Source organism: Streptomyces sp. NPDC003034, from assembly GCF_053591375.1.
On record NZ_JBSFTS010000009.1, the window covers coordinates 28431 to 141200 of the forward strand.

A 112770-nucleotide genomic window follows, 5' to 3' on the forward strand; every position below is an offset into this window, starting at 1 on the left:
ATGCGGTGCGGCAGGGCGGGGGCTGCCCCGCCACACCGCAGTCGCGCCGAGGCGAATCATGCGGTGCGGCAGGGCGGGGGCTGCCCCGCCACACCGCAGTCGCGCCGAGGCGAATCATGCGGTGCGGCAGGGCGGGGGCTGCCCCGCCACACCGGGGTCAGACCGAGGCGGTGTCGTCGTGGCCGAGGTTGCCGCCCAGTTCGCGGGAGGCTTCGGCCTGGGCGAGAAGTTCCTTGGCCTTGGCCGAGACGCCCTCGATGGCATCGGCACCGGCGACGAATCGCAGCGGCGGCTGGTCCTGGTCGGCGAGGGTCAGCAGGGCGTGGGCGAGCTTGGTCGGGTCGCCGGGCTGCTGCCCGTTGATGCTCTTCCAGGCTTCGATCGTCGCGGTGGTGCGCTCGGCGTAGTCGTCGATGGTCGGCTCGGGCCAGGTGGTGGAGGCGTCCACGAGCAGTTCGGTGCGGAAGTAGCCGGGCTCCACGATGGTGGTGCGGATGTTGTACGGCTTGATGTCGTGGTGCAGGGCTTCCATCCAGCCCTCGACGGCGAACTTGGAGGCGGCGTAGGCGGAGGTGAACTCCGTGCCGACCTGGCCGGCGAGCGAGGAGAGGGTGATGACGTGGCCGTCGCGCTGAGCGCGCATGACGGGCAGGACGGCGCGGGTGACGTTCATCGGGCCGAAGAGGTTGGTCTCGATCTGCTGGCGCATGTGCTCCGGGGGGATCTCCTCGAAGTAGCCGGCGAAGAAGTTCCCGGCGTTGTTGATCAGGACGTCGATGCGGCCGAAGCGATCGACGGCGGCCTGTGCGGCCGCGTGCGCGTCGTCCAGGCTGGTCACGTCCAGCTTGGTGACCAGCAGGTCGTCGTGCGGCCCGCCCAGGGTCTTCTCGACCTCCTCGGGGCGGCGGCCGGTGGCGACGACCTGGTGGCCGGCCGCGAGGGCCTGGCGGACGATGTCCGTGCCGAGACCGCGTCCGGCACCAGTGACGAAAATGACCTTGCTCATGAGAGATTCCTTTCGGGCTCCGAATGAGGCGCCCAGTACGTGGCATGCCGGGCGTTGATGGGATCAGCCCTGTTCGGTGGGCATGATCCACAGCTCGCCGACGGCGGCGTGGCGGGGACGGGTGACCATGTAGGCGACACCGTCGGCGATGTCCTCGGCGGCCAGGACCTCGGTCCCCTCGAAGTAGGGATCGATCAGTTCACCGCGGACCTCGGGCTTGTTGTGCGCGCCCAGTTCGCTCTCCACGGCGCCCGGCTCCAGGACACCGACGCGCACGTGGCGCTGGGTGACTTCCTGGCGCAGGGACTCGGTGAAGGCGTGCACGCCGAACTTGGTGGCGTTGTAGACGCCGAAGCCCATGCTCGCCACACGGCCGGCGTAGGAGCCGATGTTGACGATGTCGGCGACCTGACGCGGGTCCTGTTCGGCGGCCTTCAGCAGGTACGGCAGGGCGGCGCGGGTGGTGTAGAGCAGACCCTGGACGTTGACGGCGATCATGCGGTCCCACTCCTCGGCGTCCGCACCGACGACAGGGCCCAGGAGCATCAGGCCGGCATTGTTGACCAGCGTGTCCAGCCGTCCGTACCGCTCGATAACGTGCTGCACGGCGCCCTCGGCCTGGTTACGGTCGGTGATGTCCGCGGCCACCACCAGCGCGGTGCCTCCCGCCTGCTCGATCTCAGCGGCAAGAGCTTCCAGTCGGTCCTTGCGGCGGGCCACGAGCGCCACACAGGCCCCGTCCTCGGCGAGCCGGCGGGCGGTGGCGGCGCCGATACCGCTGCTCGCGCCGGTGACGAGAGCGACGGTGCCGGTCAGTTTCGAAGCCATCGGGGGTGTCCTATTCTCCAGACGTACGGCGTATGGGCAGACGGCGGTCAGCGGCAGCGACGATCTCCTACGGCCGTTACGGCGCGTAATTCTCGAATGATCAGTGCCGTGCACCGGGCCCGCTATCCAGGCAACCACCCGCCGACCCCGCCCGGGCCCCCGTACGGGGTACGGCTCTTCCGGGGGTCCGCCAGTACCCCCTTCAGCCTGCTGACCTGCCAGGTACCGCCGTACGGTGGACCCATGGACCGCAGCAGCGAGATCCGCGAGTTCCTGCGCACCCGCCGGGCCCGGATCACCCCCGAACAGGCCGGCCTCGCCCCGCACGGCGGCCCCCGCCGCGTGATGGGGCTGCGCCGCGAGGAAGTCGCCCAGCTCGCCGGAGTCAGCGTCGACTACTACATCCGCCTGGAGCGGGGCCGCACCCAGGGCGTCTCCGAAACGGTCCTGGAGGCCGTTGCCCGCGCCCTGCACCTGGATGAGGCCGAACGCGCCCACCTCTTCGACCTTGCCCAGCCCACCGCCACCACTCGGGCCCGCCGAAAGCGCCCCCTCGCCCCTCAAAGGGTGCACCCGGTCCTGTACCGCACCCTGGATTCCCTCAACGTCCCCGCAGTGGTGCAGGGGCGACGCACGGACGTCCTGGCCGCCAACAAGCTCGCCCACGCCCTCTACACCGACTTCGAAGCCCGGCCCCGCCGCGAGCGCAACTTCGCCCGCTTGGTCTTCCTCGACGAGGCCGCCCGCGCGCTGTACGCCGACTGGGAGCGGGTCGCCGGCGACTGCCTGGCCGCGCTGCGCCTGTACGCCGGACGCCACCCCGACGACCCGCAGCTCACCGAGCTGATCGGCGAACTGTCCCTGCACAGCGACGCCTTCCGCCGCATGTGGGCCGACCACGACGTCCAAGCCCACACCACCGGCACCAAACGCCTCCACCACCCGCTCGTCGGCGACCTCACCCTCGACTACCTGGTCCTGGCCGTCGAAGGCGACCCCGAACAGACCCTCACCATCTACACCCCCGAACCCGCCTCCCCCTCCGCCGAAGCCCTGGGCCTCCTCGCCAGCTGGACCGACACCTCTGCCTCCCGGCCGCAGGCTCCCAAAGAGACACACAACCCGGCCGGCTGACCCGAAAACTCCCGCCATGCAAGGGCGCCGAACCCCGGCGGGACGTCATTCCGGCGAGGTTCCGCTGCGTAACCTTGGTTACGCAGCGTCATTCTCACAAATGTCCATGCAGATGTGGAAGGGGAGACACGTGGACCAGCACCACCACCAGTGGCGGAGGTCGTCCCGCTGCGCATCCGGCGACTCCTGCGTCTACGTCGCCACCGCACCCGGCGACGACGGCGGCGGCGACGCCGGTCACGTCCTCGTCGCCGAGAGCGGCGACCCCGGCGGGCGGGTGCTCCGGGTCGCCGCCCACGCGTGGGCCGCTCTGGTCGACGAGGTCAAGGCCCGTCGGGTCTGAGTCAGTTGCGGACCGCCTTGACGCCGTCCAGGAAGTGCTCCAGGGCGGCGCGCCACTCGGCCGGCTGGTCGTAGTGGAGGTAGTGGCCGGCGTCGGGGATCTCCGCGTACTGCCCGGCCGGGAGGACGCGGACCATCTCCTGGGCCTCGGCCCGGCCCAGCTCGCCGTCCAGCCCGCGGACCACCAGGGCCGGGCAGCGCACCTGGGCCAGTTCCTCCCAGTGCGCGTCGTGCACCCACGTCGCGCGGGCCGTCAGCATCTGGCGGCGGGAGAAGAGGGGGCGCCAGCCGTCCGGGGCCTCGTGCATGACCTCGGCGAAGAAGGCACCGCGGGCGGGGTCGGGGCGTTCCACTCGGGAGTCCTCCTCGCCGAACCAGCGGCGGGCCGCGTCCTGGGTGGGGAACGGCAGCGGCCAGCGGTGGAACCAGTCCTCCCAGTCCTGCTGGGAGGCTTCGCCGAGGGCGGAGGCGCGCATATCGCAGATCACCAGCGCCTCCACCAGGTCGGGGCGGCGGGCCGCGAGCTGCCAGGCGGTCAGCGCACCCATGGAATGGCCGATCAGGGTGACGGGTGCCAGGCCGAGCTGCTCGACGGCGGCTTCGGCATCGGCCACGAAGGCCTCGCGGCCCAAGGACGTCGAGGGGTCCGGTCCGGCGGGCGGCTGCTGGCTCAGACCGTGGCCGCGCTGGTCCAGGGCGACGACGCGGCGGTGCTCGCCGAGCCAGCGGGCGGTGCCGGCCCAGTGGAGGGCGCGGCCCATCAGACCGTGGAGTAACAGCACCCCGGGCCGCTCCGCGGGCGCCGGCCCCGCGGTCGATTCCCGGAACTCCCAGGCGGCCAGGCGCACACCATCGGCCCCTGTCACATCGATGCGCTGTACCACCGCAGATGCACCCCCTCTACTCCCGACCAGACTATCGAACCCGCATTCGAAAACGGGGTTCTCGCCGACAACACCGCTCTTTCGAGTGACCTTGCTCAAGGATTGGCCGCCGCTGCCGATGGAGATCCTTTCCACAGGGAGGCGGGCCGCTCGGGGAAGACGGTCCGATGGGGTGACCTTGAGAGCTCGGGGCTCCAGGTCACGAGGGGAGGACCGGTCCCGGCGCCGGGAGGCGCCGGGACCGTCCACACCAGGGGCTTACCGACCGCTCAAACCGGAGGCTCCGCCTGCTGCGAACTCCGGATGCCGCGGGCTCCGGCCGCTACGGGCGCTTCGCGACGAACACGTGCGAGGCGATGTCCGCCTCCAGCTCGGCCGCCTCCCCGCCGCTGCCGACCAGCACACCGCCCGGGGACTCCGTCACGCTGACCACCGAGCCGGGCTGCACGCCCGCCCGCCGCAGTGTGTACATCAGCTGCGCGTCCGTCTGGATCGGCTCGCCGATCCGGCGGACGACCACGGTCTTGCCCTCGGCCCCCGGGTCCAGCTCGGCGAGGCTCACCATCCCGGCGTCGAGGAACGGGTCCGCCTCGGCCTTCTCGCCCAGCTCCTCCAGTCCCGGGATCGGGTTCCCGTACGGCGACTCCGTCGGGTGGCGCAGCAGCTCCAGCACCCGCCGCTCCACCGCCTCGCTCATCACGTGCTCCCAGCGGCAGGCCTCGGCATGCACCTGCTCCCACTCCAGGCCGATGACATCCACGAGCAGGCATTCGGCCAGCCGGTGCTTGCGCATCACGCGGGTCGCCAGCCGCCGGCCCTCCTCCGTCAACTCCAGGTGCCGGTCGCTGGCCACGGCGACCAGCCCGTCCCGCTCCATCCGCGCCACGGTCTGGCTCACCGTCGGGCCGCTCTGGTCGAGCCGCTCGGCGATACGGGCGCGCATGGGGACCACACCTTCCTCTTCCAGCTCAAGGATGGTGCGGAGATACATCTCCGTGGTATCGATCAGTCCGGACATTCGTGCCCCTCGGATTGCGTGCGCTGGCCCTGCCCCCAATTCTGACGCATCGGGCGGACAACCGTCCCGTGCCGAGCGGTCACAGCCCGTACCGGAGGTCCCGCGGGACCTCCGGGCGCGGGATTGACGCCCGTATTGACACGCCCTCGGCCCAGACCGCACGGTGAGCGGCGGACACGGACGCGCACCCACCTCTGGAAGGGCCATCGGCGTATGAGCGAGAGCAAGCTGGCCGGTCAGTTCTTCGACGCGGCCATCGGGCTGCTGGAGCGGGTGCGGGACGAGGAGGCCCCGCACATCGCCGAGGCGGGCTCCCTCATCGCCGACGCCGTGGCCGCCGGCAAGCGGCTCTTCGCCTTCGGCGCCGGCCACTCCTCGCTGCCCGCCCAGGACGTGGTCTACCGGGCCGGCGGGCTCGCCGTGATGAACTTCCTCGCCGTCCCGGGCACCGTCGGCATCGATGTCATGCCCGCGACCCTCGGCAGCGCCCTGGAGCGGGTCGACGGCCTCGCCGCCGCGGTCCTGGACAGCAGCCCCGCCGCCGAGGGCGACGTCCTCGTCGTCATCTCCCTCTCCGGGCGCAACGCCCTGCCGGTCGAGATGGCCGTCAAGGCCCGCGCCATCGGCCTCAAGGTCATCGGTGTGACCTCGGTCGCCTACGCCACCGGGACCAAGTCGCGCCACGCTTCCGGCACTTTCCTGCGGGACCACTGCGACGTCGTCCTCGACAGCAAGATCGCGGTCGGTGACGCCGAGCTGAGCGCCGACGGCATCGCCGCGCCCTTCGCCCCCGCCTCCACCGTCGTGACCAGCGCGATCATGCAGGCGGTCATGGCGGCGGCGGCCGGCGAGCTCGCCGACCGCGGGATCGAGCCCCCGCTGCTGCGCTCGGGCAACGTCGACGGCGGCCACGAGTGGAACGGCCGGGTGATGCGGGAGTACGGCGACCGGATCTTCTTCCGCCACTGACCGGGCCGGGCCACCGACCGGGCCGCGCTGCTGACCGGCTTCCACTACGGGACCGGCCCGGGGCCCGTGGCGGGGCGGCCGCCGAGCGGCGGCTGTTTCCCCGGCGCCCCCGCCGCCAGGTCGAGATCGGCCGCGACCCGGGCGGCCACCTCCTCCGCGTACGCCGCGTCCGCGCGCTCGAAGGCGGGCCGCGAAGGCCCGCGCAGGAAGGTCAGCGCCCCCAGGGTCCGCCCCCGGCTCCGCAGCACCGTGCACAGCCCGTGCACCGCGCCCTCCGGCCACCGGCGGGCCCGCGCCCACGCCTCGTCCGCCTCCCCGCCGGGAGCGCTCGCCCGCACCGAGCCGATCCGGTCCAGCGCCTGCAGCACCGGATGCCCGGCGTCGTACCGTACGGGGATCGCACCCGGCCCCGGCAGCACCGGCGGGGACGCGACGGCCCGTACGAGCCGGCGGCGCTCCGCGTCGTCCGAGGGCTCCAGTACGTCGAGCAGCGCGTGCTCGGCGAAGCCGGCGAGCGCGAACTCCAGGCGCACGGCGGCCGCCTCGGCCGGATCCTCGCACTCGGCGGCCGCCCGCCCCGCGCGGTGGAGCTGGTGGGAGCGGAACCGCAGCTGCGCGGTGTCCAGCTGCTCCTGCCGGGCCTCGGTGACGTCCTGGAACAGCCAGCCCACCCCGAGCGGCACCGGCTCCTCCGCCAGCGGCGAGGCCAGCCGCAGGAACCCGCACCGCCAGCACCGCCGCCGCAGCCCCTCCGACGTGCGCACCGACACCCACAGCTCCACCGGCGCGGGCGGCGCGCCCTCGGCGAGCACGTGCTGCAGGGCGCCCTCCAGCTCCTCCACGCCCTGCGTCAGCAACTCGCCGAGCGGCCGCCCCAGCAGCGCGGTGCGGCCGGTGCCGAAAGCACGCGCGGCATGCGTGTTGACCACGGCGGGGCGCAGGTCCACATCGACCAGGACGACGCCCCACGAGGCGTCCTCCATCAGCGCCTCGCTCAGCGCGATGGACCGCTCCAGGTCGATCTGCGCGTGCACCTCGCTGAACGCGCAGTACACCCCGGCCGGTTTCCCGTCGGCCCCCGGCACTCCGGCGCACTGGGTGCGCACGAGGACCCGTCCGCCGTCCTTGGTCAGCAGCGCGAACTCGTGCACCTGGCGCCCCGGCAGGTCCTGGGCGGCCATGAGCCTGTCCTGTACGTCCTGCGCGTCGGCGGCCCGCGCGGCCCACCCGGCGAACCCCTTGCGCCCGACCGCCTCGGCGGCGGACCAGCCCAGGATCCGCTCGGCCTCCCTGTTCCAGTGCGTGATCACGCCGTCGGAGTCGAACGCGCACAAGGCGGCGTCCATCCCGTCGAGCAGCGCTGCGAGCAGATCGTCGGTGGTCTCACCACGTCCGGAAGCACTCACCTGGCACCCCCTGCAGGTGTTCGTGTGTGCGGCACGTCAGATCATTGAACTGGAACGTGACCCAGCCCACACCGTGTTCTCGGGAATCCCACCGTCCGGCCCCGGAAATATTTGCTTGTGCCGTGCGGGCGGGGCTTTTAGGCTCGGCCGTACACGAGAAGGGAGGTGGTTCCCGAAATGTACGGAAACCGGACGCGTGAGGTGGCTGCGGGCTAAAGCGCCCGTCGTCGCACGCACCCAGTGCGGTGCCCGGCGGGATCGCCAGGCGCCAATCCCAAGCAGTCACCCGACCCGCGGGCTCGCCGGTACGTCCGGCCGGCTCCTCTCACTGCAGGAGAGGATCCAGAGCCCGCGGGTCGTCTGCTTCCTCCGGACCGGGCACGGCGTACGGGTGCACCGGCGCACGGGAACACGTCGTACGGATCGCGCGCCGACCGGACCACGCCTTACGGGCAGAGGCGCTCGACGCGCCACTTCTCGCCGTCCAGGACGTACCGCAGCCGGTCGTGGAGGCGGTTCTCGTGGCCCTGCCAGAATTCGACCGCGTCCGGGGTGACCCGCAGGCCGCCCCACTGCGGCGGGACCGGGACCTGCTCGTCCTCGGGGTAGCGGGCGGCGAGCTCGGCGTAGCGCCGGTCCAGTTCCGCGCGGGAGCCGATCACGCTCGACTGGTCGCTCGCCCAGGCGCCCAGCTGCGAGCCGTGGGGGCGGGAGCGGAAGTACGCCGCCGTCTCGTCGCGGCCTATGCGGGCCGCCGTGCCGGTGACGATGACCTGGCGGGCGATGGCGTGCCAGGGGAAGAGCAGGGCGATGTGCGGGTTCGCGGCCAGCTCGCGGCCCTTGCGCGAGCCGTAATTGGTGAAGAAGACGAAGCCGTGCTCGTCGAACTGCTTCAGCAGCACCGTGCGGGAGCTGGGGCGGCCGTCCGGGGTGGCCGTCGACACCACCATCGCGTTCGGTTCGAAGAGCTGCGCGTCGGCGGCCTGCTGGAACCACCGGGCGAACTGCCGCATGGGGTCGTCTGCGAGGCTCTCCTCGGTGACGATCTGCGAGCGGTACTGCTTGCGCATGACGGCGGGGTCAAGGTCGTGGTCGGTCACGCGTGCCATCCTGCCGCAGTACGCCGGTGGGCGGTGTGCCGTATGTCACGCTTCCGCAGGCCATCGGGAACGGACAAAATCTTGGGGCCGGTCCGACGGTCCCCGCACGGGTGACCATCCGCCGTGCCGGGCATCAACGGGGATGACCGCGCCGGACCGCGAGTCACGCCGGGAGCCGCGCGTGTTCGCACTATCTGAGGAGCCGCCTGATGTCCGACTTCGTACCCGGGCTCGAAGGGGTCGTCGCGTTCGAGACGGAGATCGCCGAGCCGGACAAGGAAGGCGGAGCGCTCCGCTACCGCGGTGTAGACATCGAAGACCTCGTCGGCCACGTCTCCTTCGGGAACGTCTGGGGCCTGCTGGTCGACGGCGCCTTCAACCCCGGTCTGCCGGCCGCCGAGCCCTTCCCGATCCCCGTCCACTCCGGTGACATCCGTGTCGACGTGCAGTCCGCGCTCGCCATGCTCGCCCCCGTGTGGGGTCTGAAACCGCTGCTCGACATCGACGAGCGCACCGCACGCGATAATCTCGCGCGGGCCGCCGTGATGGCTCTGTCGTACGTCGCCCAGTCCGCCCGCGGCCAGGGCCGGCCGATGGTGCCCCAGCGGGAGATCGACAAGGCCGAGTCCGTGGTCGAGCGGTTCATGATCCGCTGGCGGGGCGAGCCGGACCCGCGGCACGTCAAGGCCGTCGACGCGTACTGGACCTCGGCCGCCGAGCACGGCATGAACGCCTCGACCTTCACCGCGCGGGTGATCGCCTCCACCGGTGCGGACGTGGCGGCGGCGCTGTCCGGCGCCGTCGGCGCCATGTCGGGCCCGCTGCACGGCGGCGCGCCGTCGCGCGTCCTCGGCATGATCGAGGAGATCGAACGCACCGGTGACGCCGTGGCGTACGTGAAGAGGGCCCTGGACAAGGGCGAGCGGCTGATGGGCTTCGGGCACCGCGTGTACCGCGCGGAGGACCCCCGCGCCCGCGTGCTGCGGCGTACGGCCAAGGAGCTGGACGCCCCGCGCTACGAGGTGGCCGCCGCACTGGAGAAGGCCGCGCTGGAGGAGCTGCACGCGCGCCGGCCCGACCGGGTGCTGGCGACCAACGTGGAGTTCTGGGCCGCGATCATGCTGGACTTCGCGGAGGTTCCGGCGCACATGTTCACCTCCATGTTCACCTGCGCCCGTACGGCCGGGTGGTCGGCGCACATCCTGGAACAGAAGCGCACGGGCCGCCTGGTCCGCCCGTCGGCCCGCTACGTCGGCCCGTCCCGGCGCGACCCCCGCGACATCGAGGGCTACGAGGGCATCGCCTGATCCCCCGCTGCCGCCCGCCGGGCGCCGCATCCCGTACCGGGGTGCGGCGCCCGCCGCGTTTCAGCCGCCCAGTACGGCGTCGAGGATCCGGGACCACTGGGCGACGACGCGGGCGCGGCGGGCCGCGTCGTCCGTGAGGACGTTGGCCAGGCCGAGGCCGCGGGCCATGTCGAGCAGGCCCTGCACGGTCTCCCGTACCCCCGGGACGGATTCGTCGGCGCCCAGCAGCTCCACCGCGATGCGGTGGGTCTCGCGGCCGACGCGCGCCTCCAGCTCGGTGACCTGGGGGCGCAGTTGGTCCTCGTTGGAGGCGGCGACCCACAGCTGGAGGGCAGCGCGGAAGAGGGTGCCCGTGTACAGGTCCACGAGCGCCTCCACCACCGCGGGGCGGGCCACCGGGCCGGCGTGGAAGAGGGCGCGCAGGGCGGTCGACCGCTCCTCCGCGACGTACGCGACGGCCGCGGTGAACAGGTCCTCGCGCGTCGGGAAATGATGCTGGGCGGCGCCCCGCGAGACCCCGGCCCGTTCGGCGACGACGGATACGGTGGAGCCCGCCCAGCCGTGTTCCGCCAGGCAGGAGACGGCCGCCTCCAGGAGATGGCGCCGGGTGGCCCGGCTGCGCGCCTGCTTGGGGCCCGGGCGGGCATCGGGACGCGAGTCCGGGCGGGAGTCCGGGCGGGAGTCCGGGCGGGAGTCCGGGCGGGAGTCGGTCACAGCGCCCATGACGGGTCCCGGCGCTCGAAGCGGGCGGTGATGCCTTCGCGGGCCTCGTCGGAGGCGAAGAGCGACGCGGAGATCCGGGTCAGGCGGGCGCCGTCACGCTCCAGGGCTTCCCGTACGGCAGCGGTCGTCAGCGCCTTCGACGCGGCCAGGCCCTGCGGGGAGGCCTTGCGCAGCCCCGCCAGGACCGGTTCGAGGGCCTGGTCCACGTCCTGCGCGTGCAGGGTGAGCAGGCCGATGCGGGTGGCCTCCGCGGCGTCGAAACGCTCGGCGGTGAGGAAGTAGCGGGCGGCCGCACGCGGGTCGAGCCGTGGAAGCAGCGGCATCGAGATCACGGCGGGGGCCAGGCCGAGGTGGGTCTCGGTGAAGGCGTACGAGGACCGCGGCCCGGCGGCGGCGATGTCGCAGGCGCCGAGCAGGCCGAGGCCGCCGGCGCGGACGTGGCCGGTGACGCGGGCGACGACGGGCTTGGGCAGCTCGGTGATCTCGCGGAGCAGGGCGAGGAAGTCGGCGGGGTCGCAAGGGCACTTGAGATCGGCGCCGGCGCAGAAGGTGGTGCCGGTGTGGGTGAGGACGACCGCCCGGACCGCGGGGTCCGCGGAGGCGGCGGCGAGGGCGGTGCGGAGCTCGTGGACGAGGTCCGCGGAGAGGGCGTTGCGGTTGGCGGGGGAGTCCAGCGTGAGGGTGGTGAGGCCGGCCGCCGTTGCGGCGTGCAGGAGTAGGGCCATGTCTCCTCCGGAGCGGTGAGCGGGTGAGCGGGGCGGGGACCCTCCCCGGGGAGGGTAAGCGGGCGGGCCTGGCCCCGTCGCCTCCGGGTGGGCGCGGGACGCCGGGTGGAGCGGGCCCCCGGTGGAGTGCGGACCATGGCGGGGCAGAGCCCGCCTCCTCCCGCGTCCGGGGGCCCCGGACCGGCAGACCCCCGGGACGGGTGGCCGGGCCGCGGCGTCGAGTTCACGGCTGGCGGCGGTGGGAGTGGGCGGCCTGGCCGGGGGTCAGTAGGACTTGGGGAGGCCCAGGGTCTGGTGGGAGACGAAGTTGAGGATCATCTCCCGGCTGACGGGGGCGATGCGGGCCACCCGGGAGGCCGTGATGAGGGACGCCAGGCCGTATTCGCGGGTCAGGCCGTTGCCGCCCAGGGTGTGGACGGACTGGTCCACCGCCCGCACGCAGGCCTCCGCGGCGGCGTACTTCGCCATGTTCGCCGCCTCGCCCGCCCCCAGGTCGTCGCCGGCGTCGTACAGGTGGGCCGCCTTCTGCATCATCAGGCGGGCCAGTTCCAGCTCGATGTGGGCCTGTGCGAGCGGGTGCGCGACGGCCTGGTGCGCGCCGATGGGCTCCTTCCACACCTGGCGGGTCTTGGCGTAGTCGACCGCCCTGGCGATGGCGTGACGGCCCATGCCGATGGCGAAGGCGGCCGTCATGATGCGCTCGGGGTTGAGCCCGGCGAAGAGCTGGAGCAGCCCCGCGTCCTCGTCGCCGACCAGCGCGTCCGCGGGCAGCCGCACCTCGTCCAGGACCAGTTCGAACTGCTTCTCCGCGGCTTGGACCTCCATGTCGATGACGGAGCGGGAGAAGCCGGCGGTATCACGCGGGACGATGAACAGGCACGGCTTGAGGCGCCCGCTGCGGGCGTCCTCCGTACGGCCGACGATGAGGGTGGCGTCCGCGATGTCGACGCCGGAGATGAAGACCTTGCGGCCGGTCAGGACCCACTCCTCCCCCTCGCGGCGGGCGGTGGTGGTGATCCGGTGCGAGTTGGAACCCGCGTCGGGTTCGGTGATGCCGAAGGCCATGGTGCGGCTTCCGTCGGCGAGGCCGGGGAGCCAGGCCTGCTTCTGGGCCTCCGTGCCGAAGCGGGAGATGACCGTGCCGCAGATGGCGGGCGAGACCACCATCATGAGCAGCGGGCAGCCTGCCGCACCCAGTTCTTCGAGGACGATGGACAGTTCGGCGATGCCGCCGCCCCCGCCGCCGTACTCCTCGGGGAGGTTGACGCCGAGGTAGCCGAGCTTGGCGGCGTCGGCCCAGAGTGCGTCGGGGTGGCCGCCTTCGCGGGCGACACGGGCGAGGTACTCGCGGCCGTAGCGCTGCCCGAGGGCGGCGACCGCCGTGCGCAGGGCCTTGTGCTCGGCGGTTTCGAGAACGGGGGTTGCGATGGCAGGGCTCATGCGTGCGTTTCCTCCTGTGCTTCCTGGACCACGGCGAGCAGGGCGCCCAATTCGACCTGTTGGCCGGTGGCGGCGTGGAGTGCGGTGAGCGTGCCGGAGGAGGGCGAGACGATGCGGTGCTCCATCTTCATGGCCTCCAGCCAGAGCAGGGGCTGCCCGGCGGTGACCGGGCGGCCGGGGGCGAGGCCCTCGGCGACGCGGACGACGGTGCCGGGCATGGGGGCGAGCAGGGAGCCCGGTTCGGTACGGTCCTGGGGATCGGAGAACCGGGGGACGGGGGTGAGGGTGTGGGCGCCGAGCGCGGAGTCCACGTAGACCTCGGACGTGTTCGATTTATGTTTCACGTGGAACAACCGCCGGACTCCCCCGACTTCCAGGCCGACGAGCGTGGGTTCGGCGGACAGGACGCGGATGTCCGGGTGGTCCAGGAGCTCCGGCGGGTGGCCGCCGCGGGCGGGGTGGTAGCGGACCTCGTGGACGGTCCCGGCCGCGTCGTAGCGGCGGATCTGCGGCTGGGAGCGGACATTGCGCCAGCCGCCGAGACGGGTGGTGAGCGGGGCCGCCGGGCCGGGGGCGGCCTCCGCGAGGGCGGCGGCGAGGGCGGACGGGGTGGCGTCCGCGGCGCCCTCGGTGAGGCCGGCGAGGTGGCGCTCGTAGAAGCCGGTGTCGATCCGCCCGGCGGTGAAGTCCGGGTGGCGCAGGGACCGTACGAGGAGTTCGCGGTTGGTCGTGATCCCGTGGATCCGCGCACCGGCCAGGGCGTGGGCGAGGATCCGTACGGCCTCGGCACGGGTGGGGGCGTGGGCGATGAACTTGGCCAGCATGGGGTCGTAGTGGACGCCGACCGTGTCCCCGTCGGTGAAACCGGTGTCGACGCGGACCGTGCCGGGGACGGCGAGCGTGTGCAGGACGCCGCTCTGCGGGCGCCAGTCCCGGGCCGGGTCCTCGGCGTAGAGGCGAGCCTCGACGGCGTGGCCCGTGGGCTCGGGGGGCGCCGGCGGCAAGGCCCCGCCCTCGGCGATGCGCAGCTGTAGGGCGACGAGGTCGAGGCCGAAGACGGCTTCGGTGACGGGGTGTTCCACCTGGAGGCGGGTGTTCATCTCCAGGAAGTACGGGCGGCCGTCCGCGGCGACGAGGAACTCGACGGTGCCGGCGCCCTCGTAGGCAACAGCCCGGGCGGCGGCCACGGCCGAGGCGTGCAGGGTGGTGCGCAGGGACGCGGGGAGTACGGGCGCCGGGGCCTCCTCGATGACCTTCTGGTGGCGCCGCTGGAGGGAGCAGTCGCGGGTGCCGAGCGCCCAGACGGTGCCGTGGGCGTCCGCGAGGATCTGCACCTCGACGTGACGGCCGCGCTCGACGTAGGGCTCCGCGAAGACCTCGCCGTCACCGAAGGCCGAGCGCGCCTCGGCGGAAGCGGTGTCCAGCGCCTCCTTCAGGGTGTCGAGGTCGCGGACCACGCGCATCCCGCGCCCGCCGCCTCCGGCGGCGGCCTTGAGGAGCAGGGGCAGATCGGTGGCGGTGGCGCGGGCCGGGTCGACGGGATCGAGGAGCGGTACCCCGGCGGCGCGCATCAGCTCCTTGGCCCGCGTCTTGGAGGCCATGGCCTCGATGGCCTCGGGCGGCGGGCCGATCCAGGTCAGGCCCGCGGCCAGGACGTCGCGGGCGAAGCCGGCGTGCTCGGAGAGGAAGCCGTAGCCCGGGTGGACGGCGTCGGCCCCGGCGGCCAGGGCGGCTTCGATGATCAGATCGCCGCGCAGGTAGGTGTCGGCGGGCGCCGCGCCGGGGAGGCGTACGGCCGCGTCGGCGTCCCGGACGTGCAGGGCGCGGGCGTCCGGGTCGGAGTGGACGGCGACGGTGGCGAGGCCCATGGCGCGGGCCGTGCGGAAGATCCGGACGGCGATCTCACCGCGGTTGGCCACCAGTACGGAGTGCAGGGTCTTGGGCGGGGTCAGGTGCGAAGTCGTCATGCGTGAGGTCGTCGGGTGCGGGGTCTTGTGCAGGGTCATGTGCGGGCTCACATCCGGAAGACGCCGAAGCCGCCGCGGGCGCCCTCGACGGGGGCGTTGTGGACGGCCGAAAGGCACAGGCCGAGGACGGTGCGGGTGTCGCGCGGGTCGATGACCCCGTCGTCGTACAGCCGCCCGGACAGGAACATCGGCAGGGACTCGGACTCGATCTGCGCCTCCACGAAGGCCCGCATCCCGGCGTCGGCCTCCTCGTCGTACGCCTGCCCCCTCGCGGCGGCGGACTGCCGCGACACGATGGAGAGCACGCCCGCGAGCTGCTGGGCTCCCATGACGGCGGACTTGGCGCCGGGCCAGGCGAAGAGGAAGCGGGGCTCGAAGGCGCGGCCGCACATGCCGTAGTGGCCGGCGCCGTAGGAGGCTCCGATGAGGACGGAGAGGTGGGGGACGCGGGAGTTGGAGACCGCGTTGATCATCATCGAGCCGTGCTTGATGATGCCGCCCTGCTCGTACTCCTTGCCCACCATGTAGCCGGTGGTGTTGTGGAGGAAGAGGAGCGGGATGTCGCGCTGGTTGGCGAGCTGGATGAACTGGGCGGCCTTCTGCGACTCGGCACTGAAGAGCACGCCCTGGGCGTTGGCGAGGATGCCCACCGGGTAGCCGTGGAGCGTGGCCCAGCCGGTGACCAGGCTGGTTCCGTACAGGGGCTTGAACTCGTCGAAGTCGGAGGCGTCGACGATACGGGCGATGACCTCGCGCGGGTCGAAGGGCGTTTTGAGGTTGGCCGGGACGATGCCGAGCAGCTCCTCGGCGTCGTACGCCGGCTCCTCGGCCCGGGGCGGGTCGGGTCGCGCCTTGCGGTGGTTGAGGCGGGCGACGACACGGCGGGCCTGGCGGATGGCGTCGGGCTCGTCCAGGGCGTAGTGGTCGGCGAGCCCGGAGGTACGGGCGTGCATATCGGCTCCGCCGAGGGACTCGTCGTCGCTCTCCTCGCCCGTGGCCATCTTGACCAGGGGCGGACCGCCGAGGAACACCTTGGAGCGGTCCTTGATCATGATGGTGTGGTCGGACATGCCGGGGATGTACGCGCCTCCGGCGGTGGAGTTGCCGAAGACGACCGCGACGGTCGCGATGCCCTCGGCCGAGAGCCGGGTGAGGTCGCGGAAGATCGCACCGCCCGGGATGAAGATCTCCTTCTGGGAGGGGAGGTCGGCGCCGCCGGACTCCACGAGGCTGACGCAGGGCAGGCGGTTCTGCCGGGCGATCTCGTTGGCCCGCAGGGCTTTCTTCAGGGTCCAGGGGTTGCTGGCGCCGCCGCGGACGGTGGGGTCGTTGGCGGTGATGAGGCACTCGACGCCCTCGACCGTGCCGATGCCGGTGACCATCGAGGCGCCGACGGGGTAGTCGCTGCCCCAGGCCGCGAGCGGGGACAGCTCCAGGAAGGGGGTGTCCGGGTCGAGGAGCAGCTCGATGCGTTCGCGGGCCAGGAGTTTGCCCCGGGTGCGGTGGCGGGCGGTGTACTTCTCGCCGCCGCCCTGGAGGGCCTTGGCGTGTTCGGCGTCGAGGGCGGCGAGGCGTTCGAGGGCGGCGGTGCGGGCGGCGACGTGGTCGGGGGCGAGGGGGTCGACGGTGGTGGCGAGACGGGTCATGGGCGGGTCACCTCCGGTGGGGTCGCGGTCGTGTGGCCCGGCGCCGGTGCGTCAGCGGCGCCGTGCGGGGTCGGGGCGGGGCCCGGGCGGCGGGCCGGGGCCGGCGCCCCGGCCGATGGTGGGGGCGGAGGCGGCGGTGGGGCCGGGGGTGGGAGGAGGTGGGTGGGGATGTCGAGGTGGCGGGCGCGCAGCCATTCGCCGAGGGCCTTGGCCTGGGGGTCGAAGCGGTGCCCGGAGGCCACGCCGTCGCCGAGGATGCCGGTGACGGTGAAGTTCAGGGCGCGCAGGCGCGGCAGGACGTGGCGGGCCACCGCCAGGGGCCGGGTCTCCGGGAGCAGGTCCTGGAACACCTCAACGGTCAGCACCTCCTGAAGCCAGTGCCAGGCTTCGTCGGACTCGGCCCACACCCCGACATTCGCGTCACCGCCCTTGTCGCCGCTGCGCGCCCCGGCCACCGCGCCCAGGGGTGCGCGGGTCGTCGGCAGCCCGGGGTGGCGCTGCCCCGCCTCTCCCCCGCTCCCGGTGCCCCCGTGCGGCTCCGCCGCAGGGGAAGGCGGTGCGGGGCGGGGCGTCGGGGGCGGGGGGATCCGGATGCGGGAAAAGTCCGGGAGGACTGCCGTGTGGGGGACCGAGGCGGAGGGGACGGAGGCCGAGGTGAAGATTCCGTACGGCTGGGCGGGGGCGGGTGGGGAGGTGACGTGGAAGCCCGGATAGCTGCCGAGGGCGAGTTCGACGGCCGCCGAGGTCAGGGCGCGGCCGACGGGCTCCGGGGACGGGTCGCGGACGACCAGGCGCAGCAGGGCACTGGCCGTCTCCTGGGTCGCGGCGTCCTCGTGGTCGGTGCGCGACAGGGTCCAGGCGGACTCGGCCACCCCGGCCAGGGCTTCGGCGAGCTGTGCCCGGACCAGATCCGCCTTCGCCTCGATGTCCAGGCCGGTGAGGACGAAGACCACCTCGTTGCGCCAGCCGCCGATGCGGGTGACGCCCACCTTGAGGGTGGACGGCGGGGGCTCGCCCACGACTCCCGTGATGCGTACGCGGTCGGGGCCCGGCTCCTCCAGGCGGATCGTGTCGAGGCGGGCCGTCACGTCCGGGCCGAGGTAGCGCACGCCCTGGGTCTCGTAGAGCAGCTGGGCCGTGACGGTGCCGGTGGTGACGGCTCCGCCCGTGCCCGGATGCTTGGTGATCACCGATGACCCGTCCTCGGAGATCTCCGCGAGGGGGAAGCCCGGGCGGCGGACGTCGTGCGCGGTGAAGAAGGCGTAATTGCCACCGGTGGCCTGCGTGCCGCATTCCAGCACGTGGCCGGCGACCACAGCCCCCGCAAGCCGGTCGTAGTCCTCGGGCGCCCAGTCGAACCACCAGGCCGCCGAGCCGCTGACCAGCGCCGCGTCCGTGACCCGCCCGGTCACGACCACGTCCGCGCCCGCCCGCAGGCAGGCGGTGATCCCGGCGCCGCCGAGGTAGGCGTTGGCCGTCAGGGCGCCGTCCCCGTACGGCATCAGGTCATCGCCCTCGACGTGGGCGACGCGAACGGGGACGCCCGCCTCGGCCGCCAGGGCGCGGACTGCGGCGGCGAGTCCGGCGGGGTTGAGGCCGCCCGCGTTGGCGACGATCCGTACGCCCCGCTCCCGCGCGAGCCCGAGCCCGTCCTCCAACTGGCGGAGGAAGGTCTTGGCGTAGCCGAGGTCCGGATTCCTCAGGCGGTCGCGGCCGAGGATGAGCATGGTCAGCTCGGCCAGGTAGTCCCCGGTCAGCACGTCCAGCGGGCCGCCGGTCAGCATCTCGCGCAGGGCGCTGAAGCGGTCGCCGTAGAAGCCGGAGGCATTGCCGATGCGCAGGGGACGGCGGCCGGGCACCGAAGGCCGGCTCATCGGGCGGACTCCGGGGCGGGTGCGGAATCCGGTGCGGGCGGGGTCCGCGGTGCGGGCCCGGCGCCCGGCGCGGCTTCCCGTACGGAATCCGGCGCGGGCGGGGTCTGCGATGCGGGCCCGGCGCCCGGCGCGGCTTCCCGTGCGGAATGCGGCGCGGGCGGGGTCTGCGGCGCGGGATCCGCAGTCCGATCCGCCGTCCCACCCCGACTCGGGGCCTGCGCGGGCGTGGGAGCCGCGGTCGGTGCGCGGCCGGGGCCGGGCGGGCCCGCGAAGGCCTGGGCGATGTCCAGCCAGCGGTCCGCGTCGTCGCCGACCGCGCGCAGGGCGAGGTCCGCCCGGTGGGCCCGCCGCGTCACCAGGAGGCAGAAGTCGAGGGCCGGGCCCGTGATCCGCTGCCGGGCCCGCGCGGGCCCGTACGTCCACACGCCCGCGCCATCGGGCGCGGCCAGCTCGACCCGGAACTCTTCGGCGGGGGCGGGCAGTGCGCGTACGGAGTAGGCGTAGTCGCGGGCCCGTACCCCGATCCGCGCCACGTGCCGCAGCCGCGCGGTCGGCGTGCGGCGTACGCCGAGCGCGTCGGCCACGTCCTGGCCGTGCGCCCAGGTCTCCATGAGACGGGCGCTCGCCATCGAGGCGGCCTTCATCGGCGGCCCGTACCAGGGGAACCGGGTGTCGGGCGAAGCCGCTGCGAGCGCCTCGTCCAGGGCGCTGCGCCCGACGCGCCAGCGGTCCAGCAACTCGGCGGGAGCCAGCGCCGCACCCTCGCGCGCTCCCTCGTCCACGAAGGAATCGGGCGCCTTCAGAGCCTCCTCCACCAGACGGCCGAAGCCGGCGGCGTCGGTGAGGGAGACCAGCGCGGCCCGGTCCGTCCAGTGCAGATGGGCGATCTGGTGCGCGATGGTCCAGCCGGGCGCGGGGGTGGGAAGGGCCCAGGCGGACGGGGCCAACTGCCCCATGAGCCCATCGAGTTCTCGTCCCTCCTCGCGCAGATCGGCGAAGACGGAGCCAGCGGACGGATCGAGCACGGTGCGCTCCCCTCTCGGCGTGAGGGGAAGAGTGGCAGCCTCCAGCAAAACAATCAAGCACGCTTGCATGATTTTTGGCAGGAGCGGCGCGTTCTGGCCACGGTCCCAACTGCCCTGCTGGGAAAGGGAAGTGGCGAACACGCCTGACGGCCTCAGGTCCGGGCGTACGCGGAGCACCGGACACCGGAGGGCGATTCAGGCCGTAAGCCGGAAACTCGCGATACGTCACCGATGTCCGGTCGATACTGGGCTCTCGGCCGAGCTTGCCGCTGACTTCCGCAGCGCCTCACGGAACACGCCACGCACCGTTCCACCGCACATTCCGCTCCGGGCCCGGACGCGGCGCGCACCACGTTCACACCCCCTGTCGTCCGACGACGACGCCGACGCCGACGCCGAAGAGGTTGAACCGACGTGACACCAGCTGCCGACTCCGCTCCCTCCTTCTCCCTCCACCCCCAGCTCGACGCCGCCGCCCTCACCGCCTTCGTCACGGCCCTGGAGAGCGGTGACGTCACCGGCCTCGCCCCCGCCCGCGCCGCCGAGGTCGCCGAGGCCCGCTCGGTCGCCGTCTTCAGCCGCGTCAAGGTGACCGGCCACGGCGGGGACCAGCTCGCCGCCGCGCTCTGGCGGCACACCGGGCCCGAGCCGCGGCCGGTCATCGTGATGCCCTCGCCGTGGACCAGCCTCGGCTGGCTCGCGTACGCCGTCCAGGCGCCCTCTTCGCGACCCGCGGCTACAACGTCCTCGCCTACACGACCCGCGGCTTCGCCGGCTCGCAGGGCCAGGTCGACGTGGCGGGCCCGTTCGACGTCGCCGACGCCCGCCTGGCCCTGGACCACCTCATCGAGCGCACCGCCGGCCCGGTGACGAGGATCGGCTTCCTCGGGGACTCGTACGGATCCGGCATCAGCCAGCTGGCCGCCGCGCACGATCCCCGCGTCGACGCCGTGGTCGCCCTCAGCACCTGGGGCGACCTCGGGGAGGCCTTCTACGAGAACTCAACCCGCCACATCGCGGCCGTACGGGCGCTCCTGAAAGCGGCCGAGAAGGCGCGGCTGAGCGAGCAGACCCGGGCCGTCTTCGACAACGTGCTCGCCAACCGCGACATCGCGGGCACCCTGCGCTGGGCGGAGGCACGCTCCCCCTTCACCCACATCAAGGAGCTCAACGGCCGCCAGGTGCCCGTCTTCTTCTCCCACGCCTGGCACGAGACGCTCTTCCCGGGCAACCAGACCCTGAAGATGTTCAACGAGCTCACCGGCCCCAAGCGGCTGGCCTTCTCCATCGGCGACCACTCCGGCCCGGAGGCGGCCGGCATGCTCGGCCTGCCCAACCGGATCTGGACGGACGCACACCGCTGGTTCGACCACCACCTCAAGGGCATCGACAACGGCATCGGCGCCGAAGGCCAGGTGGTCAGCGAGGTGATGTGGAGCAAGGCCCTGGAGCCCCGTCCGACCTGGCCCTCCCTCACCGAGGAGGTACGCCGGCTGCACCTCGTCGGCGGCGGGGAGCTGGCCGAAGAGCCGGAGGCCGGCTGGACGGCGAACGTGCTGTGCGGAATCGACACCCCGGCGACCGTCGCCGACGCCGTCGTCACCTCCGGCTACCAGGAGATCGCCGGCCGCCCGAAGGTCTACCGGACGGACGACATCGACCGCAGCGTCTGCGCCGTATGGACCGCGGCCCCGGCGCCGGAGACCACCCGGCTGCGCGGCACGCCCAGGCTCCGCGTCACCTACCGGGCACCGAACCCGGGCTCGACCTTCTTCGCCTACCTCCTCGACGCGGCGCCCGACGGCACGGCGCACCTCGTCACGCACGCCCCGTACAGCGACCTCGGCTCGGCGCCCGACAGCCTGATCAGCGCGGACGTCGAACTCCAGGCCACGGCGTACGACGTCCCGCGCGGGCACCGGCTGATGCTGGTGATCGACGCCCGCGACCCCTTCTACGGGGACGCCAACCTGCCGCGCGCCACGCTGGCCTTCACCTCGCCGGAGCCGACGCCCTCGTATCTGGACCTGCCGCTGGGATAGCAGCCGGTACCCGCCCGCGCCGGCCGGCCCCCCGTGACCGGCCGGAGCGGGCGTACCGCTACAGCGCCTCGGGACGACGGGTGAAGTCCATCGTCCAGTTGCGCAGCCAGCTCCCGCCCCCGTCCAGCGAGAAGAACTGCTCCCACCGGGGGGAACCGGTTTCCGTCCCCGACCACACGCAGCGCACCCGCACCGGCTTCCCGTCGTGCGTGTCATCGCCCTCGAAAACGCCCCGGCCGCCCTCGAAGCGGCCGGTGACGGGCGGGAACAGGGTGCCGGTACGGCGGCTCGCCCAGGAGAGCGACCACTGCTCGCGCTCACGGTCGTACAGGGCCAGGGTGATTCCGGCGAAGCCCTTCGTCGGGAACTCGATCTCGTCGAAGTTCGCGCCGCCGTCGAAGTGCCGGGAGGCGCGCGACACCGCCGGGAACTCCTCCCACTGGCTGTCGGCGTCGAGGAAGTCGGTGCGCCAGCGGTTGGTGACGTCCCAACTGCCGACGAGGAAGTCGAAGTCGTGCATGCGGTGTGCGCTCCCTTGGCCGTGTGGCGGTACGAGGGAACGGTAGGGACGCTTCACTGACATCCTGTGTCAGTGAAGTCCAGCCGCCTGCTCTCGATCCTCCTGCTCCTCCAGACCCGGGGCCGGATGACCGCCGCCGAGCTCGCGCGCGAGCTGGAGGTGTCCGTACGCACGGTCTACCGCGACGCGGAGGCGCTGGCCGCGGCGGGCGTGCCGCTGTACGGGGACGCCGGGCACAGCGGGGGCTACCAGTTGCTCGCCGGCTACCGGACCCGGCTCACCGGACTCAGCCCGGACGAGGCGGAGGCGCTGTTCCTGACGGGCATGCCGGGACCGGCGGCGGAACTGGGCCTGGGCCGGGCCCTGGCGACGGCCCAGCTGAAGCTGCGCGCCGCCCTGCCCGCGGAGCTGCGGGAGCAGGCGGACCGGATGCGGCTGCGCTTCCACCTGGACGCGCCCGGCTGGTACGCCGAGCACGAGGAGACCCCGTACCTCGCGCAGGTCGCCGACGCGGTGTGGCGGGGGCGGGTGATCGAGATCGGCTACCGGCGGTGGAAGGAACCGCAGGAGGTGGAACGGCGCCTCGCTCCGTACGGCCTCGTCCTGAAGGCCGGGCGCTGGTACCTGGTGGCGAGCCCCACCGCGCCGGACGGACCCACCGCGCCGGAGGGACCCGGCGGGTCCGGCAGACCCACCGGACCGCTGACGTACCGGGTGGACCAGATCCTCGGAGTCACGGAGACCACCGAGGAGTTCGAACTGCCCGACGGCTTCGACCTGGCCGCGCACTGGCGGCAGAGCCAGGCCGACTTCCATGCGCGGCTCCACCCTGAGGAGGCGGTCGTACGCCTCTCCCCGCGAGCCGTGGACCGGCTGTCGGGCCTCCAGGCCCGCGCGGTGACCGCCACCGGCACACCCGACACGGAGCTCCCCGGATGGACGCGGGCCGTGCTGCCGATCGAGTCGGCGCAGCACGCGCAGGCGCAGCTCCTCGCCCTCGGCCCGGAGGCGGAGGTCCTGTCCCCGCCGGCCCTGCGGGCCGCCATCAGGACCGCGCTGACGGCCATGGCGGCCCGCTACGCCTGAGGCTGTCCCGTCGTCCCCCGGCGCCCCGTCGTCCCCCGGCGCGACGGCCGGGCGGGACCGGCCGCGCCGAGGCTCCCTTGGACCGCGCCCCCGCCGCCCCCGCAGCCCCGGCCCGGCCTCAGGCGGGCTGTTTGCGGATCTGGGAGCGGACCGCGCCCATGCTCGCGGCGATCACCAGGGCGATGGCCAGCGCGTCCAGGGCCGACAGGGCCTGGTTCAGGACGAGGAAACCCGCGGTGGCGGCGATCGCGGGTTCCAGGCTCATTAGGATCGCGAAGGTCGGGGCGGGAATCCGGCGCAGCGCCAGCAGCTCCAGGGTGTACGGGAGCACCGAGGACAGGACGGCCACGCCCAGGCCCAGCGCGAGCGTGCTCGGGACCAGCAGGTCGGAGCCGGCTTCGACCACGCCGAGCGGGAGCGAGAGCACCGCGGCCACCGCCATCGCCAGGGCCAGGCCGTCCGCCTGCGGGAAGCGGCGGCCCGTACGCGCGCTGAACACGATGTACGCGGCCCACATCCCGCCCGCTCCGAGCGCGAAGGCGGCGCCCGCGGGGTCGAGGGAGCCGAAGCCGGAACCACCGCCGTGGCCGGACAGCAGGACCACGCCGGCGAGGGCCAGCCCCGCCCACAGCAGGTTCACCAGGCGGCGGGAGACGATCACCGACAGGGCGAGCGGTCCGAGGACCTCCAGCGTGACGGCCGGGCCGAGCGGGATCCGGTCCACGGCCTGGTAGAAGAGGCCGTTCATGCCGGCCATGGTCACGCCGAAGGCGAGCACCGTGCCCCAGTCCGCGCGGGAGTAGCCCCGCACTCTGGGGCGGCACAGGAGCAGCAGCACGATCGCCGCGGCCGCGAGGCGCAGGGTGACGACGCCCGCCGCACCCGCTCGCGGCATCATCACGACCGCGAGGGCGGCGCCGAACTGCACCGAGACCCCCGCCGAGATCACCAGGGCGACGGGGCCGAACCGCCCGGCAGCGAACCGCCCGCCGCCGAACCGCCCCGCACCGAACCGCCCGCCGAACCGCCCCGCACCGCGCCCCTCGGGTCCGGCCGACGGAGCGGCCGAGGACGCGGCGCTCGACGGCACGTCGGTCGCGGAGGGCGAACAGGGTGATGCGGGTGAGGAGGCGGTCATTCATCCAGACTAAGCGCACGTAAGGAGTGCCCATGCGCGGCTTGCCTTACAGCGACGCGCTGACGCGTCTCATCCGGTGGACGCGTCTGCGTCGCCCGCACCCGGACCCGATACGCTCCGCCCGTGGCTGAGATCCAGATTCCCGCTGACATCAAGCCCGCCGACGGACGCTTCGGCGCGGGCCCCTCCAAGGTGCGGACCGAGGCGCTGGACGCCCTCGCCGCCACCGGAACCTCCCTGCTCGGAACCTCGCACCGCCAGGCGCCGGTCAAGAACCTGGTCGGCTCGGTGCGCCAGGGCATCCGGGACCTCTTCTCCCTTCCCGAGGGCTACGAGGTGATCCTGGGCAACGGCGGCTCCACCGCCTTCTGGGACATCGCGACGCACGGACTGATCGAGCGGAAGTCCCAGCACCTGGCCTTCGGCGAGTTCTCGTCCAAGTTCGCCACGGCCGCGAAGCTCGCGCCGTGGCTCGACGCGCCGACCGTGATCTCCTCCGAGCCGGGCACGCACCCCGAGCCGCAGGCCGAGGCGGGAGTGGACGTATACGCCTACACCCACAACGAGACCTCGACGGGTGTCGCGGCGCCGCTGAAGCGCGTCGCGGGCGCCGACGCCGGATCCCTCGTCCTGGTGGACGCCACCTCGGGCGCCGGCGGCCTGCCGGTGGACATCACCGAGACGGACGTCTACTACTTCGCCCCGCAGAAGTCCTTCGCCTCGGACGGCGGCCTGTGGCTGGCCGCGTTCTCCCCGGCGGCCCTGGAGCGCGCACAGCGCGTGCACGCCTCCGGCCGGCACGTCCCGGAGTTCTTCTCGCTGCCGACGGCGATCGACAACTCGCTCAAGAACCAGACGTACAACACCCCGGCACTGGCCACCCTCTTCCTGCTGAACGAGCAGCTCCAGTGGATGAACAGCCAGGGCGGCCTGGAGTTCACGACCGGCCGTACGGCGGCCAGCGCGCGCAACCTGTACGGCTGGGCCGAGGCGTCGAAGTACGCCAGCCCGTTCGTCGTGGACGCCGACAAGCGCTCCGCCGTCATCGGCACGATCGACTTCTCGGACGACATCGACGCGGCGGCCGTCGCCAAGGTGCTGCGCGCCAACGGCATCGTGGACACCGAGCCGTACCGCAAGCTCGGCCGCAACCAGCTGCGCGTCGCGATGTTCCCGGCGATCGACCCGGCGGACGTGCAGGCGCTGACCGCCTGCATCGACTACGTGATCGGCGAGCTCTAACTCGCTGAGGTCTGAGGCGAAACCCCCGGCGACCCGAGGTCGCCGGGGGTTTCGTCGTCACCTCCCGCCCGGGGAAGCGACGGCAGGGCGACGGGACAGCCGCACGCGGCGGGCTCCGCCCGGTCACCCGCCGTGGCCGCCGTACCTCCCGGCCAACGCCCGGGTGCCGACGCCGTGGTGTCCGCCCACCTCGCGGGCAAGCGGTAGGGGGTGTACGCGATACCTTCATGCTCTAGGCAAGAAATCTTGGAGGCAGCGGCGTGAGCGTGCGAGTGACGGCGACCGAAAGCGGCGTGGACCCCTTCGGCACGGCCCGGCTGCGACGCGGGGTGCTCGACGCCTGGGGCGCGGGCCCCGCCCGGTTCCGCGAGGACGCCAACGCCGAGGAGGACCTCGCGCTCGGCGGCTACCGCGACCGGCTCGTCGTCGAGCTGGCGCAGAACGCCGCCGACGCGGCGGCCCGGGCGGGCGTGCCCGGCCGGCTGCGGCTGACCCTGCACCCGGGCGAGGGCGGGCACGGGGTGCTGGCCGTCGCCAACACCGGCGCCCCGCTGGACGCGACGGGCGTGGAGTCGCTGAGCACCCTGCGCGCCTCCGCGAAGCGCGGCGACGCGACGCCCGGAGCGGCAGCCCCCGGACAGGCCCCCTGGGAGAGCGTCGGCCGCTTCGGCGTCGGCTTCGCGGCCGTCCTCGCCGTGTCCGACGAGCCCGCCGTACTGGGCCGCCACGGCGGGGTGCGCTGGTCCCTCGCCGAGGCCCGTGAGCTCGCCCGGGGCGCAGCCGTCGGCAGCCCCGGCCTCGGCGACGAGCTGCGCCGCCGCGACGGCCACGTCCCGCTGCTGCGCCTGCCCCTGCCCGCCGAGGGCAGCGCGCCCGAGGGCTACGACACCGTCGTCGTGCTTCCGCTGCGCGACGCCCTCGCCGAGGACCTGGTGGAGCGGCTGCTGGCCGGCATCGACGACGCGCTGCTCCTGACCCTGCCCGGGCTGCACGAGGTCGTGGTGGACACCCCGGCCGGCGCCACCCGCACCCTGCGCCGCCGCGACGAGGGGCCGTACACCGTCATCGAGGACTCCCTCACGGGCACCATGCGCTGGCGCACCGTCCGCCACGGCGGCGCCATCGAGCGGGCGCTGCTCGCCGACCGGCCCGTCGAGGAGCGCCTGCGGCCCTTCTGGTCGGTGTCCTGGGCCGTGCCCGTCGACGCCGAGGGTGCCCCGCTGTACCCGGCCACCGCACCCGTCGTGCACGCGCCGACCCCCACCGACGAGCCACTGGGCATCCCCGGCCTGCTCATCGCGACCCTGCCGCTGGACACCACCCGCCGCCACCCCGCGCCGGGACCGCTGACCGACTTCCTGGTGGAGCGCGCGGCCGACGCGTACGCCGAACTCCTCGGCTCCTGGGATCCGGTGAGCACCGCGCTGGTGGACCTGGTGCCCGGACCGCTCGGCAAGGGCGAGCTGGACGGCGCGCTGCGGGCGGCCGTGCTGCGGCGGCTGCCCCGTACGGCCTTCCTCGCTGCCGCCGCGCCCCCCGAGCACCCTGAGGAGCGGACCGCGCTGCGCCCCTTCGAGGCCGAGGTGGTCGAGGGCGCGGGCGCCGAGACCGTACAGGTCCTCGCCGAGGTCCTGCCGACCCTCCTCCCGGCGGGCCTGGAGCGCCGCCCCGAGCTGCGCACCCTGGGCGTCGGACGGCTCCCGCTGGGCGATGCCATCGAGCGGATCGCGGGCATCGAGCGGACCCCCGACTGGTGGCACCGCCTCTACGACAGCCTCGCCGGGGTGGACCCCGACCGGCTGTCCGGGCTGCCCGTGCCGCTGGCCGACGGCCGGACCGCCATCGGCCCCCGCCACCTGCTGCTGCCGGACGCGGACACCCCGGCCGACCTGACCCGTCTCGGCCTCAAGGTGGCCCACCCGGACGCGGCGCACCCGCTCCTGGAGAAGCTCGGAGCCCTCCCGGCCACCCCACGGGCCGTGCTGACGACCCCGCAGGTGCGGGCGGCCGTCGCGGCCTCCCTGGACGCCGGGGAGATCTGGGACGAGGACGCGCTCGACGCCGAGGAGCTGGCGGATGTGGTCCTGGGCCTGGTCCGGGACGCCGATCTGGCGCCGGGCGACGAGCCCTGGCTGGGCGCGCTGGCCCTTCCGGACGAGGACGGCGAGCTCACTCCGGCGGGCGAACTGCTCCTGCCGGGATCGCCGCTGGCCTCGGTCATCCGCGAGGACGAGGTCCCGTACTGCGACGCTCGGCTGGTGGAGAGGTGGGGTGCGGACCCGCTGACGGCCTGCGGGGTGCTGGCCGCCTTCCAGCTCGTCCGCGCCACCGACGTCGTCCTGGACCCGGACGAACTGGAGCCCCGCGAGGGCGATTTCGCCGAACCGGACGACGTCGGCCTGCTGGACGCGGTGGACGTGTGGTGCGAGGACCTCCTCGACCAGCTGCCGCACACCGCCGTCCCCCCGGTGGCGACCGAGATCGTCGCCGTCCGCGATCTCGACCTGGTCGATGACGACTGCTGGCCGCAGGCGCTGGCGATGCTGGCGCAGCCGCCGCTGCGCGACGCGCTGACCCAGCCCGTGCGCGTCCTCCTTCCGGACGGCACCACCCAGTCGGTGCGCCCGTACACCGCCTGGTGGCTGCGCGACCACCCGGTCCTCGACGGCCGCCGCCCGGCGGGCCTGCGCGCGGCGGGCGGCGACGCGCTGCTGGAGGGGCTCTACACCTCGGCGGACGCCACGGGCTTCGAGGACGAGCAGGTGCTGCGGGCCCTGGGCGTACGGACCACCGTACGGGCCCTGCTGGACGAACCCGGCGGCGCCGCCGAGCTGCTGGCCCGCCTCGCCGACCCGGACCGCGAGGTCACCGACCGCCAGCTGTACGGGCTGTACAGCGCCCTGGCCGACCTGGATCCCGAGCAGGTCACCCTCCCGGACGACCTGCGCGCGGTGGTGGACGGCGCGGTCCGCGTCGTGGACGCGGGCGACGCCGTCATCGCCGACGCCCCGGACCTCCTCCCCCTGACGGAGGGACTGCCGCTGCTGCCGGTGACGCCGTCCCGCGCGGCGGACCTCGCGGACCTGCTCCAGGTCCGACGCCTGTCGGAGACGGTCCCGGCGGAGGTCACCACACCGGGCGAGGAGCACGAGGTACCGCAGTCCGTGGTCCAGCTCCTCGGGCCCGCCACCCCGAGGGTGTACATCGAGCACGAGGAACTGATCGCCGGCGGCACCGAACTGGACTGGCGCCGCACGCCCGACGGCACGGTCCACGCCTCCACCCTGGAGGGCGTGGCGGCGGGCCTGGCCTGGTCGGCCGGCCAGTGGCCGCGCCGCTTCGAGGTGGCGGCCCTCCTGGAGGACCCGTCCCGCACGGCGGAACTGGCCCGCGACCGCTGGTTCGACTGAGAGGCCCGGTGACGGGCGGGGCCGTCCACGGGCGCAGGCGGTGTACGGGCCCGGGGGCGGGCCCCGCGCCGCCCCCCGGCCCCGCTCACGCCGGGAACCGGCGGTCGACCCAGCGGAAGGTGAACTCGATCAGGGCGGCGGCGCCCGCCGCGACGCCCACGGCGATCCACGGCATCGTGGTGCCCTCCAGCTTGAGCTGGAAGAAGTCCTGCAGCCACGGCACGACGAGGACGATGAGGAAGGCGCCCCCCATCGCGCCGACCAGGCCGACCCGCCACCACGTGTACGGGCGGGCGATGATCGCCAGCACCCACATCGAGGTCAGGAACAGCGCGAGCGTCGCCGCGCTGGTCTCCGACTTCAGGGCGTCCGCGCCGGTGTAGTGGTGGCGCGCGACCAGGTACGTCACGAAGGTGGCCGTCGCCGCGACCACGCCGCCCGGGATCGCGTACCGCATCACCCGCCTGACGAAGTGCGGCCTCGCGCGTTCCTTGTTCGGGGCCAGCGCCAGGAAGAAGGCCGGGATGCCGATGGTGAGGGTGGACAGCAGCGTCAGGTGGCGTGGCAGGAAGGGGTACTCGACCTGCGAGCAGACCACCAGGATGGCCAGCAGCACCGAATAGACCGTCTTCGTGAGGAAGAGGGTGGCGACGCGGGTGATGTTGCCGATGACCCGGCGGCCCTCGGCGACCACCGAGGGGAGGGTCGAGAAGCTGTTGTTGAGGAGGACGATCTGCGCGACGGCGCGGGTGGCCTCCGAGCCGGAGCCCATGCTGACGCCGATGTCCGCGTCCTTCAGCGCGAGCACGTCGTTGACGCCGTCGCCGGTCATCGCCACCGTGTGCCCCCTGGACTGCAGGGCGCCGACCATGTCCCGCTTCTGCTGCGGGGTGACGCGTCCGAAGACGGAGTTCTTGTCGAGGGCCTCCCCCATGCCGGGCCGCTCGGGCGGCAGGGTGCGGGCGTCCACGGTGTTCTCCGCGCCCGGCAGCCCCAGCTTGCCGGCGACCGCGCCGACGGAGACCGCGTTGTCACCGGAGATGACCTTGGCGCTGACGTCCTGGTCCTCGAAGTAGCGCAGCGTCTCGGCGGCGTCGGGGCGCAGTCGCTGCTCCAGTACGACCAGCGCGACCGGCTCGGCCCCGGTCGCCACGGCCTCGTCGTCCAGTTCGCGGCCGGACCTGGCCAGGAGCAGGACCCGTAGCCCCTGTTCGTTGAGGTGGTCGATCTCGCCGAGCGCCGGATCACCGGCCGCCAGCAGCACGTCGGGGGCGCCGAGCAGCCAGGTGTTGTTCTCCCCGTCGCCCTCGCTGAAGCTGGCGCCGCTGTACTTGCGGGCGGAGGAGAACGGCAGCGACTCGGTGCAGCGCCACTCCGGGGTGACGGGGTAGGCGTCGATGATCGCCTGCAGGCTGGCATTGGGCCGGGGATCGGATTCGCCGAGCGCGCCCAGCACCTTCTGGACGTACGCCGTGTCCGCGCCGCCGAGCGGGCGGAGCTCGGTGACGTCCATGCCGCCCTCGGTGAGGGTGCCGGTCTTGTCGAGGCAGACCACGTCGACGCGGGCGAGGCCCTCGATCGCGGGGAGCTCCTGGACCAGGCACTGCTTGCGGCCGAGCCGGATCACGCCGATCGCGAAGGCCACGGAGGTGAGGAGCACGAGCCCCTCGGGGATCATCGGGACGATGCCGCCGACGGTCCGGGCGATGGAGTCCTTGAGGTTGGAGTCCTTGACGACCAGCTGGCTGATGATCAGGCCGACGGAGGTCGGGATCATCATCCACGTGACGTACTTGAGGATGGTGGAGATGCCGGAGCGCAACTCCGAATGGACGAGGGTGAAGCGGGAGGCCTCTTCGGCCAGCTGCGCGGCGTAGGCCTCGCGGCCGACCTTGGTCGCGGTGAAGGCGCCGCCGCCGGCCACGACGAAGGAGCCGGACATCACCTGGTCGCCGGGCCTCTTCAGGACGGGGTCGGCCTCGCCGGTGAGCAGCGACTCGTCGATCTCCAGGCCGTCGGCCTCGCCGACGTCGCCGTCCACGACCACCTTGTCGCCGGGGCCGAGCTCGATGACGTCGCCGAGGACGATCTCGGAGGTGGGGATGCCGGCCGTCCTGCCGTCGCGGCGGACACTGGGCCTGGCCTCGCCGATGACGGCGAGGCCGTCCAGGGTCTTCTTGGCGCGCAGCTCCTGGATGATGCCGATGCCGGTGTTCGCGATGATGACGAAACCGAAGAGGCTGTCCTGGATGGGCGCGACGAACAGCATGACCACCCAGAGCACGCCGATGATCGCGTTGAAGCGGGTGAGGACATTGGCGCGGATGATCTCGGTGGTGGAGCGCGAGGAGCGTACGGGGACGTCGTTGACGTCTCCCCGGGCGACCCGTTCGGCGACTTCGGCGGTGCTCAGGCCGCCGGGCTTGAACGCGGGGGCGGGGGCGGGCGGCTCCACGGGGTGGACCGGGTCCAGCTCGAAACCCGCCGCGATGGCGGTGCGGCCGCCGACGGCCCTGCCGGCGCCCGGCTCCGGTCCATCAGATTCGATCTTCGCCCGCTGAGTCATGCTTTCGACGGTAAGGGGGGCGGCACTGGTTGACCCCCCGAGCGGGATGAAGATGCGACTTCAGGATGAGGGAAATCGTCCCGGGGTCGGGCGGCGCGCGCGGGGCGCCGAGCCGGCGCCGCGCCACCGTGGAGCGAGGAGCGTGGAGCGAGAAGCGTGGAGCGTGGAGCTACGAAGCCGCGCTGCCCTGCGCGCCCGGCTCGCCGTGGTCCGCCTGGTCAGCGCGGTCCGTCCGGTCCGCCCGCTCCGCCCGGTCCGCCCGGTCCGCCCCCGCGGCGGGGTCCGCGTCTGCCTCCGCGTCGGCTTCCGCTTGGCGCTTGAGCGCCGCCTCGCGCCCCCGGACGTACCAGATGCCGATCAGTCCGAGGAAGCCCCCGGCCGCACAGGTCCACACCCACCACAGCCGGCCCCGGTCGGCGAACCATCCGTAGAAGGGCAGCTGGACGAGGAAGAGGGCGAACCAGAGGATCGTGCCTCCGGTGACGGTCGCGACGACCGGGCCCTCAAGGGGCTCGGGTGCCTCGTGCTTCGCAGTCCATTTCGCCATGCGGCAAGTCTAGGGGTGCCGCCCGATCCACCTCGGGGCCGTGCGGCCTCGGGGCATCTACGCGCGGAGATGGACGCGCCTTCGTTCATGTGTTCATACTGAAACGGTTTGGGCGTGGCCCATTTTCTTCGTAGGAACCACCCAATGAGGACGGTATGACCACCCCCGCCCCCGCCTCCGCGCCCACCGCCCCCGAGCCCTCCCCCGGGGGAACGACCGGACTGGATCGCTACTTCAAGATCTCCGAGCGCGGCTCGACCGTGGCCCGCGAGGTCCGTGGCGGCTTCGCGACCTTCTTCGCGATGGCGTACATCATCGTGCTCAACCCGATCATCCTGGGCAGCGCGAAGGACATGTACGGTCACCAGCTCGACGGTGGCCAGCTGGTGACGGCGACCGTGCTGACGGCCGCCTTCTCCACGCTCCTCATGGGTGTCATCGGCAACGTCCCGATCGCCCTCGCCGCCGGTCTGGGCGTGAACACCGTCGTCGCCCTCCAGCTCGCCCCGCGCATGAGCTGGGCCGACGCCATGGGCATGGTGGTCCTGGCCGGGTTCGTGGTGATGCTGCTGGTCGCCACCGGCCTGCGCGAGCGGGTCATGAACGCCGTGCCCCTGGGCCTGCGCAAGGGCATCGCCATCGGCATCGGCCTCTTCATCATGCTGATCGGCCTGGTCGACTCCGGCTTCGTCTCCCGCATCCCGGACGCCGCGCACACCACGGTCCCGCTCCAGCTCGGCTCGGGCGGCCACCTGCTCGGCTGGCCGGTCCTGATCTTCGTCGTCGGCGTACTGCTGACCCTCGCGCTGCTGATCCGCAAGACGCCCGGCGCGATCCTGATCTCCATCGTGGTCATGACCGTCGTCGCGGTCGCCGTGCAGCTGATCGCGGAACTGCCCGCCACGGCGTGGGGCCTCACCGTCCCCGAGTGGCCGGGCAATCCGCTCGCCGCGCCCGACTTCGGGCTGGTCGGGCAGGTCAGCCTGTTCGGCGGCTTCGGGAAGGTCGGCCTGCTGACGGGCCTGCTCTTCGTCTTCACGGTGCTGCTGTCCTGCTTCTTCGACGCCATGGGCACCATCCTCGGCGTCGGCGACGAGGCCAAGCTGATCGACCGGAACGGCGACTTCCCCGGCATCAACCGGGTCCTGCTGGTGGACGGCCTGGCCGTCGCCTCGGGCGGCGCGACCTCGTCCTCCGCCACCACCTGCTTCGTGGAGTCCACGGCCGGGGTCGGCGAGGGCGCCCGTACGGGCCTGGCGAACGTGGTGACGGGCGGCCTCTTCGCCGTGGCGCTCTTCCTCACCCCGCTCGCGACGATGGTCCCCTCCCAGGCCGCCACACCCGCCCTGGTGGCGGTGGGCTTCCTCATCCTGGCGGGCTCGGTGAAGGACATCGACTGGGGCGACTTCACCATCGCCGTCCCGGCCTTCCTGGCCATGGTGATGATGCCCTTCACCTACTCGATCACCAACGGCATCGGCATCGGCTTCGTGAGCTTCTGCGCGCTGCGCCTGGCGACGGGCCGCGGCCGCGGCGTGCCGGTGGCGATGTACGTCGTGGCGGCGGTCTTCGTCTTCTACTACGCGCTGCCGGCCCTCGGCCTCACGTAAGCCGCAGGGCCTCATGTGAGGCCGTAGAACTTCTCCGTCTCGTCGACGGCCGCCTTGAAGCGCTCGTCGAAGTCATCGCGAATGAGCGTCCGGACGACATAGTCCTGGACGCTCATTCCGCGTTTGGCGGCGTGGATCCGGAGCCTTTCGAGGAGCTCCCCGTCTATGCGCATGCTGAGCACATGTGTCCCCATGGCGAAAGACTCGGGGCAGACGCCGCCTACGCGTGTCACTTTCCGCGCCGGACTCACCCGTACGAGTGACGGAGATAACCGGTGGTCCTTAGCTAGGGTAATGAGTTATTCTAAGGACATGCTTGACCTCACCCATGGCGACGACGCCGCCGCCGTGAACGACCTCCGCTCCGCCGTCATGCGACTGGGCCGGCGCCTGAAGCACCAGCGCGTCGACGAATCGCTGAGCCCGACCGAGATGTCGGTCCTCGGCACCCTCGCCCGCTGCGGCCAGGCCACCCCCGGTGAGCTGGCCCGCCGCGAGCACGTCCAACCGCCGTCAATGACACGCATCGTCGCGCTGCTGGAGGCCAAGGGACTGGTCAGGCTGGAGCCGCACCCCGACGACCGCCGCCAGAAGGTGGTCAGCCAGACGGAGGAAGCCGTGGCGATGCTCGAAGAGAGCCGCCGCAAGCGCAACGCCTTCCTGGCCGGGCTCGCGGCCGAGCTGACCGAGGACGAGTGGGCCAAGCTGCGCGAGGCCGCACCCGTCCTGGAGAAGCTCGCACACCTGTAGGAACGACGCCAGGAGGCGAACGCTTTTGAGTACGGGAACCGGAGCAAACTCCGCACCCGGCCACATATCCACCCCCGCTACCGCAGCGACCGCGGGCACCGCGCCCACGGGCACCGCACCCGCACAAACCGCACCCGCACAAACTGCGCCGCCCGCGGGCAAGAACTCGATGTTCAGCTCGCTCAAGATCCGGAACTACCGGCTCTTCGCGACCGGCCAGGTCGTCTCGAACACCGGCACCTGGATGCAGCGCATCGCCCAGGACTGGCTGGTGCTGTCCCTGACCGGTTCGGCCTCCGCCGTCGGCATCACCATCGCCCTGCAGTTCCTGCCGATGCTGGTGTTCGGCCTCTACGGAGGCGTCCTCGCCGACCGGCTGCCCAAGCGGCCCCTGCTGATCGGCACCCAGGGCGCGATGGGCCTGACCGGCATCGCACTCGCCGCGCTCACCCTGGCCGGACACGTCCAGGTCTGGCACGTCTACCTCGCCGCCTTCCTGCTGGGCCTCGTCACCGTCGTGGACAACCCGGCCCGGCAGACCTTCGTCTCGGAGATGGTCGGCAAGGACCAGCTGGCCAATGCCGTCAGTCTCAACTCGGCCAACTTCCAGTCCGCGCGGCTGGTCGGCCCGGCGCTCGCCGGTGTGCTGATCACCGCCGTCGGCTCCGGCTGGGCCTTCCTGCTGAACGGCCTGTCGTTCGCCGCGCCCATCGCCGGCCTGCTGGTGATGCGCGTGCACGAGCTGCACCCCGTCGAGCCGCGCCCCCGCACCAAGGGCCAGCTCCGCGAAGGCCTGCGCTACGTCGCCGGCCGCCCGGAGCTGATCTGGCCGATCGCACTCGTGGGCTTCATCGGCACCTTCGGGTTCAACTTCCCGATCTGGCTGTCGGCGTTCGTGAGCAACGTCTTCCACGGCGACGCGGGCACTTACGGGCTCTTCAACACGCTGATCGCCGCGGGCTCCCTGGCGGGCGCCCTCCTCGCGGCCCGCCGCGGGCAGCCGAGGCTGCGCCTGCTGGTGACGGCCGCCGTGCTCTTCTCGGTCCTGCTGCTCGTGACCGCCTTCGCGCCCGGCTTCTGGCTGTTCGCCGCGCTGCTCGTACCCATCGGGATCTTCGGCCTGACCGTCAACGTCACGGCCAACTCCAGCGTCCAGATGGCGACGGACCCGGAGATGCGCGGCCGCGTCATGGCCCTGTTCATGATGGTGTTCACCGGCGGCACCCCCCTCGGCGCCCCGCTGGTGGGCTGGATCACGGACACCTACGGCGCACGGATCGGCATGGCCGCGGGCGGTGTCGTCTCCCTGGCCGCCTCGGTCGCCATCGCGGTGGTCCTGGCCCGGATCGGCAACCTCCGCCTGCGCGTGAACCGCCACGGCGTGGCCTTCGTCCCCTCCTCCCGCCGCGACCTGGTCACGGCGGCCTAGGTCCGTCCGGGCGATCTTCGTGGATCAGTCCGCGTTGTCTGGTGCGGTGCATCGCAAGGCGCAGGGGCGCAGCTCGTACGTGGCCGTACTCGCGCGCTCCGACAACGCAGGGAGGCGCCGTGCCAGGCAGCGCGGGCCCACGGAGATCGGCCGGGCAGGGCCTAGTCTCGCCGCATGAGACTCTTCGCCGCTGTGCTGCCGCCCGCGGCAGCGGTCGCCGAACTGGCCGATGCCGTGCGGGGGTTGCCCCGTGATCCCGCGCTGCGGTGGACCGGGGAGGCGGCCTGGCACTTCACGCTCGCCTTCATGGGGGAGGTACGGGACGAGGTGCTGCCGGAGCTGCACGTACGGCTGGCCCGGGCCGCAGCCCGCAGTGCGCCCTTCGCGCTGCGCCTGCACGGCTCCGGGCACTTCGGGGAGCACGTCCTGTGGGTCGGCGCCGCCGGGGGCATCGACGCGATGCGGATGCTCGCCGAGCGGGCCGACGCCGCCGCCCGCCGGGCCGGCGTACCGATGGAGCAGCACCGCCGGTACACACCGCACCTCACCGTGGCCCGGTCCCGTGGCGGAACCGACCTGCGGCCGTACGCGGACGGGCTCGCGGCCTTCGAGGGCGCCCCCTGGCAGGTGTCCGAACTGAGCCTGGTGCGCAGCCGCCTGCCCGTGGACGGGGTCCCCGGGGAGCAGCCGCGCTACGAGGTCGTCGCGGCCTGGCCGCTGGGCCGCTGAGAGCCGGCCCGCCGCCCGACACCAGGCCGGTGACGCCGTGATCTGCGACACCCGACGAGACCCGGGCCCGGGAGCGGCCCGGCCGGGCCCGGCCCTCGGTACGGGGAGCGGGCCCGGCCGCGTTAGTCTCGAAGGGTGGATCCCAAGACCAGAAACCGCGTGATGGCGGGCGTACTCGTGCTGATGTTCCTCGTCGTGGTCGTGGCGGCGGCGGTCGGCCAGTAGGACCGGTAGCAGCGCTCACCACCGGCCCCGCCGACTCGTCCGGCTACCAGGCGAAGGCCTCCGGCGACGGCCCGGGACCGGGGAAGATCTCGTCCAGCCCCGCCAGCAGCTCCTGCGAGAGCTCCAGCTCCACGGCCCGCAACGCCGACGCGAGCTGCTCCGGCGTACGCGGGCCGACGATCGGGCCCGTGACCCCGGGCCGGGTCAGCAGCCAGGCCAGCGCGACCTCGCCCGGCTCCAGGCCGTGCTTGTCGAGCAGGTCCTCGTACGCCTGCACCTGCGCGCGCACCGTGCTGTTGGACAGGGCGTCCGCCGAGCGGCCGCTGGCCGTGCGCCCCGACTCGGCGGACTTGCGGACGGCGCCGCCCAGCAGGCCGCCGTGGAGCGGGGACCACGGGATGACGCCGAGCCCGTACGCCTCGGCGGCCGGGATGACCTCCATCTCCGCCCGCCGCTCGGCGAGGTTGTAGAGGCACTGCTCGCTGACCAGCCCGAGCATCCCGCGCCGCGCGGCGGTCTCGTTGGCCTGGGCGATCTTCCAGCCGGGGAAGTTCGAGGAGCCCGCGTAGAGGATCTTGCCCTGCTGGATCAGCACGTCGACGGCCTGCCAGATCTCCTCGAAAGGGGTCCGCCGGTCGACGTGGTGGAACTGGTAGACGTCGATGTGGTCGGTCTTCAGCCGCTTGAGACTGGCCTCCACGGCCCGGCGGATGTTCAGCGCCGACAAGCGGTCGTAGTTGGGCCACGGCTCGCCCTCGGGGGCCATGCTTCCGTAGACCTTGGTGGCCAGGACCGTCTTGTCGCGGCGGCCACCGCCCTGGGCGAACCAGGTGCCGATGATCTCCTCGGTGCGGCCCTTGTTCTCGCCCCAGCCGTAGACATTGGCGGTGTCGAAGACGTTGATGCCCGCGTCGAGCGCCGCGTCCATGATGACGTGGCTCTGGCTCTCGTTGGTCTGGGGGCCGAAGTTCATGGTGCCGAGTACGAGTCGGCTGACTTTGAGGCCGGTACGTCCGAGCTGCGTGTACTTCATGGGGTACTAGCCAACTCCTTCGAGTGCGCTCGAAGCAAGACCCTTTCGGTCAGGGCCCGTTACGGCCCCGGCCGTGGGCGGTAGGCGCCGCCTATGCCCCAGGCCTGGTGGAGGACGGCCGCGAACTCGCCCGCCAGCCGGTGTTCGCCGGAGGCGTTGGGGTGGGTGCCGTCGTAGGTGTCGTGGCGGATCTCGTACGAGGCCGGGCGCGCGGCCAGCAGGAGCGGCGAGGCGGGGGTCGACAGGTCGGCCACCGCCTTCGCCAGGAGCTCGTTGAACCGCGCGACCTCTGCCGCGAAGGGCAGGTCCTCCTCGGCGCGGACGTTCGGGATCACCGGCATCAGCACCATCCGGACGCGGGGGCGGGCGGCGCGGGCCCCGGCGATGAAACGGCGGGCGTTGGCCGCGGTCTCGTCGGCGCGGGTGTAGAAGCCGAGGTCGACCAGGCCGAGGGAGACGAGCAGCACATCGGCTTCGGCGGCGCGCACGGCCGGGCCTATGAGCGGGGCCATGTGCTGCCAGCCCTCGCCCCAGCCGGCCAGGTGGCGGCGGGCGTGGCCGGGGAAGCCCGGATCGGCGTACTCGTGGCTCGTCGGCGCGTCGGCGACGGCGTCGTACAGCGCACGGCGCGGGCCGACGATCTCGTAGGGGCCGCCGAAGGTCGCGTCGAGGTGCTGCCACATCCGGTAACGCCAGGTGCAGTCGCCGGCGCGTCCGATGGTCATGGAGTCGCCGACGAACATGAAACGCATCCGGTCATCATCCCGGATCGCCGGGCGGCCGGTCCGCGGAGCCCCTGTGATGCCCGACACCCCCGGCGGGCCTGGCAGGCTGGGGGAATGCGCCTGCTCCCGCCGACCGTCCGCTCCACGTCCGTCACCGCCGCCGTCACCGCCGTCGCGGCCGTCGCGGCCGTCGCCGCGCTGGCCCTGCCGCCGGGTGCGGCCTTCGCGGCGCAGGGCCCCGGCGCCTCCTCCTTCAGCATCAGCGACCCGCGCATCAACGAGTCGAGCGGTCTGACGGCGAGCCGGATCCATCCGGGCGTGTACTGGACGCACAACGACAGCGACGACGGCCCGTACGTCTACGCGGTGGACTCGGCGACCGGCAAGACCGTGGCCCGGGTGACCCTCACCGGCATCGGCAGGCCGCGCGACGTCGAGGCGGTCTCGCTGGGCCCGGACGGGCAGCTGTACGTCGGCGACATCGGCGACAACCTGAACGGCACCTGGGACCACGTGTGGATCTACCGCTTCCAGGAGCCCGCGGAGCTGGGCGATGTCACCGTCAAGGCCACGCAGTTCACCGTGACGTACGCGGACGGGCCGCGCGACGCGGAGGCGCTGATGGTGCATCCGGTGACCGGCCGGGTGTACATCGCGAGCAAGCACGAGGACAAGGGCGGGCTGTACGAGGGCCCGGCGCGGCTGTCGGCCGACGGGCCGAACGTCTTCCGGCGGATCGCGGACCTGCCGTGGGTGACGGACGGGGCGTTCTCGCCGGACGGCGGACGCCTGGCCCTGCGCGGGTACTTCTTCGCGAAGACCTACCCGTGGAAGGACGGCCGCCCGCAGGGGCAGGGCGAGCGGGTGGACGCGCCGTGGCAGGGGCAGGCGGAGTCCGTGACGTACACGGCGGACGGCTCGGCGCTGATGTTCGGCGCGGAGGGGGCGGGCAGCAGGGTCGTCGCGGTCCCCGTGGCCTCCGCCTCCGCCTCCGGCAAGCCCACCGGGCCCACCGGACCCGCCGCGCCCGGGGCCTCCCCGCAGCCGGGCGCGCCGCCGCAGCAGCAGGACGGCGGCTTCACGAAGGGTGCGCTGGTCCTCGCCGGGGGCATGGCCCTGGTCTTCGGCGCGAAGCGGCTCTTCCGCCGCCGCGGCAACGACTGACCCGCGGGCGGCGCCCTGCTGGCGACCGGCCCGCTGGCGACCGGCCCGCGCGCGGCTCACCCGCTGGGGGCTCACCCGCTGGGGGCTCCCGCGTACGTCCCGTACGCGGGCAGCCGCTGCGCCTCGCGCCGTACGGCACCGGACCCGACCGGGCCGGCTCGGCGGACAAGACCTGGAAAACCGCCCTAGGTCCTGTCCGGGCGGTCTTCGTGGATCAGGCCGCGTTGTCTGGTGCGGTGCATCGCAAGGCGCAGGGGCGCAGCTCGTACGTGGCCGTACTCGCGCGCTCCGACAACGCAGGGAGGCGCCGTGCCAGGCAGCGCGGGCCCACGGAGATCGCCCGGACAGGCCCTAGCTGTGGCCGAGATCCTCGGCGGGGAGGTCCGAGAGCGGGACCGAACCGCTGTCCGGGGCCGGCGCGGGCCGCAGCGGGAAGTCGTCCGAGGCCATCGAGTCCAGCACCGGCGGCGCCGGGCGCGGCGGCGCCGGCATGACCGCGGCCTCCGAGTGGCCGCCGCAGCCGTACGACAGGGACACCATGTGGCCGTCGGCCGGGCTGAACTCGTTCGCGCAGACGCCGAAGGCCTGGCCGAGCGAGCCGCCGATCGCGACGAGGAAGCCGCAGGACACGCAGGCGGCGGGCGCGGCCTGCGCCATCGGGGTCTTCGCGCCGAAAGCCTCGTCCCAGCGGTCGGCGGCGGTGTGCAGCCCGTACCGCGACAGGACCCGGGCGCGCCGCATGCCGAGTTCCTCGGCGACGGAGGTGATGGAACCGCGTACGGGGACGACCGCGCGGTCGGTGACGTCGGCGTCCTCCGCCTCGACCAGTTCGGCCATCTCGGGGGAGACGACCGAGTTCGGCGGCGGGGCGTCCTCGCCCGACCAGCCGGGCTCCAGGCGCAGGTCCTCCGCGTCGGTGGGCAGCAGGTCACCGGGGCCCATGTCGCCGGGGCGCAGCCGTTCGCTCCACGGCACCCACTCGGGGGCCAGCAGGGCGTCCTCGCCGGGCAGCAGCACCGTTTCGTCGAGGGTGACGTTCTTCGCGCGGGAGGCGCGGGCCACGGTGACGGCCCAGCGCCAGCCCCGGTAACCCGGTTCCTTGCACTCGAAGAAGTGGGTGACGACCCGGTCGCCCTCCGCCACGGCCGAGAGGTGGGCGCCCACCACGCCGGGGTAGGCGGCCTCCTCGGCCGCCGAACGGGCGAGTTCTACCGCCTCGGCGCACAGGCGGTCGGGGGTACGCGGGGTACGGCTTCGCGTCGTCGCAGCACTCACTGGTCTCGTTCTCTCCTACGCCGTCTCACGTGTGCGCCGTCCGTACTGTCGTCCACAACGACCCGTCGGTGCTGTCCGTACGTGGCGCGGGCGGAGCGGACCAGAGGGCCGCGTCGACGTCCGCACCCGACCGGACTCCGGGCGCACCTCACTGGATCCATTCTGCGGGATCACGAAGAGGCGCGCGGCCAGGAGCAACCGCCGGTGGCGCGCTACGCACGCTACCTCCTCGGAAGCCTTGGGCCCACATGCAAGGTCCGATTCGCGGACAACCCGACGCCTCCCGGCGCCCCCGCCGCGCCGGGAGGCGTCGCGGAGGGCCGTGTGGGGCACTATGGCCAGGTGGCACCCGTACGGTCGTCCGCCGACGGCTCGGGACCGGCCAGGCGGGCCGGCCGAGCCGTCGGGCGTGCCCTGCACCTGCCCTTCACCGGTACGGCGCGCGGAATCCGGCGCGCCACGCACGCGCACGGGGCCGGGGAGTCCGGTCTGGGCAAGCTGATCGAGCTGCACGCGATCAACGGCGCCGGCGATGTGATGATCACGGTGGCGCTGGCCTCGACGGTGTTCTTCTCCGTGCCCACGGACGAGGCGCGCGGCCGGGTCGCCCTGTACCTGGCCATCACCATGGCGCCCTTCACCTTGCTGGCTCCCGTCATCGGACCGCTGCTGGACCGGCTGCCGCACGGGCGGCGGGCCGCGATGGCGGCCGCCATGCTGGCCCGGGCCCTGCTCGCGGTGATGATGTCGGGCGCCGTGGCGACGGGCGGTCTGGAGCTGTATCCCGCCGCGCTGGGCGTCCTGGTCGCCTCCAAGGCGTACGGGGTGGTGCGCAGCGCGGTCGTGCCCCGGCTCCTGCCGCCGAGCTTCTCACTCGTCAAGGCGAACTCCCGGGTCACGCTGGCCGGGCTGCTCGCCACGGGCGCGGCGGCGCCGGTGGCGGCCGGCCTGCACGCGATCGGCCCGCAGTGGCCGCTGTACGGGGCCTGCGCCATCTTCGTCTGCGGCACCTTCGCGGCCTTCACCCTGCCGCACAAGGTGGACGAGGCGAAGGGCGAACGCCGGGCCCGGCTCTCCACGCACGAGCCCCGCTCCCCCAGGCCCGGGCTGCGCACGGTGAGCCCGTCGGTGCTGTGCGGTCTGCTGGCGAACGCCTCGATGCGCGGGCTGTCCGGGTTCCTGATCTTCTTCCTGGCGTTCCTGCTGCGCGAGCATCCCCTGGCCGGGCAGAGCGCGGCGGTGTCGCTGGGCATCGTGGGCGTCTCGGCGGGCGTCGGCAACGCCTGCGGTACGGCGGTGGGCGCGTGGCTGCGGGCACGGGCGCCGGAGGCGATCGTCGCGGCGGTGCTGGCGGTGACCCTGGGCGTCGCGGTCCTGGCGGCGGTCCTCTTCAGCGGCCTCTTCATGGCGGTGCTGGCCGGCACGGCCGGCTTCTGCCAGGCGCTGGCGAAGCTCTCGCTGGACGCGATGATCCAGCGGGACGTCCCGGAGTCCGTACGGACCTCGGCGTTCGCCCGGTCCGAGACGCTGCTCCAGGTGGCCTGGGTGCTGGGCGGCGGGATCGGCATCGCCCTGCCACTGAACGGCGTGCTCGGCATGTCCGTCGCCGCGGCCGTGGTGGCCCTGGGCGCGATGATAGCCGTCCGCGGCTTCCTTTCCGCCCCCCGCCGCCAGCCCACCGCGCCCCGCACCCGGGTGGCGTAGGCCCTGTCGTCGCAATCCCTCCTGGCCCTGGGCGCCCGGCCCCGCCGTGGGCCGTTCGGCCGCGCCGCGCATGCCCCGGCGGGACCCCGTGCGGCGGCGCGGCCCACCGGCCCGATAGCCTTCGGCTCATGACCGCACCGCTTTCCTCGGGTAGGGGCCGCCGCAGCGTCGCGGCCCTCGGAGCCGTGTCCGCCGGCCTCCTCCTCCTTTCCGCCTGCGACAAGCCGACGCCGCTGGCGACCGTGACGGTCGGCACCTCGTCGGTGGCCGCCGAGGCCGCCTGTTACGACGGCGGGCAGCCGCTCTCCATGGACATGGTCCAGGAGTGCCTCACCGAACTGAAGGACTCCAAGACGATCGAGTACGGCCGGGGTGACACCCTGCGCCTCGGTGTCGAGCCCGAGGTCGTGGAGGACGGCAAGAAGTGGCAGGCGGTCCTCGACGGCCAGCCCATCACCGAGCCCTCCGAGAACACCTACCGCAGCTTCGCGGGCGCCGACGTCTTCGCGACCGGCGGCCAGGGCGAGGCCCCCGCCTCCAAGAAGCTGGCCTTCCTCCAGCTCGGCCCGGACGGGAAGCCGCTCTCGGTCTGGACCTTCAACCTCAAGCTCAAGTAGCCGGGCCGTTCCGGTGCGCGTGCTCGTCGTGACCGCGGTGGCGGCGGAGGCAGACTCCGTCGTCAGTGCCCTGACCGGGCCGACCCCTCATCCGGACACTCCCGGCCCTGAGCCGCGCACCCTTCCCGGTGGTTACCCCACCCTGCGCCGGGACCTCCCCGGCATCGCCTTCGACGTGCTCGTCGCGGGCGTCGGACCGGCGGCTGCCGCCGCCGGCGCCGCCACCGCCCTCGCCCTGGCCCCCGGCGCCTACTCGCTGGTGATCTGCGCGGGCATCGGCGGCGGGTTCGCCCCCGCCGCCCCGCCGGGCTCCCTCGTGGTCGCCGACGCGATCGTCGCCGCCGACCTGGGGGCCGAGACACCCGACGGGTTCCTGGACGTACGGGCGCTGGGCTTCGGGCACAGCGTGCACCTGCCGCCCGCCGAACTCGCCGGCCGGGCCGCCGAGGCCACCGGGGCGCTCCTCGCGCCCGTGCTGACGGTTTCCACGGTCACCGGCACCGCCGCCCGGGCCGCCGAACTCACCGCCCGGCATCCGCTCGCCGGCGCCGAGGCCATGGAGGGCTTCGGGGTCGCGGAGGCGGCCGCCGCCCACGGGCTGCCCGTCCTGGAGATCCGCGCCGTCTCCAATGCCGTGGGTCCGCGGGACCGGGCAGCCTGGCGGATCGGGGAGGCGTTCGCCGCCCTCACGGAGGGCTTCCGCGCACTGGGGCCCGTACTCGCGAACTCGGGAGAACGCCATGAGCGCCATGAGCACCGCTGAGAGCGCGCGGCCGCTGCGGATCGCCTACTCGCCCTGCCCCAACGACACCTTCGTCTTCGACGCCTGGGCGCACGGCCGCGTGCCGGGGGCGCCCGCGCTCGACGTCACCTTCGCGGACATCGACATCACCAACGGCATGGCCGAGCGCGGCGAGCTGGACGTGCTGAAGGTGTCGTACGCCGTCCTGCCCTGGGTGCTGGAGGAGTACGCGCTGCTGCCCTGCGGCGGGGCGCTGGGGCGCGGCTGCGGGCCGCTGGTCCTGGTGAAGGACGGCCCGGGCACAGGCGGCACAGACGGGCCGGGCGGGACGGGCGGGCCGGGCGTGGACCTGGCCGGCAAGACGGTCGCCGTGCCCGGTGAACGCTCCACCGCCTACCTGCTGTTCCGGCTGTGGGCGGCGGACGTGCTGCCGGCCGGGGTCGGCAAGGTGGTCGTGCTGCCCTTCCACGAGATCATGCCCGCCGTACGGGACGGGCGGGTGGACGCCGGACTGGTCATCCACGAGGCCCGGTTCACCTACCAGGACTACGGGCTGCACTGCCTGGCCGACATGGGAGCGCACTGGGAGTCCACGACGGGCCTGCCCATCCCGCTCGGCGCGATCATCGCCAAGCGCTCCCTGGGCGCGGCCCGGCTGCGCGCGCTGGCCGAGGCCGCCCGTACGTCGGTCCGGATGGCCTGGGACGACCCGGCGGCTTCGCGCCCGTACGTCCGCGCCCACGCGCAGGAACTCGACCCGGCCGTGGCGGACCAGCACATCGGGCTCTACGTCAACGAGTTCACCGCGGACCTCGGCGACGACGGCTACGCGGCGGTGCGCGGGCTGCTGACCCGGGCGGCGGCCGAGGGCCTGGTACCCGCCATCCCGCCCGGCGCGCTCACCTTCCCGTAGGCCGCCCAGCACCGTGCCCCGCCGCTTCCCGCGCGGGGCGGGAGGCGGCGGGGCACGGCAGGCACGGTGCTGGGCGGGGCTCAGACGTCGAGCTGGTCGGCCACCGCCCGCAGCAGTCCGGCGATCTTCGTACCGTGCACCTTGTCGGGGTACCGGCCGCGCTCCAGCATCGGAGTGATGTTCTCCAGCAGGGTCGTGAGGTCCTGCACGATCGAGGCGAGTTCGTCGGGCTTGCGGCGCTGCGCCGCCGCGACGGAGGGCGCCGGGTCCAGTACCGTCACCGAAAGTGCCTGGTCACCGCGTTGCCCGGCGACGACTCCGAACTCGACGCGCTGGCCGGGCTTGAGCGCATCGACCCCGGCAGGGAGCACCGACGAGTGGACGAAGACGTCGCCGCCGTCGTCACGGGAGAGAAAGCCGAAGCCCTTCTCACTGTTGAACCACTTGACCTTGCCGGTAGGCACGTCCGTCCTCTGTCCTTGTACTCGTCGGGTCCGGCAGCCGCGCAACGACTCCGGATAACAGCGCAGCGGGTCATCGATGACCCGCCACCTCAAGGCTAATGGTCGACGGCCGGGTGACAAGACGTTCCCCGGTCCTTCGCTTGGCTGGTTGAGCCAGGGAACTACCCTGGTGGAGTGACTGTTACTCCTCTTCCCGACGAAGCGCGGCCCGGCGACACCCTGGTCAAGGCCGGCGGCATCGTCTTCATCGCCGGCGCCCTCGCCACGGTGGCCACGATGGCTCCGCTGTTCCTGGGCACCGACCCCTTCCCCTCGTACGCGTGGGCCGTGTGCATGCTCATGGGCGTCGGCTTCGCCATCTCCGCCGCCGGGGTGCTGCGCTCGGCCGCCGCGCAGCGCCGGGCGGCCCGGGCCTCGCAGGTGTGAGCGCGCCCGCTCAGGCGGCTTGGTCGGCCACGTAGCGCGTGAGCCACTCCGGCAGCGCGGTGAGGTCCGCGAGCACCACGTCGGCGCCCGCCGCCCGCAGTTCCGGCTCCGGGCAGGGGCCGGTCGGCACCACCACCGACAGCGCGCCGGCGGTCCGGGCGCCGCGTACGTCTCCGACGTGGTCGCCGACGTAGACCTGCGCCCCGTACGCGCGCAGGGCGCCCGCCTTGGCCTCCGCCCACAGCCAGCCGACGACGGCGTCCGGTTCCATGCCCAGGTGCTTCAGGTGCAGCAGGGCGTTGGGCTCGTGCTTGGCCGTGACGACGATGGCGCGGCCGCCGAGAGCTTGGACGGCCGCGATGGCCTCGCGGGCGCCGGGCATCGCGGGGGTCGGCTCGATGGCGTGTGTGGGATAGATCTCCCGGTAGCGGTCCGCCATGGCGGGGATGCGGGCCTCGGGGAACCAGTACGCGAGCTCCTCCTCCAGCGGCGGACCGAGCCGCGTGACGGCCTCGTCGGCGTCGATGAAGGTGCCCGTCTCGGCCGAGAGGGCCTGGTAGGCGGCCTTGATGCCCGGGCGGGAATCGATCAGGGTCATGTCCAGGTCGAAGCCGACGGTCAGCATCGGGGCGGCGGGCACGGCGGGGCTCTCGGAAGTCATAGCGGCCATTGTGCCGACCCGGGGTGACCCGCCGGCAAACGCAGGCGGTGCCCCAGACAACCGCGCCCACCGCCCACCGCGCCCGGCGCCCGGCCGCCCGGTGCAGCCCGGGGCGTCGGCGGGGCGGCCCGCCGGGTCGGGCCCGAACATGCACCTCCGGACGGCTGTCACCGCCTGCGGGCCGGCCCGCCGGCGGGATCCGGGCGGCGGGTCCCGCCCGGCGCCCCGACCGCCCGGGTGGTTACCGCCTGCGGGCGCGCCAGACCAGGTACGCCGCCGAGGCGATTCCCGCGGCTCTGATCACCCACGGCCACATGCCGTGCAGGGCGCCGCTCAGCTGGTCGTCGGCCAGGTGTTCGCCCCAGCGGCCGTTCATGCGGCCCCACAGCCACAGGGCCGCCACCGCGAGGACCGCGCCGGGCGGGCCGAAGACGGCCCATTTGCGTTCGGCGGGCCGCAGCGTGCGGGAGGCGTACGGCAGGAGCCAGCCGACGGCCAGCAGCAGCCAGTAGCCGCTGACCACACCGGCGAGGAGGACGGCGGCGGCCAGCAGGAGGAAGGCGTTCGGGCGCGGGCGCGACGCGGCCTCCCCGGCCGCCGGTTCCGGCTCCCGCGCCGCCTCGGCCTCCGCCTTCGCCGCCTTCTTCGCGCGCCGCCGCTCGCGCAGGAACCGTACGAGGGTCTGCGTACGCTCCTGCGGTCCGGCGGCCTTCTTCTCCGCCTCCGCCTCCGGATCCGCCTCCGGGTCCGCGTTCTGATCCGCCTCCGGATCCGCCCCGAATCCGGGCGGGAACTCGACGCCGCCCGCGAAGCCTTCCACCTGCGGGCCCGCCCCGTACGGGCCCGGGGTGACCCGCCACCAATCCGGTTCGAGCCCGTCCGAGTCACCGAGTTCGTCCAGCCCGGCCAGGTGCGGCGGCACGTTCACCGACTCCGCCACCGGGGGCGGCGGGGGCGGCGGGGGCGCGCTCTTGCGCCGCGGGCGGCCCGGCCCGCGCTGGGCGGGGACCCCGGGCGCCGGGTCGGCGGGAGCCTCCGCCCCTGACGGCGACGCCGGTCCCCGCAGCGTGCCCAGGGTGTCGAGGACCTCCTCGGGCGTGCCGATCCGCTGCAGGATGCGGCGCACGGCGGCCGGGGTCTGCGGCTCGTACTTGGCGCGCCGACGGTCGATCTCGTCCCGCAGCCCCGCCACGAGGCGCATCCGGTCGCCGGACGGCAACTGCCGCTGCTGCGCCAAGTCCCCGACGCGGCTCAGATATTCGTAGACCAGATGGTCGCTTTCGATCCCCATGACCCGGCTCCTCCCATACCGCCTGCCGGAAAGGTAGCGCGTGCTTCCGTGGAGCGGCCGTGGGCGCAGCGGATACCGTTGGCCGGATGGGGACCGGCCGACTGACCGGCCGACGCGACCAGGAGGCGACTGTGCCTGAGGCAAGCACTGCTGCGGGAGGCGCCGGGGGAGGCGCCGCGGAAAGCTCCGGAGGGAGCGCCCCGCGCTCTCTCGCCGAGGCGCTGCGCGCCCGCGACGACGCGGCGCTCACCGCCCTGCTGCACGCGCGCCCGGACCTCGTCAGTCCGGTGCCGGGCGATATGACGCAACTGGCCGGGCGGGCCGGCACCCGGGCCTCGGTGGTGCGGGCGCTGGAGCGCCTCGACCGGTTCACGCTCCAGACCGCGCAGGCCCTCGCGGTGGCCCCGGAACCGTGCCCCTACCCGGTGCTGGAGTCGCTGCTGACCGGCCACCGCGGCGCGGACACCGGCGACAGCGCCGCCCGCGCCGCCCTCCCCCGCGCGCTGGGCACCCTGCGCGACCAGGCCCTGGTGTGGGGTGACGAGGACCGGCTGCGCCTGGTCCGCACGGCCCGCGAACTGCTCGCGCCCTCCCCCGGGCGCCCCTCACCCACCGGGCTGGGCCCCACGGTCGCCGAGGCCACGGCCGGGATGTCACCGACCAGGATCCAGGAGATCGTGGCCGCCGCCGGGCTGCCCCCCACCCACGACGCGGTCTCCGCGGTGACCGCGCTGACCGGGCTGTTCACCGACCCGGACCGGATGTCCGCCCTGCTGGACGGGGCCCCGGCGGAGGCGCACCAGGTGCTGGGGCGGCTCGTCTGGGGGCCGCCGTACGGGGAGGTGACCGCGAATCCGACGCCGCCGGTGCGCTGGCTGCGCGACCGCGGCCTGCTGCTGCCCGCCTCGGCGCGCACCGTCGTCCTGCCGCGCGAGGTCGCCCTGCACCTGCGCGGTGGCCTCGCGCACCGGGACACCCAGCCCGTCGCCCCGCCGGTACGCGCGCGGCGCGAGCACCGTCCACAGCTTGTGGACGCGAACGCGGCCGGGCAGGCGCTGGCCGCGCTGTCCACCGTCGAGGACCTGGTGAAGTCCTGGGAGCACGCCGGTCCGGCGGTGCTGCGCGCGGGCGGGCTCTCCGTACGGGATCTGAAGCGGGCGGCGGCGACCCTGGACACCACCGAGTCCTCGGCGGCGTTCTGGATCGAACTCGCCTACGCCGCCGGCCTGGTGGCCGGCGACGGCGAGGCGGACGAGCGGTACGCGCCCACCCCCGCCTTCGACGACTGGTGCGAGCTGGCACCCGCCGACAGGTGGTCGGCGCTCGTCACCGCCTGGCTGCCGGCCACCCGCACGGCCGGTCTCGCCGGCGAGCAGGACGCCAAGGGCCGCACGCTGTCGGTGCTCGGCCCCGACCTCGACCGCTCCGCCGCCCCCGAGTTGCGCCGCCGGATCCTGGAACTCCTCGCCGGTCTGCCCGAAGGCGCCTCCCCCGACCCGGATTCCCTGCTGGACCGGCTGGCCTGGGAGCGTCCCGTACGCGGTTCGGGCGATCTGCGCGCCCGCCTCGCGCACTGGACCATGACCGAGGCGGAGATCCTCGGCGTCACCGGCCGGGGCGCCCTGTCCGGGCCGGGCCGCGCCCTGCTCGACCACCGCGACCCGGCACCGCTGATGGCGCCGCTGCTCCCGGAGCCGGTGGACCACGTCCTGCTCCAGGCCGACCTGACGGCGGTGGCCCCCGGTCCGCTGCGCAGGCCGCTCGGCGACACCCTGGCCGTCCTGGCGGACGTGGAGTCCAAGGGCGGGGCCACGGTGTACCGCTTCACACCCGGCTCGGTACGCCGCGCCCTGGACGCCGGGCACGCCGCCGCCGACCTGCACGCCTTCCTCAAGGAGCACAGCCGCACCCCGGTCCCGCAGCCGCTGGCGTACCTCATCGACGACGTGGCGCGGCGGCACGGCCACCTGCGGGTCGGCGCGGCCTCCTCGTACGTCCGCTGCGACGACGACGCGATGCTCGGCGAGATCCTGGCCGACAAGCGCTCCGCGGGGATGGGCCTGCGCCGCCTCGCGCCGACGGTGCTGGCCGCACAGGCCGAACCGGGCGCGCTGCTCGACGGGTTGCGGGCGATGGGGTACGCGCCGGCCGCGGAGTCCCGTACCGGCGACGTCCTGGTGTCCCGGGCCCACGCGCACCGCACCCCGCCCCGCTCGGCGCCCGTACCGGTGCCGGACGGGCCGCCGGTGCCGGACGAGACCCTGCTGGGAGCGGCCGTACGGGCGATCCGGGCGGGCGACATGGCGGCGACGGTCGTCCGCAAGGAGCCCGCCCCGTCCGCGCCGCGGGCCGCGCCGGGCGGGCTTCCGCGCACGAGCGCGGCGGAGACCCTGGCGACCGTGCAGGCGGCCGCGCTGACCGGCTCGGCGGTGTGGATCGGGTACGTGAACGCGGAGGGCGCGGCGAGCCAGCGGGTCATCGCCCCGGTACGGGTGGAGGGCGGCTTCGTCACCGGCTACGACCACACGGCGGACGAGGTGCGGACGTACGCGCTGCACCGGATCACGGGCGTCGCTGAGCTGGCGGAGGATCAGGTCTAGGGCGTACGCGGCGGTGGGCGCGGCGGGCCCGGGCGGCGGAAAACGTATGGCCGGAGGCGGGCTGTGTGCCACATCCTGACGGGATGTCCGACCAGCACACCATCTGCGCGCACACCGCCTCTCCGTACACCGCCGGCCCGGGCGCCGGGGACGCGCGCAGCGCGGATCCCCGGGGCGAGCACCGGGGCGCCGGCCCGCAGGGCGGACCGCTGCGGCGGATCCGCGCGGCCCACACCGACACCACCGTCACCGTCTACCAGGCGTACGCGCCCCGGCTGGGCGTTCCCGCGGCCCGCGACGGCCGTTTCCCGCCCGCCTGGAAGCGGGAGCGGATGACGTGGATCAAGCCGTCGTTCCTGTGGATGATGTACCGCTGCGGCTGGGCCGCCAAGGCCGACCAGGAGACGGTGCTCGCCATCGAGATCACCCGCGAGGGCTTCGACCGGGCGCTGCGCGAGGCCTGCCTGTCGCACTACGAGTCCGGAGTCCACGCGGACCGCGAGGCCTGGCGGCGCTCGCTCACCGCCTCGTGCGCCCGCGTCCAGTGGGACCCGGAGCGCGACCTGCACCTGAACCCGCTGCCGTACCGTTCGCTGCAGCTGGGCCTGTCCGGTCCGGCGTCCCGGGCGTACGCCGACGAGTGGACCGTCTCCATCCGGGACGTCACCCCGCTGGCCCGCGAGATCCACGGCCTGCTGCGCGCCGGTGACACCGACGCGGCGCGGGCGCTGCTTCCGGTGGAAACCCCGTACCCCTGCGGCCCCTTGCCCCACCTCGGCGCGTAGGCGCACCGCGCCCCGTTCCCCATCCGCTCACGCTGCCGGGGACCGCTGCGAGGACTCGCACTCCGCGATCGCCGCCCGGCACGCCTTCACGAACCTGTTGAAGTCCCCGTTGCGGGTCTCGCCGCGCCGCGTGGCGCTGCTCGTGTCGGCGAAGAAGCTGTCGCGCAGTTCCCGGGTGAGCTCCAGCTGCGCGCCGCCCGCACCGTGCAGGGTGCGGTTGCAGATGTTCCGCTCGTCGTCGCCGTTGACCGCGGTGGTGCCGGGGAAGATCTGGAAGCCCGCACCGCGTAGGTGGCGGTCCAGGGCCTCCCGCAGCATCGTGCTCCGGCCGCCGACGATCACGCCCCGCCGGTCCGCAGCGTCCGGCGACTGGCACCCCGCCCGCCCGCCGCGCCCCGCCCGCCCCGCTCCTCCTGCCCGGCCCGATCGTCGCGATCGCGCTGACCGTCCCGGTCGGGCCGATCATCCCGGTCGTGCCGATCATCCCGGTCGTGCCGATCATCCCGACTACTGAGTTCACCCTGCTCCGCCATGCGGCCCCCCTTGGCCCCTGGTGCAAGATCTTCGAACTGCCGGGCGCAAAGTACCGGGCGCACGGCCCACACGCGCCCGGCGCCCCTCGCGCGGAGCATCCCCGAGTGGGTGGTTCCCACCCGCCGGGGGCGTACGGCACACTGGAGGTTTGCCTAGAGAAACGGGGCGCCGCGCGTGAATGGTCCACTGATCGTCCAGAGTGACAAAACCCTCCTGCTGGAGGTCGACCACGAGCTGGCCGGCGCCGCCCGGCGCGCCATCGCCCCCTTCGCCGAGCTGGAACGCGCTCCCGAGCACATCCACACCTACCGCATCACCCCGCTCGGCCTGTGGAACGCCCGGGCCGCCGGGCACGACGCCGAGCAGGTCGTGGACGCGCTCGTCGAATTCTCCCGCTATCCGGTTCCGCACGCACTGCTCGTCGACGTCGCCGAGACCATGGCGCGCTACGGCCGCCTCACCCTCTCCAAGCACCCCGTGCACGGGCTGGTCCTGACCAGCACCGACCGGCCCGTCCTGGAGGAGATCCTGCGGTCCAAGCGGATCTCCCCGCTCGTCGGGGCGCGGCTCGATCCCGACACCGTGATCGTGCACCCCTCCGAGCGCGGGCAGATCAAGCAGACGCTGCTCAAGCTGGGCTGGCCGGCCGAGGACCTCGCCGGGTACGTGGACGGCGAGGCGCACCAGATCGACCTGGCGGAGAACGGCTGGGCGCTGCGGCCCTACCAGCAGCAGGCCGTCGAAGGCTTCTGGCACGGCGGCTCGGGTGTGGTCGTACTGCCCTGCGGCGCGGGCAAGACGCTGGTCGGCGCCGGAGCCATGGCGATGGCCAAGGCGACCACGCTGATCCTCGTCACGAACACCGTCTCGGCCCGCCAGTGGAAGCACGAGCTGGTCAAGCGGACCTCGCTGACGGAGGAGGAGATCGGCGAGTACTCCGGCACCCGCAAGGAGATCCGGCCCGTCACGATCGCCACGTACCAGGTCCTGACCACGAAGCGGAAGGGTGTCTATCCGCACCTGGAGCTCTTCGACTCCCGCGACTGGGGCCTGATCGTCTACGACGAGGTACACCTGCTGCCCGCGCCGGTCTTCAAGTTCACCGCCGACCTCCAGGCACGCCGCCGGCTCGGCCTGACCGCGACGCTGGTGCGCGAGGACGGCCGCGAGTCGGACGTCTTCTCGCTGATCGGGCCCAAGCGGTTCGACGCGCCGTGGAAGGAGATCGAGGCGCAGGGCTACATCGCGCCCGCCGACTGCGTCGAGGTCCGCGTCAACCTCACCGAGACGGAGCGGCTCGCCTACGCGACCGCCGAGACGGAGGAGAAGTACCGCTACTGCGCGACCACCGCGACCAAGCGGAAGGTCACCGAGGCGCTCGTCAGCAAGCACCGGGGCGAGCAGACCCTCGTCATCGGGCAGTACATCGACCAGCTCGACGAGCTCGGCGAGCACCTGGACGCCCCCGTCATCAAGGGCGAGACCTCCAACGCGCAGCGCGAGAAGCTCTTCAACGCCTTCCGTGAGGGCGAGATCAGCGTGCTGGTCGTCTCGAAGGTCGCGAACTTCTCCATCGACCTGCCCGAGGCCACGGTGGCCATCCAGGTGTCCGGCACCTTCGGCTCGCGCCAGGAGGAGGCCCAGCGCCTGGGCCGCGTGCTGCGGCCTAAGGCGGACGGCCACGAGGCGCGGTTCTACTCGGTGGTGGCGCGCGACACGATCGACCAGGACTTCGCCGCCCACCGCCAGCGCTTCCTCGCCGAACAGGGCTACGCCTACCGGATCATGGACGCCGACGAGCTGCTGACGAACGACTGACCGCCGGCCCGCGCAGGTCGACGCGGGCGGCCTCCTGCGCGGGGCATGCGTCGGGGGTGGGGACGGTGGGCTCCACCCCCCCCCGCCCGCCTCGCGCCGATGGCCCGTCCCGTCCACCGGTCAGCGGCGTATGACGCCCGCGTCCTCGCCGTATTCGCCCAGCACGATGACGCTCACCGCGGCCGCGGCGAAGACCTTCGCGGCGCGCAGCATGCCGCCCGGGCTGTGGCGGGGCCGGGAGTAGGAGGTGGTGGCGCCGCTCGGGCGGCCGCCCTGGATCGGGGTGAAGGTTGCGGTGCTCATGGATCCATGGTCCGTTTCAGCCCGGCCGCGCACATCGCTCTGCGGAGGGAATCCCGGGACCCCTCGCGTCCTCCTCGCGGCCCATGCCGGCCCCTGAGGACCGCCCTCAAGTCTGACGCTCCCCCGTATGACACCCGTACGGCACCCCGTACGAAAGTCCCGGTGCCAGCGGGTTTCCGGTGCGCCAAATCCATTCGCGCGGCTCCGTCGCGCTGGCTAGAATCTCCGCTCTTGCCCGCCTCCCGCCGCCTCACCGGGGAGAGCCGCCCGCCGGTCAGAAACCGGCGGGCATCTGTTCCGTACCGGCCGCCGCTGACGCTCACGCGGCTCCGCGATCCGCAGCTGGAGGCATTCCCGTGCCCGCGCACGCCCCCGAGTCCGACACCCCGCCCACCGCCGCGCCCGTCCGCACGGCCACCGCGACCACCGCGACCACGACCACGACCGCCACCGGCCCCCTCGCCCGCGAGCGCGCGCACCTCGCCGCCTCCCGCGCCGCGCTGCGCGCCATGCGCGCGGACGCGGAGGCGCTCGACATCCGCGACGTGACCGCGAACTGGGTCAACGCGATCGTCTTGCGGGCCCAGATCGACGACCGCATCAAGGCGCTCGCCGACCTCGCCCACACGCCCCTCTTCTTCGGCCGCCTCGACTACCTGCACGCGCCCGGCGCGAAACTCGCCGAGGGCGCCGGCGGCGAGCAGTTCTACATCGGCCGCCGCCACGTCCACGACGCCGACGGCGACCCGATGGTCATCGACTGGCGCGCCCCCGTATCCCAGCCCTTCTACCGCGCCTCCAAGGCCGACCCGCAGGACGTCGCCCTGCGCCGCCGCTTCGGCTACACCGGCGGCGAGCTCACGGCGTACGAGGACGAGCACCTGTCCGACCCGGCCCCCGCCGGGGCCACCGCCGCCGCCACCGTCAGCAAACTGCTCCAGCAGGAGATCGAGCGCCCCCGCGTCGGCCCCATGCGGGACATCGTCGCGACGATCCAGCCCGAGCAGGACGAGATCGTCCGCTCCGGCCTGTCCGGTTCCGTCTGCGTCCAGGGCGGCCCCGGCACCGGGAAGACGGCGGTCGGCCTGCACCGCGTCGCGTACCTGCTGTACGCGCACCGCGACCGCCTGGCCCGCACGGGCACGCTGGTCATCGGGCCGAACCGGTCCTTCCTGCACTACATCGAGCAGGTCCTCCCGGCCCTCGGAGAGCTGGAGGTCCAGCAGGCCACCGTGGACGACCTGGTGGCCCGCGAGGGCCTGGAGGTACGCGGCTCCGACGCGGCCGAGGCCGCCGTCGTCAAGGGCGACGCCCGGATGGCGGAGGTCCTGAACCGCGCGGTCCGCTCCCACGTCACCCTGCCCACCGAGCCGCTGATGGTGGTCCGCGGCTCACGCCGCTGGCGCGTACCGGCGCACGAACTGTCAGAGATGGTCGAGGAGTTGCGCACCCGCGACATCCGCTACGGCGCGGCCCGCGAGGCGCTCCCGCAGCGGATCGCGCACGCGGTCCTCGTACGGATGGAGCAGGCCGGCGAGGCGCCCGACGACCGCGTCCAGGACGCGGTGGCGCGCAATGCGGCGGTGAAGGCGGCGGTGAAGGAGATCTGGCCGCCGGTGGATCCGGCGAAGCTGGTGCTGCGGCTGCTGTCCGACGCGGAGTTCCTCGCCGCGCACGCGGAGGGCGTCCTCACGGCCGACGAGCAGGAGCTCCTGCTGTGGCCGAAGCCGTACCGCGGCGTCAAGTCGGCGCAGTGGTCGGCGGCGGACCTGGTCCTGATCGACGAGACGGCGGACCTGGTCGAGCGGACGTCCTCGCTGGGCCATGTCGTGCTCGACGAGGCGCAGGACCTCTCGCCGATGCAGTACCGGGCGGTGGGCCGGCGCTGCACGACCGGTTCGGCGACGGTCCTCGGTGATCTCGCCCAGGGCACGACGCCGTGGGCGACGCGCAGCTGGGACGAGGCGCTGACCCACCTCGGCAAGCCGCAGGCGGTGCTGGAGGAGCTGACGGCGGGCTTCCGCGTGCCGCGCGAGGTGATCGCGTACGCCTCGCGCCTGCTGCCGTCGATCTCCCCGGGCCTGGCCCCGGTCTCCTCGGTCCGTGAGGCGCCGGGCTCCCTGCGGATCACCCGGATCGAGGATCCGGCCGAGCTGACGGCGGCGGTGACCGACGCCTGCCGTGCCGCACTGGAGCAGGAGGGCTCGGTCGGCCTGATCGCGGCGGACGCCCGTGTTCCGGCCCTGGGGCAGGCCCTGCGGGCGGCGGACCTGCCGTACCTGTCGCCGGGTGAGGAGACCACGGCGCGGGCGCGGCTGACGCTGGTGCCGGCGTCGCTGGCGAAGGGGCTGGAGTACGACTACGTGGTCCTGGACGAGCCCGCGGCGATCGTGGACGGCGAGCCGGACGAACGGACCGGCCTGCGTCGGCTGTACGTGTGCCTCACCCGCGCCGTCTCGGGCCTGGCCCTCCTCCACGCGGCCCCGCTCCCGACGCCCTTGACCTGACCCCACCGGGCCGCCGGGCCGCGGGGCGGCGGGCGGCGGGGCCGCGGCGGCGGCGGGCGGCGGGCGATCCCGCGCCCGGACGATCCCGCACCGGGGTGAGCCGGCCCCGGTCGCCCGGCCGGCCCCACCCCGTGCCCCGCTTCGGGCCCCGCCGTGCCCCGCCGCCCCGCCGTCAGGACAGGGCCGTGCGCCACTCGGCCACCGCCGCCGCCGAGACCGGCCGGCCCCAGCCGTCCGGCCGCGCCGCGCCGCCGATGTGGAAGGCGTCAAGGCCGGCCGCGCGCAGCACCGGCAGGTGCGACAGCGTCAGCCCGCCGCCGACAAGCATCCGCGGCCCGTACCCCGGCTCGCCGCTGCGCGCCGCCTCCGCCAGCAGCACCGGCAGGCCGGCGCCGACCCCCGCCGCCGCGCCCGCCGTCAGGTACGTGTCCAGCCCCGGCAGCTCCGCGAGCGCCTTGCGCAGCTGGTCCCGGTCCGCCGCGCGGTCGATCGCCCGGTGGAAGGTCCAGCGGCAGCCGTCGAGCTCGGCCAGGACCGCCTCCACGGCGGCCAGGTCGGGGCTGCCGTCCGGGTGCAGGAAACCGAGGACGAACTCCCGCGCCCCCTCGGCCCGCAGCGCCCGCGCCTGCGCGACGAGGGCGCCGACGTCGCCCGCGGCGAAGCCGTCCGTCGTGCGGAGCATCACGCGCAGCGGGATGTCGACGGCCGCCCTGACCGCCGCGAAGGTCTCGCACGGCGGGGTGAGTCCGTCGGCGGCCATGTCGGTGACCAGTTCGAGTCGGTCCGCCCCACCGGCCCGGGCCGCGATCGCGTCCTGAGCGTCCAGGGCGATCACCTCCAGGAGCGCACGGTTGCTCATTCGATCCCCATCCTTCGGAAAACTGCTCATATGACCCGCTGACCTGCTGACCTGCTGACCCGCGCCGGGACAGCCCAGGCCACGGAAAGAGCTAGAGGTCTAGTCCAATATCCAGGGTACGGGCCCGCCCCCGCGCTTCACCAGCACCATCACGCCACCGCCATCACGCCACCACCCATCACGCCACCGCACCGCCCACCCCCACAATGTGCGCATGGAGTCAGCCACCCCGCATACCGACACGGACACCGCCGGCCTCCGCGCCCGCTGGCTGGCGACGGCCGCCGCCGCCGGCGCCCCGGCCGACCGTGATCCAGCCCCCTACGCCGACCGGCTCCTCGCCGCCTGGTCGGAGCCGCAGCGCCGCTACCACACCACCGCGCACCTGGCCGATGTGCTCACGCGGATCGACGTACTGGCGCCGCACGCCGCCGATCCCGCCGCCGTGCGGCTCGCCGCCTGGTTCCACGACGCCGTCTACCGCCCCGACCGCTCGGAGAACGAGGAGCGCAGCGCCGCCCTGGCGGAGCGGGCCCTCACCGAGCTCGGCATCGACGCCGCCCGCACCGCCGAGGTCGCCCGGCTGGTCCGCCTCACCGTCACCCACGACCCCGCACCCGGCGACACCGACGGCGAGGTGCTCTGCGACGCGGACCTCGCCGTACTGGCGGGCGCCCCGGCCGCGTACGAGGCGTACGTCGCCGCCGTCCGCGCCGAGTACGCCTTCGTCCCGGACGACGCCTTCCGCACCGGCCGCGCCGCCGTGCTGCGCCAACTGCTGGACCTGCCGCGGCTCTTCCGTACGCCCTACGGCAGCGAGCGGTGGGAGGCCCCGGCCCGCGCCAATCTCGCCGCGGAGCTCGCCGCCCTGACCTCCGCGGCCTGACGCCGCACCCGCCCGGCGCAGCACCCGCCCGGCGCCGCACGCGGACTCCGGGGAAGGGGAATGCGGTCCCGTCCGCAACCGTTGATCAGTGGCATGCCTGCAACCACCACCCGTCCTTCCCGCATGCCCGTCGCCGTCTACATCCTCGGCCTGTCCGTCTTCGCCCTCGGCACCAGCGAATTCATGCTCTCCGGGCTGCTGCCACCCATAGCCGACGACATGGGCGTCACCATCCCGCAGGCGGGGCTGCTGATCTCCGCCTTCGCGATCGGCATGGTCATCGGCGCACCGCTGCTCGCCGTCGCCACCCTGCGCCTGCCGCGCCGCACCACTCTGATCTCACTGATCTCCCTCTTCGGACTGGGCCAGGTCGCGGGCGCGCTGGCTCCCTCCTACGAGCTCCTTTTCGCCTCCCGTGTCCTCTCCGCCCTCGCCTGCGCCGGCTTCTGGGCCGTCGGCGCGGCCGTCGCCATCGCCATGGTCGAGCAGAACCAGCGGGCCCGCGCCATGGCGGTCATGATCGGCGGCCTGTCCATCGCCAACGTCCTCGGCGTCCCCGCCGGCGCCTTCCTCGGCGAGCACCTTGGCTGGCGCTCGGCGTTCTGGTCGGTCGGCGCGGCCTCCGCCATCGCCCTCGCCGGCATCCTGGCGCTGATCCCGAAGATCCCGCTGCCCGCCGAGAAGCCCCGCCTCGGGCGCGAGCTGCGCATCTACCGCGACCGCCAGGTGTGGCTGTCCATCGTCATCACCGCACTGGCCGCGGGCGGCGTCTTCTGCGCCTTCAGCTACCTGTCGCCGCTGCTCACGGACGTGGCGGGGCTGGACTCGCACTGGGTCCCCTGGATCCTCGGCCTCTTCGGCATCGGTGCGCTGGCCGGCACCACCCTCGGCGGCCGGGTCGCGGACGCGAACCTGTTCGGCGTGATGATCTGGGGCATCACCGCCTCGACCGTCTTCCTGACCGCGCTCGCCCTGCTGGTCTCCTTCCAGGTCGCGGCGATCGGCCTCTCCTTCCTCATCGGCTTCTCGGCCTTCTTCACCGCCCCCGCGCTCAACGCCCGCATGTTCAACGTCGCGGGCGCCGCCCCGACGCTGGCCGGCGCCACCACCACCGCCGCCTTCAACCTCGGCAACACGGGAGGCCCCTGGCTCGGCGGCGCGGTCATCGATGCCGGCCTCGGCTTCTCCGCCACCGCCTGGGCGGGCGCCGCCATGACCGTCACCGCGATCGCCCTCGCCGTCGTCGCGCTGCGCCTGGACCGCCGTACGCCGACCCGTGTGACCCGCGTGGTCATCTCCGGCTCGGCCACCCGCGTGACGGCCCCGGACCCGGCCCACGCCGACCGGTAGCCCGCCCGGAGGCCGGAAGGGGCGCGGGTAGAGCGGACGGGGCGCCGCCCTACGCCGGGCGGCCCTTCGGGCGGCGCAGGCCGGCCCCGGTCAGGCGGCGGACGAGTTCCTTGCTGCCGACCTCGACCGCGCCCGCGGCGACCGCGGCCGCGTACCGGTACGAGGGCACGTCGTAGTGGTCCCGTTCGAAGGCGCGCGGCGGACAGCCTATGGCCGCCGCGAAGGCGTGCAGTTCCTCGTACGAGACATCGCTGACCAGGTGCGACCACATGCGGCCGTGGCCCGGCCAGGTGGGCGGGTCGATGTACACCGTCACCGACCGCTCACCGGCCCCCGCGGAAGACGGCGCCCAGGCCGCCGACCGCGGCCACCTTCACGCCCGCCTGCGAACAGACCCAGCGCGGGTCCGGTCCCAGCTCCGGTTCCACCTCCAGCGCGTGCGGTTCGCCGTGGGTGCAGACCGGGCACAGCGGCCAGCGCCCGTGCTTCTCCAGCAGCGCGTCCTGCACGTCCTGGGCGACCAGTCCGGGCAGGTAGTCCACTCCCTGCGGCCACTGCCCGACCCACCACCGGCGGTGCGTGACCGAGTCCTCGACGAGGGAGACGACATCGGCATCGGCGACCTGGCCGGCGGCGAGGTCGGCGAGAACGAGGGCGCGGGCGACATGCAGCGCCTGCTCCAGGGGGATCGCGTGGTCCATGCGGCCATTGTGAACCAGCTCGGGCGCGGGAGCGACGGCCGTCTTCCCCTCATGGCGCCTTGACGCCCCCACCGCCTGAAAATAGATTTCAGGCGTGAGCAGGAATGCGAAGGAAACTTTCAGCGGCCCGGCCGCTCAGCCCCCCGCCGCCACGGCCACCGCGCCCGGCACGCCCACCGCTGTCGCCAGTGCAGCCGAGGCCACCCCGCCGGCCCACGCGCTCCGCGCCCGCATCCGCGGCCTCGGCCCCTCCATGACCCGCTCCATGCGCGCCGTCGCCGAAGCCGTCGCCTCCGACCCGGCCGGCTGCGCCCGGCTCACCGTCTCCGCCCTCGCCGCACACACCGGCACCAGCGAAGCCACCGTCGTCCGAACCGCCCGCCTGCTCGGCTACCCGGGCTACCGCGACCTGCGCCTCGCGCTCGCAGCCCTCGCCGCCCAGCAGGAGTCCGGCGCCGCACCCGCCGTCACCGTGGACATAACCGTCGACGACCCGATCGCGGACGTCGTCGCCAAGCTGGCCCACGAGGAGGCGCAGACCCTCGCCGACACCGCCGCCGGACTCGACCTGGATCAGCTGGCCGCCGCCGTCACCGCCCTCGCGACGGCCCGCCGGATCGACGTCTACGGCGTGGGTGCCTCCGGCCTCGTCGGCCAGGACCTCGTCCAGAAGCTCCTGCGCATCGGCCTGGTCGCCCACGCCCACAGCGATCCCCATCTGGCCGTCACCAACGCCGTCCAGCTGCGCCCCGGCGACGTGGCCGTCGCGATCACCCACTCCGGCGCCACGGGCGATGTCATCGAACCCCTCCGCACCGCCTTCGAGCGCGGCGCCACCACCGTCGCCCTCACCGGCCGCGCCAACAGCCCGGTCGCCCACTACGCCGACCTGGTCCTGGCCACCTCCGCCCCGCGCGAGACCCGGCTGCGCCCGGCCGCCATGTCCAGCCGGACCAGCCAGCTCCTCGTCGTGGACTGCCTGTTCGTCGGGGTGGCGCAGCGGACGTACGAGACGGCCGCGCCCGCCCTCGCCGCCTCCTACGAGGCCCTCGCCCCCCGCCACCACACGCCCGTACCGACCGCCGGCAAGGGCGGCACCCGCCCGCTAGGAGCCCGCCACCCATGACCGCGTACGCCGACCTCCGCGCCCAGCTGGAAACGCTGACCACCGAGGCCTTCCGGCCCGAGCTGGCCGGCATCGACCAGCTGCCGACCCTCGACATCGCCCGCATCATGAACGCCGAGGACGCCACCGTCCCGGCCGCCGTCGCCGGCCAGCTGCCGGGGATCGCCGCCGCGATCGACGCGATCGCGCCGCGGATGGCCCGTGGCGGGCGGCTGGTCTACGCGGGCGCCGGCACGGCCGGCCGGATGGGCGTCCTGGACGCCAGCGAATGCCCGCCCACCTTCAACACCGACCCGGCCGCGGTGGTCGGCCTGATCGCGGGCGGACCGTCCGCCATGGTCCAGGCCGTCGAAGGCGCCGAGGACTCCGCGGAGCTGGCCGCCCGGGACCTCACCGCCCTCGCGCTGACCACAGACGACACGGTGGTGGGCATCTCCGCCTCCGGCCGCACCCCGTACGCGATCGGCGCCGTCGAGTTCGCCCGTACGCGCGGCGCGCTCACCGTGGGGCTTTCCTGCAACGCCGGGTCCGCGCTCGCCGCGGCCGCCGAACACGGCATCGAGGTCGTGGTCGGGCCGGAGCTCATCACCGGTTCCACCCGGTTGAAGGCGGGCACCGCGCAGAAGCTGGTCCTCAACCTCATCTCGACGATCACGATGATCCGGCTCGGGAAGACCTACGGGAACCTGATGGTCGACATGCGCTCCTCCAACGAGAAGCTGCGCGCCCGCGCCCGCCGCATCGTGGCCCTGGCCACCGGCGCGTCCGACGAGGAGATCGAGGCCGCCCTGACCGCCACCGGAGGCGAGGTCAAGCACGCCGTCCTCGTCATCCTCGGGGGCGTCGACGGCCCCCAGGCGGCCGAGCTGCTCGACGCCGCGCAGGGCCACCTGCGCGCGGCCCTCGCCCGCGCCCTCGCCGAAGCCCCGCCCCATACCCCCTGACCTCCCGCACCGCCCCGGCCCCACACCCCGTGACCATCCGGCCCAGCCCTGCCCGACCACCCGGCCCCCCGACAGCGAGGCGACCACCATGCCCACGGACAAGAACCGCGCCACAGCCGCCGCGATCCTCCCCCTGGTCGGCGGCCCGGACAACGTCACCTCCATCGCCCACTGCATGACGCGCCTGCGCATCGGCCTGCGCGACCGCGGCCTGGTCCAGGAGGAGGCCCTGCGGGCCGTGCCGGGCGTCATGGGCGTGGTCGAGGACGACACCTACCAGATCGTGCTCGGCCCGGGGACCGTGGCCCGCGTGACCCCGCAGTTCGAGGCGCTCGTGGAGGAGGGCCGCTCGCAGGCGGCCGACCGGCCGCCCGTCACGGCCGAGGAACTCAAGGCCCGGGGCGCCGCGATGAAGGAGGCTCAGAAAGCCCGCAACTCCACCCCCTTCAAGAGGTTCCTGCGCCGCGTCGCGAACATCTTCGTACCGCTGATCCCGGCGCTCATCGGCTGCGGCATCATCGCGGGCCTGAGCGGCGTACTGACCAACGCGGGCTGGCTGGCGGGGGTCGTGCCGGCCCTCGCCGCGCTCGCCTCCGGCTTCATGTCGCTGATCGCCGTCTTCGTCGGCTACAACACCGCCAAGGAGTTCGGGGGCACGGCCGTCCTCGGCGGCGCGGTCGCCGCCATCATCGTCTTCCCGGGCGTCACCAAGATCGATGCCTTCGGCCAGCAGCTCTCCCCGGGCCAGGGCGGCGTACTGGGCGCCCTGGCGGCCGCCCTGCTCGCCGTCCAGGTGGAGAAGTGGTGCCGGCGCTGGGTACCGGAATCCCTGGACGTGCTGGTCACCCCGACCCTGACCGTCCTCGTCTCCGGCCTGGCCACGCTCTACGGGCTGATGTTCCTCGCCGGTGAGGTCTCCACCGCCATCGGCACCTTCGCCACCTGGCTGCTCGCCACCGGCGGCGCCCTCGCCGGCCTGGTCCTCGGCGGCCTCTTCCTCCCGCTGGTGATGCTGGGCCTGCACCAGGCCCTGATCCCCCTGCACACCACCCTCATCGGGCAGTCCGGCTACACCGTGCTGCTGCCCGTCCTCGCCATGGCGGGGGCGGGCCAGGTCGGCGCCGCCATCGCCGTCTACTGCCGCCTGCCGCGCAACGGCTCGCTGCGCGCCACCGTCAAATCCGCCCTCCCGGCCGGTTTCCTGGGCGTAGGGGAACCGCTGATCTACGGCGTCTCCCTGCCCCTGGGCCGCCCCTTCGTCACCGCCTGCTGCGGCGGCGCGGCCGGCGGCGCCTTCGTGGGCCTGTGCCACCAGCTCGGCGTCACCTTCGGCTCGACCGCCATCGGCCCCTCCGGCTGGGCCCTCTTCCCGCTGCTCGACGGCACCTCGGGCATGGGCCTCACCCTGGCGATCTACGCGGGCGGCCTGGTGGTCGGCTACCTCGTGGGCTTCGCCGCCACCTACTTCTTCGGCTTCACGCCCCAGATGCTGACCGACCTGAACACCGACCCGACCCCGGTCCCCGCCTCCCGCCCCGGCCCGGACACCCCGACGGACGCCCCTGCCACCATGCGCTCATGACCGACGACATACCCCCGGTGGTTTCACCCGGCCGCATGCGCGCCCTCCCCCAGCCCGTGCTGCCCCTGGGGGACGCCCTCCTGCGCCCCTGGGAACCGGGCGACGCGCCCGCGCTGGTCGAGTCCTGCCTCGACCCGGACATCCGGCACTGGAACCGCCCGGGTCGCCTCACGCTGGCGCAGGCCGAAGACCGGATCGGGCGCTGGCACGCCCGCTGGGAGGCCGAGGAGGCCGCGATCTGGGCGATCGCGCCGGTGGCGCCGGGCCCGGCCGTCGGCCTCATCGGCCTGAGCGACCTCGACCTGCGCGGCGGCAGCGGCGAGTTCCTGTACTGGCTGCTGCCCGCCGGACGCGGCGGCGGCATCATGGCCAAAGCCACGGACCGGGTCAGCCGCTGGGCCTTCGAGGAGTTGGGCCTGCACCGCCTGCGCATCACGCACTCCGTCGCCAACCCTGCGTCCTGCGCCATCGCGACGAAGGCCGGCTTCGCCCTGGAGGGCACCCTGCGCGGCGCCCTGCTCCACGCGGACGGCTGGCACGACGAACACCTGCACGCCCGCCTGCGCACCGACTGACCTGCGCGCCCTGCCCGCTCCGCCGAAAGAAACGCCTACGCCGGGCGGCCCTCGGGCGGCTCCGCGGGCCTGGGCACCCGGCCGGGGGTGGCGCGCCGGTACACCTGGAGCCGCGACACCTCGTAGGACATCTCGTCGACCCCCGGCTCGGGCGCCGGATGGTAGCGCCCGGCGCAGACCGACAGGTTGACGATGAGGTACGCGTGCCAGGCGCGGCCCACCCCTCTGCCGTCGCTGTACACGCGCGCTCCGTTGACCCACCAGACCACCGAGTTCTTCCCGAACTCCACCTTCAGGTCCACCCAGGCCCCGGGCCGCACCGACGGGTCGCGGTGGTAGCGGTGCCCCTGCCGGACGTGGTTGGACAGCTCCAGCAGATCGGGGTTGTCCGGGTGGTACTCGAAGACGTCGATCTCCTGGCCGCCGTCCCGCCAGGTCCAGATCGCGGGCCACGCCCCGATCTCCACCGGGAGTCTGACGCGCGCCTCCAGCACGTCGCCGGTGCGCACCATGAAGCCCTCTTCGCTGCCCTCGGTGGTGAGCAGCCCGGCGTCCCAGTTGCCGTCGGGGCGGCGCGTCGCGCGGAAGACGCCGCTACGGCTGTAGTCGGGATCGGAGACCAGGTGGTCGAGCTTGTTGTCGCGCGGGTTGACCGGACCGCCGTCGGGATAAGCCCACGAGCGGCCGGCGACCCACTGGGTGAGGGAGGCGAAGTCGGCGGTGAAGACGGGGGCGCTGCGCGGCGCGAACACCGCCGCGGCACCGCCCCTGGGGGCGAGGCGGGGCGTCAGGCGCCGCAGCCAGCCCAGCTTTTCGGGGTCCATGCCGGGTCAATGCCCTCAACCGGACGCACACATGCCGGATTTCTCGCGCAACGTGATGACACGGATGCAGTCAGCTACGGAGGGCGTGCGCCGCCCGGATGAAGGCGCGGATGAGCTCCGGTGACTTCACTCCGCGCTCCCGCTCCACCCCGCTGGAGACGTCCACGCCCCAGGCGCCGGTGACCCTGACCGCTTCCCCGACGTTGGCGGGGGTCAGCCCGCCCGCCAGCATCCACCGGCCCTTGGGCGCCGCGAACTCCTCCGAGCCCCAGTTCCACGGCTTGCCCGACCCCGGGTCGGGTGCGTCGAGCAGCAGCAGGTCCTCGCCCAGCTCCCCGCAGCGTTCGACGTGCTCGGCGGTGGCGCGGATCAGCGTCCGGCCCGGCCCGCGCAGCTCCTCGTAGTACTCGGCCCCCTCGTCCCCGTGGAGCTGTACGGCGCGCACCCCGCTCTCGTCGGCCAGGCGGCGCACCTCCCCGACCGGCTGCCCCCGGAAGACCCCGACCGTGAGGACCGCGTCGGGGACCAGCGCGGCGAGGGCGCGCGCGGTGGCGGCGTCGACGGTACGCGGGCTGCCGGGCGCGAAGACGAAGCCGACGGCGTCGGCGCCGGACTCCACGGCCACCTCCACGTCGCGCGCGGTCCGCAACCCGCAGATCTTGATAAACGGCTGGGTCATACGCATCAGTCAACCCCACAATGGCCGGATGGACGACAACGGGGTGGACATCACCACGGGCGGGCGGGATTCCGAGCTCGACGCCCGGCTGGGCAAGGAGCTGGACGCCTTCAACCAGGCGGCCACGGCCGGGCACGAGCAGGCGGAGTTCACCGTACGGATCACGGATGGCGACGGCTCCCTCATCGCCGGCCTGAGCGGCTGGAGCTGGGGGGACCGGGCGGGCATCGAGCTGACCTGGGTCCGCGAGGACAGCCGCGGCGGGGGCTGGGGAGCGAAGCTGCTGGCCGCGGCCGAGGACGAGGCCCGCCGCCGGGGCTGCCGCACGATCATGGTCTCCTCGTTCACCTTCCAGGCGCCGGGCTTCTACGCCCGCCACGGGTACGAGGAGACGGCCCGCGTTCCGGGTCTCCCGGGCGGCCACGAGGACGTGTACTTCCTCAAGCAGCTCTGACACCGGCGACCGGGCGCGCCCCGGCCGAGAGGCGCGCGCCGGCGGCCGGAAACGCCCGAGGGCGGCATCCCCGCGGGGATGCCGCCCTCGTTCGAGAACAGCCGATCAACCAGAGGCCGGAGCCCGAGGCCGATCAGAAGTCCATGTCACCGCCCGGCATGCCGCCCGGCGCGCCGGCGCCGGCCTTCTCCGGCTTGTCGGCGATGACGGCCTCGGTCGTCAGGAACAGCGCGGCGATCGACGCGGCGTTCTGCAGAGCGGAGCGCGTGACCTTCGCCGGGTCGATGATGCCCTCGGCGATCATGTCGACGTACTCGCCGGTCGCGGCGTTCAGGCCCCAGCCGACGGTCAGGTTGCGGACCTTCTCCACGACGACGCCGCCCTCAAGGCCGCCGTTGACGGCGATCTGCTTGAGCGGAGCCTCCAGGGCGAGCTTCACGGCGTTGGCGCCGGTCGCCTCGTCACCCGAGAGGTCGAGCTTTTCGAAGACCGAGGAGGCCTGCAGCAGGGCCACGCCACCACCGGCGACGATGCCCTCTTCGACGGCCGCCTTCGCGTTGCGAACGGCGTCCTCGATGCGGTGCTTGCGCTCCTTGAGCTCCACCTCGGTCGCGGCGCCGGCCTTGATGACGGCCACGCCGCCGGCCAGCTTCGCGAGGCGCTCCTGGAGCTTCTCGCGGTCGTAGTCCGAGTCGGAGTTCTCGATCTCGGCGCGGATCTGGTTCACGCGGCCGGCGACCTGGTCGCTGTCACCGGCACCGTCGACGATGGTGGTCTCGTCCTTGGTGATGACGACCTTACGGGCGCGGCCCAGCAGGTCGAGACCGGCGTTCTCCAGCTTGAGGCCGACCTCCTCGGAGATGACGGTGCCACCGGTGAGGATGGCGATGTCGCCGAGCATGGCCTTGCGGCGGTCGCCGAAGCCCGGTGCCTTGACGGCGACGGACTTGAAGGTGCCGCGGATCTTGTTGACGACCAGGGTCGACAGGGCCTCGCCCTCGACGTCCTCGGCAATGATCAGCAGCGGCTTGCCGGACTGCATGACCTTCTCCAGGAGCGGCAGCAGGTCCTTGACCGAGCCGATCTTGGAGTTGACGATCAGGATGTACGGGTCGTCGAGCGACGACTCCATGCGCTCCATGTCGGTGGCGAAGTACGCCGAGATGTAGCCCTTGTCGAAGCGCATGCCCTCGGTGAGTTCCAGCTCCAGACCGAAGGTCTGGGACTCCTCGACGGTGATGACGCCTTCCTTGCCGACCTTGTCCATGGCCTCGGCGATGAGCTCGCCGATCTGGGTGTCGGCGGCGGAGATGGAGGCCGTGGAGGCGATCTGCTCCTTGGTCTCGACATCCTTCGCCTGGGCGAGCAGGGCGGCGGAGACGGCCTCGACGGCCTTCTCGATACCACGCTTGAGGGCCATCGGGTTGGCGCCGGCGGCTACATTGCGCAGGCCCTCGCGGACGAGCGCCTGGGCCAGCACGGTGGCGGTGGTCGTACCGTCGCCGGCGACGTCGTCCGTCTTCTTGGCGACTTCCTTGACCAGCTCGGCGCCGATCTTCTCGTACGGGTCTTCGAGCTCGATCTCCTTGGCGATGGAGACGCCGTCGTTGGTGATCGTGGGGGCGCCCCACTTCTTCTCAAGGACGACGTTGCGACCCTTGGGGCCAAGGGTGACCTTGACGGCGTCGGCGAGCTGGTTCATCCCACGCTCGAGGCCGCGCCGGGCCTCCTCGTCGAACGCAATGATCTTGGCCATCTGAAGTGGTCCTCCCAGGGGGTCCCTCCCATGCCGTAGGCCATGGGGGAAGGGGTGGATTGCTCCGGACCGCGCCCGCGCCCGCGACGGACGGCCTGCGTGCCCGGCGGTTCCTTCCCGCCGGACCCTGCGGGCCTCACCGACCCGGTCCTCGTTGAGTAGCACTCTCACCTGGAGAGTGCTAACGCCAATGATTAGCACTCGACCCCCGCGAGTGCAAGCGGCTCGGGGCAACGCGCGGCGAAGAAGCAGGTGGGACAAGGGCCGGAAGGGGACGACGTACGAGGGGCCCGCATCCCGTGTCCAGGATGTGGGCCCCTCGTGTGTACGACGTATACGCGTACGTGTGTAGGCGTCGGCGGTCGATCGCGCCGGACCAGCCCCCGGACTAGCCGAGTGCGAGCTTGACCATGTCCGCCTGCGGCCCCTTCTGGCCCTGCGAGATCTCGAACTCGACCCGCTGACCCTCTTCAAGGGTGCGGTACCCGTCCATCTGGATGGCGCTGTAGTGGACGAACACATCCGCACCACCGTCGACCGCGATGAAGCCGTAGCCCTTCTCCGCGTTGAACCACTTGACGGTGCCCTGAGCCATGCCTAACTCCCCTATTACTGGCCCTTGCGCGGGAACGCACTTCGCGCTCCCGGGTCAGAACTTGCGCCGGAACGCGTCGACCGAGGCTGAATGTATCCGCGCCGGTGCTGTCTGCAACAGGTCAATCCGACGAGAATTCTGGACACGCGGAAACATTGAAATAGAGTGAAAATTGGGCACATTCCAGGGCAACTCGGGCCCGGCATATCTCGCCAAAGCCTCATACCGCGCTTGCACATTGACCCGATGTCGACCCTGGCGCGGCCCGCTCATATGCGGCGGGCAAGAACAGCGGAGGGGACTTCCCCAACTCTACCGCGCCCAATCAAACAGAATTACCCCCTCCGTTTATAGCGGAGGGGGTAATTACGGTTTTGCTTATCAGCCGGACGGGGCAGCGGCAGCGGTCCGCCCGGTCAGCCGCCGGCGACCGCGGGGATGATCGAGACGCCCGCGCCGTCCGGGGTCGCCGTCTGCAGTCCACCCTCGAAGCGCACGTCGTCGTCGTTGACGTACACGTTGACGAAGCGGCGCAGCTTGCCCTGGTCGTCCAGGACGCGCGCGGCGATGCCCGGGTGGCTCCGCTCCAGGGACTCGATGACCTCGGCGAGGGTCGCGCCCTCGGCCGGGACCTCGGCCTGGCCGCCGGTGTAGGTGCGCAGGATGGTGGGGATGCGGACATTGACGCTCATGGCGCTACTGCCTTTCCGGTGTGCGGGAGGAGGGTCAGCCCAGCCCGGCGGCGCGGAACGCGTCCAGGCTCGGGCGGATGGTGGCGGTCTGCCCGCTGTCCGCGGCCACCGCCTCCAGGGTCTTCAGGCCGTCACCCGTGTTCAGGATCACGGTGGTCAACGACGGGTCGAGCTGCCCGTTCTCGACCAGCTTCTTCGTCACGCCGACGGTCACGCCGCCCGCCGTCTCGGCGAAGATGCCCTCGGTCTGAGCGAGGATCTTGATGGCCTCGACCACCTGCTCGTCGTTGACGTCCTCGACGTAGCCGCCGGTGCGGCGGGCGATGTCCAGGACGTACGGGCCGTCCGCCGGGTTGCCGATGGCCAGCGACTTGGCGATGGTGTTCGGCTTCTGCGGGCGGACCACGTCGTGACCGGCCTTGAAGGCGGTCGACACCGGGGAGCAGCCCTCCGCCTGGGCACCGAAGATCTTGTACGGCTTGTCCTCCACGAGGCCGAGCCTGACGAGCTCCTGCAGACCCTTGTCGATTTTCGTCAGCTGTGAGCCGGACGCGATCGGGATCACGATCTGGTCGGGCAGCCGCCAGCCGAGCTGCTCGCAGATCTCGTACGCGAGGGTCTTGGAGCCCTCGCCGTAGTACGGCCGCAGGTTGACGTTGACGAAGCCCCAGCCCTCGCCGAGCGGGTCCCCGATGAGCTCGGAGCAGAAGCGGTTGACGTCGTCGTAGTTGCCCTCGATGCCCACGAGGTCGCCGCCGTAGATACCGGCCATGACGACCTTGCCCTGCTCCAGGTCGTGCGGGATGAACACGCAGGAGCGGAAACCGGCCCGGGCGGCCGCGGCGCCGACGGCGCCGGCCAGGTTGCCGGTGGAGGAGCAGGACAGGGTGGTGAAGCCGAAGGCGCGGGCGGCCTCGACCGCGATGGCCACGACGCGGTCCTTGAAGGAGTGCGTCGGGTTGCCGGAGTCGTCCTTGACGTAGAGCTTGCCGGTGAAGCCGAGCTCCTTGCCCAGGTTGGCGGCGTCGACCAGCTTGGTGAAGCCGGGGTTCAGGCTCGGCTTGGAGGCCACGTCCGCCGGGACGGGCAGCAGCGGCGCGTAGCGCCAGATGTTGTCGGGGCCGGCCTCGATCGCGGCGCGCAGCGCTTCCGGGTCACCGGTCGGCAGCTCGTAGGCCACTTCCAGCGGACCGAAACACTCGGCGCAGGCGAAAATGGGGCCGAGCGGGAAGCGGGTGGCGCACTCCCGGCAGGAAAGGCCGGTGGCGGGTCCGAGGTCAACAGAACCGAGGTCGGCGGAACCGTGGTCGGCAGAGGTGGTAGCAGTCTGTGCAGCCATGATGGCGAGGCCCTTTCTCCTCATCTTCCCCATGGCGCACTTCGCCATGAGACGGAATTGGCACCTTCCCTAGCCGGGGACCTCACTGCTGGCACCGATGTGCCTGATCGCGAGAACCGACTGGAGGGTTGCCGGGGCTTCAACGGGCCGTGTCCCTCTGCCCCTCTGGATGAGCGGTATGGCACCGGGATACGCGCTCTATGGCGCACCCGGGCGTTTGTCCGCGAGGACCCCGACATGCGGTGGTCCTTCGCGTTGCTCAAGACTGTAACCGAAGGCCCGGGCGGGTGAGACAGCCGTCCGAACCGCGAGATGGATCCCATATCGACCCAAACCAGGGAGTGCTGAAAGTGCTGGAAGAGGTGGAGCGTTGGCTGGCCGACCGCTCCTGGTCCGCGGCCGACCGACCGCTCACCCAGCTGCTCGACCGCAAACGGGCGGCCGGCACCACCGTCAGCGTGGTGCTGCCGGCGCTGGACGAGGAGGCGACGGTCGGCGCCATAGTCGAGGTGATCCGGCGTGAGCTGATCGAGGGACTGCCGGTCCCCCTGGTCGACGAGCTGGTCGTGATCGACTCGGGCTCGGCCGACCGGACCGCGGAGCTGGCGGCCCGGGCCGGCGCCCGCGTGGTGCACCGCGACGACATCCTGCCGCGCGTCCCGGCCCTGCCCGGCAAGGGCGAGGTGCTGTGGCGTTCGCTGCTGGCCACCACCGGCGACATCGTCTGCTTCGTGGACGCCGACCTGCGGGACTTCTCGGCCGCCTTCGTGTCCGGAACCGTGGGCCCGCTGCTGACCGAGCCGGACGTGCAGTTCGTCAAGGCCATGTACGACCGCCCCCTCGGCACGGAATTCGACGGGTTCGCCTCCGGCAAGACCCCCGGCCAGGGCGGCCGGGTCACCGAGCTGGTGGCCCGCCCGCTGCTGAACCTGCACTGGCCGCGGCTGGCGGGCTTCGTGCAGCCGCTGGGCGGCGAGTACGCCGTACGCCGCTCCCTGCTGGAGCGGCTGCCGTTCCCCGTCGGGTACGGCGTCGAGCTGGGCCTGCTGGTGGACGCGCTGCACACGGCCGGGCTGGACGCGCTGGCCCAGGTGGACGTCGGCGTACGGCTCCACCGCCACCAGGACGGGCAGGCGCTGGGCCGGATGGCCGCGGCGATCTACCGGACGGCGCAGCTGAGGCTGTCGCGCGGGCATCTCGTCCGGCCGGAGCTGACGCAGTTCGAGCGGGGACCGGACGGCTTCGTGCCGCGCACGTACCCGGTGGACACCGAGGAGCGCCCGCCGATGCTCGGCGTCCCGGAGTACGCGCGGCACCGGGCGGCGTGAACCCGGGGGGCCCGGGACGGGACCTCGGGCACGTTTGAGCAGGAGCGACCCGGGCTAGGTTGGCCGCATGGCTTCTCAGGTACTCGTTGCAGCGAACCGCGGCCCGCTCTCCTACGCTCTCGCCGCCGACGACACGCTCAGTGCCCGGCGCGGCGGGGGCGGTCTCGTCTCCGGTCTCTCCACGGCCCTCGCCGAGCAGCCGGACGCGGTGTGGATCTGCGCGGCGCTCTCGGAGGCGGACCGCGAGGCGGTCCGCCGGGGCGTCGCCGAAGAGGGCGTCCGCATGCTGGACATCGATCCCGCCGTTTACGACGACGCGTACAACGGCATCGCGAACTCCGTGCTCTGGTTCACCCACCACCACCTGTACGAGATTCCGCGCGAGCCCGCCTTCGACGCGGCGTTCCGGCGGCAGTGGGACTCGTACGTCGCCTACAACCAGGCCTTCGCGGAGGCGCTGGCGCAGGAGGCGGGCGAGGGGGCCTGCGTGCTGGTGCAGGACTACCACCTGGCGCTGGTGCCGGGCGCGCTGCGCGAGCTGCGGCCGGACCTGCGGATCTCCCACTTCACGCACACCCCCTGGGCGTCCCGGGAGTTCCTCTACATGCTGCCCGACGACATCAGGCGCCAGTTGGTCTGGGGGATGCTCGGGGCGGACAGGCTGGGCTTCCACACGTGGGAGTGGGCGTCCAACTTCATCACCGGCGCGAACATGGACGACGCGAGCGGTGTGGCGGAGGGCTCCCTCCCGGCCGGCAGCGCGGAGCGCGGGGTGTGGCACCGCAGGCTGAAGGCGGACGGGACCGGGTACGCGGAACGCCGGTTCACCGAGGTGACCGAATACCCGCTCGGCGTGGAGGCGGACGAGCTGCGCGCGCTGGCGCACCGGCCGGAGGTGGACGAGAAGCTCGCGGAGCTGCGGGCTGAGGTCGGGGACCGCAAGACGATCGTCCGGGTGGACCGCACGGAGCTGTCGAAGAACATCCTGCGGGGACTGCGGGCCTACCGGGAGCTGCTGACCACGCACCCCGAGTGGCGCGGCAAGGTGGTGCACCTGGCCTCCGCCTACCCGTCCCGGCAGGACCTGGAGGTCTACCGGGCGTACACCGAGTCGGTGCGGGAGCTGGCGCAGGAGATCAACGAGGAGTTCGGTACGGACGACTGGCAGCCGGTGCTGGTGTCGGTGAAGGACGACTTCACGCGCTCGCTCGCCGCCTACCGGATGGCGGACGTGGCCCTGGTGAACCCGGTGCGGGACGGGATGAACCTCGTGGCGAAGGAGATCCCGGTGGTGTCGGAGGCCGGGTGCGCGCTGGTGCTGTCCACCGGGGCGGGGGCCTACGAGGAACTCCGCGAGGCCGCGCTGACGGTGAACCCGTACGACGTCACGGAGACGGCGCGGGCGCTGCACGCGGCGCTGTCCATGCCGGAGCCCGAGCGGGCGGAGCGCACCAAGCACCTGGCCGCGGCGGCGACGGCCCTGCCGCCGGCGCGGTGGTTCACGGCCCAGCTGGCGGACCTCGGCGTTCCCACCACGTAGCCGGGGGCACCGGGAGGGCCTGCGGCTCCGGGGGCTGAGCCGCGGGTCGGGCACCGGGAGGGCCTGCGGCTCCGGGGGCTGAGCCGCGGGTCGGGCACCGGGAGGGCCTGCGGTTGCGGGGGCTGAGCCGCAGGTCGGGCACCGGGAGGGCCTGCGGCTCCGGGGGCTGAGCCGCGGGTCGCCAGCCCCGGCCGCCCCGGGGCTCGGGATCAGCCGCCGGGGCTCATGCCGGGGGCCGCAGCCCGGGGTCAGGCCCGCAGGGCTGCGGCGAGGGCCGCCAGGAGGCGGACCACCTCCGCCGGGCCGTCCACAATGAGGTCCGCGCGGGCGGCCAGCTCCGGCACCTCCGCGGAGCCGCTGCACACCAGCAGCCCGGGCAGCCCGTCCGCCCGCCGCTTCTCCACGGCCGAATACGCCGCGAGGTCGCCCAGGTCGTCCCCCGCGTACAGGACCGCCTCGGCGTCCCGCTCCGTGAGGAACTCCGTCAGGGCGACGCCCTTGTCCATGCCCGGCGGCCTCAGCTCCAGCACCGCCCGGCCCGGCTCCACCATCAGCCCGTGGCGCGCCGCCAGCTCGGCCAGCGGTTCGCGCAGCGCGGCGAAGGCCGCTTCGGGGTCGGCGGCGCGGCGGGTGTGGACGGCCAGGGCCCGGCCCTTCTCCTCGATCCACGTGCCCCGCCAGGCCCCGATCGCGTCGAGGAATCCCGGCAGCTCGGCCCGTACGGCCGCCACCCCGGGATGTTCGGCGGGCGCGTGGACGATCCCGGTGACGGCGTCCCACCGCTCGGCCCCGTAGTGGCCGAGGACCACGAGGTGTTCCAGGCCGGGGACTCCGGCGAAGCCCCCGTAGCGGACGGCGACGCCCGCCGGCCGGCCGGTGACCACGGCCACGGAGGCCACTTCGGGGGCCAGCGCGGCCAGGGCCGGCACGGCTCCCGGGTGGGCGCGTGCCTGGTCGGGGTCGGGGACGATGTCGGCGAGGGTGCCGTCGAAGTCGAGGCCGATCACGGATCGGCGAGGTGTTCGGAGGAGGGCTTCGAGGCCCTCGCGCCCGGCTGCGGTGACGGGCGTCGGCAAGTCGTGCGGAAGGCTCCCCATACGGACGACCCTAACGGCCCCGCCGGGAGACGGCTATGGCGCCCGCCACCCCCGCCGCCGGCCGGCGGCCGTCACCGCCGGGTGCGCCGGGCCTCACGGATGCGCCGGAGCCGGTTCACGGTGCCCGGCGCGTGGGCCAGGGCCCGCGGGTCGTCCATGAGCGCGTTGAGCAGCTGGTAGTAGCGGACTGGGGGCATCCCCAGTCCTTCCCTGATGGCCCGCTCCTTGGCCCCGGGCCCGGGCCAGGTGCGAGCCTCGTACGCGAGCACCGCGGCCTCCGTGGCCGTCAACTGCCCCTCGTCCGTCATACCGCCAGATTAACGCCGCCCACCGACACGGGTCCGGCGCGGAGCCCGGGGGGCCGGGCCCCGGCCGTACGGGCGGACGCCGCCCGGCCCGTACGCACAGGGCCCGCCCGGCCCGTACGCACCCGGCCCGGCCCGGCCCGTACGCACCCGGCCCGGCCCGGCGCCTCGCCGCGCCGCGCCGGTCAGTTCGGTTCCGCCGCCCGCGCCGCCGTCGCGATCTCCTCCAGCACCTTCGCCGGCTGCCCGCCCGGCTGCACGGTCTTGCCGATGTCCTGCTTGACGCGCTCGCTCACGGCTGCCCAGGACTTCTTGCCGACGGGGTAGAGCCGGGAGTTCGGCAGCGCCGCCAGGAAGGTCTTCAGCTGCGGCGCCCCGCCGCCCGTGGCGGCTTCCGTCACCCGGTAACCGCTGGTGGTGGCGGGCAGCAGGTCGTACATGCCGGTGAAGGCGGCCACGTTCTTCGGCTCGTAGAGGTAGTCCAGGAACTTCCCGGACTCCGTCCTGTGCCCGGTCTTGAAGGCCATCACCCAGTCCGCGACGCCCATCGCCGAGTGCTCGGTCCCGTCGGCCGTCGGCATGGTGACCATCCCGAACTTCACACCCTTGGCCCCGGCCTGCTTCATCAGCGTCGGGTGTCCGTTCAGCATGCCGACCTCGCCCCGCGCGAAGGCGTCGAAGGCGGCCTGCCGGTCCAGCTTGCCCGGCTCGACCGGTCCGGTCAGCCCCTGGCCGACCATCTTGTCGCGCAGGAACTCCAGCGTCCGGACGTTCTCGGGGGAGTCGATGGCGTACTCCTCCTCGTCGTCGGTGTAGCCGCCACCGCCCGACAGCATCCACATCATCGTCTCGGCCTGCGCCTCCTCGCGGCCCAGCGGCAGCGCGAAGGGGGTCGGCACGCCCGCGCCCTTGAGCTTCTTCGCGGCGGCTTCCAGATCCGCCCAGCTCTTGGGCTGCCAGCCGTTCTTGGCGTCCTTGGGCAGGACCCCCGCGTCGCCCAGCAGCTTCTCGTTGTAGAAGAGCAGCCGCGTGCTGGCCACGAAGGGCAGTCCGTACTGGACCCGCCCCATCTTGCCCGCGTCCGCGAGCGGCCCGAGGAAGTCGGCCTCGGTGTTAACGGAGAGCAGCTCGGCCGCCGTGTAGAGCTTGCCGGCGGCCGCGTAGTCGGCGTAGGCGCCGATCTGCGCGATGTCGGGGGCCTTGCCGGCCTTGACCATCTCGGCGACCTTGGCGTCGACCTCCGACCAGGAGTAGACGCTCACCTCGACCTTGATGCCGGGGTGGCGGTTCTGGAAGCCGTCGGCGAGGCCCTTCCAGTAGGCCGTCGAGGAGTTCTGCGGATTGTCCCCGTAGTCGGCCGCCACGACCCGCAGGGTCACCTCGTTGTCCCCGGTGAGTCCGCCGAGGGCTCCGCAGCCCGTCAGCGTCACGGCTGTCAGGCACAGTGCGGCGCCGGCCGCGGCCAGGCTCAGGTAACGGCCCTTCACAGTTCTCGTTCCACCCCTTGTTGTACGTACGATCCACGTAAGGTCTACACCACTTTGGCGGCTCGTTCACCTCGGCATCCGCTGCGGCCCCGCTCCGTGCCCGCTTCTTATCCGGAGCCGGACCAGGAGCAGGCACCGCAGCGGGCCCAGGAGCAGGCCCCGGATTTTGTATGCCCACTCAACAATCCCTCCCAATGGACTAGACCTTTGCCAGCCGAGCACGCGAGACTGTGCCTGTGAAACCCGTGAAACACGTCATCGCCCTCGATGTGGGCGGCACCGGGATGAAGGCCGCCCTCGTCGCCGCCGACGGCACCCTGCTCCACGAGGCGCGCCGCGCCACCGGACGCGAGCGGGGCCCCGAAGCCGTGGTCGAGACGATCCTGGACTTCGCCGCCGAGCTCCTCGTCCTGGGCCGGGAGCGCTTCGCCGTAGCCGCTTCGGCCGCCGGCGTCGCCGTCCCCGGCATCGTGGACGCCCCGAACGGGATCGCCGTCTATGCGGCGAACCTGGGCTGGCGCGACGTGCCGATGCGCGCCCTGCTCGGCAGCCGCCTCGGCGGCATCCCGGTCGCCCTCGGCCACGACGTCCGTACGGGCGGACTCGCCGAGGGCCGCATCGGCGCCGGCCGCGGGGCCGACCGCTTCCTCTTCGTACCGCTCGGCACCGGTATCGCCGGAGCCATCGGCATCGCCGGCCGCATCGAGGCCGGCGCCCACGGCTACGCGGGCGAGATCGGCCACATCGTGGTCCGCCCCGGCGGCCCCGACTGCGGCTGCGGCCAGCGCGGCTGCCTGGAAACCCTCGCCTCCGCCTCCGCCGTCAGCCGTGCCTGGGCGGCCGCCGCAGGCGACCCCGAAGCCGACGCCGCCGATTGCGCGGCGGCCGTCGCGGCGGGCGACGCCCGCGCCCGGACCGTCTGGCTGGAGGCGGTCGGCGCACTCGCCGACGGCCTGGTCACCGCCATCACCCTGCTGGACCCGCGCACGCTGATCATCGGTGGCGGGCTGGCCGAGGCGGGAGAAACCTTGTTCACACCACTGCGGGCGGCCGTGGAGGAGCGCGTGACGTTCCAGAAGCTGCCCCACATCGTTCCGGCGGCCCTCGGGGACACCGCCGGATGCCTGGGCGCAGGGCTGCTCGCCTGGGACCTACTCGCCACGGAGGTACCTGCCTGATGTCCGGAAGCGCGCACAGCACCGTTCTCTCCGGCGCCAGGGTGGTGCTGCCCACCGGAACCGTGGCGGGCGGCCGCGTCATCGTCCACGGCGAGCGCATCGCGGGCAGCGCCCACGAGGGCGCGCACGTCGTCGACCTGTCCGGGCACTGGATCGTCCCCGGCTTCGTGGACATGCACAATCACGGCGGCGGCGGCGCCTCCTTCGCCTCCGGCACCGCCGAGGAGGTCCTGCGGGGCGTACGCACCCACCGCGCGCACGGGACCACCACCCTGATCGCCTCCACCGTCACCGGTGACCTGGACGAACTGGCCCGGCGCGCCGGGCTGCTCGCCGAACTGACCCAGCAGGGCGAGATCGCGGGCATCCACTTCGAGGGCCCGTTCATCTCCCCGTGCCGCAAGGGCGCGCACAAGGAGGACCTGCTGCGCCACCCCGATCCCGCCGAGGTCCGCAAGCTGGTCGACGCCGCCCACGGCGCCGCCCGCATGGTCACCCTCGCCACCGAGCTGCCGGGCGGCCTGGAATCCGTACGGCTCCTGACCGAGCACGGGGTCATCGCCGCGATCGGCCACACGGACGCCACGTACGAGCAGACGCGGGCCGCCATCGACGCGGGCGCCACCGTGGCCACCCACCTCTTCAACGCGATGCCCGGCCTCGCCCACCGCGAGCCGGGCCCCGTCGCCGCGCTGCTGGAGGACGAGCGGATCACCGTCGAGCTGATCAACGACGGCACCCACCTGCATCCGGCGGCGCTGGAGCTCGCCTTCCACCACGCGGGCGCGCACCGCGTGGCGCTGATCACCGACGCGATGGACGCGGCCGGCTTCGGCGACGGGACCTACCACCTGGGCCTGCTGGAGGTCGAGGTCAAGCAGGGCGTGGCCCGGCTGGTCGAGGGCGGCTCGATCGCCGGCTCCACCCTCACCCTGGACACCGCCTTCAAGCGCTCGGTCACCCTCGACAAGCTGCCGGTGGAATCCGTGGTCCAGGCGATCTCCGCCAACCCGGCCAAGCTGATCGGCCTGTACGACCAGATCGGCTCGCTGGAGCCCGGCAAGTACGCGGACCTGGTCGTCCTCGACGCCGAGTTCGACGTCAAGGGCGTCATGCGGCGCGGCGAATGGGTCGTCAGCCCCCTTGCCGCCGCGGCCGCCTGACGGCCAAGCGGCCGTACGCGACGAAGCGGTCGGCCCCGGAGACTGGGCCGGCCGCGCCGTGTTTGGCATGATCCCGGCAGCAACAGACCGGGGGTGCCCATGATCCTGACCGTGACGCTCAACACCGCGCTCGACGTCACCTACCGCGTGCCGACCCTGCTTCCGCACGCCTCGCACCGGGTCACCGGTGTCACCGAACGCCCCGGCGGCAAGGGGATCAACGTCGCCCGCGTGCTGGCCGCGCTCGGCCACGAGGTGACGGCGACGGGCTTCGCGGGCGGGCCCGTCGGCTCCGTCGTACGGGAGCTGCTCGCGCGCTCCCCCGGGGTGGTGGACGCCCTGGTCCCCTGCGCGGGCGCCACCCGCCGCACCGTGGCCGTCGCCGACGAGGCCTCGGGCGACACCACGCAGTTCAACGAGCCCGGGCCGCCGATCACCCCCGAGGAATGGACGCGCTTCCTCTCCCGGTACGAGGCCCTGGTGGCCGGCGCCCGCGCGGTGGCCCTGTGCGGCAGCCTGCCGCCGGGCGTGCCGGTGGGCGCGTACGCCGTGCTCGTCCGGTCGGCCCGGGCGGCCGGTGTCCCCGTCCTCCTGGACACCAGCGGCGAGGCCCTGCGCCGCGGGATCGCCGCCCGCCCCGAGATGATCAAGCCGAACGCCGCCGAGCTGGCCGAGCTCACCGGCTCCCGCGACCCGCTGCCCGCCACCCGCGCCGCGCGCCGCCGGGGCGCCCACGCCGTGGTCACCTCACTGGGCCCGGACGGGCTGCTGGCCGCCACCCCCGAGGGCACCTGGCGGGCGGCCCCGCCGCGCGCGCTGTCCGGCAACCCCACCGGAGCCGGGGACTCCGCCGTCGCCGGACTCCTGTCGGCCCTGGCGGAGGGCCTGGACTGGCCGGAACGCCTGATCCGCGCGGTCGCCCTCTCGGCGGCCACGGTCCACGCCCCGGCGGCGGGAGAATTCGACCCCCGCACCTACGAGGAGGTACGGGGGTCGGTGAAGGTGAGGGCCTGCTGAGGCCCGCCGTCGACGTGGGGCCCGGGCTCAGCCCTGTTCGAGCCAGAGCTGGTCGATGTTGACGTTGCACTTGTTGCCCGCTTCACACGACAGCCTGATCGTGTTGGCGCCCTTGTCCAGGGTCACCTGGCCCCAGGTCGTCTGCCAGCCCTTCTCCCAGTCGCCCTTGGGCGAGTTGGCGAAGTTGCGCATGCTGAGCGGCGAGGTGTTGACCTTGCCGTTCACGGCCAGGGTCCCGTTGGCGTCCTCGCCCGGGATGCCGAAGCGCACGTAGAAGCGGTAGTTGCCGGCCTTCGGGACGTCCAGCGTCCACGTCAGCGCCGCACCGGGCCGGTTGAAGCCGCCGACGTACTGGCCGCCCGAGCTCTTCGCGCCCGGTACCGCCGACTCCAGGACCGCGCCGCCCGTGAGGGCCATTCCGGCGCCGGCCGCCTCACCCTTCGGCAGCGGGGCCTGCGACGGCTTCGGGGAGCCGCTCGGGGGCTGCGGGGTCGGGTTCGGCGGGGGCGCCGACTGGTTCTGCCCGCCGTTCGCGGAGTCGTCGCGCTTCTCCCCGCCCTTGTCGCCGAAGGCCAGTGCCGCACCGATGCCGATCGCGACCGCGGCGACCACCGCGACGGCCGCGATGAGCAGGCCCTTGCGGCTGGACGCGCCGTCACCGCCAGCCCTGCCACCGCCGCCACCGCCGCCGCTCGGCGGCACGATCGGCTGGGTGTGCGACTGCGGGGACTGCTGCTGCGGCGGGACGCCGTAACCGCCCGCCTGGAGCGCCTCCGGAGACTGGTACTGCGCCTGGTAGGGCGGCTGCTGCTGCGGAACCGGGCCGCGCTGGCCGCCGTACGTCCGCTCACCGACCGTACGCACCTGGTTGTACGAGGTACGGGGGACGCCGGGCTGCGCGCCGGCCTGACCACCGCCCGTCGGACCGGGGTAGCCATATCCACCGCCCGGGGGCGGGGTGGCTCCGGCGGCCTGGCCGTCCGCGTAGAGATAGCCGAACGGATCGTCGTCCTCGGGCTTGCTCGCCCCACCGTGCGGGCCGTTGTTCGCGGGCGTCGTCATCGCAGGTCACTCCTTTCGACCCACGGGAGCCTACCCCGAACACGTGCGCCCACGGACGGCCGATCAGCTCAGCCGGCCCGGCGGTGCGCCTTGGATCGGGACCTTTTCTCGATATACATGCGCTGGTCGGCGGAGCGCAACACCTCGTCCGCCGACATGCCGCAACTCGCCCAGCTGATCCCGAAACTGGCCCCCACGCGCACCGCGCGGCCGTCCACGCGGATCGGCGGGATGATCGCGTTGCGCAGCCGGACCGCGAGATCGGCGGCGTCCGCCGTCCCGAGCCCGTCGGCCAGGACGACGAATTCGTCACCACCCAGCCGAGCGACGGTGTCACCGTCCCTGACTCCGGTCGTCAGCCGCCGGGCCACCTCGATCAGGACCGCGTCACCGGTGTGGTGGCCGAAGCGGTCATTGATCGACTTGAAGCCGTCGAGGTCGCAGAAGAGCACCGCGAGCCCCTTGGTCCCGTCGTCGACCTCGGTCGAGGGTGCCACCGTGTGCACGTGGTGGTCGTACGGTCCGTCCGCCTGCGCGGGCACCGCACCGGGGTACTCGAAGGCGTCGGACCCGGCGAACCGGTTCGCGGGGTCGGGCTGGAAGCCGTGCTCACCGGCGCCGACCGCCTCGGTGCGCACCTCGTGTCCCGGATAGCCCGTGGGGCCCGCCTGAGCCGGGTGACCCGCGTGCCGCCCCTGTCCCGCGTGCCCCGGGTGTCCCGCGTGGCTCTCGTATCCCTCCGGGCACGCCTGCGCCGCGTACCCCGCCTGCCCCGCGTATCCCCCTTGTGCCGCGTATCCCGGCTGCTCGGGCTGTCCGGCCCGGCCGCTCGGGCTCTCGTAGGCGGCGTCCAGGGCCTCCACGGCGGTGGCGCGCACGGACTGCGGCCTGCGGCACAGCCGCGACCCGAGCCGGGAGCGGAGCTCCGCGCTGTTGGGCAGGCCGGTCAGCGAGTCGTGGCTGGCGCGGTGCGCGAGCTGGAGCTCGTGGCGCTTGCGCTCCTCGATGTCCTCGACGTGGGTCAGCAGGAAGCGCGGCCCGTCGGCGGCGTCCGCGACCACGGAATTGCGCAGCGAGACCCATACGTACGAACCGTCGCGCCGGCCGAGGCGCAGCTCGGCGCGGCCGCCCTCGGCCGAGGTCCGCAGCAGGGTGCCGATGTCCTCGGGGTGGACCAGGTCGGAGAAGGAGTAGCGGCGCAGGACGGAGGCCGGACGGCCGAGCAACCGGCACAGCGCGTCGTTGGTCCGCAGGAGCCGGCCGTGCTGGTCCCCGCCCATCTCGGCGATGGCCATGCCGCTGGGCGCGTACTCGAAGGCCTGCCGGAACGACTCCTCACTGGCCCGCAGCGCCTGCTGCTCCCGTTCCAGCCGGACGAGGGCGCGCTGCATGTTCGCGCGGAGCCTGGCATTGCTGATCGCAATCGCCGCCTGGAAGGCGTACATCTGGAGCGCTTCGCGCCCCCAGGCGCCGGGGCGGCGTCCATTTCGCGGTCTGTCCACCGAGATGACACCAAGAAGTTCCCCGCCGGACGCGTGCATCGGGGCGTAGAGGCGGTCCTCGGGGTGCCACTCGTCCTCGAAGCGCGGTTCGGGGCCTTCGGTGTGCCACTGGGGGACGTCGTCCTCCATGAGGACCCAGCCCTCGGTGTGCGGGATGAAGCGCAGCCCGTCCCAGTCCTCACCCATCGTCAGGCGGCGCTCCCAGGAGGGACGGGAGCCGACGCGGCCGGTGATGAGGGCCTCTGCGGCGGGGTCACCTGCGAAGGCGGCGACGACGAGATCACCGTCGGGGCGGACGAGATTGACACAGGCGAGTTCGTAGCCGAGACCCACGACGATGCCGTCCACGACGGTCTGCAGAGTGTCCGCCAGGCTCCTGGCCGTGTTGAGTTCGGCCACCACCTGGTGCAGCTGCCGCAGGGTCGCAAGACGGACGTACGGCTCCGACTCGGTCTCCATTGCTCGCTCTCCCCGAGACCTCGACAGCAACTCCAGGTGTGTCATCGGCGTTTCGTTGCGGTGTCCCGTCCACTGAATCACAGTGAGCTGTGCGGCAGGTACACAGGGTCAACAAATCTTGACGTGTGTGACTCAAGTCACATGAGATGAATAACGACGCCGAACAGCCCGGGAGGCACTGGGAGCGCTCCCGCTTCTTCACAGGGGCAAACGTACGCCCTCGGCCTAGGCCGAGGGGTGGGGACGCGGCTCGGACCTGCGCCCGATGTGCGGCGGGGCCCGCGCGCTTAGCGTTGGAGGGTGCCCAAGACGACCCCTGCGCTCCCCGGCCCGCACCTCACCCCCCATCCTGAGGGGGTGAGCAACGACGAGTTCCTGGCCGCGATGTCCCGGCTGGCGGCGGGCGTGTGCCTGATCACCGCGCACGAGACGCCGCTGACGGCCGAAGGCCCGCGCGGCGAGGACGCCGGCATGACGGCGACCGCCTTCATGTCCGTGTCCCTGGACCCGCCGCTGGTGGTGGTGAGCCTGCGCGAGGGCTCCCGGATGGACGACCTGCTCGCGGAGCAGCCGCTGTGGGGCGTCTCCGTCCTCGCCGACCACCAGGTGCAGGTGGCGAGCCGCTTCGCGATGAAGGGCCGCATCAGCGACCGCCTGCTCTTCGCTGACCTCCCGTACGTCCGCGGCGCGGTCTCCGGCGCACCGCTGCTGACGGGCTCCCTCGCCACCCTGGAATGCCGTACGGAGAACCGCGTCGCGGCGGGCGACCACACCCTGGTCGTGGGCCGCGTGCTGACCACCGCGCTGCCGGCCGCGGACGCGCCGCCCCTGACGTACTTCCGCGGCCGGTACCGGCACCTGGACTTGTAGGGGGTGTTTCTCGCGGGCCGGGCGGGGCGGGACCGTGACCGGGGGCCCGGGAGGTCTGGAGGCCCGGGAGGTCGGGCAGGTCCCGGCAGGTCCGGCAGGTCCGGCAGGTCCGGCCAGGCGGGCTACCAGTCGCGGCCGGTGCGGCCCCGCTTGGTCTCCGCCCGGGCCTTCTTCTCCCGCAGCCGGCGTTCATTGATGCCCCGCGGGATCTTCGTCGCCCGGCGCGGCTTCGGCGGCGGCGCCGTCGCCTCCGCGAGCAGGGAGGCCAGCCGGACCAGCGCCATCTCGCGGTTGCGGAACTGCGACCGGTGCTCGGAGGCCCGTACCGTCAGCACCCCGTCCACCAGCCGGGTCGCGAGCCGCTCCAGCGCCCGGGCCTTCCACACCTCCGGCAGCGCGTTCGTCGCCGCGAGGTCGAAGAGCAGCTCCACCCGCGAGTCCGAGGTGTTCACGTGCTGCCCGCCCGGCCCGGATGACCGCGAGAAACGCCAGGCGAGCTCGCCCTCGGGGAGCACGACCGAACCACGGATGACATAGGGACCAGGCATGCCCCTATGATCCGCTGCCGTCCCGGCCTCGTCATCCACATTTCAGGCGGGAACCCGAGTGGCCCCTCCTCGCGTTAGACAATCAGCGGTAACTTGACCGCATCTCGCGGTCAGTACGTGCACGTTGTACGAAGAAAGGGACATTCCGATGGCAGTAAGCCTGTCCAAAGGCGGCAACGTCTCGCTCACGAAGGAGGCCCCCGGCCTCACCGCCGTCACGGTCGGCCTCGGCTGGGACGTCCGGACGACGACCGGTGTCGACTTCGACCTCGACGCGTCCGCCATCGCGGTGAACCCGACGGGCAAGGTCGTCTCGGACGGACACTTCGTCTTCTTCAACAACAAGTCCACCCCGGACCAGACCATCGTCCACACCGGTGACAACCGCACCGGCGAGGGCGCGGGCGACGACGAGGCCATCAATGTCAACCTCGCCGGCCTGCCGGCCGACGTAGACAAGATCGTCTTCCCGGTCTCCATCTACGACGCCGAGGCCCGCAGCCAGAACTTCGGCCAGGTCCGCAACGCGTACATCCGCGTCGTGAACCAGGCGGGCGGCTCCGAGATCGCGCGCTACGACCTCTCCGAGGACGCGGCGACCGAGACCGCCATGGTCTTCGGCGAGCTCTACCGCAATGGCGCCGAGTGGAAGTTCCGCGCGGTCGGCCAGGGTTACGCCTCCGGCCTCACCGGCATCGCCCAGGACTTCGGCGTCAACGTCTGAGTCCGTCCGGACCCGGCGCCACATCAGGGCCCCGGCTCGGCTGCGGCCTGCTGCGGAGCTCAGGGTCCGTTGCTCGGTGAAGCCCCCTCCCGACCATCCGGGGAGGGAGCTTCACCACCGCGGCAGGAGGGGCCGTACGCCTTCGGCAGCCCGGAAGCGCGAGGGCCCCTCAGCCTGCACCGCCGCGCTACGGGGCGGGCTCGGGGCGGCCCTGCCCGTACAGCCAGCCGTCCCAGACCTTCTTCAGGTCCTGCCCCGTGCTCCGCTCCGCGTAGGCGGTGAAGTCCGCCGTGGCGGCATTGCCGTGCCGGTGGTCGGCGGCCCAGCCGCGCAGCAGGGCGGAGAACTTCTCGTCGCCCACCTCCTGGCGGATCCGGTGCAGCACCATCGCACCGCGGAAGTAGACCGGACTCCCCGAGATGTGCTCGGGGCCGGGCGGCGCGGCGGGCGGGAAGGCGTCCCAGTCCGAGCCGGCGTTCGCGTCGACGTCCGTGTCCCCCTCCAGGAACGCGTCGAACCGCTCCTGCGCGGTGCTCCCGCCGTGGTCCTCGGCCCACAGCCACTCGGCGTACGTCGCGAAGCCCTCGTTGAGCCACATGTCCTTCCAGGACTTCGGCGACACGGAGTCGCCGAACCACTGGTGGGCGAGCTCGTGCAGGACGAGCTGCTCGTCGGGCGCGCCGGAGAAGACGGGCCTGGTCTGCGTCTCCAGCGCGTAGAGCAGGGTGCCGGCGGGCAGGACGATCGCCCCCGCCGTGCTGAAGGGGTACGGGCCGAACCTGCCGCTGCCCCACTCCACCATCTCGGGAAGCCGCGCGAGGGCGGCCTCGCTCGCCGCCGCCTCCCCGGGTGCCACGGCGTTGTAGAGCGCGAGCCCCGACCCGGGGATCCGTTCCTTCGTGACCCGGTACTCGCCGACGGCGGCGGTGGCCAGGTAACTCGCCATCGGTTCCGGGCTGTGCCACGCGAACTGTGTCCGCCCGCCGTCCACTTCGGTGCGCGACCGCAACTCTCCGTTGGAGACGGCCTCGTAGCCGGCCGGGACGGTGAGGGTGATGTCGTAGACGGCCTTGTCGCTCGGGTGGTGGTTGCCGGGGAACCAGGCCATCGACCCGACCGGCTCGCCGACGCCCACCGCGCCGTCCTCCGTGGTGATCCAGCCCTCCTCGGAACCGTCGGCGTCGGTGACGGTCCTGGGCGTGCCGCCGTAGTCGACCTCCGTACGGAAGACCTCGCCCTGCTTCAGGTCCTCGGCCGGACGCACGGTCAGCTCGTTGCCGGAGCGGTTGTACCGGGCTCCCGCGCCCTGCACCGTCACCCCCTCGACGCGCAGGCCGGTGAGGTCGAGGTTGAAGGAGCTGAGCGCCTGCTCGGCGCGGGCGGTGATGACGGCCGTGCCGTTCAACTTGCCGTCGGCGGGGTCGTAGGCGAGGTCGAGCTCGTAGTGGTCGACCTGGTAGCCGCCGTTGCCGGCCTTCGGGAAGTACGGGTCGCGCAGCCCCGACGCGCCGGGCCGCCCCTGCACCGGGCCGCCCGTACAGGCCGTGGTGACGGCGAGCAGGGCGGCGACGGCGGCGGCGGTGAGGCGGCTGAAGGCGCGGTGTTCCACGCGCTCGATCCTAAGCGCGGCCGGGGCGCCGCTTGCGGATCCGGCGGCCGGCCGAGGCGGCGCTCCCCGAGCGCCTGACCGGCGCTGATGTGAGGACCTGGGGGGTCTGGTGGCCGGGATCAGTGGGCCAGCGAGTCGGCGCCCGCCTTGGCGAACTTCTCGTCCAGGTCACCGCTGGGCGCGCCGGCCACCCCGATACCGGCGACCGGGGCGCCGCCGGCCTGCACCGGGGTGCCGCCGCCGAGGAAGAGGGTGCCCGGGATGTCCTTCAGGTTCGGGGTCTGGGCGAGGCGGCCCGCGAGCACGGAGGTCGGCGCGTTCCACGACACGGCGGTGTAGGCCTTGCGCTGCGCCGACTCGTAGGACTGCGGGCCGGCGCCGTCGCCGCGCAGGGTGACGATGGTGTTGCCGTTGCGGTCCACGACCGCGACCGTCACCTTCTGGTTCTCCTTCTGGGCCGCCTGGAGCGCGGCCTGCGCGGCGCGGGTGGCGGCGTCGACGGTGAGGTGGGTGGAGGTGGTGAAGTTCTTGTCGTCCGCCTCCTTCACGACGGCTGCGGGGGCGGCGGCCGGGGCGGCGCTGGCGCTGGCGCTGACGGCGCCGAAGGTCCCGGCGCCGAGCGCGACGGCGAGGGCGGTACCGGTGAGGACGCGGGTGCGGGTGTTCATCTCTGCTCCTGAGTACGGTGGCGGCATCGGGACGGTCCGGGCGGGCCGGCTCATCCACTGCTGCAAGCCTGGGCCCGAACCCCGAGCCGACCGGTCCCCGGACCGGCTCGTACCGGGCAGCGCACCGGTTGACCCCGGGGTCAACCGATCGGCTGATGCGCCCGCCGTCCCGCATCGGCTTGGCTGACCCCTGTCCCGCCCGCTCCCACAGCACCCGTGAAGGAAACCGGGCCACCGGCCAGGACCGCCACCCGCCCGGAAGCCGCCACCGGCAGGCGCCCCCGCCTACGGGAGCCGCCGCGGCCTCATGCCGCCGCAGCACCCGGCGCCCGAGGGGGCGAGGCGGCCGCCGTACGGGCTCATCCCCGCACCCTGCGCGCGGTGGCGGCCGTACGGACCCGCCGTACGCACCGGCCGTACGCACCAGCCAGGGTTCGGCACCCACCCCTACGCCGCCGCACCCCCGGCCCCGAGGCCCCGCCCCGACAGCCCGCCCGCGCCGCAGGCACACGGCAGGATGGGAGTACGTACCACCCACCCCAGGAGCACCTCGTGAGCCACGCCCCGCGGAACGCCGACACCCGCGCCCTGGCCACCGTCATGCATGCGGCGTTCTTCCTGCTCCTGGGTGCCTCGGTGGTCCGCTTCCTGCTCCGGCACCCGGGCGAACCCCGCACCCCGTGGATCATCGCCCTCAGCATCACCCTGGCCCTGCTGTACGTCCTCGGCCCCGCCGTCGGCGCCCGACAGCCCCGCCCCACCACGCGAGCGCCCGGCGGCCCTACGCGAGCGCCCGGCGGGACGGGCCGGCTGCGCCCCCCGGCGGCGGCGCAGCCCACCGGCCGGCTCGTCTGGCTCGGCCTGATCGTCGCCACCTGGGTGGTCCTGGTGGTCCTCGCGCCGAGCTTCGCCTGGTGCGCGGTGCCCCTCTTCTTCACCGCCCTGCGCACCCTGCCCCCACGCGCCGCGATCGTCCTCGTGGCCCTGCTGACCGCGTTCGTCGTGACGGCCCAGCTCCAGCTGGCCACCGCCTTCGACCCCAACCTCCTGGTGGCGCCGCCCGCCGTCGCGGCCCTCGCCACCGCCGTCTTCGTCCACATGGAACGCCAGGCGCAGGCCCAGCAGTCGCTGATCGACGACCTGATCCGGACCCGCCGGGAACTGGCCGCCACCGAGCGCCGTGAAGGCACCCTCGCCGAACGGCAGCGGCTGTCCATGGAGATCCACGACACCCTCGCCCAGAACCTGTCCAGCCAGCAGATGCTGCTCCAGGCGGCGGACCGTACCTGGGACACCGACCCGGAGACGGCCCGCGCGCACGTCCGTACCGCCACCGGCATCGCCGCACGCGGGCTCGCCGAGGCGCGACGGCTCGTCCACGACCTGGCCCCGCCCGAACTGGCCGGCGGTGCCGGTCTCGCCGACGCCCTGCGCGCCCTCGACGCCGGCCCGGACATCGACGTCCGCTTCCACCTCGAAGGCACCCCCGCCCGGCTCCCGGACCGCGTCCAGTCGGCGCTGCTGCGCATAGCCCAGGGCGCGCTGGCCAACGTCCGCGAACACTCCGGCGCCCGTACGGCCGCACTCACCCTGAGCTTCCTGGGCGACCAGGTGGTCCTGGACATCGCCGACGACGGCCACGGTTTCCCCGAGCCCCGTCCCGGCACAGGCACCAGCGCCAGGTCCACGCCAACGCCCGCACCCACGCCCGCGCCCACGCCCGCGCCCAACAGCGCCGGCACGGCCACGAACCGCGGCCACGGCCTCCCGGCGATGCGAGCCCGCGTCCGCCAGCTCGGCGGCACGCTGACCATCGAATCGACGCCGGGCGAGGGCACGGTCCTCTCCGCGGCCATCCCCCTGGAGCCCACCGGATGACGACGATCCTCCTCTGTGACGACCACGTGGTCGTCCGCGCCGGACTCCTGGCGCTGCTCGGCAGCGAACCGGACATCGAAGTCCTCGGCGAGGCGGGCAGCGGCGAGGAAGCGGTCGCCCTGGCGGCCAGACTCCGGCCGGACGTGGTCCTGATGGACCTCCAGCTCGGAGACGGCATCGACGGCGTCGAGGCCACCCGCCGCATCACGGCCCTCCCCGATCCGCCGCACGTCCTGGTCCTCACCACGTACGACACGGACGCGGACATCACCCGGGCGATCGGAGCGGGCGCGACGGGCTACCTCCTCAAGGCCGAACGCCCGGAGGAGCTCTTCACCGCCATCCACTCGGCCGCCCAGGGCCGCACCACCCTCTCGCCACCGGTGGCCACCCGCGTGATGGCGCGGATGCGGGGCACCCGCCCCACCCTGACCGACCGCGAACTGGACATCCTCGGCCAGCTGGCCCGCGGCCTCGGCAACCGCGACATCGCCCGCGCCCTGTTCATCAGCGAGGCCACGGTCAAGACCCACCTGGGCCGCATCTACGACAAACTCGGCGTCGACACCCGCGCGGGCGCGGTCTCGGTCGCCAAGGAACAACGCCTCCTCCCCTGACCTCCGCACCCCCGGCCCCCGCACCCCCGGCCCGCGCCGCTCGCGCCGCCGAACCCGTGACACCATCGGGTACGTGCTCGACATCGGCTACTCCCTCTCCCGGCGCTTCCCCGACCCCCCGCAGACCGACTACCGCTCGGCGGACGTCCACACCCTGCGCCACGACCTGTTCTGCGGGGACGTCTACCTCGCCGACACCATCGCGGACCGGGAAGTGTCCACAGCCTGGGGATGGGTGCCCGTACTGGACTTCGCCTGGGCGCTGTGCGACATCGTGGAGCAGCTCGACCAGGACCCCCGCGGCAACCGCTCCTCCAACCGCCAGTACGCGGAACTCGACTTCACCGAGTCCTCGGACCGCATGCTCTTCGAGCGCCGCTTCGGCTGGGTGGACGTCGAGGCCGACTGGATGCCCGCCGAGGAGGCCCCGCTGACCTTCAGCCACCGCCTGCTCCGCCGCGAGGCCCGCGATTTCCTCCACGACCTCATCGCGGACCTCATCGACATGCACGACGGCCTCGCCGACAACCCGGCCATCTGGACCCTCCAGGCCCGCTTCCCCCGCGTCCCCGCCTAAGGCGTGCCCAGGCGGCCTCCGCGGATCAGGTGGCGTCGCCCGGTGAGGTGCATCGCAAGGCGGAGGGGCGAAGTTCGTACGTGACCGTGCCCGCGCGCTCCGACAGCGCGAAGAGGTGCCATGCCAGGCGGCGCCGGCCCGCAAGGACGCCCGGGCAGGGTTCCGCGCCCGCACCGGAACAGCGCAGACGTGCCCGTGCCCTTGGACGTACCGACGCGCCCGCTCCGATAGCGCCCGGTGCGGTACGAGTCCCCCGGGCCCGGGGACAGCGGCACGCCCGCCCCCCTGCCGCGGCGGCTGCCCACCCGCCACCATTCGCCCCGCCGCCCCGGCTACGCCACCACCCGCACCCCCAGCTGCGCCGCCAGTGCCGGCGCCAGTTCGAACAGCTGCCCCGGGCTGATCACCGCCCCGGCCAGCGCCTCCACCCCGCGCGCGATGCCCAGCTCCGCGGCCGCCCGTAGATCCACGTCCACCATCCGCACGCCGCTGAAGTCGACCCCCCGCAGGACGCAGTCCCGGAACTCCACCCGTTCCAGCACCGCACCGCCAAAGTCGGGCTCCACCAGCACGCAACCCTCGAAGACCACGTCCTTGAGCCGAGCCTTCCGCAGGTTCAAGTAGTCGATCTTGCCACCACGGACCCGGACCCGCTCCAGCACCGCCCCGTGCAGCTGCGCCCCGCCCAGCCGGGCGTCCACCAGCTCCACGTCCCGGAGCGAGGCCCCGGACAGGTCGGTCCCCACCCCCCGGACGCCTTCCAGCAGCGAATCCAGGAAGCGTGCCTTCGCGAGCCCCGTCTCATCGAGCGCGCACTGCCGCACCGCACAGTCCATGAACCGCGCCCCAGCACCGTCCTGCCCGGCCAGGTCCAGCTCCGCGAACTCCAACCCGTCGTAGTCCCCGTCCGGCTCCAGCCGGCCGCCCTCCCACACCGCGAGCTCCGGCAGCCGCACCTGCGGCCGCTGCGCCGCCTTCACCGTCTCCTGCTGCTGCCGCCCTTTTTTCGCACCATTGGCCCATCCTGACCTACCGCACTGACAACGCCCCCCTCTTGACCTCGGCGCCCGTCAGGCCCGGCTACGAAGCCCCCAGCTCCGCCAACGCCCCGTCCGTCAGCCGGTACACCGACCACTCCTCCTGCGGGCGCGCGCCCAGGGCCTCGTAGAAGGCGATCGCCGGCGCGTTCCACTTCAGCACCGACCACTCCAGCCGCTCGTACCCCCGCTCCACACACGTCCGGGCCAGCTCCGTCAGCAGGGCCTTCCCGTACCCGCCGCCGCGCACGCCCGGCCGTACGTACAGGTCCTCCAGGTAAATGCCGTGCACCCCGCGCCAGGTCGAGAAGTTGAGGAACCAGACCGAGAAGCCGACGACCTCTCCGTCCGGCGTCTGCGCGATGTGCGAGAACGCCGCCGGCCGCTCCCCGAACAGCGCCTCGCACAGCTGCTCCTCGGTGGCACACGCCTCGTGCGGCACCCTCTCGTACTCCGCGAGCTCACGGATCATCGCGTGGATGACGGGGACATCGGTGACTTCAGCACTACGGATCATGCCCGCAGCCTAAATCGCGGCCACATCACCCCGGGTCACCGCTTCAGCAGCAGCTCCGCCACCGCCCACTGCTCCTCCCACGTCTCCTCCTCCCAATCCTCCGGGTCCTCCTGCGGGCCTTCCCCCACCTCCCCCACCTCCCCCACCTCCCCCTCCTCAACGTCCTGCGCATCCTCGACATCCCACAGGCAGTTCTGCAGCACCCGCCCGAGCGTCCACGCCCGGGCCCGCTCCCGATCCAGTCCCAGCGCCTCCGTCAGCAGGTCGAATCGCCATCGGACCTCCTCGACACGGAAGTTGTTGACGATCGCCGGCAGCAGATCGAAACCCGGATCACCGGCCAGCGGCTTCGGATCGATCGCCAGCCACGGCTCCCTGCCGCCCGCAAGCACGTTGTCGTAGTGCAGATCCCAGTGCAGCAACCGGTCCCCCGGCTCCCCCGCGACCTCCGCCACCGCCGCCGCGCAGTCCAGCAACAGCCCCCGGGTCCGCCCGTCCGCCAAGCGCCCCACCGCATCGGGCACCCGGTCCAGCATTCCGGCGGCCATGTCCCCGAGCCCCCGCATCCCCTCCGGGGCCTCCACCGACGTCAGCCGCGCCAGCAACTGCGCGATGACCTCCACCGCCCGCCGGGAGTCCCGCCGCGCCAGCGCCGACAGATGCCGCCCCTCATCGAGCCGCTCCAGCAGCAGCGTGCCCGTGCCCTCGTCGTGCTCCAGCAGCCTCACGCAGCCCTCACCGCCCCAGGCGCGCAACGCCGCCGCCTCCCCCGCGCTCTCCTCGTCCAGCAGCTGCAACTTCAGCGCGGCCGCGCTCCCGTCGGCCCGCTCCACCGGCAGCACCAGCGCCGACCACCCGTGCATCCCCGGCCCGGTCCGCCGCAGCTCCCACCGCTCCAAGAACTCCGCCGCCCGCGCCGGCAGCGCCGCGATGAACTCCCGCCCCTCCTCTCCGTTGTTGCCGACCTGTGCCTCGACCAGCCCCTCGGGAATCTCGATGTCGACCATGCTTCGAGGCTAGGACGGCAGGAGCCCCCGCGCCTCCCCCACGTGGGGGAACCCGCGGGTGAACCGGACGTCTACGCGGCGGTGCTCAGTCCGCCGCTTCGGTGGTGCCGTCCGGGTGGATCAGGATCCGGATCGTGCCGCCGTAGCGGTCGTCGGTGATGGTCGCCGCGGCCAGACTGCCCATGTCCTGGGCGCGCTGCTGGAGGATGGCGATGACTACCTCCTCGATGTCGACGTAGGGCGGAGCGGTGACGGGAACACCGTCGATCAGGCCCGCGCTGTGGGAGAAGACGCGTACTTCGGTGGCCGGGTGGGTCGGATGCATGGCACAGCCCCTCAGGAGCTCGCGGCGAGTACGCCGGTGGACGGGGAGGCCACGGCGTACGTGCCGCGGGATATACGGAGCAGACGACCGGACTTGACCATGGCGGACAGCACGTTGCTGACCGACTTCGCCGGATCCTGATACGCCCCCGGGGGCAGCGCCACCAGGACGTCCCGGCCGGTGAACGGTCCCGGGAAGGAGGTCACCGCCTCCTCCACGGCCTGCCGCAGGCTCGGCGTGCTCCACGGGGCGAGCGGGAGCGCGCCGCCCGAAGCGGTGTCCGGGACGGACCACAGCGGCGGCGCGTCGCGCCGAACGGCGTCAGCGGGCCGGGCGGGGATCTGAGCCCGCGGCGCGACGGCGGCGTACTGCTCGATGTGGACGCCGAGTTGGCGCAGCGCGGTGTGCACCGCGGCCAGTTCCGGGCCGTGCGCGGGCTCACCGCCCGCGGCGTCGGCGTCCGGGGCCTCGGTCTCCGGGGCGCCGCTCAGCACCGCCGTGAGCGCCTCGATACGGCGAAGCGATTCTGCGAGCCGGTGCAGCAGGGGCTCGAAGATGTCCTGCCGCAGGGCGGTGAGCGGGTCGCTGGTCGCGAGCTCGACGCCGACCGATCCGGTGAGCCCGCTGACCGCCGGCCGGTCCGATGCCTCCTCGCCCGACGCCGTACGCCACGCCTCAAGACACCGGCGCACCTGCCGCAGAGCATCGAGGAGTTGCGGCTTGAGTCCCGCTGAGGGCGCTCGGACCAGCATCGCGGCGATCTGCTCGGTGGCGGCGAGGGTGGGCAGCGTCGAGTGCACCAGCGGGCCGAGGACGGCCTTCTGTACGGCGCGAGCCGGATCGTCGAGCGAGAAGGTGATCCGTTCGCCTGCCGGGGCCGCCATCGATACCTCGTGTGTGTTGACTATCCGTTGACCGGCGCCCGGCTGTCCACATGCCGTGACGCGGTGTTTCCTGTCCTTCCCGGGGACGAAGACCCCGGGACCCGTACCCGTACCTGTAGCCGTACCCGTACTCGCACTCGTACCCGCGGCCGTACCCGCCGCTGAAAGGGCGGGCCGGCTCGCCAGGTGCTCCTGCAGCGCGTCGAACGCGTCGAGTACGACATCGACTTCCATGGGCGGGCCCCCACGGTCCGGCCACGGCGCCAGCCGTCCCTGCGCGTCGCCGAGCCCGATCCGGCGGCGTATCCACCGCCGGTCCTGCTTGGTGGTGGCCGCCGCGTAACCACCGGGATCGGACTGCGCTACGGAGTCCCGCAGGCACTCCGCCCACAACGGGCAGGAGGAGCAGAGCTGCCGGGCGGCGTGCGTGAGGGCCTGGCGCCTCCGCGCCTGGAGCGGGAGCCCCGTCATACCGGCCGGCGGGTCCGCGAGCAGCGGCTGGCCGAAGATGTCCGGCCTTCGCTGGCAGGGCAGAGGTGTGGAGGCGGTGGCTGCCTGAACGGATGCGGGCGGCATGCTGCGTACTGTCGTGACCATAAAAGTCTCCCCCGAGGCGATCACTACTCAAGGCGACTCTAGGCCAGGAAAATTGACATGCACAAAGCTGTCTCGAATTGAGGATCCTACCTGCTGCACAACGAGGTTGATTGTCCATCAGTAAACTAACGGTCCGTATCAGCAGCCGGTACGGCGCGGCGCGCGAAAAGCCGCTTCACGCGCCCGCTCCGGCGCCGAAGCGCGCTGATTCCGCCGCCACGGGCAACCAGCACCAGGGTCAGGCCGAGAAAGCCGAGAGGGACGGAGACGGTCGGAAATGCCGTTCCCACCCCGGACGTCACCACGAGGACCACGTCCGCGGCCACCACGGTGATACCGCGGCGGCCGGGGTGGTCCTTGGGCATCCAGGCCCCCAGGAGCGCCATCGCGGCGAGCGCCCAGTATCCGAATACGGCCTGTCCGCTGAGCACGGGGCTGGACGCGCCAAGGGCGAACTCGGCCGCAGCCGCGAAATAGCCGGTGACCGCGGCGGTGACGGTCGTGGAGACGAGCGCCAGCAGCAGCTGCCCGCGGCGGCGCATCAGCCATCCCGCAACAGCGAGGGCGAGCACCGCGCACACCGTGATGAAGGACGACATGCTGGACGAGGCGAGCGCGAAGAGCGTGTAGGCGGCGGCCAGCCCGAAGACGATCCGGCGCAGCAGGCGCACGGCCCACGCATCGTCCCTCTCCTGGCGCAGGAGGCGCCGGACGGAACCGACTGCGCTCGCGATGGCGGCGCCGGTGCGGGAGGGGCGAGAGGTCATCCCGGGCCGTCCATTCCTGTGGCGAGGGGGCGAGGGGTGAGGACCGGAGCGGCCGCGGGGCCGGCGCCGGAGGCCGGTCCGGGGGATGCGGGCCGGGCGGCGGTGGGCGTGGGCTTGAAGCCCACCTGCCACAGCGGGGTACGGACGCTCTTCGGCGGGGCTTCGAGCGTCGCCGGCTCCTTGACGGCCGCCGGTTCCTTGAGGGGCACCGGTTCCTTGAGGGGCACCGGTTCCTTGAGGGGCACCGCCTCCTGGGCCGGCGTCGCGACGGCCACCGCCTCCTGGGCCGGCGTCGCGACGGCCAGGAGGTTGTCGATCTTCGCTTTGCGGACTTCCGGCTCGTCGGCCGGGTACGCGTACGGGTCGATGTACCGCGGGAGGGTCGGATTGTCGAACTGCGCGACGGCCCGGACCGCGTTCGTACCGGCCTCCGCGCGCGTCTCCTTCGGCCACGAGGCGGGGGGCTCGTAGGCGAAGTTGATGTTGTCGAGCCCGACCTCGGGGTTCTCGCGGAGGGCGACGAGTTCCTGTTGGTGGAGGATCGACCGGGTGTCCGCCCTGTCCGCGAAGACGACGACCGGGCCTTCGGCCGCCTTGGCGTAGGACTCGGAAATCTTCGCCCAGCACTCCTTGGCGTAACCGGGCTTGAAACCGTTCTTCACGCCACCGAGCGCCTTGAGGACGTTGGCTTCCCAGAGGAACATGTCGTCGAGTTCACGACCCCCTTGGGTCGTCTCCAGCGTCTGGGCGGAGCCGGGATTCGACTCGTTGCGCTGGGCCGCCCACTCCTCCGCGATGAAGCGCTGGTCCAGGAAGTGGACACCATCACTGTTCGGCGGTGCCTGCGCGTGCTCAATGCCGTACGACCAGAAGGCGCTGATCGGCTGCGTTCCGTCAGGCGGGGTGAGCTTCTCCTTGTCACCGAGCAGACTCTCGATGTAATCCTTCGGCTTCATCTCCGCCGCCTTGGCGGCGGCTTTGATGCGCTGAGCCACGGCCTTCGGGTTGCGCCTGGCCTCCAGGCTCGCCTCGTACCGGGCATTCGCCCGGCGCAGGGCGCCCTCTTCGATGTCCTTGGGTATCGGTTCCGCGCTCACCGGCCTCCGGCCTCCAGCGGGCGGGGATAGACGCTCAGATCCATGTTGACCACTCCGGCGTCGGACCCGTCGGCGGTACCCAAGGCGGGGGTGATGCGCAGGCTCGCGAGGGCGCCGCCCGGAGCCGCGAGCTCCCAGTAGGCGATGCGATAGGGATCCTTTTCCTCAAACCGGTCTTGTGTATTGGGGATCGTGTACGCACCGAGTTCCGCGGGGAAGAAGGTGGAGTCCCAGGCGCCTTCCCAGGCCGGCTCTCCGAGCACGGAGGACACGGCGTCGCGATAGAGCGGCCAGACCCGTTCCGCTTCGGCCAACACCTGGGGGTTGCCTTCCGGGGTCTCCGCCAACTCGCCCCACACCCAATAGGAAAGGCTCTGCACGGGCGCCCAGCTCCCGCCCTGAGCCTCCAACGTCAGCTCGCCGCCGGTGTCCGTACGGACGTTGAGCACGTACTCGAACTGGGTCGGCGTCCAGCCGAACTGCGCGCACCACATGTCAAGGCCCTGGCTGGGGAGCGGCGGGCCGTTCCACACCGTTTCCCAGTCCACGTCGGACAGCCCGCGCAACTCGGTGATGAGCTCCTGCGGGGTGCGGTTCACCGGCGGTTCGAACGTCGCGTCCATGCTGCTGTCTCTTCCTCGGGTCTCGTACGTCACAGCAGCCAGCCCGGGCCGGCAGCCGCCTGCGGGTCGGCCGGGCCGTGGCAGGTGAGAGAGATCGTCCCACCACCCGCGCCCCGGGCCCCGGCCGTACCCGCCCCGTAGTCCAGATCGAGGACGATCACGGGTGCGAGCGGGTTCGGGTAGCTCCACTGGGCGAGCCGGTACGGGGCCTGGTTCTCCAGGCGCGCTTCGGCGTCGCCCCACCGGCCCGGGGCGGGGGGCGCCGGGAAGCCTGGGCTGTCCCAGGCGCCGTGCCAGCCGGGAGGGCCGAGCACGGCGCTCAGTTGGGCGAGGTGGGCGGCGAAGCGGCCGAGGGCGACCGCCGCGGCGTCCGCATCACCCGTAGGGCCGTCGTCCCTGACCTTCCACACCGTGTACGAGGCGCGGGTCACCGGCCGGCCGGGCGCGGCCGAGGAGGCCAGGTGCAGGCGACCGCCCGCGCCCGTACGGACCCACAGGCCCGACTGGAGCCAGAGCGGCTGCCAGCCGAAGCCCGCACACCACTCGGCGCGCCCGGCCTCGTCCGCCGGATAACCGGCCCACACGGCTCGCCAGTCCACGCGCAGGAGCGCGCCCAGCTCGGCGGCGAGCTCCTGCGGTGGGTGGTCGGTGATGACGCTTGGCACGGTCTGGAACTCCTAGCGGGGCATCCGGTCGCCGTTGCGGGGCGGCGGAGGCTGGTGGGGCGGGGTGGGCGGCTGCGGCGTGCGCGGGTCCGCCGCCACCGGCGGAGGACCGCCGTCGGCGCTGACTCGGCCGGTGCTGGGGCGGGGAGTGGGCTGCGGCACGGGGGCGGGCGTGGCAGGCGCGGGTGCGGGCGTAGCAGGCGCGGACGCGGGCCCCTGCGATACGGCGGGTTTGGTAGCGCTGACCCGCCCGCTGCGGCGCTGGGACGGTGCGGAGGGGGAGCCGTCACCGGCCGCCTCTTCCTTTTCATTCCGCTTCTGCATGGCCTCGTAATTGTCCTTCTGAAGCTCCGCCCCCACCTGCGCGCTCTTGCGCTGCCCCCGCTTGGTGTTGCTCGGGGCGATCCAGCCGCCCTTCTGCAGCCGTCCCCCGGTTATGACCTTGTCCAAGCCCCGGCCGGCGTTCCCGGCGGCTCGGCCTGTCACCCGGCCCGCGGCCCTGGCCGTACCGGAAGCGGCATTGCTGGCGAGGCGCTGACCCTGTGCGCCGATCTTGCTGCTCAGCGAGTTCGCCATGTCGCCCACGCCGAGCCCGTCCTCGGCGCCCGCGATCTTCGGGCTGTAAGCCCCGGAGAGGAGCTTCTTCAGCATCATCACGACGGCGATCGTGACCAGGAGAAGCATCAGCAACTGCATGCCAAGAGAGATTCTGGCGGGCAGGATCATTTGGTACAGCACCAACAGCACGGTAAGGACGACACCGAAGCCAGCACGCAGCACGAAGCTGTGGATGAAGGTCTCCAGCCAGCCCTTGAGCAATTTCTGCTGGGCCGGATGGATACCGAGTGTGGCGATCAACGGCAACATGATGATCATGATGAGGGTCACCGCGTGCCACAAGAGCGTGAGCGCGCTGAGCACGATCACCATGAGACCGACGATAAGCGCGGCGATCAACGAGTAGAAGGCGATCGCGAGCCGGTCTCCGGCGTTTCTGCCGGCCCACTCGTTAAAGGAGACCGGGTAGATGAAGTGGTCCCCCGTCTTGTGGTTGGCGCCCTTGCCACCCGCCATGTCATAGCGGATGGGGATCCACTTGTCCTCGTACTTCTTGAGGTCCTTGCGGATCTCCTTGTTGGTCCGGGACTGGGCAACCAACTGGCGCACCCGGAGATCCTCACAGCGTGCGGTCCCCGGATTGCCCCAGTCGCAGTCCTTGGTGACACTCTTTGGCTGACACTCGCCATTATCCTTGATGCTGCCCTGGTCCCGCCGGAAAATGCAGTTGATGCCCGGCTCGCCGAACTGGCCCAGGGCCCACGGACGGAATACAAGCGTGTCGTACATGGCGCAGCTGTTGACGCGCACGCCTCGGTTTTTCTCACCAGCGGGCAGGTCACAGGGGGGCGGCATTTCCCCGGAGAGACCACGGAGAACTTCCTCGCTGAGGAGGGCATTGCCTTGGGCGATGCCCGCGTCTGCCTGGTCGATGAACTTGTTGTAGTTGGAACCAGTAAGCATGGCCACGACGGCAACCGTGGTCAGCGCGGCCCACCCGACGCCCGACCATGCCTCGCGCATCTCGTTCTTGCGCCACTTGCCGAACACCCAGATTCCGGTGAGGGTGATCATGACGGGGACGGCGGGAATGAAGACGTTGTTCTTGATCGTCTCCACGGCATTGTTGCGCCCCTTGTACAGACCGCTGAGGGGGCTGGGGTTGGAGGCGTACTCCTTGATGGAGATGGCCGTGCGGGTCAGCAGCTTGGTGATGTCGAACACCGTGTCCGCTATGCCGTTGTTGACGAAGTTCATGATGGAGCAGTTGTCGGCGCCGTTGGCGTTCGTCCCCCACCACCCTGGATCCTGAGAGGCGTCTCCCAGGCCTCGCATGGTCATGGACCAGTTCATGCCGCGCATGCCGGTGAGCTCGTACATCGTGTATTTGCTGGCGTGCTCGGGCATATCGGCGGGCCCTCCGTAGAAGCCCGTCGTGTCGTTGAGGTCCTTGCCGCGTTTGTCTTCCCACTGCTTGACGGCCGGCATGATCGATTCGATATGGCCGGGGTTGTCCATCTGGTAGTTGTCGTCGCCCGTGAACTGACAGGAGAAGCTGAGGGCCTGCGCCGAGTTGGGCACGGCCATGCTCAGGGCGAGCAGAGCGAACATCAAGAAGGCGCCGACCCGCACCGCACGCCCGGCGCGCCGCACCCGGTCGAGTGGAGACGGGGCCTTTGCGGTGGATCCACGTGACTTGGCGCTACGGCGCACGGACATCGGCTTCCTTCGGGAGTTCCTCGACAGGGATTGCGGGAGTGGGTGACTACGAGCGGATGTAGTCAGTGAGGACGCAGCCCTCGGCCAGCCCCTTGTGCTGCTTGTAACCCCCCGGGATCTTGTAGTTGTCCGGGTTGCAGGTCAGGAGGAGCATCTTGGCGTCCATCAGTGCTTTCACGGTGTGGTCGCCCACCGGCACGACCGCGAAGTTCTTTCCGACCAGCACTTCCGCGTCCTTGTTGTTCGCCACTGCCTTGCGGTTCGTGGCCTGGAACTTCGCCATGTCGGAAATCGCCAGCAGCGTGATCACCCGGTTGCTGGCGTCCTTACAGACGGCACGCTCCTTGATGGCCCAGGCAGGGTCCTTCGCCTCGTCTTCCAGAAGGCCCTCTCCCTCGTCCTCGCCCATCAGGTTCTTGCACTGGGCGTGCTGATTGATGAACTTCTCGATCGAGGCGATGTCACCGGCAGACGGCAGGCCGAGATCGTCGGTCGTGCCGTCGCCGCCACCCCCGCAGCCGGTCAGAGAGGCGAGCGCTACGAGAGCGGCTCCGGCGGTGAGGGTCCTGGACAGGCGCACGGTGTCTCCTTCGGTACGGCGTATGGACGGTCTCGGGCCGGGTCAGCATCACGTCGCGGCCGCTTCCGCTGCCCGGCCAGTCGCTACGGCGCATATCCGCAACGGACGAATGGTGAGGCGGCGATGCGGGCTACACGGGGAAGTAGTCCGTCATGAGGCAGCCCTGGACGGTGCCCTCACGCTTGATGTACCCGCTCGGGATCTTGCTGTTGAAGTCGGTCTTGCACGAGGCGACGAGCAGTCCCGAGGACTTCAGCGCGCCCACTGTGCCGCCGTCGTCGGGCACGACGGCGAAATCCGCCCCGACCAGGGCGACCCCGTCCTTCCCCGCCTCCTCCTTAGCCTTGAGCCCAAGCAGGAACTTCTTCATGTCGGAGACGGTCAGCAGGACGATCGGCTGGCCCCGCTCGGCTTCGCAGAACGCCCGCTCCTTCACGCCTGCGCCGGCTCCCTCGGGCACGGTTTCGAAGGCCGTGCGGGCAGCCTCGCCCGCCGTCGCTTCCGTCTCCAGGTCCTTGCACACGGTGTACTGGTTGACGAAACGTTCCATCGAAGCAACGTCCTTCGCCTTCGGCAGGCTCGGCCCGGTCGGCTGGCTGCCGATTCCCGCGTCCACCTGGCCCTCCCCGCCCCCGCAGCCGGTCAGGGAAGCGAGCGCTACGAGAGCGGCTCCGGCGGTGAGGGTCCTGGACAGGCGCATGGTGTCTCCTTCGGTACGGCGTTCAATAAGACGGGTCTCGCTCGAAAGCGGCATTACGTGGCTGCCGCCGCGGCCGCGGTCTCCGCCGCTTCGCCGGCTTCCTGCATGAACGTCCAGTCCCACACGCTCTGCGGCGGGTCGATCCCCTGACGGGCCGGGCGGGTGGTGCCGTTGGTGTCCGTGGCGGCGAGGATCTCCTTGAAGACCAGGTCCACAGCGACCGTGCCGACCCGCTTGTCGACGTCGCGCTGAAGGCAGACGCCGGTACGGAGCTCCTGCAGGGCCGAGATGACCTTGACGTCGTTCTCGGGGCGGCCGAGCAGCGGTGCCACGAGCGCCGCTTCCTGGGCGGACTTCTGCTTGAAGGCGAAGACGGTGTGGATCTGGTTGGCGCCACCGCTGCGGGCCTCGGAGTCCTCGATCTGCACGAGGTCGATGGCCTGCTGAGTGATCAGTACGGTGACCGCCATGTACGAGCGGCCCTGCTTGAGGGCGCGCCGCATCAGGTCGCGGCCGCTCTCGGTCGCGGTGACGACGTACGCCTCGTCCACGAAGAGCGCCTTGGGCCGCAGGCCGATCTCCCCGGTCACCGGGTTCTTCTCGTAACCGACGTCGAGCATCTGGCTGCCCAGTTCCACGACCGCCATCAGCGCGGTGGCGGCCAGGCGCTCGGCCGGGTTCCAGTTGCGCGGGTCCGAGGAGGACGGGGACTGGAAGCCGCGCAGGGTGATGACCGTACGGCGCTTGCGCATCGCGGAGAGCGTCTGCGGGCGTTCGGCGAAGGCGAGTCGCGCGTAGGGCAGGGTCCGCAGCTCGGTGAGGAGCATCTGGGCGAGCTTGAGGTCCTTGACGGCCTCGCGGTCGCCGCTGGCCACCGCGTGGTCGTAGGCCTGTACGACCTCGTCCACGACCTGCCACAGCGTCGGCCGCGGCACCTTCAGCTCGGCCTCCCGGGCGGTCAGGCCCTGTTCGGTGGCCTGCCGCATCGCGGAGTTGTACCAGCCGACGACCGTGGCCATCGCCTCGATGACGGGCAGGCGTACGCGCTGGTAGTCCTCGTCGCCGAGGAAACCCCGGAGCATCGACTCCGCGAGCAGCCGGCCCGAGGGGACGTCGCGGGCGACGACCCACGGGTCGAGCACGCCGGCCTGGCCCTTGAGGAGGTCGACCACCTCGGTCTCCGCCCAGAACTCCGGGTTGACCGGCTGGAAGCGGCTGTGCTCGGTGCCGAGCAGACCCGCGTCCGCGTCGTGCGGGAAGGCCGGGTCGTTCACCTGGGACCCGAAGGCCAGGTAGTAGCAGAGCTGGGCGAAGTCGGTCTTCGGGTCGATGACCAGGCACCGCACACCCGACTCCGACTCCTCGTAGAACTTCTGCAGCGCCAGCGAGGACTTGCCGCCTCCCGACGCGCCGACGATGGCGACGCCACCGCCGTCGTTGCGGGCCGGGCCGACGTGCAGGGAGTAGTGGACGGGCATCTTGCCGGCCCAGCCGACGAGGTTGCCCACCCAGCCGAGCTGCTTGCCCGACCGGTGCTCGGGGTTGTCACCGAGCTCGGTGCCCGCCGTGGGCAGCCCGGCGCCGAGCTGCTCGACCTCCTGCAGCCGCAGGTACGGGGCGATGGGCAGCTTGGGCGCGTCGCCCGGCAGCTGCGACTGGAGCAGCCGCCACTGCTGGCGGGTCGGCCGCAGCAGGGTGACCTTCAGATCCTGCTTGAACTGCATCTCCAGGGTGCGGCGCCGGCGTTCCAGTTCGGCGATGTCGGGCGCGGAGATGGTGAAGCGGATCTGCGCCTCCATCCCCGGCATCTTGTGCTCCTCCACGTCGTCGAGGAGGTGCTGGGCGCGCGTGACCTGGTTGGCGAGCTGCGTACCGGGGGAACGGCCGGAGTTCGCCATGTCGTTCAGCTCGTCGACGAGGTTGCCGCTGATCTTCTTCGCCCGGTCCTTGAACTTCAGGTACGGGATCAGGGTGAACCGCATGTCGATCTCGACAGGGAAGTCGACGTGCTGCGACGCGTAGCGCGCCCAGGCGGTCGACTGCCGGAAGCGGGTCTCGGTGGGCCAGCTGGCGGCCACCAGTGTCGTCGTGTAGCTGGTGTGCTGCTCGCCGGTGACCTCGTCGTACTGGTGCAGGACGATGTGCGTCTTGTGGTTCTCACCGGAGAAGTCGACCACCAGGTCGAACTGGTCCGGCCCCCAGGAGCGGGATCCGAGCACCGGCTCGGGCGGCACCGGAAGGTCACCGTGGAGCGGCTTGCGGATCAGCCACACCAGCTCGTCGCGGGCCAGCGGGGTGCCGTTCAGGCCCTCAAGGCTCTCGTGGACTTCCCGCGCGACCTGCGTCCACTGGGCCAGTACGCCCGGCGACAGGTACTCGTCGTGCACGCCGGTGGCGCCCGCGGCCGCCTTGTCGGCGGCGGCGCGCACGCCGCTGGTCAGGCCCGGCTCCTCGACCGGGTCGTCGCCGCCGGGCAGCACTCCGCTGCCGTTCGACCCCCGCTTCAGCGATCCGAGTTTGACCAGGAGGATGTTGCGCTCGCGCGTCGCTCCGATGCGCTCCTGGTACTCCGCCTTGCGGAGGTTGTACGCCTTGTAGTTCTCGGTCGCGTCCCACGCCAGGGTGTTGAGCTGGTCGGCCCATTCGAGGGCGGTGATCGGCCGGTACACCTTGCGGTAGTGGCATTCGACGTTGCGGTCGCCGCGGGCGAGGTTGAGCAGGCCCCGGGCGGGACCCTCGGCCATCGCCTGGAGCTCGGTGGCGTTGAGGTACTCGTCGATGGCCGTGGGCAGCACGAGCCCGGTCCACACCGATTCGCCGTGCACGAAGATCATGTCGTCGGCGTAGCGGTAGGGCAGCCGCATCTCTTCGCGGCGCGTGGACTGGCCGCCCTGGTTGCGGGAGCCGCCCGGGTTCCGCGTACCACCGCCACCCCGGCTGCCGCCCTGGTTGCCCTGGCCGCCCTTGTTCTTCTTGGAGCCGACGGTGGCGATGATCATCGCGATCAGGAAGAAGGCGACCGCCCCGCCCAGAAGGATCATCATGTACATGAAGGAGTCATCCTGCGGTCTCGGAGTGTGCGGGTGCGGGTGCGGTTGCGGGGCGTGCGGTTAGGGGACGTGCGGTTACGGGGCCCGCGGCCTGGTGCTGCGTGGTTACGGCGCCCGCTGGGGGCTGGTGCGCCGCGTACGAGGAACCGTGCCGGGACGCCGTCGCCAGGGCCTCGTCGTACTGCCGCTGCCACCGCTGCGAACCCGGCTGCCAGAGGATGACCTGCCAGTGCAGCCCCCCTGGTTCGCGGTCAGCGGCCAGCCCGTGCAGACGCTTGGGCTGGAGCCAGAAGTCGGCCCAGATCACCAGCTGCTGGCTGAGGGTGAGGGCGGAGGGCAGCGGCCGGCCCCACACGAAGTAGATGCCGACCGGCGGGCCGATGTAGAGCACCGACGTCAGCATGGATATGCCCAGGAAGGGCAGGAAGGCCGAGAGCGAGAGCAGCGTCACCAGCCACAGGACACCGAAGCCGAAGGCCGCGCCCAGGGCGGGCAGCAGCAGGCCGGGAAGCGGGATGTTGCCCCAGTTCCAGATGCGCTTGGGCCGGTTGAGCAGATCCGTGTGGTCGTAGGCGACCATCGGCTCGGGTGCATCCGATGTGTCCTGTGCCATCAGGCAGTCCTCCTCTCTGACGTGGTTGCGGGCCGCGGCGTACGACTGGCGGCCGGACGGATGTCACGGCCGCGCTCAGGTTCAGCTCTTGCCGCCGGCGTTGCCGATCTGGCTGCCGAGGTCGATGAGCAGACCGGCGAGACCGGTCGCGCCGCCGATGATCAGAGCGGCGAGCGCGATCATGCCGAAGCCCTGGAAGGCCTCGCGCATGCCGTCGCCGCGCTTCATCGACAGCAGCATCCGGATGCCGAGGATGAGCAGGGCGCAGATCGCCACGGTGGTGCCGATGCCCAGGAGGATCTTCTGGATCTCACCGAACATGCCGTTGAGGGTGGCTGCCAGGTACATGGCACTTCCTTTCGCTTGGGTGGGTGGGAGGTGTACGTCGATGGGTCGCGGTCAGGGGGTCTTGACCGCGCCGGGGGCGCCTTCGCCGGCGGCCGGGGCGCTCTCCTCGGGGGCGGGGGCGGGGGCAGCGGGACCGGTCGCTCCGGCGTCCGCGTTTCCGCCCGTCGGGTCGAGGACGCCACCGCGGATGTCCTTGATGAACCAGCCCTGGGGGGTGTTCACCACCGTCACCCGGTAGGAGCGCTTCACGGTGGGGGCGGGGGCGGGGGCGCCCTTCGCGGGGGCGGCAGGCGCGCCGCCGCCCCAGACCACCGTCACCCGCGCCAGTACCGTCTGGCCCGGCCCGTAGGTGATGGGCTTACCGCTCTCACTGCCGGCCGGGGCGAGCGCCACGACCTCCTGGACCTCGGGCGAGGCCAGCGCGCCGGCCAGACCCGTGGTCGCCGCCTGGGTCGCGTCCGTGGTGGTGAAGCGGGTGAGCCCCGTCGCGTCGGAAGCGGCCCAGGCCTTGAAGTAGCCGGGCAGGACCTTCCCCTTGAGCTGGTCGGACAAGGGCTGGTCGACGATCTCCTCGTCCTTCTTCACCGGCGGCACGACGGCGCGCGAAGGCAGCGGCATCTCGCCGACGTTGCCCGCGATGCGCAGGCCGGAGCCGGTGGCCAGGTCCTTCACGTACACCGGTACGGAAAGGCTGGTGAGCCGGCCGGTCGACAGCTTGACCTGGATGCCCAGGTAGCGGCCGTTCGCCCCGAACTCGGGGAGCTCCTCGACGGTCCCGTCCCATTGGGCCTCGCGGACGCCCTGGCTGCCCTGGCCGCTGAGGCCGCAGTCGGGGTCCACGCCGGCCGAGGTGTAGCGGGTCAGGGCCTCGCGGCGCTTGTCCGCGTTCTGCGGCGAGTACGTCATGCAGAGCGTCACGTACTCCTCCGCGAAGGTCGCCGCGGCCTGGGTCGGGAACTCGGTCAGCCGGTAGCGCCGCACGTCCTCCTCGGCCAGGGCGGCGCTCTGCACCCCGGCGGAGGACTGGCCGATGACCAGGCCCGCGACACCGCAGGAGCCGAGCGCGAGGGCGCACGTGGTGATGAGCAGCGTGGCGCGGACGGCCACATGCGTACGCCGGCCCCGCGCGGGCAGCCGCCCGCCGGGGCGGGGCACGTCGAAAGCGGCGCCGGTGCCTGCGGGGGCGGGGGCGGGGGCGGCGCCTGCGGGGGCCTTGGCCTGTGCGGCCGCGGTCGTCGTAGGCGCGGTCACCATGGGGGCGGGCGCCGAGTGGGCGGGCGCGGGGGCGGTGGCCGCGGGCGCCGAGTGGGCGGGGACGGGTGCGGAGACCTGGCCCGCGCCGCCTCCGCGCCCCTGCTTACGCGCCTCGCGCTCGGCCTTCTTCTGCTCGTACGCGGCCTTGCGTTCGGCCTTCGCCTGCTCCCGCTTGTCCTTCTTCGAGGCACCGGCCGACTGGCTCACGCGCGGCGGCAGCACCGGCACGGCGGCTTCGCCCGGGGGTACGTTGCCGGGTCGGGCGGCGCGTATCCAGGCCGCGGCCACCTGGGCGCGCGCGGCGTCCGAGGCCTGCTGCGACGGGGCCGCCGCCGCGCCCGGATAGCCGTACGGACCGGGCGCCGGCTGCTGCGGCTGCTGGCCGTGCGCCTGCCCATGCGCCTGCGTCTGCTGCATGTCGGTGTGCTCCGCGGGGCCGAACTGCCCTCGCTGCCCGGAAGGCTGGCCCCCGCCGACCCCGCCAGCAGAGCTGTTGTGGTCCGTCATCGAGTCCGTCTCTCCCACGCGTGTGATCCCCCTGCGCCGGCCGACCGGTTGGCGGGCCCCTGGTGAGCCAGGTGCGGACAGGCAGTGTGGCAAATGAAGCGCCCATCACCTCTCCCCTTTTCCCGGCCGGGAAAGAGTGAGGAAAGCCGGGGAAAGGGCCGGGAATCCTCGCGCGGGAGTCCCGTGACCCCGCAGCGGGCCGCGACGCCGAGCCCTCAGCCAGAATGACGCGTTGTGCCCGGCCGTCGGGCGCCGAGCTGACCCCGACCGTGCGAAGGACGAGAGTTGAGCGACCAGTACGCCCTCCCGCAGCAGAACGTGCCCCCCGCGCCGGCGCCGGCCGACCAGGGCGCGGCCCCCGTCACCGAGGCCGAGGACGCCTGGATCGAGGGCTACGAGCCCGGCAACCCCTGGCAGTCGAAGCTCTGCCTGCGGACCCCGAACGGCACCGTCGCCTACCCCCTCAACCCGCACACGATGCCCGAACTCCTGGAAGGGCTGGTCATGGTGGCCCAGGCCCAGCAGGGGACGACCGGGATGCCCGATCCGGACGAGGACGCGCCGCGGGGCGGCCAGGACCCGGCCCAGAGCACGAGCATCCACGACGGGCGCGCGGCCCGGATGACGGGCTGGGCCGTGGTCCACGAGCTGTGGGAGCGGGAGGACCCGAAGGTCCGCTTCATCATGGGCGCGGTGGTGGTCGGCCTGCTGATCCTCGGGATCATCCTGTCCTGACAACTCCTCTGCCACGCTGCGCACGCGACGACCGAACAAGGAGCGAACGATGCTGACGGAGACGACGGGCCGCACGGCCCAGGATCTGGCCGCCGAACTGGCAGGCCTGCGCGCAGTCGACTGGGCCTCCGTATGGGCGGGCCCGCCGCAGGGCGGTTCACCGGAGTTCCGCAAGTGGTGCGAGCGATACGGCTGGGAACCGCAGACGGTCGAGCGCAACCTGGTGGTGCACACCCGCGCCGGCGGGGAGTGGACTTTCGAAGCCAACGGCAACTGGCACCCGGTCGAGAGTCTCACCCACTGGGCTTGGCACCTGGAGACGCACGAGGCAGCCGAGAACGCCGGTCTCCTCGCGCATGCGGCTGAGGTGTGGCCTCAGTTCCTCAAGGCGGCCCAAGACGTACTGGGGTCGGCTGTCTGGAACGGCCCGTGGGACGCACCGGACTTCCCGGAACCGCCGGTAAAGGGGTTCTGGCCGGGCCAGGCCTACCGCCTCAAGACCCGTACCCCCTACCGCATGGCCGTCTGGCAGCCGACGGCGCAACACCCCGACCAGCCCTGCATCGTGCTGGTCCAGTCGGTGTCGTTCGCAGCCTGGACGGCCGATACACCGGGCAGCTCACGGATCCGACTGAGCGTGAACGCACCTGAGGCGTCGAGGAAGCACCGTTGAGACCCGACGCTCCTCCCACCCCTGAGGAAATCGCCACGGCTTTCGCCTTCGAGGCGGAGTATGCCGCGGCGGTTCCTACCGACCAGGAGGCCGGGGCAGAGGTAGCGGGAAGGATTTACAGGGATTTCCAGTCGGAGTACGGACCGGAAAGGCCGCCGGATCTACTGGCGTTCATCAAGGATCTTGCGGAGAACGGCTCGGTCACCAACGAGGACCGGGGCATTCACCGGGCGTTCTGGTCCTACGAGTCCCAGCCCGAGGGGGCGGACAGGCCCGTACTCCACCGCTTTCTGGCGCGGGCCTGCGGAGAGTCGCGCGGCCTTCAGGTGCTGGAGGACACTCCGGTGGGCGACCAGCTGAATTCGTACTTCCTCGACAATCGCCATGTGGTGGAAGGCCTCACCGAACACTTCGCCTTCGATCCAGCCAAGCTGCGGACCACCCACGGCCAGGCCTGGGACACCCTTTCCGAACGGTATGCCGAGGCGACCGAGGGCCTGGTGATCGGCTTCGCCGCCGACATCACCGAGGGCTCGGTACTCGGCAAGACCGAGATTCCGGAGCTCCTCAAGAATTCCAAGGTCGGCAAGGAAGGCATCAAGTTCGCGACACCGATGCCCCGGCACGAGCACATTCCCGCCCAGATCGATGCGTTGATGGCCGAGGACTCCATCCGCTGCCAGCTGCGCATGGAGGACTACGACCCCGAGAAGTCCCCGAAGGACTTCGCCGAGAAGCTCGCCGCCGTCGACGTACCCGAGAAGCAGCGGATGGCACACGAGGCGGCGATGTGGCAGCTGGCGTCGGCCAACACCTATGACGAGCTGTCCGCCCGCGCCTCCGCGAAGACGACGCCGCAGACCACCAACGCCTTCCTGCCCGGCATGGCCGCCCGCCCCGTCGCCCGGCCCGCCGCCCCGCGCGGGCCCACCGGGCACGGCGTCCTCAACCCGGCCGCCCAATTCACCTCCCCCGCGCCGGCGCACTCCGGCGTCGAGCGCTGACCGGACCGACCCCGTGCGAAAGGCACCTCACTTGACCAGCGACCACGAGCGGATCGCCCAGAACATGGCGCAGAAGGCCGTCTTCTTCGCCACCACCAAAGCCTGGGACGGCGTCTGCACGAAGCTCACGTTCTTCCTGGCCGGGGCCCGTTCCGCCCATGAGGAGGACCACCGCGCAAGGCAACTGGACGACTGGCAGCGGCGGGTGGTCGCCGCACGCGAAGCGGGCGACACCGCGGCAGCGCAGGCGGCCGAGGCCGAACTGCACGACTGGGTGCTGAAAGAGCTCGGGCGGCGGGACGACGCCCGGGACAAGCTCTGTGAGGCGTTCCCCCTCCTTGACTCCCCCGATCAGCAGAGTGAGCAGCAGAGCGAGCGGCAGAGCGAGCAAAAAGCATCCGACGAAGAGGTGGAGTTCTACTTCGCCGACGTCTTCGTCTTCGTCTCCGAATACCTGTCACCGATGGTGCGGCGGCGCGTGAACGGCTCGACCGCCACCTGGTGTCCGCGCTGGTGGGAGCATCCCGAGGCGGGCGCCCGGCTCTCCGCGCTCTGGCTGGCCTGGGAGCATCTGCGGCACGACCCGGCGCTGGGCATGTCCACCTGGTGGCTCCACCACGCCGACCCGCATCTGCGGGTGCTGTTCGACGCCGACATGGGTCCGTTCGCCGCCTGTTCGCCCAAGGGCGGGCACACCGCCTATCCCTTCCCGCCGCTGCCCGTCGATCCGTACGACCCCGCCGCGGCCTCCGTGTGAGCAGGACGACTCGGACCGGCTGACACGGAGCGGGTTACTCCGGCCGGCCGGCTCACCCGGTATTTCCTCACGCTTTCCTCCCCTTTCCTCACGGGGAAAAGCCGTGCGCCATCGGCTGTCCCGCCCCCTACCGTGTCCGGGCGACCTGACTGAGGGAGGCCCGGGACGGTGGAGTCACCCGACGAGAACAAGCGAAGTGCGGTACTTGCCCTGACGGCCATGGGCATGCTGCTGATCGGCGCCCTGGTGGTGTTCACCGTTTTCAACGGGGACGACGACCCCGCCGACTCGCCCGACGGCAAGGCCGCCGCTACAGCCGGACAGGACAAGGACGCCGGCCCGACCGGTGGCGGCAGCGTTGGAGGCAGCAGCGGTGGCGGCAGCCAGCAGGCAGGGTCCGCCGACGCCGTACCGCCCATCGTCACGCCGGAGGAACTGGCCGAGGCCCACCGGGCGATGGCCGCGTACATGGCGGGCCTGAGCACCTACAAGCACACCGACCAGGCCGCCGCCTGGGCGCAGCCCCTGCTGGCCCTGACCGTCGGCGGCGAGCAGATGAAGCAGCAGACCGCCCTTCCCAGCGGCAAGGACTGGGCCACCTGCCAGGCCGTCCGCTGCTCGTCCGTGGGCAAGGCGACCGTGGTCCGTGACGCGTTGATAGCCGACGACCTCGCCCGTGGCAGCGGCCGGATGGTTTCCAGCGTGGTCTCGCTGTCGGCGACCCGTTCCGAGGACGGCAAGCAGGTCCGTACGGAGACCAACTCCTGGCTGGTGAGCTCCCGCAAGGACGGCGGGCAGTGGAAGGTCTCGGCCTTCGACCTGCAGGGCCTGGGCAATGTGGGCGCATCCGACCAGACGGGGGAGTGATATTCGATGGTGGCTCCCGCCGTGCTGGCGGCCGCGTCGAAGGCCGCCAAGGTGGCGAAGTCCGCCAAGATGGCGGCGCAGTTGGCAGGAGGGCAGGGTGACGGCAACGGCGGCGGCAAGAAGAAGAGCAGCGGCAAGTGGCTGCTGATCCTCGGCGCCGGCGGCCTGCTGCCGATCGGCGGCATCGGCTTCCTCGCCGTCATCATGATCAGCGCCCTGGTGGGCGGCCTCGGCAGCGGCGCCGCGCAGGCGGCCTGCGGTAACTACGCCGAGAACGCGGGCGGGGGAAACACCGGCGACAAGGCGGCCACCAACCCGATCATGCCCGCCGGCAAGGTCTACATGCCGAGCGAGACGGCGCGCAACGAGATACCCCCGCGGATGATCCTGGCCGCGATGCGGGCCGCGGCCCGTTACGAGGGGCTCGACTGGACGCTGATCGCCGGGCAGATGTACCAGGAGACCAAGTACGGCCAGGACCCGTCCGCCGCGCCCGGCGGCAAGAACAGCGCGGGCTACATGGGCCTGCTCCAGTTCGGCAACGACGCCTGGCACGACTACGGCGCCGACGGCAACAACGACGGCAAGAAGGACCTCTACAACATCGACGACGCCGCGTTCGCCGCCGCCAACTTCCTGCACGCGAAGAAGGCCGAGACGAAGCCCTGGGACGCCCTGCTGAACTACTCCGGTTCGAAGCGGGACAACACCGTCTACCCCCGGGTGGTCCTCACGCAGGCGGCCCGCTACCGCGGCAACCTCACCGGTGAGAAGAGCCTGATCGAGGGCTGGTACGCGCACCTGAAGGCGACCGTCGAGAAGAACCCCGGCTTCCCCACCCTCGGACAGCAGTCGGACATCCCCGAGCCGGTCGGCAACGACGCCCAGCCGGACGAGGCGCTCAGCATCAAGACGTCCTCGCCCCGCTCCTGGTCGACCCCGCCGTACGGCGGCGACACGGGGCAGGCACAGGCACAGGGACAGGGGCAGGCACAGGTGCAGGCTCAGGGGCAGGCAGAGGTGCAGGCTCAGGGCGCGGCGCCCCGGGTGCAGCCGGTCGCCTTCTCCCGTCCGCTGCTGAGGCCCGCCGCACCACAGCCCGCGGACGGCAAGAACTGGCAGTGGCCGCTGAAGGAAGGCACCTACCAGGTCGGCACCAAGTACCACCAGAACGGCCCGAGTTGGAGCCTCGGCTACCACACCGGGCTCGACCTGCGGGCCTCCAGCGGCACCCCGATCTACGCCCCCGCCGACGGCAAGGTGGTGAAGGTCAGCAGCGGCGGCTCGTACGGCAACGAAACGCACATCGAGCACGCGAACGGCGTCATCACCCTGTACGCGCACCAGACCGCCGTCTCGGTCTCCCAGGGCGCCGCCGTCAAGCGCGGCGACCAGATCGGCACGGTCGGCAGCACGGGCAATTCGAGCGGTCCCCACCTCCACTGGGAGGTACGGGTCCCGGGCGTCGACAACCCCTTCGTCCCCGGCCAGGACAACGGTCCGGGCATGGTCGACCCGGAGGGCTGGCTGAGCGGCAAGGTGTCGGCCAACCCGGACTACGGCACCGTTCCCAGCGGCGACGGCGGCGGCAACACGGGCAAGGACGCCGAGTACGCGAACTGCGCCAAGAACGGCAAGGGCGCCC

Annotated in this window: 103 protein-coding genes, 1 pseudogene and 1 riboswitch (1 of these 105 cut by a window edge); of the genes and pseudogenes, 45 read left to right on the forward strand and 59 right to left on the reverse strand. The window is 72.6% G+C overall.

Annotated elements, in window-relative coordinates; translation table 11 throughout:
• Positions 1-157: 157 nt before the first annotated feature.
• Together ACWDX7_RS12300 and ACWDX7_RS12305 are read right to left on the reverse strand one after the other, a co-directional pair.
• The gene (locus ACWDX7_RS12300) at positions 158-1006 is read right to left on the reverse strand and encodes an SDR family oxidoreductase (protein ID WP_451490545.1); all 849 of its coding nucleotides are present in this window, start codon (positions 1004-1006) and stop codon (positions 158-160) included.
• Between the two features lie 63 nt (positions 1007-1069).
• Positions 1070-1834 carry an SDR family NAD(P)-dependent oxidoreductase gene (locus tag ACWDX7_RS12305; protein WP_451490544.1) on the reverse strand — a complete coding sequence of 255 codons (765 nt, stop codon included), beginning with the start codon at positions 1832-1834 and terminating at the stop codon, positions 1070-1072.
• A gap of 243 nt (positions 1835-2077) precedes the next feature.
• Here ACWDX7_RS12305 and ACWDX7_RS12310 point away from each other — a divergent pair, with 243 nt between their 5' ends.
• Positions 2078-2968: a helix-turn-helix transcriptional regulator gene (locus ACWDX7_RS12310; RefSeq protein WP_451490543.1), complete on the forward strand. Its 891-nt coding sequence runs from the start codon at positions 2078-2080 to the stop codon at positions 2966-2968.
• A gap of 130 nt (positions 2969-3098) precedes the next feature.
• A complete protein-coding gene (locus ACWDX7_RS12315; protein ID WP_451490542.1) occupies positions 3099-3311 on the forward strand; it encodes a DUF397 domain-containing protein in 213 nt (70 codons plus the stop codon).
• Position 3312: 1 nt separating this feature from the next.
• Here ACWDX7_RS12315 and ACWDX7_RS12320 read toward each other — a convergent pair whose 3' ends face one another.
• Together ACWDX7_RS12320 and ACWDX7_RS12325 are read right to left on the reverse strand one after the other, a co-directional pair.
• Positions 3313-4194, reverse strand: a complete 882-nt coding sequence (locus ACWDX7_RS12320; RefSeq protein WP_451490541.1) for an alpha/beta fold hydrolase — start codon at positions 4192-4194, stop codon at positions 3313-3315.
• Between the two features lie 322 nt (positions 4195-4516).
• Positions 4517-5212, reverse strand: a complete 696-nt coding sequence (locus ACWDX7_RS12325; protein ID WP_451490540.1) for a metal-dependent transcriptional regulator — start codon at positions 5210-5212, stop codon at positions 4517-4519.
• 213 nt (positions 5213-5425) lie between these two features.
• On the opposite strand from ACWDX7_RS12325, the gene ACWDX7_RS12330 reads away from it, so the two are divergent.
• Positions 5426-6181, forward strand: a complete 756-nt coding sequence (locus ACWDX7_RS12330; RefSeq protein ID WP_451490539.1) for an SIS domain-containing protein — start codon at positions 5426-5428, stop codon at positions 6179-6181.
• 44 nt (positions 6182-6225) lie between these two features.
• Here the strand turns inward: ACWDX7_RS12330 and ACWDX7_RS12335 are convergent, their stop codons facing one another.
• Together ACWDX7_RS12335 and pdxH are read right to left on the reverse strand one after the other, a co-directional pair.
• Positions 6226-7587: a PAS domain-containing protein gene (locus ACWDX7_RS12335; RefSeq protein WP_451490538.1), complete on the reverse strand. Its 1362-nt coding sequence runs from the start codon at positions 7585-7587 to the stop codon at positions 6226-6228.
• Positions 7588-8033: 446 nt separating this feature from the next.
• The gene (gene pdxH, locus ACWDX7_RS12340; protein ID WP_451490537.1) at positions 8034-8696 is read right to left on the reverse strand and encodes a pyridoxamine 5'-phosphate oxidase; all 663 of its coding nucleotides are present in this window, start codon (positions 8694-8696) and stop codon (positions 8034-8036) included.
• Between the two features lie 200 nt (positions 8697-8896).
• Between pdxH and ACWDX7_RS12345 the strand changes: the two genes are divergently transcribed.
• Positions 8897-9994, forward strand: coding sequence for a citrate synthase 2 (locus ACWDX7_RS12345; protein ID WP_451490536.1), 1098 nt, complete (start codon positions 8897-8899; stop codon positions 9992-9994).
• A 60-nt stretch (positions 9995-10054) separates the two neighbouring features.
• Here the strand turns inward: ACWDX7_RS12345 and ACWDX7_RS12350 are convergent, their stop codons facing one another.
• The 7 genes and pseudogenes from ACWDX7_RS12350 to ACWDX7_RS12380 form a co-directional block, all read right to left on the reverse strand.
• On the reverse strand, positions 10055-10717 hold the full coding sequence (locus ACWDX7_RS12350; protein ID WP_451490535.1) for a TetR/AcrR family transcriptional regulator: 663 nt from the start codon (positions 10715-10717) through the stop codon (positions 10055-10057).
• The gene (locus tag ACWDX7_RS12355) at positions 10705-11442 is read right to left on the reverse strand and encodes an enoyl-CoA hydratase family protein (RefSeq protein WP_451490534.1); all 738 of its coding nucleotides are present in this window, start codon (positions 11440-11442) and stop codon (positions 10705-10707) included. Before ACWDX7_RS12355 ends, ACWDX7_RS12350 begins: the two co-directional genes overlap by 13 nt.
• 264 nt (positions 11443-11706) lie before the next feature.
• A complete protein-coding gene (locus ACWDX7_RS12360) occupies positions 11707-12882 on the reverse strand; it encodes an acyl-CoA dehydrogenase family protein (protein ID WP_451490533.1) in 1176 nt (391 codons plus the stop codon).
• Positions 12879-14849 (reverse strand): ATP-binding protein, encoded by a 1971-nt coding sequence (locus ACWDX7_RS12365; RefSeq protein ID WP_451490532.1) that lies wholly within the window; start codon positions 14847-14849, stop codon positions 12879-12881. The genes ACWDX7_RS12360 and ACWDX7_RS12365 overlap by 4 nt, the downstream gene beginning before the upstream one ends.
• A gap of 47 nt (positions 14850-14896) precedes the next feature.
• Complete coding sequence (locus ACWDX7_RS12370) at positions 14897-16495, reverse strand: acyl-CoA carboxylase subunit beta (protein WP_451490531.1); 1599 nt, start codon at positions 16493-16495, stop codon at positions 14897-14899.
• A complete protein-coding gene (locus ACWDX7_RS12375; RefSeq protein ID WP_451490530.1) occupies positions 16492-18369 on the reverse strand; it encodes an acyclic terpene utilization AtuA family protein in 1878 nt (625 codons plus the stop codon). The genes ACWDX7_RS12370 and ACWDX7_RS12375 overlap by 4 nt, the downstream gene beginning before the upstream one ends.
• A gap of 230 nt (positions 18370-18599) precedes the next feature.
• Positions 18600-19394: pseudogene (locus ACWDX7_RS12380) on the reverse strand (TIGR03084 family metal-binding protein); the annotation flags it as partial.
• Between the two features lie 677 nt (positions 19395-20071).
• Here ACWDX7_RS12380 and ACWDX7_RS12385 point away from each other — a divergent pair.
• Positions 20072-21436 carry a CocE/NonD family hydrolase gene (locus ACWDX7_RS12385; RefSeq protein WP_451490529.1) on the forward strand — a complete coding sequence of 455 codons (1365 nt, stop codon included), beginning with the start codon at positions 20072-20074 and terminating at the stop codon, positions 21434-21436.
• A gap of 58 nt (positions 21437-21494) precedes the next feature.
• On the opposite strand, the gene ACWDX7_RS12390 is transcribed toward ACWDX7_RS12385, so the two are convergent.
• On the reverse strand, positions 21495-21956 hold the full coding sequence (locus ACWDX7_RS12390) for a hypothetical protein (RefSeq protein ID WP_451490528.1): 462 nt from the start codon (positions 21954-21956) through the stop codon (positions 21495-21497).
• A 72-nt stretch (positions 21957-22028) separates the two neighbouring features.
• Between ACWDX7_RS12390 and ACWDX7_RS12395 the strand changes: the two genes are divergently transcribed.
• Positions 22029-23042 (forward strand): helix-turn-helix transcriptional regulator, encoded by a 1014-nt coding sequence (locus ACWDX7_RS12395; RefSeq protein ID WP_451490527.1) that lies wholly within the window; start codon positions 22029-22031, stop codon positions 23040-23042.
• A 118-nt stretch (positions 23043-23160) separates the two neighbouring features.
• Here the strand turns inward: ACWDX7_RS12395 and ACWDX7_RS12400 are convergent, their stop codons facing one another.
• A complete protein-coding gene (locus ACWDX7_RS12400; RefSeq protein WP_451490526.1) occupies positions 23161-24180 on the reverse strand; it encodes an EamA family transporter in 1020 nt (339 codons plus the stop codon).
• A gap of 123 nt (positions 24181-24303) precedes the next feature.
• On the opposite strand from ACWDX7_RS12400, the gene serC reads away from it, so the two are divergent.
• Both serC and ACWDX7_RS12410 read left to right on the forward strand, forming a co-directional pair.
• A complete protein-coding gene (serC, locus tag ACWDX7_RS12405) occupies positions 24304-25422 on the forward strand; it encodes a phosphoserine transaminase (RefSeq protein ID WP_451490525.1) in 1119 nt (372 codons plus the stop codon).
• Between the two features lie 266 nt (positions 25423-25688).
• Positions 25689-28832: a sacsin N-terminal ATP-binding-like domain-containing protein gene (locus ACWDX7_RS12410; protein WP_451490574.1), complete on the forward strand. Its 3144-nt coding sequence runs from the start codon at positions 25689-25691 to the stop codon at positions 28830-28832.
• 85 nt (positions 28833-28917) lie between these two features.
• Here the strand turns inward: ACWDX7_RS12410 and ACWDX7_RS12415 are convergent, their stop codons facing one another.
• Together ACWDX7_RS12415 and ACWDX7_RS12420 are read right to left on the reverse strand one after the other, a co-directional pair.
• Positions 28918-31398 (reverse strand): HAD-IC family P-type ATPase, encoded by a 2481-nt coding sequence (locus ACWDX7_RS12415; RefSeq protein ID WP_451490524.1) that lies wholly within the window; start codon positions 31396-31398, stop codon positions 28918-28920.
• Positions 31399-31567: 169 nt separating this feature from the next.
• Positions 31568-31945 (reverse strand): DUF2530 domain-containing protein, encoded by a 378-nt coding sequence (locus ACWDX7_RS12420; RefSeq protein ID WP_451490523.1) that lies wholly within the window; start codon positions 31943-31945, stop codon positions 31568-31570.
• Between the two features lie 155 nt (positions 31946-32100).
• Between ACWDX7_RS12420 and ACWDX7_RS12425 the strand changes: the two genes are divergently transcribed.
• Positions 32101-33555, forward strand: a complete 1455-nt coding sequence (locus ACWDX7_RS12425; protein WP_451490522.1) for an NCS2 family permease — start codon at positions 32101-32103, stop codon at positions 33553-33555.
• An 11-nt stretch (positions 33556-33566) separates the two neighbouring features.
• On the opposite strand, the gene ACWDX7_RS12430 is transcribed toward ACWDX7_RS12425, so the two are convergent.
• Entirely contained in the window at positions 33567-33749 is a 183-nt protein-coding gene (locus ACWDX7_RS12430) for a ribbon-helix-helix protein, CopG family (RefSeq protein WP_183067875.1), read from the reverse strand.
• A gap of 118 nt (positions 33750-33867) precedes the next feature.
• Between ACWDX7_RS12430 and ACWDX7_RS12435 the strand changes: the two genes are divergently transcribed.
• The 3 genes from ACWDX7_RS12435 (at position 33868) to thpR (ending at position 36463) form a co-directional block, all read left to right on the forward strand.
• Positions 33868-34305, forward strand: a complete 438-nt coding sequence (locus ACWDX7_RS12435) for a MarR family winged helix-turn-helix transcriptional regulator (RefSeq protein ID WP_451490521.1) — start codon at positions 33868-33870, stop codon at positions 34303-34305.
• Between the two features lie 25 nt (positions 34306-34330).
• Positions 34331-35734: an MFS transporter gene (locus ACWDX7_RS12440; protein ID WP_451490520.1), complete on the forward strand. Its 1404-nt coding sequence runs from the start codon at positions 34331-34333 to the stop codon at positions 35732-35734.
• A gap of 174 nt (positions 35735-35908) precedes the next feature.
• Positions 35909-36463, forward strand: a complete 555-nt coding sequence (gene thpR, locus ACWDX7_RS12445) for an RNA 2',3'-cyclic phosphodiesterase (RefSeq protein ID WP_451490519.1) — start codon at positions 35909-35911, stop codon at positions 36461-36463.
• 268 nt (positions 36464-36731) lie between these two features.
• Here the strand turns inward: thpR and ACWDX7_RS12450 are convergent, their stop codons facing one another.
• Together ACWDX7_RS12450 and ACWDX7_RS12455 are read right to left on the reverse strand one after the other, a co-directional pair.
• Positions 36732-37721, reverse strand: coding sequence for an aldo/keto reductase (locus ACWDX7_RS12450; protein WP_451490518.1), 990 nt, complete (start codon positions 37719-37721; stop codon positions 36732-36734).
• 59 nt (positions 37722-37780) lie between these two features.
• Positions 37781-38473, reverse strand: coding sequence for a GDSL-type esterase/lipase family protein (locus ACWDX7_RS12455; protein ID WP_451490517.1), 693 nt, complete (start codon positions 38471-38473; stop codon positions 37781-37783).
• A gap of 87 nt (positions 38474-38560) precedes the next feature.
• Here ACWDX7_RS12455 and ACWDX7_RS12460 point away from each other — a divergent pair, with 87 nt between their 5' ends.
• Entirely contained in the window at positions 38561-39610 is a 1050-nt protein-coding gene (locus ACWDX7_RS12460; RefSeq protein WP_451490516.1) for a WD40 repeat domain-containing protein, read from the forward strand.
• 351 nt (positions 39611-39961) lie between these two features.
• Here ACWDX7_RS12460 and ACWDX7_RS12465 read toward each other — a convergent pair whose 3' ends face one another.
• Positions 39962-40885: a DUF3027 domain-containing protein gene (locus tag ACWDX7_RS12465; protein ID WP_451490515.1), complete on the reverse strand. Its 924-nt coding sequence runs from the start codon at positions 40883-40885 to the stop codon at positions 39962-39964.
• A gap of 324 nt (positions 40886-41209) precedes the next feature.
• Here ACWDX7_RS12465 and ACWDX7_RS12470 point away from each other — a divergent pair, with 324 nt between their 5' ends.
• From ACWDX7_RS12470 to ACWDX7_RS12485, 4 genes are all read left to right on the forward strand, one after another.
• The gene (locus tag ACWDX7_RS12470; RefSeq protein WP_451490514.1) at positions 41210-42589 is read left to right on the forward strand and encodes an MFS transporter; all 1380 of its coding nucleotides are present in this window, start codon (positions 41210-41212) and stop codon (positions 42587-42589) included.
• A gap of 128 nt (positions 42590-42717) precedes the next feature.
• Positions 42718-43206, forward strand: a complete 489-nt coding sequence (locus ACWDX7_RS12475; protein ID WP_451490513.1) for a DUF2771 domain-containing protein — start codon at positions 42718-42720, stop codon at positions 43204-43206.
• 13 nt (positions 43207-43219) lie between these two features.
• Positions 43220-43969, forward strand: coding sequence for a futalosine hydrolase (locus ACWDX7_RS12480; protein WP_451490512.1), 750 nt, complete (start codon positions 43220-43222; stop codon positions 43967-43969).
• The gene (locus tag ACWDX7_RS12485; protein WP_451490573.1) at positions 43956-44861 is read left to right on the forward strand and encodes a 1,4-dihydroxy-6-naphthoate synthase; all 906 of its coding nucleotides are present in this window, start codon (positions 43956-43958) and stop codon (positions 44859-44861) included. Before ACWDX7_RS12480 ends, ACWDX7_RS12485 begins: the two co-directional genes overlap by 14 nt.
• An 80-nt stretch (positions 44862-44941) precedes the next feature.
• Here the strand turns inward: ACWDX7_RS12485 and ACWDX7_RS12490 are convergent, their stop codons facing one another.
• Positions 44942-45325, reverse strand: a complete 384-nt coding sequence (locus ACWDX7_RS12490) for a cold-shock protein (RefSeq protein WP_030012939.1) — start codon at positions 45323-45325, stop codon at positions 44942-44944.
• Between the two features lie 174 nt (positions 45326-45499).
• Here ACWDX7_RS12490 and ACWDX7_RS12495 point away from each other — a divergent pair, with 174 nt between their 5' ends.
• Positions 45500-45751: a hypothetical protein gene (locus tag ACWDX7_RS12495; protein WP_451490511.1), complete on the forward strand. Its 252-nt coding sequence runs from the start codon at positions 45500-45502 to the stop codon at positions 45749-45751.
• A 10-nt stretch (positions 45752-45761) separates the two neighbouring features.
• On the opposite strand, the gene ACWDX7_RS12500 is transcribed toward ACWDX7_RS12495, so the two are convergent.
• Together ACWDX7_RS12500 and ACWDX7_RS12505 are read right to left on the reverse strand one after the other, a co-directional pair.
• Positions 45762-46421 carry an HAD family hydrolase gene (locus tag ACWDX7_RS12500; protein ID WP_451490510.1) on the reverse strand — a complete coding sequence of 220 codons (660 nt, stop codon included), beginning with the start codon at positions 46419-46421 and terminating at the stop codon, positions 45762-45764.
• Positions 46422-46653: 232 nt separating this feature from the next.
• On the reverse strand, positions 46654-47703 hold the full coding sequence (locus tag ACWDX7_RS12505; protein WP_451490509.1) for a hypothetical protein: 1050 nt from the start codon (positions 47701-47703) through the stop codon (positions 46654-46656).
• 86 nt (positions 47704-47789) lie between these two features.
• On the opposite strand from ACWDX7_RS12505, the gene ACWDX7_RS12510 reads away from it, so the two are divergent.
• Both ACWDX7_RS12510 and ACWDX7_RS12515 read left to right on the forward strand, forming a co-directional pair.
• Positions 47790-50303, forward strand: coding sequence for a helicase C-terminal domain-containing protein (locus ACWDX7_RS12510; protein ID WP_451490508.1), 2514 nt, complete (start codon positions 47790-47792; stop codon positions 50301-50303).
• An 83-nt stretch (positions 50304-50386) separates the two neighbouring features.
• Positions 50387-51088 (forward strand): DUF4291 domain-containing protein, encoded by a 702-nt coding sequence (locus tag ACWDX7_RS12515; protein ID WP_451490507.1) that lies wholly within the window; start codon positions 50387-50389, stop codon positions 51086-51088.
• Positions 51089-51115: 27 nt separating this feature from the next.
• Here the strand turns inward: ACWDX7_RS12515 and ACWDX7_RS12520 are convergent, their stop codons facing one another.
• Positions 51116-51430: a poly-gamma-glutamate hydrolase family protein gene (locus ACWDX7_RS12520; RefSeq protein WP_451490506.1), complete on the reverse strand. Its 315-nt coding sequence runs from the start codon at positions 51428-51430 to the stop codon at positions 51116-51118.
• A gap of 366 nt (positions 51431-51796) precedes the next feature.
• Between ACWDX7_RS12520 and ACWDX7_RS12525 the strand changes: the two genes are divergently transcribed.
• The gene (locus tag ACWDX7_RS12525) at positions 51797-53440 is read left to right on the forward strand and encodes a DNA repair helicase XPB (protein WP_451490505.1); all 1644 of its coding nucleotides are present in this window, start codon (positions 51797-51799) and stop codon (positions 53438-53440) included.
• 120 nt (positions 53441-53560) lie between these two features.
• On the opposite strand, the gene ACWDX7_RS12530 is transcribed toward ACWDX7_RS12525, so the two are convergent.
• Complete coding sequence (locus tag ACWDX7_RS12530) at positions 53561-53743, reverse strand: hypothetical protein (protein ID WP_451490504.1); 183 nt, start codon at positions 53741-53743, stop codon at positions 53561-53563.
• A gap of 356 nt (positions 53744-54099) precedes the next feature.
• Here ACWDX7_RS12530 and ACWDX7_RS12535 point away from each other — a divergent pair, with 356 nt between their 5' ends.
• A complete protein-coding gene (locus tag ACWDX7_RS12535; RefSeq protein ID WP_451490503.1) occupies positions 54100-56250 on the forward strand; it encodes a HelD family protein in 2151 nt (716 codons plus the stop codon).
• A gap of 172 nt (positions 56251-56422) precedes the next feature.
• Here the strand turns inward: ACWDX7_RS12535 and ACWDX7_RS12540 are convergent, their stop codons facing one another.
• A complete protein-coding gene (locus ACWDX7_RS12540; RefSeq protein WP_451490502.1) occupies positions 56423-57109 on the reverse strand; it encodes a copper homeostasis protein CutC in 687 nt (228 codons plus the stop codon).
• A 214-nt stretch (positions 57110-57323) separates the two neighbouring features.
• Here ACWDX7_RS12540 and ACWDX7_RS12545 point away from each other — a divergent pair, with 214 nt between their 5' ends.
• Positions 57324-57995 carry an HD domain-containing protein gene (locus ACWDX7_RS12545; protein WP_451490501.1) on the forward strand — a complete coding sequence of 224 codons (672 nt, stop codon included), beginning with the start codon at positions 57324-57326 and terminating at the stop codon, positions 57993-57995.
• Between the two features lie 123 nt (positions 57996-58118).
• Positions 58119-59345, forward strand: a complete 1227-nt coding sequence (locus ACWDX7_RS12550; RefSeq protein ID WP_451490572.1) for a Cmx/CmrA family chloramphenicol efflux MFS transporter — start codon at positions 58119-58121, stop codon at positions 59343-59345.
• Between the two features lie 49 nt (positions 59346-59394).
• On the opposite strand, the gene ACWDX7_RS12555 is transcribed toward ACWDX7_RS12550, so the two are convergent.
• Both ACWDX7_RS12555 and ACWDX7_RS12560 read right to left on the reverse strand, forming a co-directional pair.
• Positions 59395-59661, reverse strand: a complete 267-nt coding sequence (locus ACWDX7_RS12555; protein ID WP_451490500.1) for a DUF4031 domain-containing protein — start codon at positions 59659-59661, stop codon at positions 59395-59397.
• A gap of 7 nt (positions 59662-59668) precedes the next feature.
• Positions 59669-60046, reverse strand: coding sequence for a hypothetical protein (locus ACWDX7_RS12560; RefSeq protein ID WP_451490499.1), 378 nt, complete (start codon positions 60044-60046; stop codon positions 59669-59671).
• Between the two features lie 94 nt (positions 60047-60140).
• On the opposite strand from ACWDX7_RS12560, the gene ACWDX7_RS12565 reads away from it, so the two are divergent.
• The 4 genes from ACWDX7_RS12565 (at position 60141) to ACWDX7_RS12580 (ending at position 64273) form a co-directional block, all read left to right on the forward strand.
• The gene (locus tag ACWDX7_RS12565) at positions 60141-61172 is read left to right on the forward strand and encodes a MurR/RpiR family transcriptional regulator (RefSeq protein WP_451490498.1); all 1032 of its coding nucleotides are present in this window, start codon (positions 60141-60143) and stop codon (positions 61170-61172) included.
• Entirely contained in the window at positions 61169-62116 is a 948-nt protein-coding gene (gene murQ / locus ACWDX7_RS12570) for an N-acetylmuramic acid 6-phosphate etherase (protein ID WP_451490497.1), read from the forward strand. The genes ACWDX7_RS12565 and murQ overlap by 4 nt, the downstream gene beginning before the upstream one ends.
• Before the next feature lie 88 nt (positions 62117-62204).
• Positions 62205-63698, forward strand: a complete 1494-nt coding sequence (locus ACWDX7_RS12575) for a PTS transporter subunit EIIC (protein WP_451490496.1) — start codon at positions 62205-62207, stop codon at positions 63696-63698.
• Positions 63695-64273: a GNAT family N-acetyltransferase gene (locus ACWDX7_RS12580; RefSeq protein ID WP_451490495.1), complete on the forward strand. Its 579-nt coding sequence runs from the start codon at positions 63695-63697 to the stop codon at positions 64271-64273. The genes ACWDX7_RS12575 and ACWDX7_RS12580 overlap by 4 nt, the downstream gene beginning before the upstream one ends.
• A gap of 35 nt (positions 64274-64308) precedes the next feature.
• On the opposite strand, the gene ACWDX7_RS12585 is transcribed toward ACWDX7_RS12580, so the two are convergent.
• Positions 64309-65097, reverse strand: coding sequence for a beta-glucanase (locus tag ACWDX7_RS12585; protein WP_451490494.1), 789 nt, complete (start codon positions 65095-65097; stop codon positions 64309-64311).
• A 70-nt stretch (positions 65098-65167) separates the two neighbouring features.
• Positions 65168-65776 (reverse strand): phosphoribosylanthranilate isomerase, encoded by a 609-nt coding sequence (locus ACWDX7_RS12590; RefSeq protein WP_451490493.1) that lies wholly within the window; start codon positions 65774-65776, stop codon positions 65168-65170.
• A 28-nt stretch (positions 65777-65804) separates the two neighbouring features.
• Here ACWDX7_RS12590 and ACWDX7_RS12595 point away from each other — a divergent pair, with 28 nt between their 5' ends.
• Positions 65805-66230, forward strand: coding sequence for a GNAT family N-acetyltransferase (locus ACWDX7_RS12595; protein WP_451490492.1), 426 nt, complete (start codon positions 65805-65807; stop codon positions 66228-66230).
• 133 nt (positions 66231-66363) lie between these two features.
• Here ACWDX7_RS12595 and groL read toward each other — a convergent pair whose 3' ends face one another.
• The 4 genes from groL to thrC form a co-directional block, all read right to left on the reverse strand.
• Positions 66364-67986 (reverse strand): chaperonin GroEL, encoded by a 1623-nt coding sequence (gene groL / locus ACWDX7_RS12600; RefSeq protein ID WP_451490491.1) that lies wholly within the window; start codon positions 67984-67986, stop codon positions 66364-66366.
• Positions 67987-68374: 388 nt separating this feature from the next.
• On the reverse strand, positions 68375-68581 hold the full coding sequence (locus ACWDX7_RS12605) for a cold-shock protein (protein WP_030009783.1): 207 nt from the start codon (positions 68579-68581) through the stop codon (positions 68375-68377).
• Between the two features lie 416 nt (positions 68582-68997).
• A complete protein-coding gene (locus ACWDX7_RS12610; RefSeq protein ID WP_451490490.1) occupies positions 68998-69273 on the reverse strand; it encodes a MoaD/ThiS family protein in 276 nt (91 codons plus the stop codon).
• Positions 69274-69307: 34 nt separating this feature from the next.
• Positions 69308-70612 carry a threonine synthase gene (thrC, locus tag ACWDX7_RS12615; RefSeq protein WP_451490489.1) on the reverse strand — a complete coding sequence of 435 codons (1305 nt, stop codon included), beginning with the start codon at positions 70610-70612 and terminating at the stop codon, positions 69308-69310.
• Positions 70613-70629: 17 nt separating this feature from the next.
• Positions 70630-70788, reverse strand: a riboswitch (SAM riboswitch).
• 174 nt (positions 70789-70962) lie between these two features.
• On the opposite strand from thrC, the gene ACWDX7_RS12620 reads away from it, so the two are divergent.
• Together ACWDX7_RS12620 and ACWDX7_RS12625 are read left to right on the forward strand one after the other, a co-directional pair.
• A complete protein-coding gene (locus ACWDX7_RS12620) occupies positions 70963-71940 on the forward strand; it encodes a glucosyl-3-phosphoglycerate synthase (RefSeq protein WP_451490488.1) in 978 nt (325 codons plus the stop codon).
• A gap of 67 nt (positions 71941-72007) precedes the next feature.
• Positions 72008-73480, forward strand: a complete 1473-nt coding sequence (locus ACWDX7_RS12625; protein ID WP_451490487.1) for an alpha,alpha-trehalose-phosphate synthase (UDP-forming) — start codon at positions 72008-72010, stop codon at positions 73478-73480.
• A gap of 248 nt (positions 73481-73728) precedes the next feature.
• On the opposite strand, the gene otsB is transcribed toward ACWDX7_RS12625, so the two are convergent.
• The 3 genes from otsB to ACWDX7_RS12640 form a co-directional block, all read right to left on the reverse strand.
• Positions 73729-74577, reverse strand: a complete 849-nt coding sequence (otsB, locus tag ACWDX7_RS12630) for a trehalose-phosphatase (RefSeq protein WP_451490486.1) — start codon at positions 74575-74577, stop codon at positions 73729-73731.
• A 71-nt stretch (positions 74578-74648) separates the two neighbouring features.
• Entirely contained in the window at positions 74649-74885 is a 237-nt protein-coding gene (locus tag ACWDX7_RS12635; protein WP_451490485.1) for a DUF3263 domain-containing protein, read from the reverse strand.
• A 182-nt stretch (positions 74886-75067) separates the two neighbouring features.
• Positions 75068-76369 (reverse strand): extracellular solute-binding protein, encoded by a 1302-nt coding sequence (locus ACWDX7_RS12640; RefSeq protein WP_451490484.1) that lies wholly within the window; start codon positions 76367-76369, stop codon positions 75068-75070.
• 245 nt (positions 76370-76614) lie between these two features.
• Here ACWDX7_RS12640 and ACWDX7_RS12645 point away from each other — a divergent pair, with 245 nt between their 5' ends.
• The 3 genes from ACWDX7_RS12645 to ACWDX7_RS12655 all read left to right on the forward strand — a co-directional run bounded on the left by ACWDX7_RS12645 (position 76615) and on the right by ACWDX7_RS12655 (position 79727).
• A complete protein-coding gene (locus tag ACWDX7_RS12645; protein ID WP_451490571.1) occupies positions 76615-77547 on the forward strand; it encodes an ROK family protein in 933 nt (310 codons plus the stop codon).
• A complete protein-coding gene (gene nagA, locus ACWDX7_RS12650) occupies positions 77547-78710 on the forward strand; it encodes an N-acetylglucosamine-6-phosphate deacetylase (RefSeq protein ID WP_451490483.1) in 1164 nt (387 codons plus the stop codon). Before ACWDX7_RS12645 ends, nagA begins: the two co-directional genes overlap by 1 nt.
• Positions 78711-78809: 99 nt before the next feature.
• Entirely contained in the window at positions 78810-79727 is a 918-nt protein-coding gene (locus ACWDX7_RS12655) for a 1-phosphofructokinase family hexose kinase (RefSeq protein WP_451490482.1), read from the forward strand.
• Between the two features lie 27 nt (positions 79728-79754).
• Here the strand turns inward: ACWDX7_RS12655 and ACWDX7_RS12660 are convergent, their stop codons facing one another.
• Both ACWDX7_RS12660 and ACWDX7_RS12665 read right to left on the reverse strand, forming a co-directional pair.
• Positions 79755-80789, reverse strand: a complete 1035-nt coding sequence (locus tag ACWDX7_RS12660; protein ID WP_451490481.1) for a CBM35 domain-containing protein — start codon at positions 80787-80789, stop codon at positions 79755-79757.
• 68 nt (positions 80790-80857) lie between these two features.
• Complete coding sequence (locus ACWDX7_RS12665; RefSeq protein ID WP_451490480.1) at positions 80858-82750, reverse strand: diguanylate cyclase domain-containing protein; 1893 nt, start codon at positions 82748-82750, stop codon at positions 80858-80860.
• A 300-nt stretch (positions 82751-83050) separates the two neighbouring features.
• Here ACWDX7_RS12665 and ACWDX7_RS12670 point away from each other — a divergent pair, with 300 nt between their 5' ends.
• On the forward strand, positions 83051-83620 hold the full coding sequence (locus ACWDX7_RS12670) for a flavin reductase family protein (protein WP_451490479.1): 570 nt from the start codon (positions 83051-83053) through the stop codon (positions 83618-83620).
• A 122-nt stretch (positions 83621-83742) separates the two neighbouring features.
• On the opposite strand, the gene arfB is transcribed toward ACWDX7_RS12670, so the two are convergent.
• Positions 83743-84168: an alternative ribosome rescue aminoacyl-tRNA hydrolase ArfB gene (gene arfB / locus ACWDX7_RS12675; protein ID WP_451490478.1), complete on the reverse strand. Its 426-nt coding sequence runs from the start codon at positions 84166-84168 to the stop codon at positions 83743-83745.
• Positions 84169-84316: 148 nt separating this feature from the next.
• Between arfB and ACWDX7_RS12680 the strand changes: the two genes are divergently transcribed.
• Positions 84317-84892 (forward strand): TerD family protein, encoded by a 576-nt coding sequence (locus ACWDX7_RS12680; protein WP_451490477.1) that lies wholly within the window; start codon positions 84317-84319, stop codon positions 84890-84892.
• A 187-nt stretch (positions 84893-85079) separates the two neighbouring features.
• Here the strand turns inward: ACWDX7_RS12680 and ACWDX7_RS12685 are convergent, their stop codons facing one another.
• Positions 85080-86501 (reverse strand): M1 family metallopeptidase, encoded by a 1422-nt coding sequence (locus tag ACWDX7_RS12685; RefSeq protein WP_451490476.1) that lies wholly within the window; start codon positions 86499-86501, stop codon positions 85080-85082.
• A gap of 119 nt (positions 86502-86620) precedes the next feature.
• Positions 86621-87169 (reverse strand): GlcG/HbpS family heme-binding protein, encoded by a 549-nt coding sequence (locus tag ACWDX7_RS12690; protein ID WP_451490475.1) that lies wholly within the window; start codon positions 87167-87169, stop codon positions 86621-86623.
• A 600-nt stretch (positions 87170-87769) separates the two neighbouring features.
• Here ACWDX7_RS12690 and ACWDX7_RS12695 point away from each other — a divergent pair.
• The 3 genes from ACWDX7_RS12695 (at position 87770) to ACWDX7_RS12705 (ending at position 90241) form a co-directional block, all read left to right on the forward strand.
• Positions 87770-89047, forward strand: coding sequence for a sensor histidine kinase (locus ACWDX7_RS12695; RefSeq protein WP_451490570.1), 1278 nt, complete (start codon positions 87770-87772; stop codon positions 89045-89047).
• Positions 89044-89664 (forward strand): response regulator, encoded by a 621-nt coding sequence (locus ACWDX7_RS12700; RefSeq protein WP_451490474.1) that lies wholly within the window; start codon positions 89044-89046, stop codon positions 89662-89664. Before ACWDX7_RS12695 ends, ACWDX7_RS12700 begins: the two co-directional genes overlap by 4 nt.
• A 73-nt stretch (positions 89665-89737) precedes the next feature.
• Complete coding sequence (locus ACWDX7_RS12705; RefSeq protein ID WP_451490473.1) at positions 89738-90241, forward strand: hypothetical protein; 504 nt, start codon at positions 89738-89740, stop codon at positions 90239-90241.
• A 332-nt stretch (positions 90242-90573) separates the two neighbouring features.
• Here ACWDX7_RS12705 and ACWDX7_RS12710 read toward each other — a convergent pair whose 3' ends face one another.
• The 16 genes from ACWDX7_RS12710 to ACWDX7_RS12785 form a co-directional block, all read right to left on the reverse strand.
• Positions 90574-91221 (reverse strand): pentapeptide repeat-containing protein, encoded by a 648-nt coding sequence (locus ACWDX7_RS12710; protein ID WP_451490472.1) that lies wholly within the window; start codon positions 91219-91221, stop codon positions 90574-90576.
• A gap of 100 nt (positions 91222-91321) precedes the next feature.
• Complete coding sequence (locus ACWDX7_RS12715; protein WP_451490471.1) at positions 91322-91795, reverse strand: N-acetyltransferase family protein; 474 nt, start codon at positions 91793-91795, stop codon at positions 91322-91324.
• A 35-nt stretch (positions 91796-91830) separates the two neighbouring features.
• Positions 91831-92802: an aminoglycoside phosphotransferase family protein gene (locus ACWDX7_RS12720; protein ID WP_451490470.1), complete on the reverse strand. Its 972-nt coding sequence runs from the start codon at positions 92800-92802 to the stop codon at positions 91831-91833.
• 85 nt (positions 92803-92887) lie between these two features.
• Positions 92888-93127, reverse strand: coding sequence for a hypothetical protein (locus ACWDX7_RS12725; protein WP_451490469.1), 240 nt, complete (start codon positions 93125-93127; stop codon positions 92888-92890).
• Between the two features lie 11 nt (positions 93128-93138).
• Positions 93139-94587: a WhiB family transcriptional regulator gene (locus ACWDX7_RS12730; protein ID WP_451490468.1), complete on the reverse strand. Its 1449-nt coding sequence runs from the start codon at positions 94585-94587 to the stop codon at positions 93139-93141.
• A gap of 146 nt (positions 94588-94733) precedes the next feature.
• The gene (locus ACWDX7_RS12735) at positions 94734-95375 is read right to left on the reverse strand and encodes a hypothetical protein (protein WP_451750402.1); all 642 of its coding nucleotides are present in this window, start codon (positions 95373-95375) and stop codon (positions 94734-94736) included.
• On the reverse strand, positions 95372-96472 hold the full coding sequence (locus tag ACWDX7_RS12740) for a hypothetical protein (RefSeq protein WP_451490466.1): 1101 nt from the start codon (positions 96470-96472) through the stop codon (positions 95372-95374). The genes ACWDX7_RS12735 and ACWDX7_RS12740 overlap by 4 nt, the downstream gene beginning before the upstream one ends.
• A complete protein-coding gene (locus tag ACWDX7_RS12745; RefSeq protein WP_451490465.1) occupies positions 96469-97095 on the reverse strand; it encodes a hypothetical protein in 627 nt (208 codons plus the stop codon). Before ACWDX7_RS12745 ends, ACWDX7_RS12740 begins: the two co-directional genes overlap by 4 nt.
• A gap of 29 nt (positions 97096-97124) precedes the next feature.
• Complete coding sequence (locus ACWDX7_RS12750) at positions 97125-97760, reverse strand: hypothetical protein (RefSeq protein ID WP_451490464.1); 636 nt, start codon at positions 97758-97760, stop codon at positions 97125-97127.
• 12 nt (positions 97761-97772) lie between these two features.
• Complete coding sequence (locus ACWDX7_RS12755) at positions 97773-100031, reverse strand: hypothetical protein (protein WP_451490463.1); 2259 nt, start codon at positions 100029-100031, stop codon at positions 97773-97775.
• A gap of 52 nt (positions 100032-100083) precedes the next feature.
• Entirely contained in the window at positions 100084-100617 is a 534-nt protein-coding gene (locus tag ACWDX7_RS12760) for a hypothetical protein (protein WP_451490462.1), read from the reverse strand.
• Positions 100618-100747: 130 nt separating this feature from the next.
• A complete protein-coding gene (locus ACWDX7_RS12765) occupies positions 100748-101317 on the reverse strand; it encodes a hypothetical protein (RefSeq protein ID WP_451490461.1) in 570 nt (189 codons plus the stop codon).
• A 53-nt stretch (positions 101318-101370) separates the two neighbouring features.
• A complete protein-coding gene (locus ACWDX7_RS12770) occupies positions 101371-104367 on the reverse strand; it encodes an ATP-binding protein (RefSeq protein ID WP_451490460.1) in 2997 nt (998 codons plus the stop codon).
• Positions 104368-104374: 7 nt separating this feature from the next.
• Positions 104375-104980, reverse strand: a complete 606-nt coding sequence (locus ACWDX7_RS12775) for a hypothetical protein (RefSeq protein ID WP_451490459.1) — start codon at positions 104978-104980, stop codon at positions 104375-104377.
• A gap of 81 nt (positions 104981-105061) precedes the next feature.
• Entirely contained in the window at positions 105062-105328 is a 267-nt protein-coding gene (locus ACWDX7_RS12780) for a hypothetical protein (protein WP_451490458.1), read from the reverse strand.
• A 51-nt stretch (positions 105329-105379) separates the two neighbouring features.
• On the reverse strand, positions 105380-107107 hold the full coding sequence (locus ACWDX7_RS12785; protein WP_451490457.1) for a conjugal transfer protein: 1728 nt from the start codon (positions 107105-107107) through the stop codon (positions 105380-105382).
• Between the two features lie 267 nt (positions 107108-107374).
• Between ACWDX7_RS12785 and ACWDX7_RS12790 the strand changes: the two genes are divergently transcribed.
• From ACWDX7_RS12790 to ACWDX7_RS12815, 6 genes are all read left to right on the forward strand, one after another.
• Positions 107375-107824 carry a hypothetical protein gene (locus ACWDX7_RS12790; protein WP_451490456.1) on the forward strand — a complete coding sequence of 150 codons (450 nt, stop codon included), beginning with the start codon at positions 107375-107377 and terminating at the stop codon, positions 107822-107824.
• Positions 107825-107873: 49 nt separating this feature from the next.
• Positions 107874-108497 (forward strand): hypothetical protein, encoded by a 624-nt coding sequence (locus ACWDX7_RS12795; protein WP_451490455.1) that lies wholly within the window; start codon positions 107874-107876, stop codon positions 108495-108497.
• Positions 108494-109501 carry a hypothetical protein gene (locus tag ACWDX7_RS12800; protein WP_451490454.1) on the forward strand — a complete coding sequence of 336 codons (1008 nt, stop codon included), beginning with the start codon at positions 108494-108496 and terminating at the stop codon, positions 109499-109501. The genes ACWDX7_RS12795 and ACWDX7_RS12800 overlap by 4 nt, the downstream gene beginning before the upstream one ends.
• A gap of 31 nt (positions 109502-109532) precedes the next feature.
• Entirely contained in the window at positions 109533-110258 is a 726-nt protein-coding gene (locus ACWDX7_RS12805; RefSeq protein ID WP_451490453.1) for a DUF4913 domain-containing protein, read from the forward strand.
• 168 nt (positions 110259-110426) lie between these two features.
• A complete protein-coding gene (locus ACWDX7_RS12810; RefSeq protein ID WP_451490452.1) occupies positions 110427-111125 on the forward strand; it encodes a hypothetical protein in 699 nt (232 codons plus the stop codon).
• Between the two features lie 6 nt (positions 111126-111131).
• Positions 111132-112770 carry the 5' portion of a peptidoglycan DD-metalloendopeptidase family protein gene (locus ACWDX7_RS12815; RefSeq protein ID WP_451490451.1) on the forward strand. It continues 500 nt past the right edge of the window, so only the first 1639 of its 2139 coding nucleotides appear in the window; the start codon lies at positions 111132-111134; the stop codon falls past the right edge of the window.

Coding starts and splice junctions, on each gene's coding strand:
- ACWDX7_RS12300 (WP_451490545.1), bottom strand. CDS start 1,006: ATGAGCAAGGTCATTTTCGTCACTGGTGCCGGACGCGGTCTCGGCACG.
- ACWDX7_RS12305 (WP_451490544.1), bottom strand. CDS start 1,834: ATGGCTTCGAAACTGACCGGCACCGTCGCTCTCGTCACCGGCGCGAGC.
- ACWDX7_RS12310 (WP_451490543.1), top strand. CDS start 2,078: ATGGACCGCAGCAGCGAGATCCGCGAGTTCCTGCGCACCCGCCGGGCC.
- ACWDX7_RS12325 (WP_451490540.1), bottom strand. CDS start 5,212: ATGTCCGGACTGATCGATACCACGGAGATGTATCTCCGCACCATCCTT.
- ACWDX7_RS12330 (WP_451490539.1), top strand. CDS start 5,426: ATGAGCGAGAGCAAGCTGGCCGGTCAGTTCTTCGACGCGGCCATCGGG.
- pdxH (WP_451490537.1), bottom strand. CDS start 8,696: ATGGCACGCGTGACCGACCACGACCTTGACCCCGCCGTCATGCGCAAG.
- ACWDX7_RS12345 (WP_451490536.1), top strand. CDS start 8,897: ATGTCCGACTTCGTACCCGGGCTCGAAGGGGTCGTCGCGTTCGAGACG.
- ACWDX7_RS12350 (WP_451490535.1), bottom strand. CDS start 10,717: ATGGGCGCTGTGACCGACTCCCGCCCGGACTCCCGCCCGGACTCCCGC.
- ACWDX7_RS12355 (WP_451490534.1), bottom strand. CDS start 11,442: ATGGCCCTACTCCTGCACGCCGCAACGGCGGCCGGCCTCACCACCCTC.
- ACWDX7_RS12360 (WP_451490533.1), bottom strand. CDS start 12,882: ATGAGCCCTGCCATCGCAACCCCCGTTCTCGAAACCGCCGAGCACAAG.
- ACWDX7_RS12365 (WP_451490532.1), bottom strand. CDS start 14,849: ATGACGACTTCGCACCTGACCCCGCCCAAGACCCTGCACTCCGTACTG.
- ACWDX7_RS12370 (WP_451490531.1), bottom strand. CDS start 16,495: ATGACCCGTCTCGCCACCACCGTCGACCCCCTCGCCCCCGACCACGTC.
- ACWDX7_RS12375 (WP_451490530.1), bottom strand. CDS start 18,369: ATGAGCCGGCCTTCGGTGCCCGGCCGCCGTCCCCTGCGCATCGGCAAT.
- ACWDX7_RS12390 (WP_451490528.1), bottom strand. CDS start 21,956: ATGCACGACTTCGACTTCCTCGTCGGCAGTTGGGACGTCACCAACCGC.
- ACWDX7_RS12400 (WP_451490526.1), bottom strand. CDS start 24,180: ATGACCGCCTCCTCACCCGCATCACCCTGTTCGCCCTCCGCGACCGAC.
- ACWDX7_RS12415 (WP_451490524.1), bottom strand. CDS start 31,398: ATGACTCAGCGGGCGAAGATCGAATCTGATGGACCGGAGCCGGGCGCC.
- ACWDX7_RS12420 (WP_451490523.1), bottom strand. CDS start 31,945: ATGGCGAAATGGACTGCGAAGCACGAGGCACCCGAGCCCCTTGAGGGC.
- ACWDX7_RS12425 (WP_451490522.1), top strand. CDS start 32,101: ATGACCACCCCCGCCCCCGCCTCCGCGCCCACCGCCCCCGAGCCCTCC.
- ACWDX7_RS12430 (WP_183067875.1), bottom strand. CDS start 33,749: ATGGGGACACATGTGCTCAGCATGCGCATAGACGGGGAGCTCCTCGAA.
- ACWDX7_RS12435 (WP_451490521.1), top strand. CDS start 33,868: ATGCTTGACCTCACCCATGGCGACGACGCCGCCGCCGTGAACGACCTC.
- thpR (WP_451490519.1), top strand. CDS start 35,909: ATGAGACTCTTCGCCGCTGTGCTGCCGCCCGCGGCAGCGGTCGCCGAA.
- ACWDX7_RS12450 (WP_451490518.1), bottom strand. CDS start 37,721: ATGAAGTACACGCAGCTCGGACGTACCGGCCTCAAAGTCAGCCGACTC.
- ACWDX7_RS12455 (WP_451490517.1), bottom strand. CDS start 38,473: ATGCGTTTCATGTTCGTCGGCGACTCCATGACCATCGGACGCGCCGGC.
- ACWDX7_RS12460 (WP_451490516.1), top strand. CDS start 38,561: ATGCGCCTGCTCCCGCCGACCGTCCGCTCCACGTCCGTCACCGCCGCC.
- ACWDX7_RS12475 (WP_451490513.1), top strand. CDS start 42,718: ATGACCGCACCGCTTTCCTCGGGTAGGGGCCGCCGCAGCGTCGCGGCC.
- ACWDX7_RS12485 (WP_451490573.1), top strand. CDS start 43,956: ATGAGCACCGCTGAGAGCGCGCGGCCGCTGCGGATCGCCTACTCGCCC.
- ACWDX7_RS12500 (WP_451490510.1), bottom strand. CDS start 46,421: ATGGCCGCTATGACTTCCGAGAGCCCCGCCGTGCCCGCCGCCCCGATG.
- ACWDX7_RS12505 (WP_451490509.1), bottom strand. CDS start 47,703: ATGGGGATCGAAAGCGACCATCTGGTCTACGAATATCTGAGCCGCGTC.
- ACWDX7_RS12510 (WP_451490508.1), top strand. CDS start 47,790: ATGGGGACCGGCCGACTGACCGGCCGACGCGACCAGGAGGCGACTGTG.
- ACWDX7_RS12515 (WP_451490507.1), top strand. CDS start 50,387: ATGTCCGACCAGCACACCATCTGCGCGCACACCGCCTCTCCGTACACC.
- ACWDX7_RS12530 (WP_451490504.1), bottom strand. CDS start 53,743: ATGAGCACCGCAACCTTCACCCCGATCCAGGGCGGCCGCCCGAGCGGC.
- ACWDX7_RS12540 (WP_451490502.1), bottom strand. CDS start 57,109: ATGAGCAACCGTGCGCTCCTGGAGGTGATCGCCCTGGACGCTCAGGAC.
- ACWDX7_RS12545 (WP_451490501.1), top strand. CDS start 57,324: ATGGAGTCAGCCACCCCGCATACCGACACGGACACCGCCGGCCTCCGC.
- ACWDX7_RS12550 (WP_451490572.1), top strand. CDS start 58,119: ATGCCCGTCGCCGTCTACATCCTCGGCCTGTCCGTCTTCGCCCTCGGC.
- ACWDX7_RS12560 (WP_451490499.1), bottom strand. CDS start 60,046: ATGGACCACGCGATCCCCCTGGAGCAGGCGCTGCATGTCGCCCGCGCC.
- murQ (WP_451490497.1), top strand. CDS start 61,169: ATGACCGCGTACGCCGACCTCCGCGCCCAGCTGGAAACGCTGACCACC.
- ACWDX7_RS12575 (WP_451490496.1), top strand. CDS start 62,205: ATGCCCACGGACAAGAACCGCGCCACAGCCGCCGCGATCCTCCCCCTG.
- ACWDX7_RS12580 (WP_451490495.1), top strand. CDS start 63,695: ATGACCGACGACATACCCCCGGTGGTTTCACCCGGCCGCATGCGCGCC.
- ACWDX7_RS12585 (WP_451490494.1), bottom strand. CDS start 65,097: ATGGACCCCGAAAAGCTGGGCTGGCTGCGGCGCCTGACGCCCCGCCTC.
- ACWDX7_RS12590 (WP_451490493.1), bottom strand. CDS start 65,776: ATGACCCAGCCGTTTATCAAGATCTGCGGGTTGCGGACCGCGCGCGAC.
- ACWDX7_RS12595 (WP_451490492.1), top strand. CDS start 65,805: ATGGACGACAACGGGGTGGACATCACCACGGGCGGGCGGGATTCCGAG.
- groL (WP_451490491.1), bottom strand. CDS start 67,986: ATGGCCAAGATCATTGCGTTCGACGAGGAGGCCCGGCGCGGCCTCGAG.
- ACWDX7_RS12605 (WP_030009783.1), bottom strand. CDS start 68,581: ATGGCTCAGGGCACCGTCAAGTGGTTCAACGCGGAGAAGGGCTACGGC.
- ACWDX7_RS12610 (WP_451490490.1), bottom strand. CDS start 69,273: ATGAGCGTCAATGTCCGCATCCCCACCATCCTGCGCACCTACACCGGC.
- thrC (WP_451490489.1), bottom strand. CDS start 70,612: ATGGCTGCACAGACTGCTACCACCTCTGCCGACCACGGTTCCGCCGAC.
- ACWDX7_RS12625 (WP_451490487.1), top strand. CDS start 72,008: ATGGCTTCTCAGGTACTCGTTGCAGCGAACCGCGGCCCGCTCTCCTAC.
- otsB (WP_451490486.1), bottom strand. CDS start 74,577: ATGGGGAGCCTTCCGCACGACTTGCCGACGCCCGTCACCGCAGCCGGG.
- ACWDX7_RS12635 (WP_451490485.1), bottom strand. CDS start 74,885: ATGACGGACGAGGGGCAGTTGACGGCCACGGAGGCCGCGGTGCTCGCG.
- nagA (WP_451490483.1), top strand. CDS start 77,547: ATGTCCGGAAGCGCGCACAGCACCGTTCTCTCCGGCGCCAGGGTGGTG.
- ACWDX7_RS12655 (WP_451490482.1), top strand. CDS start 78,810: ATGATCCTGACCGTGACGCTCAACACCGCGCTCGACGTCACCTACCGC.
- ACWDX7_RS12660 (WP_451490481.1), bottom strand. CDS start 80,789: ATGACGACGCCCGCGAACAACGGCCCGCACGGTGGGGCGAGCAAGCCC.
- ACWDX7_RS12665 (WP_451490480.1), bottom strand. CDS start 82,750: ATGGAGACCGAGTCGGAGCCGTACGTCCGTCTTGCGACCCTGCGGCAG.
- arfB (WP_451490478.1), bottom strand. CDS start 84,168: ATGCCTGGTCCCTATGTCATCCGTGGTTCGGTCGTGCTCCCCGAGGGC.
- ACWDX7_RS12680 (WP_451490477.1), top strand. CDS start 84,317: ATGGCAGTAAGCCTGTCCAAAGGCGGCAACGTCTCGCTCACGAAGGAG.
- ACWDX7_RS12690 (WP_451490475.1), bottom strand. CDS start 87,169: ATGAACACCCGCACCCGCGTCCTCACCGGTACCGCCCTCGCCGTCGCG.
- ACWDX7_RS12695 (WP_451490570.1), top strand. CDS start 87,770: ATGCATGCGGCGTTCTTCCTGCTCCTGGGTGCCTCGGTGGTCCGCTTC.
- ACWDX7_RS12700 (WP_451490474.1), top strand. CDS start 89,044: ATGACGACGATCCTCCTCTGTGACGACCACGTGGTCGTCCGCGCCGGA.
- ACWDX7_RS12715 (WP_451490471.1), bottom strand. CDS start 91,795: ATGATCCGTAGTGCTGAAGTCACCGATGTCCCCGTCATCCACGCGATG.
- ACWDX7_RS12720 (WP_451490470.1), bottom strand. CDS start 92,802: ATGGTCGACATCGAGATTCCCGAGGGGCTGGTCGAGGCACAGGTCGGC.
- ACWDX7_RS12725 (WP_451490469.1), bottom strand. CDS start 93,127: ATGCATCCGACCCACCCGGCCACCGAAGTACGCGTCTTCTCCCACAGC.
- ACWDX7_RS12730 (WP_451490468.1), bottom strand. CDS start 94,587: ATGCCGCCCGCATCCGTTCAGGCAGCCACCGCCTCCACACCTCTGCCC.
- ACWDX7_RS12735 (WP_451750402.1), bottom strand. CDS start 95,375: ATGACCTCTCGCCCCTCCCGCACCGGCGCCGCCATCGCGAGCGCAGTC.
- ACWDX7_RS12745 (WP_451490465.1), bottom strand. CDS start 97,095: ATGGACGCGACGTTCGAACCGCCGGTGAACCGCACCCCGCAGGAGCTC.
- ACWDX7_RS12765 (WP_451490461.1), bottom strand. CDS start 101,317: ATGCGCCTGTCCAGGACCCTCACCGCCGGAGCCGCTCTCGTAGCGCTC.
- ACWDX7_RS12770 (WP_451490460.1), bottom strand. CDS start 104,367: ATGTACATGATGATCCTTCTGGGCGGGGCGGTCGCCTTCTTCCTGATC.
- ACWDX7_RS12775 (WP_451490459.1), bottom strand. CDS start 104,980: ATGGCACAGGACACATCGGATGCACCCGAGCCGATGGTCGCCTACGAC.
- ACWDX7_RS12780 (WP_451490458.1), bottom strand. CDS start 105,328: ATGTACCTGGCAGCCACCCTCAACGGCATGTTCGGTGAGATCCAGAAG.
- ACWDX7_RS12795 (WP_451490455.1), top strand. CDS start 107,874: ATGCTGACGGAGACGACGGGCCGCACGGCCCAGGATCTGGCCGCCGAA.